Origin of the sequence: Citrobacter sp. L55, assembly GCF_002850715.1 — a bacterium.
GTDB classification, from domain to species: domain Bacteria; phylum Pseudomonadota; class Gammaproteobacteria; order Enterobacterales; family Enterobacteriaceae; genus Citrobacter; species Citrobacter braakii.
The window spans coordinates 115,344-230,686 of the sequence record NZ_KZ559399.1 but is presented as its reverse complement, the minus strand read 5'-3'; the positions used below and the strand labels follow the sequence as shown (position 1 = coordinate 230,686).

The window sequence follows — 115,343 nt, the reverse complement described above, 5'->3', positions numbered from 1 at the left end:
CCAGAGAAGCGTCGATTTCATCTTCGGTTGCATCCAGCAGGTCACCCTGCTCTGCAATAGATTCCTGCAGATGCAGGCCCACGGCACGACCAAATACCACCAGGTCAAGCAGTGAGTTGCCGCCCAAACGGTTAGCACCGTGAACCGATACGCAGGCGATTTCACCGACGGCAAACAGCCCAGGGATCACCACATCTTCGCCCTGCTCATTCACGGTCAGCGCCTGGCCGGTGACTTTGGTCGGAATACCGCCCATCATATAGTGGCAGGTTGGGATAACCGGGATCGGCTCTTTCACCGGGTCAACGTGAGCAAAGGTACGGGACAGTTCGAGAATACCCGGCAGACGGGACTCCAGCACTTCTTTACCCAGGTGGTCGAGTTTCAGTTTGGCGTGCGGCCCCCACGGACCGTCGCAGCCGCGACCTTCGCGGATTTCGATCATGATGGAACGCGCCACCACGTCACGACCCGCCAGGTCTTTCGCATTCGGGGCATAACGCTCCATGAAGCGCTCACCGTGTTTGTTCAGCAGGTAGCCACCTTCACCACGACAGCCTTCTGTTACCAGAACACCCGCGCCAGCGATACCGGTTGGGTGGAACTGCCACATCTCCATATCCTGCACCGGCACGCCAGCGCGGATAGCCATACCGACGCCGTCACCGGTGTTGATATGGGCGTTGGTGGTGGACTGATAAATACGGCCAGCACCGCCGGTCGCCAGCACGGTTGCGCGAGCTTTGAAGTAAACTACTTCTCCGGTTTCGATACACAGCGCGGTACAACCAACAATCGCGCCATCGGCATTTTTGACCAGATCCAGCGCGTACCACTCGGAGAAGATGGTGGTGTGGTTTTTCAGGTTCTGCTGATACAGCGTGTGCAACAGCGCATGGCCGGTACGGTCTGCCGCTGCCGCGGTACGTGCCGCCTGCTCGCCGCCGAAATTCTTCGACTGGCCGCCAAACGGACGTTGATAAATTGTGCCATTATCGAGGCGAGAGAACGGCAGCCCCATGTGGTCCAGCTCCAGAATCGCTTCCGGACCGGTTTTACACATATATTCAATAGCGTCCTGGTCACCAATGTAGTCCGACCCTTTGACGGTGTCGTACATGTGCCATTCCCAGTTATCTTCATGGGTATTACCGAGCGCAACGGTGATGCCACCTTGCGCAGATACGGTATGGGAACGGGTTGGGAACACTTTGGAGAGCAGCGCACAGGTCTGACCGCTCTGGGAAATTTGCAGCGCCGCGCGCATACCTGCGCCGCCGGCACCAATCACAACAGCATCAAATTCTCTGACTGGCAGTTTCATTACACACCCCACACCACAACAAATCCATAAATGACGTAAACCACCAGCGAACGACGATAGCCAGTTGCAGAATCAGGCGCACGGCCAGCGGTTTAACGTAGTCGGTCAACACCTGCCACATGCCGATCCAGGCATGAATCAAGATGGAGAAAAGAGCCAGCAGGGTGAAGACTTTGGTGAATGCCGATGAGAAGAAACCGGTCCAGACTTCAAACGTCAGTTCGCCGCTGGTGGCGAAGAAGCCGACCATATAGATGATGTATAACGTCAGAACGATAGCGGTAGCACGGACCAGAATGAAGTCATGTACGCCGTTGCGTCCTAATGCGGAGGCGTTGCTTACCATACGAGGACTCCTGCGAGAAGTGAAAGCACGACAATGATAACGAAACAAATTTTGGCGGAACGTGTCCCTGCTTCGAGGGTTTCTTCGATATAGCCAAAATCCATCAACAGATGGCGAATGCCCATTACGGCGTGATATGCCAGCGCAATCAGGATCCCCCACAGAATTAACTCCACAAAGAAGTTATTCATAATGGATGACGCCGCGAGGAAACCTTCAGGGGAGGAAAGGCTGGTACCCAATAACCACAACAGAATCCCGACCGCCACGAAGGTGATCACTCCGGATACGCGATGGAGAATGGACGCTATCGCCGTGATTGGGAACCGGATCGTTTGTAGATCCAGATTGACAGGTCTTTGTTTTTTCACATTTCTTATCATGAATAACGCCCACATGCTGTTCTTATTATTCCCTTTGGACTTCGGGTACAGAAGATGAAGACACCTGTAGCCTGAAAGACGACGGGATTTCCTTCCTCCGGTCTGCGTGCGGGTCAGACAGCGTCCTTACTATAACTACGCGTCATATAAAACACTGCTTCCAGATGCTAAAACGACACGTTACAACGCTGGTTGGCTCGGGATTGCAGGGTATTCCGGAGACCTGGCGGCAGTATAGGACGTTCACAAAATCATTACAATTAACCTACATATAGTTTGTCGGGTTTTATCCCGAACAGTGACATAGGTCACGATAACAACATTATTTTAATTTTTAACCATCTAATTTGACAATCATTAAACAAAGTTGTTACAAACGACACCAGAAAAAGCATATAATGCGTAAAAGTTATGGGGTCACTCTTTCACCGGACATTTAGTTATGTAACAGTGTGGAAGTATTGACCAATACAGTCAGGACAGTTATTAGTGATAGACAGGTTTAATAATTCGGATTGCTAAGTTCTTGATTTGCAGTTTATTCGCCATGAAAAGACCGTTTTACCTGCAAGCGCCCATAGCTCTGTACCCAGGTTATCCCCTCTTTCGCAGAGCGGCGAGCCAAATAACAAACTGGTAACGGTTCATTGATGTACGAAGGCAAATGTGAGTTCCAGCAGTCTTAAGCAATAAGGCGCTAAGGAGACCGTAAATGGCTGATACTAAAGCAAAAATCACTCTAAATGGTGACTCTGCTATTGAACTGGATGTGCTGAAAGGTACGCTCGGTCAAGATGTTATTGATATTCGTAGTCTTGGCTCAAAAGGGATGTTTACTTTTGACCCAGGTTTCACCTCTACCGCATCCTGCGAATCCAAAATTACTTTCATCGACGGTGACGAAGGTATTTTGCTGCATCGCGGCTTCCCGATTGATCAGTTGGCGACCGAGTCGAACTATCTGGAAGTGTGTTATATCCTGCTATACGGCGAAAAACCGACGCAGGAGGAGTACGACGAGTTCAAAACCACAGTCACTCGCCATACCATGATCCACGAACAGATCACCCGCCTGTTCCACGGTTTCCGCCGCGACTCTCACCCGATGGCCGTTATGTGTGGTGTTACCGGGGCGCTGGCTGCGTTCTACCACGACTCGCTGGATGTGAATAATCCGCGTCACCGTGAAATCGCCGCTTTCCGTTTGCTGTCCAAAATGCCGACCATGGCAGCGATGTGCTACAAATATTCCATCGGGCAGCCGTTCGTGTACCCGCGTAATGACCTCTCCTACGCCGGTAACTTCCTGAACATGATGTTCTCCACGCCGTGCGAAAAATACGAAGTGAATCCGATTCTGGAACGCGCAATGGATCGTATCTTAATCCTGCACGCTGACCACGAACAGAACGCCTCAACCTCCACCGTTCGTACCGCGGGTTCTTCTGGCGCTAACCCGTTTGCCTGTATCGCGGCCGGTATTGCTTCCCTGTGGGGACCAGCACACGGCGGCGCAAACGAAGCTGCGCTGAAAATGCTGGAAGAAATCAGCTCTGTTAAACACATTCCGGAATTTGTTCGCCGCGCGAAAGACAAGAATGATTCCTTCCGCCTGATGGGCTTTGGTCACCGTGTTTATAAAAACTATGACCCGCGCGCCACCGTCATGCGTGAAACCTGCCACGAAGTACTGAAAGAACTGGGCACCAAAGATGATCTGCTGGAAGTGGCGATGGAACTTGAACACATTGCGCTCAACGACCCGTACTTCATCGAGAAGAAACTCTACCCGAACGTAGATTTCTACTCCGGCATCATCCTGAAGGCGATGGGTATTCCGTCCTCCATGTTCACCGTTATCTTCGCCATGGCGCGTACCGTGGGCTGGATTGCACACTGGAACGAAATGCACACCGACGGCATGAAAATCGCTCGTCCGCGTCAGCTGTACACCGGCTACGACAAGCGCGATTTTAAGTCTGATATTAAGCGTTAATTGTCTGCCGGATGGCGCCAGCGCCTGTCCGGCTTACAGCCATTAATTCTCCCGGGTCGGACAAGGCATTGAAGCCAGAATCCGACCTGTTTTTTTTGATGCATATTATTTTATTCTCATCATGCTTTCTCTATGATTTACTGAGATTTCCGTCATTTCACTCAGGAGCATGGGATGCCTGTTTTGCAGTGGAGCCTGTTGTTTCTGCTATCGCTCCTTCTTTCCCTGTTCTTTTTGTTAATACACCTTCCAGGACCGCTGCTGCTCGGTTCGATGATCGTCGGCATCATATTCAGTATGCGCGGCATCTCACTGCACCCTCCCCGCTGCACATTTCTTGGCGCGCAGGCGATTCTCGGCTGCATGATTGCCCAAAACCTGACTGGCTCAATCTTAACGACCCTTACGGCCCACTGGCCGATGGTGATTATCATCCTGCTGGCGACCCTTATCAGCAGCGCGGTAATCGGCTGGCTACTGGTTCGCTACAGTAACCTACCGGGAAACACTGGTGCATGGGGCTCGTCACCTGGCGGTGCGGCGGCAATGGTGGCGATGGCGCAGGAATATGGTGCCGACATCCGGCTGGTGGCGTTTATGCAGTATCTGCGCGTACTGTTGGTGGTTGGTGCGGCGGCACTGGTCACCCGAGTGATGATGGGCGACCAGGCCCAAACGGTCAGTGAGCAAATCGTCTGGTTTCCGCCGCTGAGCAGCAATCTGTTCAGTACCCTGGCGCTGGCCGCCGTTGCCGGTACGGCCGGGCGTCTATTGCGTATCCCCTCTGGCGTCATGTTGCTACCGATGTTGGCAGGCGCATTGCTGAATGCTGGTGGCGTGATGGTGATCGAACTACCTGAATGGTTGCTGGCGATTGCCTATATGGCCATCGGCTGGCAAATTGGCCTGGGCTTTGACAAGCAGATCTTTTTAATGGCGTTGCGCCCCTTACCGCAAATCCTCTTGTCCATTTTTTCCCTGATGGCGATCTGCGCCGCTATGGCCTGGGGACTGGCGCATTACATGCAGATAGATTTTCTTACCGCCTATCTGGCGACCAGTCCAGGCGGCGTGGATTCTGTTGCGGTGATTGCCGCGGGGAGTCACGCCGATATGGCGCTGATCATGGCGATGCAAACCCTGCGGCTATTCAGTATTTTATTGACTGGCCCGGCGGTGGCGCGGTTTATTTCAGTACACGCGCCAAAGCATCCCGCTTAGTGCTGACATCCTGGACACCAGTAAAAGGGTCGTGAAGAGAGCGTCGTTTTTTCGATGATTCCGCCACAGCGCTCACAGGCTTCACCATCCCGGTGAAAGACCTTAAAGCGAAACAGCGCGCCGTGATGTTTATTCTCATCCACCAGCCCGCGGGTGTTATAGGACAAACGAGGAATATCAAGCAGCGCATGCGCCAGCGCATCCAACTGTTCATCTCCGAGCGTCGACGCTTTATGCTGCCCGGTCAGCCCTACCTGCCAGAGAATCTCTACCCGCAGGTAGTTACCTAATCCCGCCAGAAACGCCTGGTCCAACAGCAGGCCAGAAAACTGGCGATTGCGAAAACGCGGGGATAACAGACGCGCTTTCACGTCATCGGGCGTTAAACGTAAATCCAGGACGTCCGGCCCAACCCGTTGCAGGAACGGGTGGGTAGCGAGCTGTTCCGGCGTCAGCATGTCGATATCAGAGGCGCTATAGAGCAGAATAGTTTTGTCGTGTGTTTGCAACCTGACACGCAGTACCCGCGAAGTCTGCGGTATTTTGCCGGTATCCACCACTCGCCACACGCCATAGAGCTGATTGTGGCTGTACAGCGTCAATCCATTAGAAAAATGGGTCAGCAATGCTTTACCCCGCGTTTCAAGCTGGGTAACACTCTGCCCAATCAGTTGAGATTGATACGGTTTTAGCTGCTCAAAGGCAAACCAGACATCGGTCAGGGGTTTGCCTTTGACTGCCGCCACCAGGTTATCCGCCGCGCGGCGGATCTCCGGGCCTTCAGGCATAAGACTGTCCTTTTTTAATGTGTTGCACCGCCCGTCACTGCGATATCACTCTCCACCTGCAACGCGGTGGCAATCGCAACTTCCAGCGCCCGGCGCACCGTGTCCGCTGCCATACTTGGCGCCCCGGGATGCTGTGCAGCCTGTTGCGGCAAATAAGGGATATGGATAAATCCTCCCTTTACCGCCGGAACGTCACGTAGTTTATGCAGCAGGCCATACATCACGTGGTTACACACGAAAGTGCCCGCGGTCTGGGAAACCGAAGCCGGAATTCCCGCGTTGCGCATGGCAACAACCATCGCTTTGATCGGCAACGAACTAAACCACGCCGCCGGACCATCGGCCACAATCGGCACATCTACCGGCTGTTGACCCTGATTATCCGCAATACGCGCATCGTCAACGTTGATCGCCACGCGCTCCACGGTGACATCCGCGCGCCCACCCGCCTGCCCCACCGCCAGCACCAGTGATGGCGACAGCGCGTCAATCGCACCATTGAGTACGGCAAGAGACTCGCCAAAGACGCACGGCAGTTGGCGGGCAACGACGCGGCATCCGCCGATGATAGCATTGTCGAGGCCCGAGACCACTTCCCAGGAAGGGTTAACTGACTCGCCGCCAAAGGGTTCAAATCCCGTGATGAGTACTGTTTTCATCCTGTCACCTTACAAGAACATCAGGAAATACATCAGGAACACGTTGACCAGCAACAGCAGTATGCCGGTTGGCACCTGCGCTTTAATCACCGCGTTTTTATCCGGCAGCTCCAGCAGCGCTGCAGGAACAATGTTAAAGTTTGCCGCCATCGGCGTCATTAACGTCCCGCAATAGCCAGAGAACATACCAATTGCCGCCATTACTGCCGGATTGCCGCCGTGCTGCAGCACGAGGATCGGAATCCCAATTCCAGCGGTCACGATCGGGAAAGCGGCAAACGCATTGCCCATGACCATCGTCAGCAATGCCATGCCGAGGGTGTACACCGCCACTGCGATAAAGCGGCTATCCACCGCCAGGTATTCTTGCGTCAGCCAGGAAATACCGCTGCCTACGCCCGCTGCCGTAAACAACAGCCCGAGCGTGGCCAAAATCTGCGGCAGGATGAACGCCCAGCCGATGGAGTCAAGCAGACGGCGCGCCTCCTGAATCGGTTGATGAACCCGCTCATGGGTCATTTTTATCGCCATCGCCAGACCAATCAACGAGCCTGCGGTCATGGAAAAGAGCGTCACCAGAGTGGCGTGATTACCCGGCCCAAACAGCGCATCCTGTAAGCCCGGAATATGGTTGAACATCAGCACGCCAATAACCGTTACCACCGGAATTGCCAGCGCCGGGAAAAACAGGCGGTTACCCAGACGACTGGCGCTTTCTTCGCGCTGTTGCTGCGTTCGTTGATGGTAGCTTCCCAGCTTCACGCCGCCAAAACCGGCGATCAGGGCCAGCACGACCACCGCAACGCCAACGGCAATATGCACCGTGCGTTTGTCGCCAAACAGCGAGTATGTCCAGTCGCCAAGCAGAAACAGTACGCCGTATATGCCCCAAAACAGGCCGGTGGTGAAGCGACGCGGGTTCGCTTTGTCCTGCCAGGACATCAGCGCCACAATCAGTAATACCGCTCCCGCCAGCCAGTAGAGATAGCTTTGTTGAAAATTCATTTCGCTTCCCCTTTCGCTGCGGCATTCGCTTTCGCCACCTCACGTTGCAAATAGCTATCCAGACGCCACAGACGCGTACCGTGGATCAGGAATGCACAAATTGCCGTTGGGATCCCCCACAAGGCAATATGCAGCGGTTCGGTCTGGATCCCACCAGACTCCAACATAAAGTTGTGCATAAAAATGATGGCACCGAAGGCAACAAAGATATCTTCACCGAAGAACAGTCCGACGTTATCGGTCGCAGCTGACATGGCGCGCAGACGATAGCGTACCGCCCCAGGTATCTCGCCGTGATTTTTCTCTGCGGCTCCTTCCGCCATCGGCGCCAGCAGCGGACGCACCATCTGCGGATGCCCCCCCAGACTGGTCAGCCCTAACGCAGCGGTCGCTTCGCGAATGAACAGATAGACAATAAGCAGACGGCCACTGGTGGCGCTGCGGATTTTTGCAATCCACGCCTGAGCACGCTCTTTGAGTCCGTGGCGTTCCAGCAGGCCAATAACCGCCAGCGGGATCAGCAGGATAAATGGCAGGTTGCGGGTGTTAAGAAAACCTTCACCCAGCTTCTCAAGGATAGTGGCTACCGGCATATGCGCCGCCAGCCCCGTGACGATCCCGGCAATAATGACCACCAATACCGGGTTAAAACGTAAAAGAAATCCGACCACGATGACGGCGATCCCCGTCAATGGCCAGAGAGAAATTACCTCTCCCATAATTCAGTCCTGTATATGTTGTTGTGTAATATATTATTGTTTTGTATGAATAAATTTATGCGCTAATTTGAATATTGCATGCATTGAATGCGGCTCGCAAGCGACGGGCAAAAGCGAGTGCGTGCTCACCATCCCCGTGAATGCATACCGTCTGGGCTGTCACGCTCGCCCACGTTCCACTCTGGCTTTTTACTCTGCCGGATTGCACCATTTCTAGCGTTTGCGCCAGCGCCTGCTCTTCATCCTCAATCAATGCGTCCGGCTGGCTGCGCGGCACCAGACTGCCATCCGCCTGATAACCCCGATCGGCAAAAACCTCCTGACGTGTTACCAGACCATAGCGTTCTCCGGCACGAATCAGTTCGCTTCCCGCCAGTCCTACCAGAACCAGCGACGAATCGCAGGCATACACCGCTTTAGCAATAGCATCCGCCAACTGAGGATCTTTCGCCGCCTGGTTATAAAGCATACCGTGCGGTTTAACATGACGCATTACGCCGCCCTGCGCACGCGTGATGGCAGCCAGCGCACCAATTTGATACAGCATCTGCGCATACACCGTTTCCACAGGCAGGGTCATGGCGCTACGGCCAAAATTTTCACGATCCGGAAAACTCGGATGCGCGCCTATCGCTACGCCATTTTTTAGCGCTTCGCGCACGCTTAAAAGCATCGTCTGCGCATCACCGGCGTGAAACCCACAGGCGATGTTGGCTGATGACACCAGTTGCAGCAGCGCTGCATCGTTAGGGCATCCCTCACCGAGGTCTGCGTTGAGATCAATTTTCATTGTTAAGTCGCCATGTTAACTGTTCCAGATAACGCTGCCGATCGTGGCGCGCCTTAAGCGCTTCCTCCAGCGAACACTGCACAAAATGGATCGGCTGGCCGAGCGGGATCTGCGCCAGATGATACATATCTGCTTCGATGATACAGGCGATACGCGGATAGCCGCCCGTCGTCTGAGCATCGTTCATCAGCACGATGGGCTGACCATTATGCGGAACCTGCACTACGCCAGGGAGCAAACCATGCGACAATAGCTCGCGATCGGTCGTGCGCGTCAGCGACTGCCCCTGCAAGCGATACCCCATACGGTTGCTTTGCGGACTCAGTTGCCACGGGGAGCGCCAGAAAGAAGCCTGCGATACTTCGTCAAACTCCTGGTATTCAGGCCCAGGGAGCGCACGAATATGGTTGCCCCACATCAGCTGTTTTACGCCCTGCGGCCCGCTGAATTGCCGGGTCGATGCGCCAATTGGCAGCCGATCGCCATCGCGCAGCAGACGCCCTTCCAGCCCGCCAATTCCGACTTTGAGATCGGTACTGCGCGAGCCCATTACTTCGGGTACATCAAAACCGCCCGCTACCGCCAGATAGCTGCGCATGCCGTGATGTGGACGTTTTAGCGTCAGACGTTGCCCGGCTTTCACCGGCAGCCGCCATCCGCTCCATACGGGAGTACGATCCAGGTGCGCTTCACATCCCGCACCGGTCAGGGCAAACCAGCCATCGGTTTCAAATTCCACCACCAACTGCCCCAGTGTGATTTCCAGCGCAGCGGCATTCGCATCATTACCCACCAGCAGGTTAGCAACGTTCAGCGCCGGTTTATCCAGCGCGCCACAGTGACTGATTCCGGATTGACGAAAACTATGGCGTCCCCCGTCCTGTACTGAGGTGTACATGCCAGCGCGAATGATGTTTAACATATCCCCTCCTTCTGCGGGACAAAACGCACGGTATCGCCAGCCCGTAACAGAATCGGCTCCTGCCGTTTTGGATCAAATAACGCAACGGAGGTACGGCCAATCAATTGCCATCCACCTGGCGTGGAAAGCGGATAGACCCCCGTTTGGGATCCGCCAATACCCACAGAACCTGCCGGAACAAGCAGACGCGGTTCCGCACGCCTCGGAGTATGGAGCGGTTCAGGTAAGCTCCCGAGATAGGGAAATCCCGGCTGAAAACCGATAAACCACACCACATAATCAACCGACGCATGAAGTTCGACGACCTGCTTGTCGCTTAATCCACTGTGCCGGGCGACCTCTGCCAGATCGGGGCCGAACTCACCGCCATAGGTCACGGGAATTTCAATAAAGCGCGAGTCCGGCTCCAGCGCCTCACTCTCTTCCCACCAGCGCTGCAGGCGTTCAATCGCATCCAGCGCCAGCGTTTTCGGGTCGCGCAGGGTAACCGTGATATTGTTCATTCCCGGAATAGCTTCCAGCACATTCGGGGCATCAACCAGACGCTGGGCCAGACGCCAGATGCGTTTCTGAGTCGCCAGCGTAATGGGAGGTTCCAGCTCAAGAACCACTGCACTTTCACCTAACAGATAACAACGCGCTCGCTGCACTTTCGTCCCTCTTTATTACGCTGGATTAGGAATATCGATAAAGGTTACGTCCAGATCGGTATTTTCATTCAGCCATTCGCTTAATGCGCGAATGCCGCCGCGTTCGGTCGCATGGTGACCAGCAGCATAAAAATGCAACCCCTGCTCGCGGGCTGAGTGAATGGTTTGCTCTGAGACTTCACCGGTGATAAAGGCATCGACACCAAACCGGGCTGCGCTATCAATGAAACTCTGACCGCCCCCTGTACACCAGGCGACGCGCTGAACTTTTTCCGGCCCGGTATCACCACACCATAACGGTTTACGGCCTAAACGCGCTTCAATCCACGATGCCAGCTCCAGCCCCGGAACCGGCATGGAGAGTTCTCCCCATGGCACCAGCGGCTCGATTTCACCCATGACGGTGATCCCCAACAGCGCTGCCAGCTGCGCGTTATTACCCAGTTCCGGGTGAGCATCCAGCGGCAGGTGCCAGCCATACAGGTTGATATCATTTTCCAACAGCGTTTTCAGACGATGGCGCTTCATTCCGCGAATAACCGGAGATTCGCCTTTCCAGAAATAACCGTGATGAACGATGACCGCATCCGCCTGCAGGCGTACCGCCTCGTCCAGTAACGCCTGACTTGCAGTCACGCCGGTCACGATTTTATGCACCGTCTCTTTGCCCTCAACCTGCAAACCATTCGGCGCATAGTCGCTAATGGCGGCGCTGTTCAGTTTGTCGTTGATCAGTTGTTCCAGTTCGGTGTTTTTCATCATCGTCCTCGTAGTCATAAATTCTGCCTGCCCAATCAGCAACACAGCTTAGGTTAAAATAGCGTCCCCGCTTGCGTTCGTCGATAGACATTTCACTGACACATCAAGAAACAATCACACCCGATTTGAACGCAATTTGCTTACCCCCACGCGATCTAATTCATGTATATTTATGCAATCAGACAGCATATTGCAAAAATAATCAGATCTGTATCAAAGTTAAAACTTTAAGGAAACACACTCGCGCGGCACGTTCAGCCTGTCGCGAGGCATTTACTTCGAGAAAAGAATGAATAAACAAGCATCTCAACCACGGGCGATTTATTACGTCGTTGCGCTACAAATTTGGGAATACTTCAGTTTTTACGGCATGCGTGCATTGCTGATCCTGTATCTCACTAACCAGCTTAAGTACGACGATAATCACGCATATGAACTGTTCAGCGCCTACTGCTCGCTGGTCTACGTCACGCCCATTCTTGGGGGATACCTGGCCGATAAAGTGCTCGGCAATCGAATGGCGGTGATGATCGGCGCATTTTTAATGGCAGTGGGGCATCTGGTATTGGGCGCCAGCGAAATGGCCCCGGCGTTCCTTTATTTGTCGCTGGCGATTATTGTCTGTGGCTACGGTCTGTTTAAATCCAACATCAGTTGCCTGTTAGGCGAGTTGTATCAGCCTGAAGACCCTCGCCGTGACGGTGGGTTCTCTCTGCTCTACGCTGCCGGTAATATTGGTTCAATCATCGCGCCTATTGCCTGCGGCTACGTGCAGGAAGAGTACAGCTGGGCGATGGGCTTTGCGCTGGCGGCGATTGGCATGCTGGCGGGGCTGGTGATTTTCGTATGCGGTAATCGCCATTTCGCCCATACCACCGGCGTCAACAAGGCCGTCTTGTGTGCGAAAAAATATATGCTGCCAAACTGGGCCTGGTTGTTAGTTCTGCTGGTTGCAGCACCGCTGCTGATTACCGTTCTGTTCTGGAAAGAGTGGTCCGTTTACGCACTGATCGTTGCTACTGTTATTGGTCTGGCGGTTCTGGCGAAGATTTACCGCCAGGCGCAGACCCAGAAACAGCGCAAAGAGCTGGGGCTTATCGTTACGCTGACCTTCTTCAGTCTGTTGTTCTGGGCCTTTGCTCAACAGGGCGGCAGTTCGATTAGCCTGTATATCGACCGCTTCGTTAACCGCGATATTCTGGGATATTCCGTCCCTACCGCGATGTTCCAGTCGGTTAACGCCTTTGCCGTTATGCTGTGCGGTATTGTGCTGGCCTGGGTGGTCAAAGAAAGCGTTAGCGGTAATCGTACCGTACGTATCTGGGGTAAATTTGCCCTTGGCCTCGGTTTAATGAGCGCCGGATTCTGTATTCTGACCTTGAGCGCCCGCTGGTCCGCGACTTACGGTCACTCTTCCATGCCGCTGATGGTATTGGGGCTGGCGGTCATGGGCTTTGCCGAGCTGTTTATCGATCCGGTGGCTATGTCTCAGATTACACGTATCGAGATCCCAGGGGTGACCGGCGTATTAACGGGTATTTACATGCTGCTTTCCGGGGCCATCGCCAACTACCTGGCCGGCGTTATCGCCGATCAAACCTCACAAGGTTCGTTTGACTCAGCGGGCGCTATCAACTATTCCATCAATGCATATATTGATGTCTTTAGCGAAATAACCTGGGGCGCGCTGGCCTGTGTGGTGCTGGTACTGCTGATTTGGCTGTACCAGTCGTTGAAGTTCAGAAATCGTCCGCTGGCGGTAGAGTCCTGAGTTTACAGGCCCGATGATGTAATAAGATTCGGGCCTGTTTTTCTGGAGATTATGCATGGTTTACAGCCAAATCCGCTTCTGAAACACCGGTCACCAGTTTTACCATTTCGCGTTCTATTCCCTGTTCCAACATGGTTTGCGCTATACGTAATGCCGCTTCTTGTTTTCCTTGTTGTAGTCCTTGTTGTAGACCTTCCTGTAATCCATCTAACCGTAACCGCTCTGCAATAGTCATCAGCCTCTCCTTGTGTTGGGGGATCCGTTGTGTCATCTCTTGCATAAACTCATTAAAGCGAGATTCATCGCCAGATTGTAGAATGTAATTAAACATCGCTTGTAATTGCGTGTCATTAGCGCATCCAGTAAGTAGCAGCGTGGTCAGTTGCTCTACCAGCCCCATCAAATCCCGCCGACGGATATGTTTTTGCATTAATTCCAGCAGCGCCATTCGCCTGTGAGCCATGATCTCATCATCGGGTACCACCGTTATGTCCACCAACGGAAATGCGCTGGAATAAAGTTGTCTTGCCACCACGGAGTCGGCAAAGGCATCCAGCCAGCACAACGAGTACGGATAAGGGCTTCGGCAGCCATGATAAAACAGCATCGGTATCACCAGCGGCAGTTCCTTATGCCCTGCGTCCAGATGGCGCTGCATCGCCGCCATCGCATAACGCAACAGACGAAAAGCCATATGCTGCTCGGCTGAACTTTGATGCTCTAAAACCACATAGACATAACCGTCGCCGTCGCGAGTGTGCAAAGACCAGAGCACGTCGGAGTAGCGCGAACGTAAATCCGCTTCAATAAAGCTTTCTGACTCCAGCTTCAGCGAATTCAAATCGCAAAGTGTCCGCAGTTCAGCTGGCAGGTGAATGTCGAGAAAATCCCGCGCAGTTTCGGGATGATGTAAAAACGTTTTAAACACCGCATCGTGCGGTGTGGATGTCGTTGGCGTTGTCATTAATTTCCGTCATCTGAATGAAGATGACGGAAATTTACTGCTGAGGGAAAACTTATGCAGCAGGGTATTCACGGTACTGAGAGCACGTTTCAGCGCTAATAGCTCCCGACTGCAACATGTTCATTCTGCTGGAAGGCATTACGCAGAAATCCGTCACATACTTATCCCTTGCGCGCCGCCTCATAGGCCGCCAGCGTCGCCAGTCTTGCCTGTTTATGATCGACAATCGGACGAGGATAGTTAAGCGTAACCTGCGCTTTTTCAGCCCATGTCCACGGGTCATGAATGGCTTTACCCGGCACATCGCGCAGTTCCGGCAGCCACTGGCGGATAAACTCACCGTCGCGGTCAAATTTTTCGCCCTGAGTCGTGGGGTTAAAGATACGGAAATACGGTGCGGCGTCGGTCCCGGTTGAGGCCGCCCACTGCCAGCCGCCGTTATTGGCCGCCAGATCGCCATCGATCAGTTGCGACATAAAATATTGCTCGCCTTTACGCCAGTCGATCAGCAGATCTTTCACTAAAAAACTGGCCGTAATCATGCGTAATCGATTATGCATCCAGCCCGTGGCGTTGAGCTGACGCATCGCCGCATCCACAATCGGGTATCCCGTGTTCCCTGTTTGCCAGGCATGCAAATGTGCCGGATTATTCTGCCATTGCACGCGATCGGTCCAACGGATAAACGGTTGATGCCGACACAGCGCCGGATGGTAAGTCATCAGATGACGATAAAATTCACGCCAGATAAGTTCGTTCAGCCAGACGCTGCCTTCCCCTCCTTCAAGCGCCTGCGGCTGCTCCGCGAGCAGTCGATTCAGGCACTGGCGCGGCGACAATCCCCCTGTCGCCAGGCTCGCGGATAATCGACTGGTACCATCAACCGCGGGGAAATCACGCCGTTGCTCATATTCTCTCGCGGCCTGCTGGCAAAACTGGCGTAATTGCGCGATAGCCAGTTTTTCTTCTGCCACAAACCGCTGCGTATCAAAATCTTGCTGCGGATAGCTCAGCGTTATTGATGTTAACAGAGCGTCAAGAGCGCCGCTTTCTCTCACCTTCGGCGCACTAACGCATTCTGGAACACCCTCTTTAATCCGCTTTAGCCAGGCATTTTTAAACGGTGTAAAGACTTTATACATCTCGTGATTGCCGGTCATGACCGCCCCTGGAGGCAGGATCACGCTGTCGTCAAACCCTTCACACACCATATGGGGTAGTACCTTCTCAACGGCGACATCACGCTGACGTTCGTTTATTTCGTATTGATAGTTATAAAACAATCGGCTGACGCTATGCTGTGCGCAGACGTTTTTGACGGTTTCCACGCTGGTCGCAAAATCTGCAACTTCATCAAACAGAAGCGGGATGCCTTTTTCCGCCAGCGCCGTCTGCAACGCATTCAACTGCGCACTCACAAATGCCGCCTGACGTGGGGCCATTTCATGCGCCTTCCACTGCTCAGGAGTAGAGATATATAGCGCGATGACCTGCGCAGTACGATCCCGACAAGCCGCCGCCAGCGCGAGGTTGTCATGCAGACGTAAATCACGTCGAAACCAGACCAGATGGGTGGTCATAATACTCCCGGATATAAATTAATCATTGCCACTCGTTATCTATTACACCGACAAGTGTAGACGTCGGCGCATAAAAAAAACCGCCACATTACTGTGAGCGGTTTTCTTGAGCAAGAACGATAACTTAGTAGAAATCGCAGGTGGCTTTTTCAGCCTGCTCCATCCACACCGGTTTATCACTGGTTTTAGACCAGACGCGGTGCAGGTAGCTGTAAAAACGAGCGCGGTCTTTCCAGAACAGCATGACCGGTAGCGCCAGCACGCCCGCCACTACGGCAAAGGTACGGCGCAAGAAAACAATGTGTGCTGGATATTCTTTATAAAAGTCCATAATCCTCTCCCATATATCTGTTCGGTGAATAGCACCGGAAAAATAAATTTGGTTAACTGATGAAAATAATACCGCCTTGTGTGTAATTTTGCTACTCATCCGACCACTTATTTTTATCTATTGATGCTCCGTTTAGCATAAAACCGTAATTAAGTTACATAAAGGTTAAATTAATACTAACCATTAGTTAAATAATGGTTTTTGCCATTTTTATACTTTTTTTACACCCCACCCGCTGATTTTTGCGAAATCTTTGCAAGCAAAAACCTACGCTCTGGTTATCACATTTATGCCACTGGAGGTGCACTGTGAGTGCAGGCGTGATAACCGGCATTGTGCTGGTCTTTTTATTATTAGGTTACCTGGTCTATGCCCTGATCAATGCGGAGGCGTTCTGATGGCAGCCCAAGGATTTTTACTCATTGCCAGTTTCTTGCTGGTGCTATTTGTCATCGCCAGACCGTTGGGATTTGGGCTGGCTCGACTGATCAACAATACGCCCCTGCCGGGTCTGGTTGGCGCGGAGCATTTACTCTGGCGCGGTCTGGGCATCTCGCAGCAGGAGATGAACTGGCGGCAGTATCTGCTGGCTATCCTTGCTCTCAATGCGCTGGGCCTGCTGGTCCTGTTTTCGATGCTGATGGCGCAAAACCTGCTGCCGTTAAATCCCCAGCAACTGCCAGGGCTTTCGTGGGATCTGGCGCTCAACACGGCGGTGAGTTTTGTCACTAATACCAACTGGCAATCCTATGCTGGCGAAACCACCTTAAGCTATTTCAGCCAGATGGCCGGGTTGACCGTGCAGAATTTCCTGTCTGCGGCGACCGGAATTGCGGTGATTTTTGCCCTGACCCGCGCTTTCACACGCCAGAGTATGAACACGCTGGGCAACGCCTGGGTCGATCTGGTTCGCATTACGCTGTGGATCCTCGTCCCTATTGCGTTGCTCATTGCCCTGTTCTTCATTCAGCAAGGTACGTTGCAAAACATATTGCCTTATCAGCCCATCACCACCCTTGAAGGGGTGAAACAGCTGCTGCCAATGGGGCCAGTCGCCTCACAGGAAGCGATTAAGATGCTCGGCACTAACGGAGGGGGATTCTTTAACGCTAACTCATCGCATCCGTTTGAAAACCCAACCGCACTGACCAATCTGGTACAGATGCTGGCTATTTTCTTAATTCCCACCGCGCTGTGTTTTGCCTTTGGTGATGTAGTGGGCGATCGTCGTCAGGGGCGGACCTTACTGTGGGCCATGTCACTGATTTTTGCGGTCTGCGTTGCCGTCGTGATGTGGGCCGAAGTTCAGGGCAACCCGCACCTGATGGCATTCGGTGCCGACAGCAATATCAACATGGAGGGCAAGGAGAGCCGCTTTGGCGTGCTGGCCACGAGTCTCTTTTCCGTCGTCACCACGGCAGCATCCTGCGGGGCTGTCGATGCGATGCATGACTCCTTTACCGCACTGGGCGGCATGGTACCTATGTGGCTGATGCAGATTGGTGAAGTGGTCTTCGGCGGTGTGGGTTCAGGTCTGTACGGCATGCTGCTGTTCGTGCTGCTGGCTGTATTTATCGCCGGGTTAATGATTGGCCGTACGCCGGAGTATCTGGGTAAGAAAATCGACGTGCGCGAAATGAAAATGACCGCGCTGGCGATTCTGGTCACCCCTACGCTGGTCCTGCTCGGGACAGCGATCGCCATGATGAGCGATGCCGGGCGCAGCGCCATGCTTAATCCAGGTCCTCACGGCTTTAGTGAAGTCCTGTATGCCGTGTCGTCTGCCTCGAACAACAACGGTAGCGCCTTTGCCGGATTAAGCGCCAATAGCCCGTTCTGGAACTGCCTGCTGGCCCTGTGCATGTTCTTCGGTCGCTTCGGCGTGATCATCCCCGTGATGGCTATTGCCGGGTCGCTGGTCAGTAAAAAGATCCAGCCAGCAAGCCCAGGCACGCTACCTACCCACGGCGCGCTGTTTGTCGGGTTGTTAATCGGTACGGTGTTACTGGTTGGCGCTCTCACCTTTGTTCCTGCCCTGGCGCTTGGCCCGGTCGCAGAATACCTGTCATTACACTGAGTGATGCGGAGCACATTACTATGAGTCGCAAGCAACTGGCGCTGTTCGAACCCTCTCTGGTCGCACAGGCGCTGATGGACGCCGTGAAAAAATTAAGCCCACATACCCAGTGGCGTAACCCGGTGATGTTTATCGTCTGGCTGGGCAGTTTGTTAACAACCCTGTTAACGGTGGCGATGGCAACAGGTCATATGCAGGGCAGCCCGTGGTTTACCGGCGCGATAAGTCTGTGGCTGTGGATTACCGTTCTGTTCGCCAACTTCGCTGAGGCGCTGGCAGAAGGTCGCAGTAAAGCTCAGGCTAATAGCCTAAAGGGAGTCAAAAAAACCGCCTTTGCCCGTAAACTTCGCGAACCCAAATACGGCGCGGCAATGGATCACGTTCCTGCCGATGATTTACGGAAAGGGGATATCGTGCTGGTGGAAGCTGGCGATATTATCCCGTGTGACGGCGAGGTCATTGAAGGTGGCGCATCAGTAGATGAAAGTGCCATTACCGGTGAATCCGCGCCTGTGATTCGTGAATCCGGTGGCGATTTCGCCTCCGTCACCGGCGGGACCCGCATCCTCTCCGACTGGCTGGTTATCGAATGCAGCGTAAACCCCGGTGAAACGTTCCTCGACCGGATGATCGCCATGGTTGAAGGCGCGCAGCGGCGTAAAACGCCCAATGAAATCGCCCTGACGATCCTGCTGATTGCCCTGACCATTATCTTTTTGCTGGCGACCGCCACGCTATGGCCGTTTTCCGCCTGGGGTGGTAGTGCGGTCAGCATCACGGTGCTGGTTGCCTTGCTTGTGTGTTTGATCCCTACAACGATAGGCGGACTGCTCTCAGCGATTGGCGTCGCCGGGATGAGCCGCATGCTGGGCGCGAATGTCATCGCTACCAGCGGACGTGCAGTAGAGGCGGCAGGTGACGTAGACGTACTGCTGCTGGATAAAACCGGCACCATTACGCTGGGTAACCGTCAGGCTTCGGATTTTCTGCCCGCCCACGGCGTGGACGAAAAAACGTTGGCCGACGCCGCACAGCTTTCATCGCTGGCCGATGAAACGCCGGAAGGCCGCAGCATCGTGATCCTGGCAAAACAGCGCTTTAATCTGCGTATTCGCGACGTGCAATCGCTGCACGCTACCTTTGTGCCGTTTACCGCCCAAAGCCGGATGAGCGGCATCAACATCGACAACCGAATGATCCGCAAAGGGTCGGTCGATGCCATTCGTCGGCACGTTGAAGCCAACGGCGGCCACTTTCCCGCCGATGTGGAGCAGAAGGTCGAAAGCGTCGCTCGCCTTGGCGCAACGCCGCTGGTGGTTGCCGAAGGCTCCCGCGTACTGGGCGTGATTGCGCTGAAAGATATTGTGAAAGGCGGGATCAAAGAACGTTTTGCTCAACTGCGCAAAATGGGGATTAAAACGGTGATGATCACCGGCGATAACCGCCTTACCGCTGCCGCGATCGCCGCTGAGGCCGGAGTGGATGACTTCTTAGCTGAAGCCACGCCGGAAGCCAAGCTGGCGCTGATTCGTCAGTATCAAGCGGAAGGTCGTCTGGTGGCAATGACCGGCGACGGAACCAATGACGCTCCTGCCCTGGCGCAGGCCGACGTTGCGGTCGCCATGAACTCTGGAACCCAGGCAGCGAAAGAAGCAGGTAACATGGTGGATCTCGACTCCAACCCCACCAAACTGATTGAAGTAGTGCACATTGGTAAACAAATGCTGATGACGCGCGGTTCGCTGACCACTTTCAGTATTGCCAACGACGTCGCGAAGTATTTCGCTATTATCCCGGCCGCATTCGCCGCCACCTATCCGCAGCTCAATGCGCTGAACGTGATGGGACTGCATTCGCCAGACTCGGCGATCCTCAGCGCGGTTATCTTTAACGCGCTGGTTATCGTCTTTCTGATCCCGCTGGCGCTAAAAGGCGTGAGCTACAAACCTTTGTCCGCATCCGCGATGTTGCGCCGCAATTTGTGGATCTATGGTCTGGGCGGTTTAGTTGTGCCGTTTATCGGTATCAAAGCGATTGATTTACTACTGACCCTGCTGGGTCTGGTGTGAGGTTTCAGATGAGTGGATTACGTCCTGCATTATCAACATTGATTTTCCTGATGCTTATCACCGGCGGGGCTTACCCGTTGCTAACTACTGCGCTGGGGCAGTGGTGGTTTCCCCACCAGGCTAACGGTTCGCTTCTTAGCGAAGGTCAGGTTGTTCGCGGCTCTGAGCTTATCGGGCAACATTTTACCGCTGCCGGTTATTTTCAGGGGCGTCCGTCTGCCACAGCTGAAATGCCCTATAATCCAATGGCTTCAGGCGGCAGTAATCTGGCAGCCAGCAACCCGGAACTGGATAAACAGTTGCAAAGCCGGATTGCCGCGCTGCGTGCCGCCAACCCGCAGGCAAGTCCTGCCGTCCCGGTAGAGCTAGTAACGGCTTCTTCCAGCGGGCTGGATAACAACCTGACGCCAGCCGCGGTGGCCTGGCAAATTCCCCGCGTGGCGCAGGCTCGCAACCTCAGCGTTGAAGAGGTTACGCGGTTGGTTGCACAATATACGCACAAGCCGTTGGTCAGTTTTATTGGTCAGCCGGTGGTGAACCTGGTGGAACTTAATTTAGCGCTGGATAAGCACTGAGAAAAAGGACATGCATAACGAACCCTTACGCCCCGACCCCGATCGCCTGCTGGAGCAGACCACGGCCCCGCACCGGGGAAAACTGAAAATTTTCTTCGGTGCCTGTGCTGGCGTCGGCAAAACCTGGGCCATGCTGGCAGAGGCCCAGCGACTGCGGGCGCAAGGGTTAGATGTGCTGATTGGTGTGGTGGAAACCCATGGACGCAAAGAGACCGCCGCGCTGTTGGACGGCCTCAGCATCCTGCCGCTAAAGCGACAGGCGCGTCACGGCCGCCATATCAATGAGTTCGATCTCGACGCGGCGCTAGCCCGCCGTCCGGCGCTCATTTTGATGGATGAACTGGCGCACAGTAATGCGCCAGGCTCACGGCATCCTAAGCGCTGGCAGGACATTGAAGAGCTGCTGGAAGCCGGGATTGATGTTTTTACTACCGTTAACGTGCAGCACCTGGAAAGTCTCAATGACGTGGTCAGCGGCGTTACCGGCATTCAGGTTCGTGAAACCGTACCCGACCCTTTTTTCGATGCCGCCGACGATGTGGTGCTGGTCGATCTCCCCCCCGACGATTTGCGCCAGCGCCTGAACGAAGGCAAGGTTTATATCGCCGGTCAGGCAGAAAGAGCCATCGAGCATTTCTTTCGCAAAGGTAATCTGATTGCCCTACGTGAACTTGCCCTGCGCCGCACGGCTGATCGGGTAGACGATCAGATGCGCGCCTGGCGAGGACATCCGGGAGAGGAGAAAGTCTGGCATACCCGCGACGCTATTTTACTGTGCATTGGGCACAATACCGGCAGCGAAAAACTGGTACGCGCCGCCGCACGTCTGGCGGCGCGTCTCGGCAGCGTCTGGCATGCGGTGTATGTCGAAACGCCAGCGCTGCACCGACTGCCCGAAAAACAACGCCGCGCGATTTTAAGCGCTCTGCGGCTGGCTCAGGAGTTAGGCGCAGAAACAGCCACCCTTTCCGACCCCGCCGAAGACAAAGCGGTCATCCACTATGCCCGTGAGCATAATCTGGGAAAAATTGTGCTCGGGCGTCCGACTACGCGTCGCTGGTGGCGTAGCGATTCCTTTGCCGACAAACTCGCTCATCGCGCACCGGATCTCGACCTGATGATTGTTGCGCTCGATGAGCCCCCTTCACGCCCTGTGCTGCAAACGGCTGATAGTCGCACCTTTAAGGATAAATGGCGGGTACAAATTCAGGGTTGTGTGGTTGCCGTTGCGCTGTGCGCCATCATTACGCTAATCGCCATGCAGTGGCTAATGGCCTTTGACGCCGCCAACCTGGTGATGATCTATTTATTGGGTGTGGTGGTTATCGCACTCTTTTACGGACGCTGGCCGTCAGTGCTGGCAACCTTTATTAACGTCGCCAGCTTCGATCTCTTCTTTATTGCCCCACGCGGGACGCTGGCCGTTTCAGACGTTCAGTACCTGCTCACCTTTGCCGTAATGCTAACGGTAGGGCTGGTTATTGGTAATCTGACCGCCGGGGTGCGTTATCAGGCGCGGGTTGCGCGTTATCGTGAACAGCGTACGCGTCATTTGTATGAGATGTCGAAAGCGCTGGCCGTCGGTCGGAGTCAGACGGATATCGCCGCCACCAGTGAACAGTTTATCGCTTCAACGTTTCAGGCCCGCAGCCAGGTTTTACTGCCCGGTGAGAACGGCAAGCTGGCCCCGCTCACCCATCAACAGGGCATGACGCCGTGGGATGACGCTATTGCCCAATGGAGCTTTGACAAAGGGCAACCGGCCGGTGCAGGCACCGACACGTTACCGGGCGTGCCGTATCAGATTTTACCGTTAAAAAGCGCCGATAAAACGCATGGGCTGCTGGTAGTCGAACCGGGAAATTTACGCCAGCTTATGATCCCCGAACAGCAACGCCTGCTGGAAACCTTCACTCTACTGGTAGCCAGTGCGCTGGAGCGCCTGACGCTGACCGCCAGCGAAGAGCAGGCGCGGTTTGCCAGCGAGCGCGAAAGCATTCGCAACGCCCTGCTCGCTGCTCTGTCCCACGATTTACGCACGCCGTTGACGGTGTTGTTCGGTCAGGCGGAAATCTTAACACTGGATCTGGCCAGCGAGGGATCGCCGCACGCGCGCCAGGCCAGTGAGATTCGCCAGCACGTTCTGAATACTACCCGACTGGTTAATAACCTGCTGGATATGGCGCGAATTCAGTCTGGCGGCTTTAATCTTAAGAAGGAGTGGTTAACGCTGGAAGAGGTGGTCGGCAGCGCCCTGCAAATGCTGGAGCCCAGTCTCTCTGCCCCGATAAATCTGTCGTTACCTGAACCGTTAACACTGATTCACGTCGATGGTCCGCTCTTTGAACGGGTGCTGATTAACCTGTTGGAAAACGCCGTCAAATACGCGGGGCCACAGGCGCAAATCGGTATTGATGCCAGCGTCGATGGCGCACATCTGCAACTGGACGTCTGGGATAATGGGCCGGGTATTCCGTCGGGTATGGAACAGCGCGTTTTTGACAAATTTTCCCGGGGAAATAAAGAGTCATCGGTGCCCGGCGTTGGGCTGGGGCTGGCAATTTGTCAGGCTATTGTGGACGTGCACGGCGGTACTATTTCGGTCCACAATCGCGCGCAAGGAGGAGCCTGTTTTCGTGTTACACTGCCCCAGGAAATTCCCCCTGAACTTGAAGATTTTCATGAGGATATGTGACGAACGTACTAATTGTTGAAGATGAACATGCCATTCGCCGCTTTCTGCGCACCGCGCTGGAAGCCGATGGCCTGCGTGTATATGAAGCGGAAACGCTGCAACGTGGTCTGTTGGAAGCCGCCACGCGAAAACCCGATCTCATCATTCTCGATCTCGGCCTGCCGGACGGCGACGGCATTGATTTTATTCGCGACCTGCGACAATGGAGCGCGATTCCGGTGATTGTGCTTTCAGCCCGCAGTGAGGAAAGCGATAAAATTGCTGCGCTGGATGCCGGTGCCGATGACTATCTCAGTAAACCCTTTGGTATTGGCGAGCTACAGGCGAGATTGCGCGTGGCATTGCGTCGCCACGCCAGCGGTGCGTCTCCCGAACCGGTGGTACATTTTTCCAACGTCAAAGTGGATATTGCCGCGCGCCTCGTTCACCGTGGTGACGAGGAAATTCATTTGACGCCGATTGAGTTTCGTCTGTTAGCGGTTCTGCTAAATAATGCCGGGAAGGTACTGACGCAACGCCAGTTGTTAAATCAGGTTTGGGGACCAAACTCCGTCGAACACAGTCATTATCTACGTATTTATATGGGACACCTGCGCCAGAAGCTGGAACTGGACCCGGCCCGTCCGCGTCATTTTCTGACCGAAACCGGAATTGGCTATCGGTTTATGCCGTGAATTCTTATTCATTTTTTCTGATTAATTAATAAATATATTTTTCATTACTCATTCCACTGCATAATACTTATTATGCAGCCAGTAGAATATTGTAAAAAAATAATAAAATACAAATAAATAACATATAAACAACAAAACAGCATCTTGTCTCGCACTATACATAAATGGCGACTAAATATTTTATAAACGATCGTTTTTTATTGATCTTCTTCACAGTTCATAGCCATTTCCTGGATAAAATACCCGCACCTTCCACTTATCCAGTAAAGGTAACTAAAATGGAAAATAATAGCCGTACAATGCCACATATAAGGCGAACAACGCATATTATGATGTTTGCCCACCGCAACAGTTTCGACTTTCATTTCTTTAATGCCCGTTAGTCTTCCGACTAAGGGCACTCAAGTATACAGGTCTTCCTGACTCTCTGTATCGCAGGCTAACGCCTGTATCCGCAGTGCTCTCCCTGCATAACCCTGTATTACCTGTGACCGGACCGGTTAGGGTTTATTGCATCTTCAAAAAAGCAATTTACTGATTTATTTATCAGCGGTATGACTTTGCTTTTTTTCCGGAGTTATCAATTTCTCATTTGAGAAATTGAGGACCTGCTATTACCTAAAAATAAAGAGATGAAAATGTCAGAATTAAAAATTGCCGTAAGCCGTTCCTGTCCTGATTGTTTTTCTACGCAGCGTTCTTGTGTAAATATCGATGAAAGTAATTTTATTGATGTTGCTGCTATCGTGTTATCCATCAATGATATTGAACGTGGAAAACTCGATGAAATTGACGCCACCGGCTATGGGATTCCTGTTTTTATCGCCACCGAAAATGAAGAACGTGTTCCATCTGAACATCTGCCGCGGATCTCAGGTGTATTCGAATGTAATGAAGCCCGTACCGCCTTTTATGGCCGGCAGTTAGAAACCGCCGCCAGCCATTATGAAACGCAGTTACGTCCGCCGTTCTTCCGTGCGCTTGTCGACTATGTCAATCAGGGTAACAGCGCCTTTGATTGTCCTGGTCATCAGGGGGGCGAGTTTTTCCGTCGCCATCCTGCGGGTAATCAGTTTGTCGAATATTTCGGCGAAACACTTTTCCGCTCCGATTTGTGTAATGCCGATGTCGCAATGGGTGATCTGCTGATTCACGAAGGCGCTCCCTGCATCGCACAGCAGCACGCAGCTAAAGTTTTCAACGCGGATAAGACCTACTTTGTACTGAACGGGACCTCCTCATCGAACAAAGTGGTGCTTAACGCATTGCTCACCCCAGGCGATCTGGTGTTATTCGACCGCAACAACCACAAGTCAAATCACCACGGCGCGTTATTGCAGGCCGGGGCAACGCCGGTATATCTGGAAACCGCGCGTAACCCGTACGGCTTTATCGGCGGGATCGACGCGCACTGCTTTGAAGAAGGCTATCTACGTGAACAGGTGAGTGAAGTTGCGCCACAACGTTCGAAAGATGAGCGTCCGTTCCGTCTGGCCGTGATTCAGTTAGGTACCTACGACGGCACAATCTATAACGCCCGTCAGGTGGTGGATAAGATCGGTCATCTGTGCGACTACATCCTGTTTGACTCCGCGTGGGTTGGCTATGAGCAGTTTATTCCGATGATGGCCGATTGCTCTCCGCTGTTGCTGGATCTTAACGAAAATGACCCCGGCATTCTGGTCACCCAGTCAGTGCACAAACAACAGGCAGGCTTCTCTCAGACTTCGCAGATCCACAAAAAAGACAGCCATATTAAAGGCCAGTCTCGCTACGTGCCTCATAAACGAATGAATAACGCGTTCATGATGCACGCCTCCACCAGCCCGTTCTATCCGCTCTTTGCCGCACTGGACATCAACGCCAAAATGCATGAAGGCGTCAGCGGGCGCAACATGTGGATGGACTGCGTCGTCAACGGAATTGATACTCGTAAGTTGATCCTGGAAAACTGCCACCATATCCGCCCGTTCGTGCCGGAGATAGTAGAAGGTAAACCGTGGCAGGCTTATCCCACCGCTGAAATCGCCAGCGACCTGCGTTTCTTCCATTTTGTCCCCGGTGAACACTGGCATGCTTTTGAAGGGTATGCCGAACACCAGTACTTTGTGGATCCATGCAAATTGCTGCTCACCACTCCGGGTATTAATGCACGTAACGGCGAATACGATACCTTCGGCGTTCCGGCTACCATTCTGGCTAACTTCCTGCGCGAAAATGGTGTGGTGCCCGAAAAATGCGACCTCAACTCCATCCTGTTCCTGCTGACCCCCGCAGAAGATATGGCGAAGTTGCAGCAGCTTGTCGCCCTGCTGGTGCGTTTCGAAAAACTGCTGGAAGCCGATGCCCCGCTAGCCGAGGTTCTGCCCTCGATCTACAAGCAGCATGAAGCCCGTTACGCCGGTTACACCCTGCGCCAGCTGTGCCAGGAGATGCACGATTTGTATGCGCGTCACAACGTGAAGCAGCTACAGAAAGAGATGTTCCGTAAGGCACATTTCCCGCGCGTCAGCATGAATCCCCAGGATGCCAATTATGCATATCTGCGTGGTGAAGTTGAACTGGTGCGTCTGCCGGACGCTGAAGGTCGCATCGCGGCAGAAGGCGCGCTGCCTTATCCTCCGGGCGTGCTGTGTGTGGTTCCGGGTGAAATCTGGGGCGGTTCAGTATTACGTTACTTCAGCGCACTGGAAGAAGGAATCAATTTGCTACCGGGTTTTGCGCCTGAGCTCCAGGGTGTCTACATCGAAGAACACGACGGTCGTAAACAGGTGTGGTGCTACGTGATTAAGCAACAAAGCGCGCAACACGCTCTGTTGAAAGGGGAAATGTTATGAGCAAAGCCAAATCCAACAAAATGGGCGTCGTCCAGCTCACTATCCTGACCATGGTTAATATGATGGGATCCGGAATCATCATGTTGCCCACCAAGCTTGCGGAAGTCGGTACTATCTCGATCATCTCGTGGCTGGTGACTGCTGTCGGTTCAATGGCGCTGGCCTGGGCCTTCGCAAAATGCGGTATGTTCAGCCGTAAATCCGGTGGTATGGGGGGTTACGCTGAATACGCCTTTGGCAAATCCGGTAACTTTATGGCGAACTACACTTATGGCGTTTCGCTGTTAATCGCCAACGTGGCTATCGCCATCTCCGCCGTTGGCTACGGTACCGAGCTGTTTGGCGCCACACTGACGCCGGTGCAGATTGGCCTGGCAACCATTGGTGTACTGTGGATCTGTACCGTGGCTAACTTTGGCGGGGCGCGCATTACCGGGCAGATCAGCAGCATCACCGTTTGGGGCGTCATTATTCCGGTTGTCGGTCTGTGTATCATCGGCTGGTTCTGGTTCAGTCCGACGCTGTACGCTAACTCCTGGAATCCACACCACGTCCCGTTCTTCACGGCTGTCGGCTCTTCCATTGCGATGACCTTGTGGGCTTTTCTGGGTCTGGAATCGGCCTGCGCCAACGCTGAAGTGGTAGACAATCCGGAACGCAACGTGCCCATCGCCGTATTGGGCGGTACGCTGGGCGCGGCGGTGATTTACATCATCTCCACCAACGTGATAGCCGGGATTGTGCCGAATATGGATCTGGCTAACTCTACGGCGCCGTTCGGTTTAGCCTTTGCACAAATGTTCACCCCGGAAGTCGGTAAGGTGATCATGGCGCTGATGGTGATGTCCTGCTGCGGTTCACTGCTGGGCTGGCAATTCACTATCGCTCAGGTATTCAAATCGTCGGCTGATGGGGGTTACTTCCCTAAAATCTTCTCCCGCGTGACCAAAGTAGATGCGCCGGTTCAGGGGATGCTGGCTATCGTGATCATCCAGAGTGGTTTATCACTGATGACTATCAGCCCGTCACTGAACAGTCAGTTCAACGTGCTGGTCAACCTGGCGGTGGTGACGAACATCATTCCGTATATTCTGTCGATGGCCGCGCTGGTAATTATTCAAAAAATGGCGAATGTTCCGTCGTCGAAAGCGAAACCGGCAAACTTCGTGGCGTTTGTTGGCGCATTGTACAGCTTCTATGCGCTCTACTCCTCTGGCGAAGAAGCAATGCTTTATGGTTCTATCGTGACCTTCCTCGGCTGGACGCTGTATGGCCTGGTATCACCGCGTTTTGAACTGAAAAATAAGCATAGTTAAATCCTGGCATAAAAAAGCCCGGTAGCGCTAACGCTTACCGGGCCTACAAAACGCGTCAGTACAAACAATACTTACGCGTTTTTCAGCACTTCGCTGACAATCTCAACGGCTTCTTTTTCGATCTGCTTGCGATGTTCTTCACCAAGGAAGCTCTCGCAGTAGATTTTATAAGCGTCTTCAGTACCTGACGGACGCGCAGCAAACCAGCCGTTGTCAGTCATCACCTTCAGACCGCCGATAGAAGCACCGTTACCCGGTGCCGCCGTCAGACGTGCCGTGATCGGGTCGCCCGCCAGCGTGCTGGCACTCACCATTTCCGGAGACAGCTTAGACAGCGCCGCTTTCTGCGCGGAGGTCGCGCTTGCCTGCAGTCGGTTGTAGCTTGGCGCGCCGAAGCGGGCAGCCAGTTCGTTGTAGTGCTCTTGCGGATTCTTACCGGTCACTGCGGTAATTTCTGCCGCCAGCAGGCACATGATGATGCCGTCTTTGTCGGTCGACCACGGTGTACCGTCAAAGCGCAGGAAAGAAGCGCCCGCGCTCTCTTCACCACCAAAGCCAAAGCTGCCGTCAAACAGACCGTCAACGAACCACTTAAAGCCAACCGGAACTTCGACCAGTTTACGCCCTAAATCATTCACTACGCGGTCAATCATCGCCGAAGAGACCAGCGTCTTACCAACGGCAACGTCTTTGCCCCACTGCGGACGATGCTGGAACAGGTAGTTGATCGCCACCGCCAGGTAGTGGTTCGGATTCATCAGACCCGCCGGGGTGACGATACCGTGACGGTCATAGTCCGGATCGTTGGCAAAGGCCAGATCGAACTTGTCACGCAGCGCCAACAGTCCCGCCATCGCGCATTCGGAGGAGCAGTCCATACGGATTGCGCCATCTTTGTCGAGATGCATAAAGCGGAAAGTCTGATCAACGTGATCGTTAACGATAGTCAGGTTCAGGTTGTAGTGCTTGGCAATACGCTTCCAGTATTCGATACCGGAACCGCCAAGCGGATCGACGCCCAGCGTCAGGCCCGCTTTCTGGATCGCGGCCATGTCGACGATGTCGGCCAGTCCTTCAACAAACGGCTGAACCAGGTCCTGCTCTTTTACATGACCAGATGCCAGCGCAGCATCCAGCGACATACGCTTCACGCCTTGCAGACCGTCAGCCAGCAGAGCGTTAGCCCTGTCTTCCACCACTTTGGTGACGTTAGTATCTGCCGGACCACCGTTTGGCGGGTTGTATTTAATGCCACCATCTTCCGGCGGGTTGTGGGATGGCGTGATCACAATGCCGTCAGCCAGCGGGCCGCCTTTTTTGTTGTGGACCAGGATAGCATTCGACACGGCAGGGGTTGGCGTAAAGCCGTTATTTTCCTGCACGATGACGTCCACGCCGTTCGCTGCCAGCACTTCCAGTACAGAGATAAAAGCCGGTTCAGACAGCGCGTGGGTATCCTTGCCCACGTAGCACGGGCCAGTGATCCCGTTTTTCGCACGTTCTTCAGCAATCGCCTGAGCGATAGCCAGAATATGCGGCTCGTTAAAACTATGACGACCTGCACTGCCGCGATGTCCGGACGTACCGAACTTGACGGCGTGCTCAGCGTTCCCTGCCGTTGGTTTCAGTACATAGTACTGTGCCGTCAGTTGGGCGACGTTAATCAAATCACTCTGTTGCGCAGGTTGACCTGCACGGTTGTGGATTGCCATTGCCTGGTCCTTCTAATGCAAGGATTAAATTGTTCCGCAAACCTTTTCAATCAATTCCGCAGGGAATTGCATTGACTGCATGATGTGCTCAACCATGCTGCATTTACGGCCGGTATTGGTATTGGTGATCACCCAGTACGGCGTGCCTGGCACGTGTTTCGGTTTGGTTTGATTACCATTTTTCAGCAGCGTCTGTTCATCTGCTGCAAAATAAACGCGCGTACGACCATGCAACGATTCCGTTGCTTCGGCGAACGCGTTTTGATCCAGTGAATAGAGTGTAGACAGCACCAGCATAAAGCGATTTACTGCTTTCTTCTGCTCCGCATATTCGTCGGACAGCAGCAGTTCACGCATCGCGCGCACTTTATCTTTTACGGGGTTAACCGGCTTCGCTTCCACGACAGCTTGCACAGCGCGGACTTCTTTTACTACCGGAGTGACAGGCTGTGATGCGGCGGAAAACTTCAACATACGCCGTAAAATGTCGGATGCGCTCTCGCCGATATGCTTGGTGTGGCTGGCAATATAGCTATAGAGTTCATCATCAACTTCAATCGTTTTCATCTTAATCCAGTGCAGTGTTTAGCTGAATACAAGTTGTTGGGGTCAACACGCTTAGTGTAAAGGCAAATCCCAACAGCGGATAGCGTCAAGCCTGGTGGCTGGCAAAACTCAGAGTAACCGTAGTTGTTGCAGCCATGTGGCAGAATGGTCAACATGATACCCTAACCCGTGAGTGTGAAAAAAAGAACTTTGCCATGAAATTGAATATCCGAGCGCAATCTGCGCAAAACCTGCACAATAATTCTCCCATCGTCCTGGTGCACGGCCTGTTTGGCAGTCTGGATAACCTGGGGATCCTGGCGCGCGATCTGGTGGCCGATCACGATATCATCCAGGTTGATATGCGAAATCATGGCCTCTCCCCGCGTTCACCTGTGATGAATTATCCGGCCATGGCGCAAGATCTGCTGGATACGCTGGACGATCAACAGATCGAAAAAGCGATCTTTATTGGTCACTCGATGGGGGGCAAAGCCGTCATGGCGTTAACCGCGTTGGCCCCGGAACGTGTCGAACGGTTGGTAGCCATCGACATTGCTCCCGTTGACTATCATGTTCGCCGTCACGATGAGATTTTTGCTGCCATTAACGCAGTAACTGACGCGCAGTCCTCTTCGCGTCAGCAGGCGGCGAGCGTCATGCGCCAGCATCTGCAAGAGGAAGGCGTGATCCAGTTTCTGCTCAAATCCTTCGTGGACGGCGAATGGCGCTTTAATGTTCCCGTGCTGTGGGAGCAATATCCTCATATTGTCGGCTGGGAGACCATCCCGGCGTGGGAACACCCGGCGCTGTTTATCCCCGGAGGCAACTCACCTTATGTAACCGAAGCGTATCGCGAACAGCTGCTGGCGCAATTCCCGCAGGCTCGGGCGCACGTTATTGCAGGCGCGGGCCATTGGGTGCATGCGGAAAAACCGGAGGCGGTACTGCGCGCCATCCGTCGTTATCTGAGCGAACAGGTTAACTGATTAAAAACTCAGCGTCTGCGCGTGATTACGCGCGTGGGCGTTGGCGTGTCTCCCCTGCTGATGTATTATGGCGGGCTATCCATCCGGGCAGACGCCTGGCTGATTGTTTCCCCGAAGTCACCAAGATCATGGCCAAAGAACAAACGGACCGTACGACATTAGATCTGTTCGCGCAGGAGCGTCGCCCGGGACGACCCAAAACTAATCCGCTCTCGCGTGATGAACAGTTACGTATTAACAAACGTAATCAGCTTAAACGCGATAAAGTTCGCGGGCTTAAGCGTGTCGAACTGAAACTGAACGCTGATGCCGTTGACGCTCTGAACGAGCTGGCCGAGGCGCGCAACATGAGTCGCAGTGAACTCATCGAAGAGATGCTGATGAACCAACTCAGCGCATTGCGCGGTCAGGCTTAGTCTGAATTTCTGCTCTAAATCATAAATCGTGTAGCACAGAGTGCAGTCCTGCGTGTTTGCTGTTTCCGCATGCCTGACTGTTCTGCTATGATTGCCCTTATCCGTGGGCAATGCGCCACCACCATTTCAATAAGTTTCAAGAGGTTATTTTACTCATGGCAATCACTGGCATCTTTTTCGGCAGCGACACCGGTAACACCGAAAACATCGCAAAAATGATTCAAAAACAGCTTGGTAAAGACGTTGCCGATGTACATGACATTGCAAAAAGCAGCAAAGAAGACCTCGAAGGGTATGACATTTTGCTGCTCGGCATTCCAACCTGGTACTACGGTGAAGCGCAGTGTGACTGGGACGATTTCTTCCCTACCCTCGAAGACATTGATTTTAACGGCAAACTGGTTGCATTGTTCGGCTGCGGCGACCAGGAAGATTACGCAGAATATTTCTGCGATGCGTTGGGTACAATTCGCGACATCATCGAACCGCGCGGCGCAACCATCGTTGGTCACTGGCCAACGGCGGGTTATCACTTTGAAGCGTCCAAAGGCCTGGCTGACGACGACCACTTTGTGGGTCTGGCCATTGATGAAGATCGCCAGCCTGAATTGACCGCCGAACGCGTGGAAAAATGGGTTAAGCAGATCTCTGAGGAGCTGCACCTCGACGAAATCATCAATGCCTGATTTTGTGTGGCGCAGATTTCCATCTGCGCCACATCAATAGATAAAACCAATCAAAATAATTGCTACAAATTTGTAACTTTTTCGTCTGACCCTGTACAATGGCCGGATGCCAATCGGGTATTGCACAGTGTGTTTGTCGGCGATACCACGTTTTGATTAACAATATATGCCAGAGACTTGCAGTTTTCATTTAGCCATGGCAGTTCTATAATGAATCGCATTATCTCAAGTGCAATTTCTGTCACTTCTGTTAATGAAGTGAATCGTTTAGCTACAGGACAGATTCCGCATGACTGACAACAATACCGCATTAAAGAAGGCTGGCCTGAAAGTAACGCTTCCTCGTTTAAAAATTCTGGAAGTTCTTCAGGAACCGGATAACCATCACGTCAGTGCGGAAGACTTATACAAACGTCTGATCGATATGGGTGAAGAAATTGGTCTGGCGACCGTGTATCGCGTGCTGAACCAGTTTGATGATGCCGGTATCGTGACCCGCCATAATTTTGAAGGTGGTAAATCCGTCTTCGAACTGACTCAACAGCATCATCACGATCACCTCATCTGCCTCGACTGCGGCAAAGTGGTCGAGTTCAGCGATGATTCCATCGAGGCGCGCCAGCGTGAGATTGCGGCTAAACATGGTATTCGTTTAACCAACCATAGCCTCTATCTTTACGGTCACTGCGCCGAAGGCGATTGCCGCGAAGATGAGCATGCTCACGACGGTAAATAATGTGATGCTTTCTGAAAAGCCAACCATTCGGTTGGCTTTTTTTATGGGCGTTATCACCCCTTTTCCCCTTCCCTCCACTCCTTTGTTGCTTTAATGTAAAATCAATAGTCCCTTCCCGGAGAGTCGAAATGGAACTTCGCCAGCTACGCTATTTTGTTCGCATTGTAGAAACTGGCAGCATGGGTAGCGCGGCGCTCGATCTCAATATTGGGGTTTCGGCACTCAGCCAGCAAATGTCCCGCCTGGAAAACGAACTCGCTATTCGCTTGCTGCAGCGCACCTCGCGTGGCGTGACGCCCACCAGCGCCGGACTGGCATTTTACTCCCAGGCGCAGCTGGCGCTCCGCCACGCAGACGATGCAATCCTCGCCGCGCGAGAGTCCCGGCTTTCCGGGCACGTCAGCGTCGGTATGGCCCCCAGTACCGCTTCCGTTCTCGGCATGCCTTTTATTAACGCCATGCGGGAAAGCTATAGTGATGTCCGCCTGCATGTGGTGGAAAGCCTCTCTGGCAACCTGGAACGGATGATTAATACCCGCCAGATTGATCTGGCCGTGGTATTTCAAAAAGAAAAGATCCTGCGCTGGAGCGCAAGACGATTCTCGAAGAGCGCCTGTTTTTGATTGGGACTCATGCCTTACTGGCCGATATTGCCGATGACAATATTGCGCCAGCCCAGCTGGCAAGTATCCCATTGATAATGCCCAGCCCAGGCCACGGTCTGCGCGGCAGGCTGGAAGCAATTTGTCAGGAACACGCGCTGCGCATTGAGATCGCCACAGAAATTGATGGTCTGGCGCTGCTAATGCGCGCCGTTCGCAGTGGAATCGGCGCTACTCTCCAGCCCGGCGCGGCGATTTCCCATCTCGATAAAGAGACGCTAAGAGTGATCGGCGTCCATAATCCAATACTGAGTCGCCCCAACTTTCTGGTCAGCCTTTCTGATGATGAGCTCACCCCCGCGGGCCTCGCCGCCCGCGTCGTACTAACGAAAGTGATGCATCAACTGGTGGAAGCAGGAAGCTGGCCAGGCGCCATCCTTTACAATAACTAAAGCCCTCTTTAGCACTTCGTCATAGCGCCCGCACAAGCTGTGCGTATACATTTCAATTACAAATTTAACAATTAGTTAAATGGTAATGGAGTATACGATGGTTGATGTTCTGGTGATTGGCGGTGGCAATGCCGCGTTATGTGCTGCCCTAACCGCCCGTGAGCAAGGAGCTTCGGTACTCCTGCTCGAAGCGGCTCCACGGGAATGGCGCGGGGGAAATTCTCAACACACGCGTAATCTGCGCTGTATGCATGACGCGCCGCAGGATGTGCTAGTGGAAAGCTATCCTGAAGAGGAGTTCTGGCAGGATTTGCGGCGCGTCACCGAGGGAAATACTAACGAAGCCCTGGCGCGTCTGGTGATCCGCACCTCTTCACAATGCCGCGACTGGATGCGACAACACGGCGTTAATTTTCAACCTCCTCTCTCCGGTGCTTTACACGTAGCGCGAACCAACGCCTTTTTTATGGGGGGCGGGAAAGCCCTCGTGAATGCCTATTATCGCAGCGCAGAAAAGTTAGGCGTGCAAATCCGCTACAACACACCGGTGCAGGCGCTTGAACTGCATAACGGTGAGTTTGTGGCAGCGCTGGCAGGCGAAGAGCGCATAACCGCTAAATCCTGCGTGCTTGCCGCTGGCGGATTTGAGTCAAACCGCGAATGGCTGCGCGAAGCCTGGGGAGAGAACGCCCGCGGCGAGTGGCCTGCGGATAACTTCCTGATTCGCGGCACGCGCTTTAATCAGGGCGTACTGCTTAAATTTATGATGGATGCCGGGGCGGACATCATCGGCGAACCCTCCCAGTCACACTGCGTAGCCATTGATGCCAGAGCGCCATTATATGACGGCGGGATTTGCACCCGCGTGGACTGCGTTTCACTTGGCATAGTAGTCAACCGTGACGCAGAACGTTTTTATGATGAAGGCGAAGATTTCTGGCCCAAACGCTACGCCATTTGGGGACGCCTGGTCGCCCAACAGCCAGGACAGATTGGCTATTCCATTATCGACAGTAAAGCCATCGGCCACTTTATGCCACCGGTATTCCCCGGCGCACAGGCGAATACGCTGGCGGAGTTGGCGCATCAGTTGGGGCTGGATGCCGAACGCTTTACCCACACCGTGACGGCGTACAACAACGCCTGCCAACCAGGTCAGTTCGACCATACCGTCCTGGACAACTGCACGACGAAGAAGTTAACCCCCGCGAAAACACACTGGGCGCGACCGCTGGACCAGCCACCTTACTACGGCTATGCCCTGCGGCCAGGGATCACCTTCACCTATCTTGGGTTAAAAGTGAACGAACGCGCTGCCGTACACTTTGCCGGGCAACCAAGCCGCAACCTGTTCGTCGCCGGAGAGATGATGGCGGGCAACGTGTTGGGCAAGGGTTACACCGCAGGCGTGGGCATGTCGATCGGGACAACCTTTGGCCGCATTGCCGGAAAAGAAGCCGCGCTGGCAGCACGAAAGGAGGCACGTCATGAAGCAGCTTGAGAAACTGATCATCGAAGCACAAATTATCACCGAGCCGGAAGCAGAAGTTGAACGTGTGATGCAGGTCTGTAACGCCTGCCGCTATTGTGAAGGTTTTTGCGCCGTGTTCCCGGCAATGACTCAGCGCCTGGAATTCGGTAAAGCGGATATCAATTATCTGGCTAACTTGTGCCATAACTGCGGCGCCTGCCTGCACGCGTGTCAGTATGCCCCACCTCATGAATTTGCCATCAACGTACCGAAGGCGATGGCGGAAGTGCGGCTCGAAACCTATCAGCACTACGCGCAACCCGCCGCCTTTGGCGCGCTTTATCGTCGCGCAGGCATCACTGTGACGCTGGCGCTGGTTTTCGGTCTGATCCTGTTTTTACTCCTCGCCATGAGTTTAAAGGGCTCGTTATTCCATCCTCCGCTGGCCGGGGATTTTTATCAGATTTTCCCGCATAACCTGCTCGCATGGATGTTTGGTTCGGTATTTATTCTGGCGATAGGTCTGCTGATGGCGGGTGTTCTGCGCTTCTGGCGCGAAATCTCTCCGGGTGTACCGCGTTCCGCTGAAATTGCTGAAGCCTCGCACAATGCGCTGACGCTGAAGTATCTCGATGGTGGGCATGGCAAAGGTTGTAACGAAGCAGATGATGCCTTCACCCTGATGCGCCGCCGTTTCCATCACTTCACCTTCTACGGTTTTATGCTCTGCTTTGCCGCCACCGTGGTGGCAACGGGCTATCACTACTTTGCAGGTATAGAAGCGCCCTATCCGTTCTTCAGCGTTCCGGTAATGTTGGGCACGTTGGGCGGCATTGGCCTGACTGTCGGCCCGGCTGGCTTGCTATGGCTCAATTTTAAGCGCTCACCGCTGCATGGCGACGCACGGCAAAAACCGATGGATCGCGGTTTTATTTTGCTGCTGCTCCTGACCAGTCTGACCGGTTTAGCGCTGCTGGCGGGAAGAGACACCTCCTGGATGGCTATTTTGCTCGCCATTCACCTCGGCGTGGTCATGGCGCTCTTTCTGACCATTCCTTATGGAAAATTTGCCCACGGATTTTACCGCTGCGCAGCCTTACTCAAGTGGGCGATTGAGAAACGGCGCGGCAAACAGGCGGGGGTCGCAGGCGACTAACCCGCAAACTCTTACCTCTATAAATATTATGATAAGACAGTGGAGCAAACCCAATGACACAACAACCATCGCGCGCCGGAACTTTCGGCGCAATACTGCGGGTAACCAGCGGTAATTTCCTCGAACAGTTTGACTTTTTTCTGTTCGGTTTTTACGCCACCTATATCGCAAAGACCTTCTTTCCTGCAGAGAGTGAATTTGCCGGGCTAATGTTAACTTTCGCCGTGTTTGGTTCAGGTTTCTTAATGCGGCCTGTTGGCGCAATTGTGCTGGGTGCTTACATCGACAGAATTGGTCGCCGTAAAGGACTGATGGTGACGCTGGCGATTATGGGCTGCGGTACCCTGCTGATTGCCCTGGTACCCGGTTATCACAGTATTGGTCTGCTGGCCCCTGTCCTGGTATTACTCGGCCGATTATTACAGGGCTTTTCTGCAGGGGTGGAACTGGGCGGCGTCTCGGTTTATCTTTCTGAAATCGCCACCCCTGGCAATAAAGGCTTCTACACCAGTTGGCAGTCCGCCAGTCAACAGGTCGCCATTGTGGTGGCGGCTCTGATTGGTTACGGCCTGAACGCCACCCTGGGACACGATGAGATCTCTGAATGGGGCTGGCGTATTCCATTCTTTATTGGTTGCATGATTATTCCTTTGATCTTTGTGCTCCGCCGCTCGCTTCAGGAAACAGACGCCTTTTTACAACGCACACACCGTCCCGACACCAGGGAAATTTTTACTACCATCATCAAAAACTGGCGTCTCATCGCTGCGGGTACGCTGCTGGTGGCGATGACCACAACGACGTTCTACTTTATTACCGTCTACACACCGACCTACGGTAGGGCTGTACTTCACCTGAGCGCTCGCGACAGCCTGATCGTCACCATGCTGGTCGGTATTTCTAATTTTATCTGGCTGCCGATTGGCGGGGCGATTTCTGACCGAATTGGTCGTCGTCCGGTGTTGATGGGGATTACCATCCTTGCACTGATCACCACCTGGCCGGTTATGCACTGGCTCACCGCCGCGCCAGATTTCACGCGCATGACGCTGGTTCTGCTTTGGTTCTCGTTCTTTTTTGGTATGTACAACGGGGCAATGGTCGCCGCACTCACCGAGGTGATGCCTGTCTATGTGCGTACGGTGGGCTTTTCACTGGCATTCAGTCTTGCCACGGCGATTTTTGGCGGCCTTACTCCAGTCATCTCCACAGCGCTGGTCCAGCTAACCGGGGATAAAAGCTCACCGGGGTGGTGGCTGATGTGTGCGGCACTTTGCGGGCTCGCCGCCACGGCAATGCTGTTTGTCCGGCTGAGTCGGAGTTATCAACCGGTGGAATATAAACCCTGAAATGCAAACGGGCGGAAAACTCTCCGCCCGTTGTCTGTTTCATTTTTCGATTTACTGCGCAGTATTCTTGCTACGAATTTCCTGCCAGACCTTGTCGCAATCAGCATTAACGGACTGACCATTACCCGTGCGCGTGGCCTGGATGCATTGCTGATAATCCAGTACGCGTACGCTTTCTTCATTGGCAAACTGCTGATGCTGCTTTTCTTTCTTCAGCACATTCAACACGCTTTGGCAGGCTTCGATTTTCTCCGGCGATCCTTGCGCGGTAGTAATGCACGCGCTGTAGGCTTCTTTCAGACGACTGTCTTCTTTTGGTGCCGGGGATTGTGCGCAAGCCACCAGCCCGGATGCCATAACAGCGATGAGTATCAGTTTTTTCATAGCACTTTCCTCAACGATGCGGCAGGCGCCCGGCCTGCCGCTGTTGGCATTAGAAGATGGTGAACGGAGCAATAACGATGAATTTCACGTCGCGCTCATCCTGGAAGATGTTGCCGTAACCACCGCCCCAGCTCGGAATGTCTGAATGGTTGTCGTACTGGGTGAAGTGCAGTTTAAACATGGTGCCCTTCGCACGCCCCTCTTGCAGGGTATAGACCGCATCCAGGCTGTAAGAAGATTCTTCGATAGTCCGGTTTTTGTCGTAGTACGCATCCGGATTGATCTGCCAGGTTGATGGCTTGGCATCCCATGCGTAAACGTAGGACGCGCCCACTGCCCAGCCCGGCAAATTCCAGTTCTTCAGGTCATACATTGCGCCGAAGAAGACAGCCTTTTCGCCGTTGGCGTTGAAGTCGGAACGGTTATCCCACCAGATATCCAGGCGACCGTTTGATGAGGCGTAGGTCGGGGTCATACGCTGCAGGAAGTACCCCTGCTGCCCGTCCGCTTTAACCCAGGTCCCTTCCAGACGCAGGTCAACCACTTCCGCCACTTTGTAGCCAAAGGTCAGCGCCTGCAGCCAGGCCGTACCGTCATAAATATCGTTCACGGTGCGATCATCAACTTTGTCGCGCGCGCCGTAGAACTGGTAGCTGGTGGTAAACGGGTTACCGCCTAAATCGAATTTATAGCTGGCTTTTGCGAAGTACTGATCGACGTAACCTTCAGACTGACCAAATGCGGCTTCCAGCAACAGGTTATTTTTGAAGTCATATTTCGCGCCGATTGAGTGCAGATAATCTACGCTGGTCTTTTTATCAGCCTGATAGAATTTATCGACTTCAGTGTGCCATGGTGCTTTATATTCGTTGGCCCACATATAGGAGAAGCTCAGTGCACCAGCATCACCATAGTCGAAGTTGGCTCCGGCTTCAGCACCCTGATAGGTACCTGGCATAAAGCTCCAGTGCGGAGCCAACAGAGTCTGTCCGGTTGGTTGAATGTAACCAGCGCGCGCCCAGGTTGGGCCGAATTTAAATTTGGCTGCTGCTTTATAAAGGCTAATTCCGCTCTTATCGCCGGAGTAATCTTCATCATAGCCTTTATTTTTTGACGAGAATGCAATTTCGTTTGGATGGCCGCTTTCGCTACTTTCGTTCATTTCAATAGCGGTAAATGCTGCGATATCAATACCAAACATATCAGCCGCATAACCGGACTGGAAGTCGAGGTTAGCGTTCCAGGTGGAGTGAGAAAGGTTGGTTTTGTATTTGTCGTGATCGGTCACATCTTTACGGTCACGCTCACGCTGCCAGTAATAGATGCCGCCGGTTAAGGTTGAGTCATCAATAAATCCTTCGGCGTGTACCTGGGGAGCGACAACGAAACCCGAGATTGCTGTGATACCGGCGATAGCCAGCGCCAGCGTACTACGTTTGCCACTAAACGTACGCATATGTTAATCCTCTTTGACGTATAACCCTTCGTTTTTCAAGCTGCATCAGTGTTGGCTTTACTCGGCCTTTGGCCTCGCCCCATCGGGGACAGCGCACACGCTGCGTCTCCGCCTTGATGCAACTCGAAATCCATTGGGTATAAAATGCTGCCGACAAAAGCGGACAGCGAAAAAACAAAAATTAAAAAAGTAGCGCTGAGAAAACCTCAGTGACTACAATGAATAGACTATTTTTCGCGACGCGAATTATCAATCTCTTTCTGTAACGAGTATGTAATAGTATGAGCAACCGCACATATTTTCTTGTTTTCTGTTACATTTTGCTTTGGGAGTAAAAAAAGTCACAAAAATAAGAAAAAATACTTTATATACATATAGATATCTTCAATTTTATTATTATATATATAATTCCACCCCTAATAATTGTCTTTGCATTCGCAAAACAAATTAATTCTCGAACGTCATTAATTCGCTCTGCAAACAGAACGTTCGAGCTCCTGAATTCACTCTCCGTCGTTGATGTGACCGTCCTCGGATTTTCCACACAAATACACTCACTTTATAAGGTTTTTATTGACAGCTACCGGGTGTCCCATTATTCAAAGATGCAGGTTATACGTATAAGTTGATAAATAAATGACAAAACGCATCACGCAGAAAGACGTCGCGGCCCTGGCTGGCGTTTCACAGGCGGTGGTATCCGTGGTACTCACCAAAGGAAATCACACCTACCCACAGGAGACAGTGATCCGGGTTGAGCAAGCGGCTAATCAGCTGGGATATATACCGAACCGTTTTGCACAAGCGCTGAAAACCAATAAAACCATGTCGATCGCCTGCATCGTGCCGGATATCGCCAACCCTTTTTATGCCTCACTCGTCCGTGGCGTTCAATCGGTGACGGATAGGTATCACTACGATGCGATCGTGGCCAGCACCGATGGATTACGGGAAAGAGAGCTGCATTTTTTGCGCTGGTCAGCGCAGGGGCGGGTCGACGCCGTGGTGGGGACATTTTTTAACGTCGGGATGAAAGATTTTGCCCCGTATCTTCAGGCAGGGATCCCGATTGCACGTATTGAAGCCAGAATGAAAAAAAACGGCCCGCTACCGCTGCATAATGTTTATATCGACAACGCCGCTGCCGCGCGCAGCGCCGTCGAATATCTGCTGGCACAGGGGCACCAAAATATCACGATGATCGCCAGCGCTGGCGGTCCTGAACCTGCCAGAGTGGAAGGATATCGCCAGGCGATGACCCAGGCTGGCCGCCTTCCGCGCATCAAAATTCTGCCTGGTTTTAACGAACAGAGCGGCTATCAGATCGCGATGCAGCTGATTAATGACGGCACGCTCCCGGATGCGATTTTCGCCGCCAACGATTTAATGGCTATCGGCGTGATGCGTGCCGCAAGGGAGAAAGGCATCACTATCCCGGAGCAGCTTGCGGTGATGGGTTTCGATGATATTCCCGCCGCCGGGCTGGTGACTCCTTCCCTGACTACTATCGCCCAGTACCCGGAGCAGCTTGGGCAAAAAGCGGCCGCCCTCCTCCTGGCGCAAACTGATATCACCGCACAGCTCCAGGGCAGCACCACTGAAATGCCCTGGGGCCTGGTAAAAAGAGAATCCGCCTGAACGGCTGATAAAACACCACACAAGGATCAAACAGATGGAATTGCCTTCAGATTATGAGTCGCGCGTTTATGCAGGGGTGTTAGGGAAATTAATCGGCGTCTACCTTGGCCGCCCTTTTGAAGGGTGGACCTACGAAAAAATTATGCAGGAGCTGGGGCCGATTCAGTATTACGTCCACGAAAAATTTAAGCGTCCGCTGGTTGTCACCGACGATGATGTCGCCGGAACCTTTACCTTTATCCGCGCACTGGAAGATTATGCCCTGCCGCCGGATCTGAGCGCGGAACAGATGGGGCACTGCTGGCTTAATTACATCATTGATAAGCGCACCATCCTCTGGTGGGGCGGAAACGGTAATTCGACGGAACACACCGCCTGGCTGAATCTCAAAAAAGGCATTCCGGCTCCGCTAAGCGGAGCCATTGCGACCAACGGGAAAACGATTGCCGAACAGATTGGCGCACAAATCTTTATTGATAGCTGGGCGCTTGTCGCACCGGGACAACCCCGTCTGGCGGCAGAACTTGCCAAAAATGCCGCCAGCGTGAGCCATGACGGTGAAGCGGTGTATGCCGCTATGCTCTGGGCGGCGATGGAGTCACAGGCCTTTATTTGCCAGGAGATCGAACAGCTTATTGACGTTGGACTATCCGTGATCCCGGCAGAGTCGCAAATAGCCCAGCTGGTTGGCGATATCCGTCGCTGGCGACGGGAAGATAACGACTGGCAGACGACCCGCCAGCGAATCGACGACAACTATGGCTATCACAAATATCCCAGCAATTGTCACATCATCCCTAATCATGCGCTGATGATTATGGCGATCCTTTACGCGCCGGACGACTTCCAGCAGGCCCAGTGCATTGTCAATACGTCAGGATGGGACACTGACTGCAATGCGGGGAATGTCGGCTGTCTGTCCGGCATTATGCTGGGACTCCAGGGTATTGACGCAGGCCCGGACTGGCGCGGGCCGCTGGCGGACAGAATGCTGATCTCCTCAGCCGACGGGGGGTTCTCCATAAACAACGCCGTGCGGATCACCGATTACCTGGTCGGGCTGGGACACCAGATTGCCGGTCTGCCGCGCCCTGAAGCCAAAAAATCCGGCGCGCAGTACCATTTCTCACTACCGGGCAGCGTGCAGGGTTTCCGCTGGCTTAATGAAGAAAATGCGGCCGCGGTTGAGGTTAAGAATGAGGCGCACCTGGGGCGGCAGATGTTGAGTCTGCACTATCGCCATCTTGCGCCCGGACTTCATGCCAGCGTGACCACGCAAACCTTTACCCCGCCTGAAATCGTGGAAATGCGCAGCTACGATTTAATGGCTACCCCACTTATCTACCCAGGCCAGCGTCTTCAGGCCACCCTGATTGCGCCACCAGATAACACATCCGCGTTAAACGTGCGGCTCTGCTACCGGGTTTATGATGACAACAATCAGCTGACGCCCCAGTACGGCGACGCGCAGAGCATAGCCCCGGGTGAATCGCTAACGCTGGCGTTGGATCTCCCGGACTGCCAGGGCCAACCGATCGGCGAGATTGGCGTAACAATCAGCACAGATGCCCGCGTTGCCCGCGGTCGCCTGCTCATCGACAGTATGCGCTGGGACGGCGCACCTGAGCTGACCCTGCGTAAACCCACAGGGGAAAATAATTTCTGGTGGCGGGCCTGGGTAAACGGCGTGGATCTCTTTTCACGCCACTATCCCACCAGCTTTCGCATCTCCAAAGAGTACGACGAGGGATTGATTATTCACGGAACGCGGCAGTGGGATAACTACCGCGTTCAGAGTGACATTACGCTGCATTCAGGGGAGTACGGCGGTCTGGCTTTTCGGGTGCAGGGGATGAGGCGCTATTACGCCGTACGCATCCTGCGCGACGGAAAATTACAGATCGTCCGCGTGCGTGACACCAGCACCAAAGTTCTGGCAGAAGCGACGTTATCCGACGTGTACGAGCGCCCTGTGTCGTTCGATATCAGCGTCAACGGGCAGATTATCTCCGCGACCGTTGACGGTAAAACGCTGCGCGTGGAGGACGCTGAACGCGAAGCCTTGATGGATGGCGGGATCGGTTTACTGATTTGTGCAGGTGCGCTGTCGACGGACGCTATCCATATCAGCGCCAGTTGTTAATTAACGGAAATGGACGACAACAAGGGATTAAAAATGAACATACCAAAAACAATGCTGGCGCTGGTAACCGCCGTTTTGCTTTCAGGCTGTGAGGATAAACCGCAGCAGGTGACCATCGAATTTATGCACTCCGCCGTTGAGCAGGAGCGCCAGACCGTCATTGCCGGGATCATCAACCGCTTTCAGCAAGAGAATCCGGATATTATTGTGAAGCAGGTTCCCGTCGAAGAGGATGCCTATAATACTAAAATCATTACCCTCGCCCGCTCAGGGTCACTGCCGGAGGTCGTCGAGGTCAGCCATGACTATGCCAAAGTCATGGATAAAGAGCAGCTTATCGACCACAAAGCGGTGAAAACGCTGATCGACAGGCAAGGCGAAAGCGCCTTCTACGACGGCGTGCTGCGCATTGTTCGTACCGAAGACGGAACGGCCTATACCGGCGTGCCGATCAGCGCCTGGCTACAGGGAGTCTGGTATCGGAAATCGGTACTGGCTAAAGCAGGAATCGACGAACCCAAAAACTGGACGCAGCTGCTGGAAGCGGCACGCAGGCTGACCGACAGCACCAGTAAAAAATATGGCATCGCGCTGCCGACGGCTGAAAGCGTCATGAGCGAACAAACCTTCTCCCAGTTCGCACTTTCAAACGGTGCCAATGTGTTCAACGCAAACGGCGACATCACGGTTAACTCAGCGGAAATGCAGGCCTCGCTGAACTATTATCGCGAACTGGCCCGCTATACCATGCCTGGCTCGAACAACGTAACAGAGATCAAAGACGCCTTTATGAACGGCACCGCGCCGATGGCGGTCTATTCGACCTACATCCTGCCAGCGATTTATCAGGATGGTTCACTGGCGGATTTAGGCTTTGTCGTGCCGAGCGAAAAATCACCTGCCGTATTTGGCGTTATCACATCATTAACGCTCACGACCGGTCAGACTGAGGCAGAGACAAAAGCCGCCGAAAAATTTGTCAGCTTTATGGGACAGGCGCAGAACGCGGCTGACTGGGTATTGATGTCTCCGGGGGCGATGCTGCCGGTGACGAAGGCCGCCGCGCAAAACGTCAGCTGGAAGGACAACCCTGCCGTCAAAGTCTTTGGAACTCTCCCTGAACAGCTGATTGCCCAGTACCCGAATATGCAGGTCTTTGGATCGGTCGGCGAGAAGAACTTTACGCGGATGGGGGATATTACCGGCTCCATGATCCTCAGTGAAATGGTCAATCAGGCGACGGTAGGTAAGCAGGAGACATCGGTGGTGCTGGAACGCAGCCAGCAGCGGGTTCAGGCGTTAATGCAGCATAAGTAAAACAGAAAAATCCGCCTCAAACGTCGCGTTAGCGGCGTTTGAGGCAGTGTGACAGCAATTACTCGCCGACTTTAGCCCACGTATCGCGCAGACCTACAGTGCGGTTAAATACCAGCTTGTCAGCCGTTGCATAGCGGCTGTCCAGGCAGAAATAGCCTTCACGCTCAAACTGGAACGCTTTACCTGCAATCGCAGCCTGCAGTGACGGCTCACCGTAGCCCTGCTTAATGACCAGCGATTCCGGGTTGATAACGGACAGGAAGTCTTCCGCCGCACCTGGGTTTGGCACGCTAAACAGACGATCGTACAAACGGATTTCAATCGGCAGCGCATGGGACGCGCTCACCCAGTGAATAACACCTTTTACTTTACGACCATCAGCCGGATCTTTGCTCAGGGTGTCGGCATCGTAGGTGCAGAAAATGGTGGTGATATTCCCTTCTGCATCTTTCTCTACACGTTCAGCCTTGATCACGTAAGCATTACGCAGACGTACTTCTTTGCCCATCACCAGACGCTTGTACTGCTTGTTCGCTTCTTCGCGGAAGTCTGCGCGATCGATCCAAATTTCACCGCTAAACGGCACTTCACGGCTGCCCATTTCCGGTTTGTTCGGATGGTTAGGCATGGTAACCAACTCACTTTCGCCCTGCGGGTAGTTTTCGATAACCAGTTTCACCGGATCGATAACTGCCATCGCGCGCGGGGCGTTTTCGTTCAGATCTTCGCGAATGCAGGACTCCAGAGAAGCGATCTCAATGGTGTTATCCTGCTTGGTCACGCCAATGCGTTTGCAGAACTCACGAATAGCGGCAGCGGTATAACCACGACGACGCAGGCCAGAAATCGTCGGCATACGCGGATCGTCCCAGCCTTCAACGTGCTTGTCGGTCACCAGCAGGTTCAGCTTGCGTTTGGACATCACGGTGTATTCCAGATTCAGGCGCGAGAATTCGTACTGGCGCGGGTGAACCGGAATGGTGATGTTGTCCAGCACCCAGTCGTACAAACGACGGTTATCCTGGAACTCCAGCGTACACAGTGAATGCGTAATGCCTTCCAGCGCATCGCTGATGCAGTGGGTAAAATCGTACATCGGGTAGATGCACCACTTGTTGCCGGTCTGGTGGTGTTCGGCGAACTTAATACGGTACAGCACCGGATCGCGCATCACGATAAACGGCGAAGCCATATCGATTTTCGCGCGCAGGCAGGCTTTACCTTCTTCAAAACCACCGGTACGCATTTTTTCGAACAGTGCCAGGTTCTCTTCGACGCTACGATCGCGGAACGGGCTGTTTTTACCTGGCTGCGTCAGAGTGCCGCGGTATTCGCGGATCTCCTCCGCTGACAGTTCATCAACGTACGCCAGGCCTTTATTAATAAGCTCTACCGCATAGGCGTGAAGCTGATCGAAGTAATCCGAAGAGTAGCGAATATCGCCAGTCCAGTGGAAACCTAACCATTCAACGTCGTTTTTAATCGACTCAACGTACTCGATATCTTCTTTAACCGGGTTCGTATCATCAAAACGCAGGTTGCACTGGCCCTGGTAATCTTGCGCAATGCCAAAGTTCAGACAAATGGATTTCGCGTGGCCAATGTGCAGATAGCCATTTGGCTCCGGCGGAAAACGTGTATGGATAGTGGTGTGCTTACCACTGGCCAGATCTTCATCGATGATCTGACGAATAAAGTTACTCGGGCGGGCTTCAGCCTCACTCATCGTGGATTCCTCAAAGCGTAAACAACGTATAACGGAACATGATCTTATAAGCGACGTCAGGAGACAACTATTAGTTGCACAAAAAAGGTGTTTCAACAGGATATATGAGGGTATTTGCTGCAAAAAAAAGCGGCGGAGGAATATCCCCCGCCGCTTAAGGCACTTAACTCACTTTACTCAGGAGCAGTTATTTACCTTTAATCTCATACAGTGGTGTTTGACCAGCAACCACATGACCTTCGGCTTTAATGACCAGAGCACCGAAATCATCGCTGTTGCTGCACACAACCGGGCTAATCATGGAACGTGCGTTGGCGTTCAGGAACTCCAGATCCATTTCCAGAATCGGTTGACCTGCAGTCACTTCCGCACCTTCTTCAACCAGACGCTTAAAGCCTTTACCTTCCAGCGCTACTGTATCGATACCCATGTGGACCACGATTTCCGCGCCTTTAACGGTTTCCAGACAGAACGCATGGTTAGTGTTGAAGATTTTCACGATGGTGCCGGCAGCCGGAGCAACCACGATTTTATCCGTTGGCTTCACCGCCACGCCGTCGCCTACAGCTTTGCTGGCGAAGGCTTCATCAGGCACCTGCTCCAGCGCAACCACGTCACCGGTAATCGGAGAAACTAAAGTTTCAACGGTTACTGCGTTCGCTACAGCTTGCGGTTTAGCAACCGGAGCCGCTGCTGCTGGCGCACTTTCACCAGACGCTGCAGCCACCGGGCCACGCGCAACAACTTTCTTCATTTCGTCGCCGATAGATTCGGCCTTCGCACCCACGATGACCTGGATAGTTTGCTTGTTCAGCTTAACCACTCCAGATGCGCCTAAACGTTTACACATCGCATCATTTACGCGACCGGAGTCGGCAACGGTCAGACGCAGACGAGTGATACAGGCATCAATCGCTTTCAGGTTATCGGTACCGCCAACTGCTGCAATGTAGTTGGTTGCCAGTTGAGCCAGACCTTCTTCAGTGTTGCTGTTCGCTTCTTCAGTAACGATATCGTCTTCTTTATCTTCACGGCCCGGCGTTTTCAGGTTAAACATACGAATAACCGCGCTGAACAACACAAAGTAAATGACGAAGAACACCAGGCCCATCACGACCAGCATCCAGACGTTCTGACTTGCCGCCGGCAGGTTGTACATCAACACGTAGTCGATAGCCCCTGCGGAGAAGGAGAAGCCCGCGTGGATCCCCAGCAGTGTTGCAACGAACAGGCTGATACCCGTTAACAGTGCGTGCAGGAGGTACAGCAATGGCGCCAGGAACATGAACAGGAATTCCAGCGGCTCGGTAACACCGGTCAGGAACGCGGTGATCGCAACGGACAGCAGCATACCGCCAACCATCGGACGACGTGCTTTCGGAGCGGCGAAGTACATTGCCAGCGCCGCACCCGGCAGACCAAACATCATGATCGGGAAGAAGCCAGACATAAACATACCCGCAGTGCCGTCACCCGCGTAGAAGCGGTTGATGTCACCGTGGAATACGGTACCTGCAGCGTTAGTGAATTCACCAATCTGGAACCAGGCGATAGTGTTCAGCACCTGATGCAGACCGGTTGGGATCAGCAGACGGTTGATGAAACCAAAGATACCGGAACCCAGCGCGCCAGCGCCCACGATCCACTCACCTCCCGCATGGATGGCGTTCTGCACCGGCGGCCACACGTAGCCGAAGATAGCAGCCAGCACCAGACAGAAGAAGCCAGTGGCGATCGGCACGAAGCGTTTGCCGCCAAAGAAGCTCAGGAAGTCAGGTAGTTTGATACCAGACCAACGGTTATATACCGCACCGCCGACCAGACCAGTGATGATACCTGCCAGCACGCCCATATTGATGGCCGGGTTAATGGTAACCATTGCTTTGGTCAATATGAAATAACCGACCGCACCCGCCAGCGCTGCAGCACCCGCGCTGTCTTTTGACCAGCTGGAAGCCACACCAATAGCGAAAATTAACGCCAGGTTATCAAAGATGGCCCCACCCGCTTGCGCGATGAAGGGTACGTTAAGTAAATCTGGTTGGCCGAATCGCAGCAGCAGTGCCGCGACTGGCAGCACAGCGATGGGGAGCTGTAACGCCCTACCCAGCCGCTGGAAAAAACCTAAAATATTCATTTTATTCCCCCTACGAGACCCCGATTAGGCTTCTTTGAAGCCATATTTTTATTGTGCGACCATTCCTGACAGCAAGATTCTGGAACAACAATATTAACCATTCATCTACATTCAGAGTGTGTGAAAATTTAATTCGTATCGCAAATTAAATGCGTGTTTTTTGTGATTCCAGTCACCAAATATCGTTATTAACCCTCCCTTCCACTGGCTAACTACGAAAACTTATTTTATCATTCAAAAAATCGAAACGGATTGATCCTTACCGATGCAAAACCAGGTTACGCTTAATACTGCACAGAGACTCAATCCGCCAATTGCTTACATTTACTTTTGAGGTGAAGAATGAGACTGATCCCCCTGAATACCGCTGAACAAGTCGGCAAATGGGCTGCTCGCCATATCGTTAACCGTATTAACGCGTTCAAACCAACGGCTGATCGTCCGTTCGTTTTGGGCCTGCCGACTGGCGGTACTCCGCTGACAGCCTACAAAGCATTGGTTGAAATGCACAAAGCGGGCCAGGTAAGCTTCAAGCATGTTGTAACGTTCAATATGGACGAATATGTTGGCCTGCCGAAAGAGCATCCGGAAAGCTACCATAGCTTCATGCATCGCAACTTCTTTGATCACGTTGATATTCCAGCAGAAAACATCAACCTCCTCAATGGTAACGCACCGGATATTGATGCAGAATGCCGTCAGTATGAAGAGAAAATCCGTTCTTACGGTAAAATCCACCTGTTTATGGGCGGCGTAGGCAACGATGGTCACATCGCGTTCAACGAACCAGCCTCTTCTTTGGCTTCCCGTACCCGCATCAAAACGCTGACTCACGACACGCGTGTTGCGAACTCACGCTTCTTTGACGGCGACGTCAGCCAGGTGCCTAAATATGCGCTGACCGTTGGCGTGGGAACCCTGCTGGATGCCGAAGAAGTGATGATCCTGGTACTGGGCCACCAGAAAGCGCAGGCGCTGCAAGCCGCCGTTGAAGGCAACGTTAACCATATGTGGACCATCAGCTGTCTGCAGCTGCATCCGAAAGCCGTTGTGGTCTGCGATGAGCCTTCCACCATGGAACTGAAAGTGAAGACGCTGAAATACTTTAACGAGTTAGAAGCGGAAAATATTAAAGGTCTGTAATTGATGTCTCCGCCCTGTCGATAAGTTGCAGGGCGGCATTTTTTGAAATCGGGGGTCGGAATGTATGCTTTAACCCAGGGCCGGATTTTTACCGGTCACGAAATTCTTGATGACCATGCGATTGTTGTCGCCAATGGCCTGATTGACAGCGTTTGCCCACTGACTGAGTTACCGTCAGGAATTGAACAGCGCTCACTGAATGGGGCCATTGTTTCCCCCGGTTTTATCGATGTACAGCTAAACGGCTGCGGCGGCGTACAATTTAACGATACGGCAGAAGCCGTGACCGTTGAAACGCTGGAAATCATGCAGAAAGCCAATGAAAAATCTGGCTGCACCAGCTACCTGCCAACGCTTATCACCACCAGCGATGACCTGATGAAACAAGGCGTTCGCGTCATGCGTGAATACCTGGCGAAACACCCGAATCAGGCACTAGGGCTTCATCTGGAAGGTCCGTGGCTGAATCTGGTGAAAAAAGGCACCCATAATCCGGGATTTGTCCGTCAACCGGACGCTGCGCTGGTTGATTTCCTGTGCAATAATGCCGATGTGATCACCAAAGTAACGCTGGCGCCAGAAATGGTCCCGGTAGAGGTCATTACCAAACTGGTGAATGCGGGTATTGTGGTTTCTGCGGGTCACTCAAATGCAACGGTAAAAGAAGCAAAAATCGGGTTCCGCGCAGGCATCACCTTTGCGACGCATCTGTTCAACGCGATGCCGTACATTACCGGCCGCGAACCTGGTCTGGCGGGCGCTATTCTTGATGAAGCCGATATCTACTGCGGTATCATCGCCGATGGCCTCCACGTTGATTACGTTAACATTCGTAATGCCAAACGCCTGAAAGGCGACAAGCTGTGCCTGGTCACCGACGCAACCGCACCAGCAGGTGCAAACATTGAACAGTTCATTTTCGCTGGCAAAACAATATACTACCGTAATGGATTGTGCGTTGATGAGAACGGTACACTGAGCGGCTCATCATTAACCATGATTGAAGGCGTACGCAATCTGGTCGAACATGCGAATATCGCTCTCGACGAGGTCTTACGTATGGCAACGCTCTACCCTGCTCGCGCCATTGGCGTCGACAAACAACTCGGCAGCATCGCGCCAGGCAAAGTAGCCAACCTGACTGCGTTCACGCACGACTTTAAAATTATCAAGACCATCGTTAATGGCAACGAGGTCGTTACTGAGTAAGAGAAAGAATGACACCAGGCGGACAAGCTCAAATAGGTAATGTTGATCTCGTAAAACAGCTTAACAGCGCGGCGGTTTATCGCCTGATTGACCAGCATGGGCCAATCTCGCGAATTCAAATTGCCGAGCAAAGCCAGCTTGCCCCCGCCAGCGTAACGAAAATTACGCGTCAATTGATCGAACGCGGGCTGATCAAAGAAGTCGATCAGCAGGCCTCTACCGGGGGCCGCCGCGCTATCTCTATCGTCACCGAAACCCGCAATTTCCACGCCATTGGCGTACGCCTGGGCCGCCACGATACTACGCTCACGCTCTATGATATGAGCAGTAAAGTGGTCGCTGAAGAGCATTATCCTCTCCCGGAGCGCACCCAGGAAACGCTGGAGTATGCGCTGCTCAACACCATTGCCACCTTTATTGAGAACTGCCAGCGGAAAATCCGCGAGCTGGTTGCGATTTCCGTCATTCTGCCAGGCCTGGTTGATCCTGAAAGCGGCGTCATCCGCTATATGCCGCACATTCAGGTCGAAAACTGGGGGCTGGTCGAAGCACTCGAAAAACGCTTTAAGGTCACCTGCTTTGTCGGTCACGATATTCGCAGTCTGGCGCTGGCCGAGCACTATTTCGGGGCAAGCCAGGATTGCGAGGACTCCATTTTGGTGCGTGTTCACCGCGGAACCGGGGCGGGAATCATCTCCAATGGCCGAATTTTTATTGGTCGCAATGGCAACGTGGGTGAGATTGGCCATATTCAGGTAGAGCCGCTGGGTGAGCGCTGTCACTGCGGTAATTTCGGCTGTCTGGAAACAATTGCCGCCAATGCCTCTATTGAACACCGCGTGCAGAACTTATTGAAACAGGGTTATCCAAGCCGACTCACGCTGGATGATTGCGGCATTAAAGCCATCTGTAAGGCGGCTAATAAAGGCGATAACCTGGCATCAGAAGTCATTGAGCACGTTGGTCGTCACCTGGGTAAAACCATCGCCATCGCCATCAACCTGTTTAATCCACAAAAAATCGTCATTGCGGGCGAAATTACCGAGGCTGATAAAGTGCTGCTGCCTGCTATAGAAAGCTGTATCAACACGCAGGCGTTGAAAGCGTTTCGCCACAATTTACCGGTGGTTCGTTCCACGCTGGATCACCGTTCAGCCATTGGCGCCTTTGCGCTGGTGAAGCGTGCGATGCTCAACGGTACATTGCTGCAACGTTTGCTGGAAAGCTAATACCAAGCTGCCTCTGCGTTAGCTGCATCTGCTCACCCTAGTCACTTACTTCAGTAAGCTCCCGGGGTTCTCAGACTTGCCGCCTTGATGCAACTCGAATGATTTAGTGTATTTTGTGTATAGTAATGCCTTCTTTTTTTGATGTCGGATTGTCCATGGCCATTAAGAATGTAATTTGTGATATCGACGGCGTGCTGATGCACGACAATGTTGCCGTACCGGGTGCGGCAGAATTTCTGACTGGGATCCTGGAAAAAGGCCTGCCGTTAGTTTTGCTGACTAACTATCCTTCACAGACCGGGCAAGATTTGGCAAACCGCTTCGCCACCGCGGGTGTGAATGTCCCTGATAGCGTCTTTTATACTTCCGCCATGGCTACCGCTGATTTTCTTCGCCGCCAGGAAGGGAAAAAGGCCTACGTGGTAGGTGAAGGTGCGTTAATTCACGAGCTGTATAAAGCCGGGTTTACTATTACTGACGTGAACCCCGATTTTGTGATTGTTGGCGAGACGCGATCCTATAACTGGGACATGATGCATAAAGCAGCATATTTTGTGGCCAACGGTGCGCGTTTCATCGCCACAAACCCAGATACTCACGGACGCGGTTTTTATCCTGCCTGCGGTGCGCTGTGCGCCGGTATCGAAAAAATCTCTGGCCGCAAGCCGTTTTATGTGGGCAAACCCAGCCCGTGGATTATTCGCGCGGCGCTCAACAAAATGCAGGCGCATTCGGAAGAGACCGTTATCGTTGGCGACAACCTGCGTACCGATATTCTGGCGGGCTTCCAGGCGGGTCTCGAGACCATCCTGGTATTGTCTGGCGTTTCGACGCTCGACGACATTGACAGCATGCCGTTCAGACCAAGCTGGATTTACCCGTCCGTTGCGGAAATTGATGTGATTTGATGCGTAAGCCGGATAAGACGCCCCCGCGTCATATCCGGCCAGAAGAAGTTCTTCCATTTAATAAAACCGCCATAAAATTATCGATTCATTAATAAACCCGTCTATTCTGTAATCTTTTTTCACCAATCCACAATGACCATTGCGTTTTTTATTTTCTGACCCGTAATTCACTTGCGCCCTCTCCAGCTTTGCGGCATTTTCTTTATCAAGCAAACATAAAAAGCATCACGCAACAGGTTAACGGAGAAGGTTATGTGTTCTATTTTTGGCGTATTCGATATTAAAACTGACGCAGTTGAACTGCGTAAAAAAGCCCTGGAATTGTCTCGTCTGATGCGCCATCGCGGCCCGGACTGGTCGGGTATTTACGCCAGTGATAACGCCATTCTGGCGCACGAACGTCTGTCCATCGTCGACGTCAACGCCGGTGCTCAGCCGCTGTACAACGTGAAGAAAACGCATATCCTGGCGGTTAACGGTGAAATTTATAACCATCAGGCGCTGCGCGCTGAATACGGCGATCGCTATCAGTTCCAGACCGGTTCCGACTGCGAAGTTATCCTTGCACTGTATCAGGAAAAAGGCCCAGAGTTTCTGGATGACCTGCAAGGCATGTTTGCTTTTGCTCTGTACGACAGCGAGCAGGACGCTTATCTGATCGGTCGCGATCATATCGGGATCATCCCGCTGTATATGGGTTACGACGAGCACGGTAACTTCTACGTTGCGTCTGAAATGAAAGCTCTGGTTCCCGTGTGTCGCACGATCAAAGAATTCCCGGCCGGTAGCTATTTATGGAGTAAAGACGGCGAAATTCGTCAGTACTATCAGCGCGACTGGTTTGAATACGATGCGGTAAAAGACAACGTTACCGATAAAAACGAGTTGCGTCAGGCACTGGAAGATGCAGTGAAAAGCCACCTGATGTCAGATGTTCCTTATGGTGTATTGCTGTCCGGCGGTCTGGATTCATCCGTCATTTCCGCAATCACCAAAAAATACGCCGCGCGTCGTGTTGAAGATCAGGAGCGTAGCGAAGCCTGGTGGCCGCAGTTGCACTCCTTCGCCGTAGGCCTGGAAGGCGCTCCGGACCTGAAAGCCGCGCAAGAGGTGGCGAACCATCTGGGTACTGTGCACCATGAGATCCACTTCACCGTGCAGGAAGGTTTGGATGCTATCCGCGACGTGATTTATCACATCGAAACTTACGATGTTACGACGATTCGCGCCTCGACCCCGATGTACTTAATGTCGCGTAAAATTAAAGCGATGGGCATTAAAATGGTGCTGTCGGGCGAAGGTTCTGACGAAGTATTTGGCGGCTATCTCTATTTCCACAAAGCACCAGATGCAAAAGAGCTGCACGAAGAGACCGTGCGTAAGCTGCAGGCGCTGCATATGTTCGACTGTGCCCGTGCCAACAAAGCTATGTCGGCCTGGGGAGTGGAAGCTCGCGTGCCCTTCCTGGATAAGAAATTCCTTGATGTGGCGATGCGCATCAACCCGCAGGACAAAATGTGCGGCAACGGCAAAATGGAAAAACATGTTCTGCGCGAATGTTTTGAGTCCTACCTGCCAGCAAGCGTTGCATGGCGCCAGAAAGAGCAGTTCTCCGATGGTGTCGGTTACAGCTGGATTGATACCCTGAAAGAGGTGGCCGCTGAGCAAGTTTCTGACCAACAACTGGAAACCGCCAGCTTCCGTTTCCCTTACAACACGCCATCATCTAAAGAAGCGTATTTGTACCGTGAGATTTTCGAAGAGCTGTTCCCGGTTGCGAGCGCTGCGGAATGTGTGCCTGGCGGGCCGTCTGTTGCCTGTTCTTCTGCCAAAGCAATCGAATGGGATGAGGCGTTTAAAACCATGAACGATCCTTCTGGTCGTGCGGTTGGCGTACATCAGTCCGCTTATAAATAAGTTAATCCTTAGAAAGGGCCCTGCGGGGCTCTTTTTTATGTCTGTTTTCTGTGCAAAAAAACAATTAATAACTAATAATTGCCGAATATTGCGTCATGCTGTTCGCAACCTAACCAAACAGTCACATTCCAGCTATTTTCAATGAAAAAGGGGTTGACGCTTCAAGGCTCAATACGCATAATGCGCCCCGCAACGCCGATAAGGTTACGCGAAAAAAAGATGGCTACGTAGCTCAGCTGGTTAGAGCACATCACTCATAATGATGGGGTCACAGGTTCGAATCCCGTCGTAGCCACCATCTTTTTTGCGGGAGTGGCGAAATTGGTAGACGCACCAGATTTAGGTTCTGGCGCCGCAAGGTGTGCGAGTTCAAGTCTCGCCTCCCGCACCATTCACCCGTAAGCGTTGCACGGATGGGGTATCGCCAAGCGGTAAGGCACCGGTTTTTGATACCGGCATTCCCTGGTTCGAATCCAGGTACCCCAGCCATTTTTTCTTCGATGTAGCGGTTCACCGCAACGGTCATTGGGGTATCGCCAAGCGGTAAGGCACCGGTTTTTGATACCGGCATTCCCTGGTTCGAATCCAGGTACCCCAGCCATCGAAGAATATGATAATATCTGGCTACGTAGCTCAGCTGGTTAGAGCACATCACTCATAATGATGGGGTCACAGGTTCGAATCCCGTCGTAGCCACCATATTAAGGACGTATCGACTCGTTCGGTAAATCCAAAAAATTGTTGGGGTATCGCCAAGCGGTAAGGCTCTGGTTTCTGATACCAGCATTCCGAGGTTCGAATCCTCGTACCCCAGCCAATTTCAAAAAGCCGTCCATTCTGTGGATGCACCCGTTGGGGTATCGCCAAGCGGTAAGGCTCTGGTTTCTGATACCAGCATTCCGAGGTTCGAATCCTCGTACCCCAGCCATATTAAAAAAGCTCGCTTCGGCGAGCTTTTTGCTTTCCTGCATTTATTACCTGATGGCGTCATGCTTACCTGGCCTACAACGTTCTCTGTAGGCCTGTCTGAATTACAATCCTAACGCGTACTTGAGTGCCTGGCGTTTCAACATACCGGCGCGCTCTGCGGCCATTAGCCCAAGATTACGCATGATACGCAGCGGCTGCAGGTTGTTGCTAAATCCTGCGTAGAACAGATCCATGCCGCTTTGCATGATGAAATTGTCAGTCATGCGACGGTTCTGATAGCGCTTCAGCACCGGCTGACTTGCCCAGGACTCACCGTAGCTGCGCGCATTCACCAGCACGTCAATCAGCGCATCCACATCACGGAACCCCAAATTAACGCCCTGCCCCGCCAGCGGATGAATGGTATGCGCGGCGTCCCCCACCAGCGCCAGTCCTGGCTGCACATATTGCAGCGCGTGACGGCGCGTTAGCGGGAATGCCCCCCCTGCCACAGGCGTAACGTTACCGAGTCGCGATGGGAAATGTTTGGCGATCTCCACCTGCAGTTGCGACATATTCAAACCTTGCAACTGGCGGATACGCGCCGGTGAGTCGTACCACACCAGCGAGGCCCAGTTATCAAACAGCGGTAAAAATGCGCGCGGACCGTCAGGGGTGAATTGCTGCCAGGTGCTGTCTCCCGGCGAATTCTCGCATTGTACGGTTATCAACATACAGGACTGCGCATATTGCCAGGCATGGATACCAATCCCGGCCATTTTCCGCACCTGAGAATTTGCGCCATCGGCGCCGATGACCAGCTTCGCGCTGATTTTTTCGCCACCAGCCAGCTCAAGCTCATGCCGATCGTTATGTTGATGCAGAGAGATTAGCGACGCAGGCACGCGCAGCGTGACTTTGGGGTGAACGTCCAGAGCCTGCCAGAGCGCCTGTTGCAGGACCGTGTTTTCCACCATATAGCCCAGCAAGGGCAGCTTAAGCTCGGCGGCATCAAACATCACATGGGCATTTTCCCATTCCCACGTTTCCAGACGACGGTAAGGATGGCTGCGCATCCCCTGAACCGTATCCCAGACGCCCAGCCCTTTTAGCAACGACACGGAGGCGGAGCTGATGGCCGAAATTCTGACATCTGGCGGTCCGTCAGCCACAAACGGCGCGGGAACGGCATGTTCAATGACCGTTACCGTAAATCCATGCTGCGCCAGTCCTAGCGCCAGCGCGCCGCCGACCATCCCCCCGCCGACAATGGCAATTTCCGTTGGTTGATTTGTCATGGTCAATTATCCTGTTACATGTATTGTGTAAGTTTACAGGATTTTTTACCCCTTGAGGCTGACATCCGTCATACTGGTCACAACCGCGCCAAAGCAGTACACTATGCGCCCTGCATTTCAGCCACAATTTCGCAAGAGCAAGTCGATGACCAAAAAACTCCATATTAAAACCTGGGGCTGTCAGATGAACGAATACGATTCATCGAAGATGGCCGATCTGCTGGATGCCACCCATGGGTATCAACTGACCGACGTGGCCGAAGAAGCGGATGTGCTGCTGCTGAATACCTGCTCTATCCGTGAGAAGGCTCAGGAAAAAGTCTTCCATCAGTTGGGCCGCTGGAAGCTGTTAAAAGAGAAAAACCCCAAGCTGATCATCGGTGTCGGTGGCTGTGTTGCGTCTCAGGAAGGCGACCATATTCGCCAACGCGCACACTATGTCGATATTATTTTTGGGCCGCAAACCCTGCATCGTCTGCCGGAAATGATCAACAAAGTGCGTGGAAGCACCACCCGTAGCCCGGTGGTTGATATTAGTTTCCCGGAGATCGAAAAATTCGACCGCCTACCGGAACCGCGTGCTGAAGGTCCAAGCGCTTTCGTGTCAATCATGGAAGGTTGTAATAAATATTGTACTTACTGCGTGGTGCCATACACCCGCGGTGAGGAAGTAAGCCGTCCGGCGGACGATATCCTGTTTGAAATCGCCCAGCTTGCGGCGCAAGGCGTGCGTGAAGTGAACCTGCTGGGACAGAACGTGAACGCCTGGCGCGGTGAGAACTACGACGGCACGATCGGATCTTTTGCCGATCTGCTGCGGCTGGTCGCGGCGATCGATGGCATTGACCGTATCCGCTTCACCACCAGCCATCCGATCGAATTCACCGATGATATCATTGAAGTGTATCGTGACACGCCAGAACTGGTGAGCTTCCTGCACCTGCCGGTACAGAGCGGTTCAGATCGCGTACTGAACCTGATGGGACGCACCCATACCGCGCTGGAATATAAAGCGATCATCCGCAAACTGCGCGCAGCGCGTCCGGATATCCAGATTAGCTCCGACTTCATCGTTGGCTTCCCAGGCGAAACCACGCAGGATTTCGAGCAGACCATGAAGTTGATTGCAGACGTCAATTTTGACATGAGCTACAGCTTTATCTTCTCTGCGCGTCCTGGCACCCCTGCCGCCGATATGGTTGACGACGTGCCGGAAGAAGAGAAAAAACAGCGCCTGTATATTCTGCAGGAGCGTATTAACCAGCAAGCCATGGCCTGGAGCCGTCGCATGGTCGGCACGACCCAGCGCATTCTGGTTGAAGGCACATCGCGTAAAAGCATCATGGAACTGTCTGGCCGTACCGAAAATAACCGAGTGGTGAACTTTGAAGGCAACCCGGAGATGGTCGGTAAGTTCGTGGATGTAGAAATTACCGATGTCTGGACGAACTCCCTGCGCGGTAAAGTAGTGCGCACCGAAGACGAAATGGGTCTGCGCATCGCTGAATCCCCTGAGTCGGTTATTGCGCGTACCCGCAAAGAAAACGATCTGGGCGTCGGTATTTATCAGCCTTAATCTTCAATGCCCGATGGCGCTACGCTTGTCGGGCTTACTCTTCTGGGCTCGCTGCCCCGGCGGGCCTTGTAATCTACCTCATCATCCCCATATTTATCGCAATGCTTGCGCCTTTCCCCCATGGCGTGAATAATTTCCTTAGATGCCGGTAAATGTTCAGCGTCCGGCAAGACATGCAAAAGAGGAACAGTTTGAACATAGACACTCGTGAAATCACACTTGAACCCGCAGACAATGCCCGCCTGTTGAGCCTTTGCGGCCCATTTGATGACAACATCAAGCAGCTGGAACGTCGCCTCGGCATCGAAATTAACCGCCGTGATAACCACTTTAAGCTGACCGGTCGCCCAATTTGCGTCACCGCGGCGGCAGATATTTTACGTAGCCTGTACGTCGATACTGCCCCAATGCGCGGTCAGACGCAGGACATTGAGCCTGAACAAATTCATCTGGCAATTAAAGAAGCGCGAGTGCTTGAGCAAAGCGCAGACAGCGTGCCGGAATTTGGCAAAGCGGTGAACATCAAAACCAAACGCGGGGTAATTAAGCCGCGTACGCCGAACCAGGCACAATACATTGCGAATATCCTCGACCACGACATCACCTTTGGCGTTGGCCCTGCGGGTACGGGTAAAACGTATCTTGCGGTTGCCGCTGCGGTCGATGCGCTTGAGCGTCAGGAGATCCGTCGAATTCTGCTGACCCGTCCGGCAGTGGAAGCGGGCGAAAAACTCGGCTTCCTGCCGGGTGACCTCAGCCAGAAAGTCGATCCCTACTTACGACCGCTGTATGACGCACTGTTCGAAATGCTCGGGTTTGAGAAGGTCGAAAAGCTGATTGAGCGTAACGTCATTGAAGTTGCGCCGCTGGCCTACATGCGCGGTCGTACATTAAACGATGCGTTCATCATTCTTGATGAGAGCCAGAACACCACCATCGAACAGATGAAAATGTTCCTGACCCGTATCGGCTTTAACTCCAAAGCGGTTATCACCGGCGATATCACCCAGATTGACCTGCCGCGAAGCACCAAATCCGGTCTGCGTCATGCCATTGAAGTACTGGCTGAAGTCGACGAAATTAGTTTTAATTTCTTCCATAGCGAAGACGTGGTTCGCCACCCGGTGGTCGCCCGTATCGTCACGGCGTATGAAGCCTGGGAAGAAGCAGAACAGAAACGCAAAGCCGAGCTGGCTGCAGAACGCAAGCGCGAAGCTCAGGAGCAGGAACAAAAATGAGTCAGGTTATTCTCGATTTACAGCTGGCATGTGAAGACGAATCTGGTTTACCAACAGAAAGTCAGTTTCAGGGTTGGCTGGATGCGGTGATCCCACAGTTTCAGGAAGAGTCTGAAGTTACCATTCGTCTGGTCGATGACGCGGAAAGCCACGAGCTGAACCTGACCTATCGCGGGAAAGATAAATCAACCAACGTACTCTCTTTCCCGTTTGAAGCCCCGCCGAGCATTGAAATGCCGCTGCTGGGCGATTTGATCATCTGCCGTCAGGTAGTCGAGAAAGAAGCGCAGGAACAAGGCAAACTGCTTGAGGCCCACTGGGCGCACATGGTGGTGCACGGTAGCCTGCATTTACTCGGTTACGACCATATCGAAGACGATGAAGCGGAAGAGATGGAATCCCTAGAAACAGAGATTATGCTTGCTCTGGGCTATGAGGATCCGTACATTGCCGAGAAAGAATAAGCATTTCGAAATCTTGTAAGCCTGATAAGGCGCAGCCGCCATCAGGTATTGCGCCTTATCCGGCTTACCTGGTTTGAAGTACGATGAAGAGACATGCCGTCAACAGCTGAATATACGCATGACGAGCTTTGTATTAACTAACATGAGAACCCATACGACGCCATGAGCGACGACAATTCACACAGTAGTGACACCTTAAACAGCAAAAAGGGATTTTTCTCCCTGTTACTGAGCCAACTTTTCCACGGTGAACCAAAAAACCGCGACGAACTGTTGGAGCTGATCCGTGATTCCGGGCAAAACGACCTTATCGATGAAGATACGCGCGATATGCTCGAAGGGGTGATGGATATTGCGGACCAACGCGTGCGCGACATCATGATCCCTCGCTCTCAGATGATTACCCTGAAACGCAACCAGACCCTGGACGAATGTCTCGATGTCATTATCGAGTCTGCCCACTCGCGTTTCCCGGTGATCAGCGAAGACAAAGATCACATTGAAGGGATTCTGATGGCCAAAGATCTGCTGCCGTTTATGCGCAGCGATGCCGAAGCCTTCAGCATGGAGAAAGTGTTACGCCAGGCGGTTGTCGTACCTGAAAGCAAGCGAGTTGACCGCATGCTGAAAGAGTTCCGCTCCCAGCGTTATCATATGGCTATCGTCATCGACGAATTCGGCGGTGTCTCAGGTCTGGTGACCATTGAGGACATCCTTGAACTGATCGTGGGTGAAATTGAAGATGAGTACGACGAAGAAGACGATATCGATTTCCGTCAGCTCAGTCGCCACACCTGGACCATTCGCGCTCTGGCGCCGATCGAAGACTTCAACGACGCTTTCGGTACCCATTTTAGCGACGAAGAAGTAGATACCATCGGCGGGCTGGTTATGCAGGCCTTTGGTCATCTGCCCGCGCGCGGGGAGACTATCGACATTGATGGTTACCAGTTCAAAGTGGCAATGGCCGACAGCCGTCGTATTATTCAGGTTCATGTCAGAATTCCGGACGACTCACCCCAGCCCAAACTGGACGAATAAACCCGAAACTGGATCTAAGACTACATGGCATTTGCCCCATTAATTGAACGCCAGCGCATTCGCCTGCTGCTGGCGTTATTATTCGGTGCCTGCGGGACGCTGGCTTTCTCTCCGTATGACATCTGGCCCGCTGCGATCGTTTCGCTGATGGGCCTGCAGGCTCTTACCTTCAATCGCCGTCCGCTCCAGTCTGCCGCAATCGGCTACTTCTGGGGATTGGGGCTGTTTGGCTCCGGCATCAACTGGGTTTACGTCAGCATCGCGCAGTTTGGCGGTATGCCGGGCCCCATTAATGTGTTCCTCGTGGTTCTGCTTGCCGCATACCTTTCCCTCTACACCGGCCTGTTTGCCGGCGTGTTGGCGCGTCTGTGGCCGAAAACCACCTGGATACGCGTGGCGATTGCCGCGCCGGTCGTCTGGCAAATAACCGAATTCCTGCGCGGCTGGGTACTGACCGGCTTCCCGTGGCTACAGTTCGGCTACAGTCAGATCGACGGTCCGTTAAAAGGGCTGGCTCCGGTGATGGGCGTTGAGGCGATTAACTTCCTGCTGATGGTGGTTAGTGGCCTGCTGGCGCTGGCGCTGGTGACGCGTAACTGGAAGCCGCTGATTGCCGCGCTAGTGCTCTTTGCTCTGCCCTTTCCGCTGCGCTATATCCAGTGGTACACGCTTGAGCCGGAAAAAACCACTCAGGTCTCGATGGTGCAAGGTGACATTCCGCAGTCGCTCAAATGGGATGAAGGTCAGTTACTCAACACCCTGAAGATTTATCTCGACGCCACCCAGCCTGAGATGGGCAAATCACAGCTGATCATCTGGCCAGAATCCGCTATTCCGGACCTGGAAATTAATCAGCAGCGTTTTCTGGGCATGATGGATGACCTGCTGAGATCGAAAAACAGCACGCTGATTACCGGTATCGTTGACGCACGTCTGAACAAGCAGAATCGTTACGACACCTACAACACCATCATCACGCTGGGTAAAGACAGCCCGTACAGTTACGACTCCAGCAACCGCTATAACAAAAACCATCTGGTACCGTTTGGCGAGTTCGTCCCGCTGGAATCGATCCTGCGCCCGTTAGCGCCGTTCTTTGACCTGCCAATGTCGTCTTTCAGCCGTGGGCCTTATGTGCAGCCACAGCTGCATGCGCACGGCTTTAAGCTGACGGCTGCCATCTGCTATGAAATCATTCTTGGCGAACAGGTACGGGATAATTTCCGCCCGGATACGGACTACCTGCTGACGATTTCCAACGATGCCTGGTTTGGTAAATCCATCGGCCCGTGGCAGCACTTCCAGATGGCGCGTATGCGTTCCCTCGAGCTGGCGCGCCCTCTGCTGCGTAGCACCAACAACGGTATTACGGCGGTGATTGGTCCACAGGGTGAGATTCAGGCGATGATCCCGCAGTTTACCCGCCAGGTCCTGACCACCAGCGTGACGCCAACGACGGGCTTAACCCCTTATGCCCGTACCGGTAACTGGCCGCTCTGGCTGCTGACCGCGCTGTTTGGCTTTGGTGCGGTGGTAATGAGCCTGCGCCAGCGTCGTAAGTAACCTTCCTTCCCCGGCCGGATAACGTTTCGCTTATCCGGCCCACAAAACATTTCCCGCTCCCCATTCTGGCACGTCTATTGCTTTGTTCTACAAGACAAATGCAGTTTTGGCTGAATGTGCAACCTGGTCGCACCAACGTTGAGCGCCGGTAGCACCTGAAAAGTGCAACAAGATATTTTTGCCCCCAAATGGTGCGGCGCACTTCGCAAAAATAAACAATAAAACAGCAAATTCTTTACATTCATCCAAACTAAATGTTAACAAACATATACAAGACTGCACGTTTTAGTAGCAAACAATAACAACATCACAATGGGTATCAATGCGTCCCTGGCGCAGACGATAAAGGAGTTGGATATGCAATTACGTAAGCTCGCCACTGCCATGCTGGTCATGGGAATGTCCGCCGGTCTGGCGCACGCAGAAGACGCAGCACCAGCGGCAGGCAGCACGCTGGACAAGATCGCCAAAAACGGCGTGATTGTGGTCGGCCACCGTGAATCATCGGTACCGTTTTCTTACTACGATAATCAACAAAAAGTGGTCGGTTATTCACAGGATTACTCCAACGCGATCGTTGAAGCCGTGAAGAAAAAGCTGAACAAGCCTGACCTGCAGGTGAAACTGATCCCGATTACTTCACAAAACCGTATCCCGCTGCTGCAAAACGGCACCTTCGACTTTGAATGTGGCTCCACCACCAACAACGTCGAGCGCCAAAAACAAGCGGCTTTCTCTGACACCATTTTCGTTGTCGGTACTCGTCTGCTGGCGAAAAAAGGCGGCGACGTCAAAGATTTCGCCGATCTGAAAGGTAAAGCCGTAGTCGTGACTTCGGGTACCACCTCAGAGGTGCTGCTGCACAAGCTGAATGAAGAGCAAAAAATGGATATGCGCATCATCAGCGCGAAAGACCACGGTGACTCTTTCCGTACTCTGGAAAGCGGCCGCGCCGTTGCCTTTATGATGGATGACGCCCTGCTGGCTGGCGAGCGCGCGAAGGCGAAGAAACCAGACAACTGGGAGATCGTCGGCAAGCCGCAGTCTCAGGAAGCTTACGGCTGCATGCTGCGTAAAGATGACCCTCAGTTCAAAAAGCTGATGGATGACACTATCGCCAAGGCGCAGACCTCAGGCGAAGCTGAGAAATGGTTTGATAAGTGGTTTAAAAATCCAATTCCACCGAAGAACCTGAACATGAATTTCGAACTGTCAGACGAGATGAAAGCCCTGTTCAAAGAACCGAATGATAAAGCGCTTAACTAATTAATTAGAAGAGTACACAAAACCTTTCAAGTTATATCGAGGCGGCAACTGAGCGAATTCCCGGGCGCTTACATGAGTAAGTAACCGGGATGAATAAAGGCAGCCAACAACGAGATATCTTGAAGGATGAAGTGTAATCAGGGAGGCTTCCCCTCCCTCTCGATTGCTACTCAGCACGGACAGACTATAAGCCTGATGGTCGTTCCCCATCAGGCCTGAAAACCGCAAAACGCTGAATAACAATCTTCGGGGGTAGCGCTGCTACCCTTTTTTTTCTGGAGTAGATTTATGTCTATAGACTGGAACTGGGGTATTTTTTTACAACAAGCCCCGTTCGGCAACACCACCTATCTCGGCTGGCTCTGGAGTGGTTTCCAGGTCACTGTCGCGTTATCTATCACCGCCTGGGTTATCGCTTTCCTCATCGGCTCTTTATTCGGCATCTTACGTACCGTACCAAATCGTTTCCTTTCCGGGATCGGCACGCTGTACGTCGAGCTGTTTCGTAACGTTCCGCTCATCGTCCAGTTTTTTACCTGGTATCTGGTCATTCCTGAACTGCTGCCGGAAAACATCGGGATGTGGTTTAAGTCAGAACTGGATCCCAACATTCAGTTCTTCCTCTCATCCATGCTTTGTCTGGGGCTGTTTACCGCTGCGCGCGTCTGCGAACAGGTTCGTGCTGCTATTCAGTCTCTGCCTCGCGGACAGAAAAATGCCGCACTGGCGATGGGACTGACGTTGCCGCAGGCCTACCGCTATGTTCTGCTGCCAAACGCTTACCGCGTGATTGTTCCGCCAATGACCTCGGAGATGATGAACCTGGTAAAGAACTCCGCGATCGCCTCCACTATCGGCCTGGTCGATATGGCTGCGCAAGCGGGAAAACTACTGGATTACTCCGCCCACGCATGGGAATCGTTTACGGCCATCACTCTGGCCTACGTACTGATTAACGCCGTCATCATGCTGGTGATGAATCTCGTCGAACGCAAAATCCGCCTGCCTGGCAATTTGGGAGGCAAATAATGTACGAATTTGACTGGAGTTCTATCGTCCCTTCCCTGCCGTATCTGCTGGATGGGCTGATCATCACGCTGAAAATCACCGTCACGGCAGTCGTCATTGGTATCGTCTGGGGGACCATCCTTGCAGTAATGCGTCTGTCCAGCTTCGCGCCAATTGCCTGGTTTGCGAAGGGCTACGTCAACGTATTCCGCTCCATTCCGCTGGTGATGGTGCTGCTGTGGTTCTACCTGATTGTGCCCGGCTTCCTGCAAAACGTGCTGGGTCTGTCGCCAAAAACCGATATTCGCCTGATCTCAGCGATGGTCGCATTTTCGATGTTTGAAGCCGCGTACTATTCCGAGATTATCCGCGCCGGTATCCAGAGTATTTCTCGCGGGCAGTCCAGTGCCGCGCTGGCGCTGGGGATGACCCATTGGCAGTCGATGAAGCTCATCATTCTGCCGCAGGCATTTCGCGCGATGGTGCCGCTGCTGCTTACCCAGGGCATCGTACTCTTCCAGGATACCTCGCTGGTCTATGTATTGAGTCTGGCAGACTTCTTCCGTACCGCCTCCACCATTGGTGAGCGTGACGGCACGCAGGTTGAAATGATCCTGTTTGCTGGCGCCGTTTATTTTGTATTCAGTCTGAGCGCATCGTTGTTGGTCAGCTATTTGAAGAAAAGGACAGTTTAATGATTACCCTGAAAAATGTTTCTAAATGGTATGGTCACTTTCAGGTGCTGACCGACTGCTCACGGAAGTGAAAAAAGGTGAAGTGGTGGTGGTCTGCGGCCCGTCAGGTTCAGGTAAATCAACGCTTATCAAAACGGTGAACGGGCTGGAGCCGGTACAACAGGGCGTCATCACCGTTGATGGTACCGTGGTGAATGATAAAAAGACCGATCTGGCCAAACTGCGCTCCCGCGTTGGCATGGTGTTCCAGCACTTTGAACTGTTCCCGCATCTGTCGATTATTGAGAACCTGACTCTGGCGCAGGTAAAAGTGCTTAAACGCGATAAAAAGCCGGCCCGCGATAAAGCACAAAAGTTACTGGAACGCGTTGGTCTGTCAGCGCATGCCGAGAAGTTTCCTGCTCAGCTCTCCGGGGGCCAGCAACAGCGTGTCGCCATCGCCCGGGCGCTGTGCATGGATCCTATCGCTATGCTGTTTGACGAACCGACATCAGCACTCGACCCAGAAATGATCAACGAAGTACTGGACGTCATGGTTGAACTGGCCAATGAAGGGATGACCATGATGGTGGTTACCCACGAAATGGGCTTTGCGCGTAAAGTGGCGAACCGGGTGATCTTCATGGATGAAGGGAAGATTGTTGAAGACTCACCGAAAGAAGAGTTCTTCGCTAATCCAAAATCAGACCGTGCCAAAGACTTCCTCGCGAAAATCCTGCACTAATTTTGCTGGCGCGCACCTCCATGTGCGCGCCACCTCACGATTTATCTCTTCACTTCTCGAAACAGGCACAGCCCAGCGTTAACCTTGTCACAAAGTCCCACTTACAAGGAGCAACAATGGCACTTCCTATCCTGTTTGATTGCGATCCAGGTCATGACGACGCTATCGCAATTGTTCTCGCCCTCGCTTCACCTGAACTGGATGTGAAAGCGATAACCTCCTCTGCCGGTAACCAGACCCCCGACAAAACACTGCGTAACGTATTGCGTATGTTAACGTTGCTCAACCGCACGGATATCCCAGTGGCCGGTGGCGCAGTCAAACCGCTGATGCGCGACCTGATAATTGCCGATAACGTCCACGGTGAGAGCGGGCTTGATGGCCCGGCGCTGCCTGAACCCGCTTTTGCTCCACAGGACTGTACTGCCGTGGAATTGATGGCGAAAACCCTGCGTAACAGTCAGGAACCGGTGACGATTGTCTCCACCGGGCCGCAAACTAACGTGGCATTGCTACTGAATAGCCATCCTGAACTGCACCCCAAAATCGCCCGTATCGTGATCATGGGTGGTGCAATGGGCCTCGGAAACTGGACGCCCGCCGCCGAGTTCAACATCTTCGTGGATCCAGAAGCCGCTGAGATCGTGTTCCAGTCGGGCATTCCGGTGGTGATGGCTGGACTAGATGTCACGCATAAAGCGCAAATACATCGTGAAGATACCGAACGGTTCCGCGCTATCGGCAATCCCATTTCGACAATCGTTGCTGAACTACTCGACTTCTTCTTTGAATATCACAAAGATGAAAAATGGGGATTCATTGGCGCGCCGCTGCACGATCCATGCACCATTGCCTGGCTGCTGAAACCTGAACTGTTTACCACCGTTGAACGCTGGGTTGGTGTGGAAACTCAGGGCAAATACACCCAGGGAATGACCGTGGTTGACTACTACTTCCTGAGCGGCAATAAGCCAAACGCCACCGTAATGGTGGACGTGGATCGCGAAGGTTTTGTCGATCTGCTGGCAGAACGGTTGAAGTTTTACGCCTAATGCGTAGGCCGGATAAGACGCAGCGCGTCGCATCCGGCAACATTATCACGGCTCAAACGGTCGACGCTGGAACTGATCGTGTCCGCATTTCGGGCATAGCGGCAGCACGTCAGGAGTGTACACCGCTAAATGGAAGTGGCACTTCTCGCAGACCAGATTGCCCAACCCGACCACCTCGCCGCTGTGATAAACCCCGTGATGGCTGAGGTCCTGGAACACTTCGCGCCATTCGAGCTGCGTTTTATCGGTAATATCGGCCAGTTCCTGCCAGATACTCTCTTTGATAACCCGCATAAAGACGCTGTCGGTCTCCTCATCGAGGCTTTCTTCATAGCTCAGAGCAAACTCTTCCAGGTCGCGTCTGACGGCCCGGGTGAGCTCTTCCACCTCGGTGCGCGTTAACTCCCCGGTCTGCATAACGCGCTGACGCGCCTGTTCCACCAACGCATCAATATCGCGTTCGCCATTACGCAGGCGTTCACTCAGTGAAGCCACCAGTTCACGGTAATATTGAGCAACCTTGTTCATCGCTTCGCCTCCTGGGTCGTTAACTGTCTATAATAATAGACGTTATTTACGCTACGCTTTGCAAGACTGTCCACAGAGTGTGTAAATTCGTGCAAGAATTATCCTTACGGGAATTCAACGTTGAATGCGCGAAAGGCTGTTTTGGCGCGGGCGTTTGGGCTATGCTATGCGGATCTAAAACACCACATCTAGAGCTACGTTTGTAGCTGTATTGAAAACAGGACCACTGGCTGCCATGCAAGAGCAATACCGCCCGGAAGAGATAGAATCCAAAGTACAGCTTCACTGGGATGAGAAGCGCACATTTGAAGTTACCGAAGACGAGAGCAAAGAGAAGTATTACTGCCTGTCTATGCTTCCCTATCCTTCTGGTCGACTACACATGGGCCACGTACGTAACTACACCATCGGTGACGTGATCGCTCGCTATCAGCGTATGCTGGGCAAAAACGTATTACAGCCAATCGGCTGGGATGCGTTCGGTCTGCCGGCGGAAGGTGCAGCGGTCAAAAACAATACCGCCCCCGCGCCTTGGACGTACGACAACATCGCTTACATGAAAAACCAGCTCAAAATGCTGGGTTTCGGTTACGACTGGAGCCGTGAGCTGGCGACCTGCACCCCGGAATACTACCGCTGGGAACAGAAGTTCTTCACCGAGCTGTACAAAAAAGGGCTGGTGTACAAGAAAACGTCTGCCGTTAACTGGTGCCCGAACGACCAGACCGTACTGGCGAACGAACAGGTTATCGACGGCTGCTGCTGGCGTTGCGACACCAAAGTTGAGCGTAAAGAGATCCCGCAGTGGTTCATCAAAATCACCGCTTACGCTGACGAACTGTTGCGCGATCTGGATAATCTGGATCACTGGCCTGACACCGTGAAAACGATGCAGCGCAACTGGATTGGCCGTTCTGAAGGCGTGGAAATCACCTTCGATGTGAACGATTACGACAACACGCTGACCGTCTACACCACACGCCCGGACACCTTTATGGGTGCGACCTACCTGGCGGTTGCTGCAGGTCATCCGCTGGCGCAGAAAGCCGCTGAAAATAACCCAGAACTGGCTGCCTTCATTGACGAATGCCGCAACACCAAGGTTGCTGAAGCCGAAATGGCGACCATGGAGAAGAAAGGCGTCGACACTGGTTTCAAAGCCGTTCACCCGCTGACTGGCGAAGAGATCCCGGTTTGGGCGGCAAACTTCGTGCTGATGGAATACGGTACAGGCGCAGTTATGGCCGTTCCGGGTCACGATCAGCGCGATTACGAATTTGCGACCAAATATGGCCTGACCATCAAGCCGGTAATTCTGACCGCTGAAGGCGCAGAGCCGGATCTGTCTGAACAAGCGCTGACTGAAAAAGGCGTGCTGTTTAACTCCGGTGAGTTTGACGGCCTCGACTTCGAAGCGGCCTTCAACGCTATTGCTGACAAGCTGGTAGCTAAAGGCGTGGGTGAGCGTAAAGTTAACTATCGTCTGCGTGACTGGGGTGTTTCCCGTCAGCGTTACTGGGGCGCGCCGATTCCGATGGTGACGCTGGAAGACGGTACCGTCCTGCCAACGCCAGAAGACCAACTGCCGGTTATTTTGCCGGAAGACGTAGTCATGGACGGCATTACCAGCCCAATCAAAGCCGATCCGGAGTGGGCGAAAACCACCGTTAACGGTATGCCTGCGCTGCGTGAAACTGACACCTTCGATACCTTTATGGAGTCGTCCTGGTACTACGCGCGCTACACCTGCCCGCAGTATCAGGAAGGTATGCTGGATTCCGACGCGGCGAACTACTGGCTGCCGGTTGATATCTACATTGGCGGTATTGAACACGCCATCATGCACCTGCTCTACTTCCGCTTCTTCCACAAACTGATGCGCGACGCAGGCATGGTCAACTCTGATGAACCAGCTAAACAGCTGCTGTGTCAGGGGATGGTTCTGGCCGATGCGTTCTACTACGTTGGCGCCAACGGCGAACGTAACTGGGTTTCTCCGGTTGATGCCATCGTTGAGCGTGACGAAAAAGGTCGCATCGTTAAGGCTAAGGATGCAGAAGGCCATGAACTGGTGTATACCGGCATGAGCAAGATGTCCAAGTCGAAAAATAACGGTATCGACCCGCAGGTCATGGTTGAACGCTACGGCGCCGACACCGTACGTCTGTTCATGATGTTCGCTTCTCCGGCTGATATGACGCTGGAATGGCAGGAGTCCGGCGTTGAAGGGGCGAACCGCTTCCTGAAACGTGTCTGGAAACTGGTTTACGAACATACGTCCCAGGGAGATGTTGCTGCCCTGAACGTTGATGTGTTGAGCGAAGATCAAAAAGCGCTGCGTCGCGACGTGCATAAAACCATTGCTAAAGTCACCGATGATATCGGTCGTCGTCAGACCTTTAACACCGCGATTGCGGCGATTATGGAGCTGATGAACAAGCTGGCGAAAGCACCGCAGGCAGACGAGCAGGACAGAGCCCTGATGCAGGAAGCATTGCTGGCTGTTGTACGCATGCTTAACCCGTTCACCCCACACGTTTGCTTCACCCTGTGGCAGGCGCTGAAAGGCGAAGGCGATATCGACAACGCGCCGTGGCCGGTGGCGGACGAAGCAGCAATGGTTGAAGACTCAACGCTGGTTGTGGTTCAGGTAAACGGCAAAGTACGTGGCAAAATCACCGTTCCGGTAAACGCCACTGAAGAGCAGGTTCGTGAACGTGCTGGCCAGGAGCATCTGGTGGCAAAATATCTTGATGGCGTTACCGTACGTAAAGTGATTTATGTACCGGGTAAACTCCTCAATCTGGTCGTTGGCTAAGCGCGGGAGGAAGCGTGCGACTTCTGACAACATTGTTGTTATCGCTGGCGGTGCTTGTCACCGCCGGGTGTGGTTGGCATCTGCGTAGTACTACGCAGGTTCCCCCCTCAATGAAAACCATGATCCTGAACTCTGGCGATCCGAACGGCCCGTTAAGCCGCGCGGTGCGTAATCAGCTGCGTCTGAACGGCGTTACGCTGCTTGAAGACGGTACTATGCGTAAAGATGTGACGTCCTTACGTCTGGGTGCGGTCAGCCTTTCGCAAGATACGGCATCGGTATTCCAGAACGGTCAAACGGCTGAATACCAGATGGTGATGTCCGTGAGTGCTACTGTGCTGATTCCTGGTCATGATATTTACCCAATCAGCGCCAAAGTTTATCGTTCGTTCTTTGACAACCCACAGGCTGCACTGGCGAAAGATAACGAGCAGGACATGATCATCAAAGAGATGTATGACAAAGCGGCTGAACAGTTGATTCGTAAGCTGCCAAGCGTACATCTGGCCGATACTCAGTCATCCAATGCTGATGCTGAGCCTGCGGTGAATAAAACCGCAGCGCCTGCGTCATCTCCGGCGCGTGTCTCCACCACGCTGGGTAACTGATGCTCAAGTTGTACCCTGAACAACTCCGCGCACAGCTCAATGAAGGGCTGCGCGCGGCGTATTTACTCTTGGGCAACGATCCCCTCTTATTGCAGGAAAGCCAGGATGCCATCCGTCAGGCTGCCGCAACACAAGGATTCGAAGAACACCACGCCTTCACTCTGGACAACAGCACCGACTGGGGAGAGATATTTTCACTCTGCCAGGCGATGAGCCTGTTTGCCAGCCGTCAAACCCTGCTTCTGCAGTTGCCTGAAAATGGCCCTAATGCCGCCATTAATGAACAGCTCGCGTCACTCGTCACTCTGTTACATGACGATCTGCTGCTGATGGTTCGCGGCAACAAACTCACCAGGGCACAGAAAAACGCCGCATGGTATACGGGGCTTGCAAATAATGCGGTTCAGGTAAGCTGCCAGACGCCGGAACAAGCACAGCTTCCTCGCTGGGTTGCCGCCAGGGCGAAACTTAACAACCTGCAACTGGATGACGCGGCCAATCAGCTTTTGTGCTATTGCTATGAAGGTAATTTGTTAGCACTGGCGCAAGCGCTGGAACGATTAGCGTTGCTTTGGCCTGACGGCAAGTTAACGCTGCCTCGCGTGGAGAAAGCGGTTAACGATGCCGCGCACTTTACCCCATTCCACTGGGTAGACGCGCTGCTGATGGGCAAAAGCAAACGCGCGCTGCACATTCTGCAGCAGCTACGCCTGGAAGGTAGCGAGCCGGTTATTTTGCTGCGTACGATCCAGCGTGAGTTGCTGTTGCTGGTTAACTTGAAACGGCAGTCGGCCCATACGCCTTTGCGCACGTTGTTTGATAAACACCGGGTGTGGCAAAATCGCCGGGGCATGATGGGAGATGCGCTAAACCGGCTGAACCCGGCGCAACTGCGTCAGGCTGTTACGCTTTTAACGCGTACGGAAATTACGCTTAAACAAGACTATGGTCAGTCAGTGTGGGCGGAACTTGAGGGGCTTTCCCTTTTGCTCTGTCATAAATCGCTGGCCGATGTTTTTATTGATGGTTGATATGAAATCATTGCAGGCTCTGTTCGGTGGCACCTTTGATCCGGTGCATTACGGTCATCTTAAACCGGTTGAAATTCTGGCGAATCTGATTGGCCTTTCCCGGGTCATCATCATGCCCAATAACGTGCCGCCACATCGTGCGCAGCCCGAAGCGTCCGCTGAGCAACGTAAGCGTATGGTTGAACTGGCCATTGCTGATAAGCCGCTGTTTTCCCTGGATGAACGCGAGCTGAAACGCGATACCGCCTCCTACACCGCGCAAACGCTAAAAGAGTGGCGCGAGGAGCAAGGCCCGAACGTGCCATTAGCGTTTATCATTGGTCAGGATTCGCTGCTTACCTTCCCTTCCTGGCATGACTACCACACGATTCTGGGTAATACCCACCTCATCGTGTGCCGACGTCCGGGTTATCCACTCGAAATGGCGCAGGAAAAACACCAGCAATGGCTGGAGGATCATCTGACCCATTCAGCAGATGACCTGCACAACCTGCCTTGCGGGAAAATTTACCTGGCCGAAACGCCGTGGTTTAACATCTCCGCCACGCTCATCCGTGAGCGCCTGGAAAAGGGCGAGCCGTGCGACGACCTGATGCCAGACGCGGTGCTTGACTATATCAATCAACAGGGACTGTACCGCTAAGCGCCTTGCGTAAGGCCGTCAGCAGGTGGTTATTCTCTTCCTGGCTGCGAACGGCTACCCGATAATAGCGCGCATCCAGCCCCGGATAATTGGCGCAACTGCGAATCAAGACATGCTGTTTCAGCAACGCAAGTTGCAGATCAATATCCGCACGATCGCAGCGTAATAAACGATAATTTGCCCGGCCGGGATACGCCGTCAGGCCGGGCAGATCTTGCAGTTGTTGATCAAACCGCTCCCCCTCTTGTTCCAGCCATTTCCACGTCGCCCGCTGATACGCGCTATCGCGTAAGATAATCTCGCCTGCCAGGGCAGCAAACGCATTAATTGACCACGGCATTTGTTGGCTGCGCATCTGTGCAACCGCCTGTTCGTTACTGTTGACCAGATACCCCAGACGCAGTCCCGGGATCGCATAAAACTTGGTGAGCGAACGCAGCACCCAAATATGCGGGTTCTCTTGCAGTAACGGGATAAACCCCGACTCCTTGGCAATAAAATCGATAAACGCTTCATCAAGGATCAGGGCGATCCCCAGCGACTCACAACGCGTGGCAATTTCACGCAGCAGGCGGGTTTCGGGCAACAACCCGGTGGGATTATTGGGCGTACAGAGAAACAGGCAGTCCAGCTCAAGCGTTAACGCATCGAGGATCGCATCGGTAAGCTGCCAGCCATCGTCTTCGCACAGCGCAAACTCATGGATCGTACACTCTCCCCATTGCAGCGCCCGACGATATTCCGCAAACCCGGGCGTCACAATCATCGCGTGGCGTGGCTTCAGGCCATGCACCAGGGTAAAAATGGATTCGGTTTCACCGTTCCCGGCCAGGATCCACGAGGACGGAATTTGATGATGCTCCGCCAGCGCGGCATGCAGTTGCGCGTAATCGACATCCGGGTAACGCTCCGTGCAGTCCAGATTGTCGATAATCGCCCGTTTTAAACTTACTGGCATACCCAGCGGGTTAATATTCGCGCTAAAATCCAGCAACTGCTCAGGCAAGATGCCCAACAATTCGGCGGCTTCTCGGGTGTTACCGCCATGTGCGCTCTTCAATAAAGACATCGTGCCGCTCCAAGTAAAAAAGGGTATTTTAGTGAAAAATCACTGCGCAATCAGGGCAAACATCATATTTTGTGCGAATAGCCTCACGAGGAAAACATGAGACTCTGGTTAGTACGTCATGGCGAAACCGAAGCCAATGTCGCTGGTTTATATAGCGGCCACGCCCCCACACCGCTAACGGAACGGGGGATCGCTCAGGCGCAAACGCTGGGTACGCTGTTACGCAATGTCCCTGTCGACAACGTTCTGTGCAGCGAACTGGAACGCGCCCGCCATACAACGCAGTTGATTCTGGCGGAACGTGAAGTTCCTGTGCGCAACATGCCTGAGCTTAATGAGATGTTTTTTGGTGACTGGGAAATGCGTCACCATCGCGATCTGGCGCGCGAAGACGCCGAAAATTACGCCGTGTGGTGTAACGACTGGCAGAATGCGACGCCCACCAATGGCGAAGGTTTTCAGGCGTTTTCCCGGCGAGTGGAACGTTTCATTGCCCAGCTTGCTGATTATAAAGCGAGCCAAAATCTGCTGGTGGTGAGTCATCAAGGCGTGCTGAGCGTGTTGATCGCCCGTCTGCTGTCCATGCCCGCTGCGGCAATGTGGCATTTCCGCGTCGAACAAGGCTGCTGGAGCGCAATTGATTTTTGTGACGATTTTGCGGTTCTGAAAGTGCTTAACAGCCGGGCCGTATGGCGCGACGGGGAGTGAAAGCGCTGTTTTTTATGCCGAAGGGCCTCTCTCCCATTGACACCCCATGACAGGCTGTTATTCTCCGCAGCCTGACTTTTCCCGCCCTTCAGAGCTTTGCAGAAATTGTTTTACAAAAATGGCGATGCATTCTGTGGCGTGGGGTGGGATGATAGCGCACTTCACAAGCGCATTCGGAGACATTTGTCCCGATATCGCCTCTGGTTCAGGTATACTAACAGACGTTTTTAACTCTTTTCACCCAGGGGGAACACTTGCAGGGTAAAGCACTCCAGGATTTTGTAATCGACAAAATTGATGACCTGAAAGGTCAAGACATCATCGCCTTAGACGTTCAGGGCAAATCCAGCATCACTGATTGCATGATTATCTGCACCGGTACATCCAGCCGTCACGTTATGTCTATTGCAGACCACGTGGTTCAGGAGTCCCGCACTGCTGGCCTGCTGCCGCTCGGCGTGGAAGGCGAGAATGTCGCTGACTGGATCGTCGTTGACCTCGGCGATGTGATTGTCCACGTAATGCAGGAAGAGAGTCGTCGCCTGTATGAACTGGAAAAACTCTGGAGTTAATGCGTGAAGCTGCAACTTGTCGCTGTGGGTACGAAAATGCCTGACTGGGTACAAACCGGATTTACCGAGTATCTCCGTCGGTTTCCGAAAGATATGCCCTTTGAGCTGATCGAAATCCCGGCAGGAAAGCGCGGCAAGAACGCGGACATTAAACGCATTCTCGACAAAGAGGGTGAGCAGATGCTGGCTGCCGCAGGCAAAAACCGCATCGTCACCCTTGATATCCCGGGTAAACCCTGGGACACGCCGCAGCTGGCGACCGAACTGGAGCGCTGGAAACTGGACGGTCGTGACGTCAGCCTGTTAATTGGCGGGCCGGAAGGTCTCTCTCCTGCCTGTAAAGCGGCAGCGGAACAAAGCTGGTCACTCTCTGCATTAACCCTTCCACACCCTCTTGTTCGGGTTCTGGTTGCGGAGAGTCTGTACAGGGCGTGGAGCATTACCACCAACCATCCTTATCACCGTGAGTGATCATTGATTCTTGAGTAGATTAAGCAGCGGATGAAACTACAGAATTCTTTTCGCGACTATTCGGCTGAGTCCGCGCTGTTTGTGCGCCGGGCGCTGGTCGCTTTTTTGGGGATTTTGCTGCTAACCGGCGTGCTGATCGCCAACCTTTATAATCTGCAAATCGTTCGCTTCACTGATTATCAGACCCGTTCGAACGAAAACCGCATCAAACTGGTGCCTATCGCGCCGAGTCGCGGCATCATTTATGACCGCAACGGAATTCCTCTCGCCCTTAACCGCACCATTTATCAGATAGAAATGATGCCGGAAAAGGTAGACAACATTCAGGATACCCTCGACGCGCTGCGTAACGTCGTAGACCTGACGGACGACGATATTGCTGCCTTTAAAAAAGAGCGCGCCCGTTCACACCGTTTCACCTCAATTCCGGTAAAAACCAACCTGACTGAAGTTCAGGTCGCACGCTTTGCCGTGAATCAATATCGCTTTCCTGGGGTCGAAGTTAAAGGCTATAAACGCCGCTATTACCCATACGGCTCTGCGCTGACCCACGTAATTGGCTACGTATCGAAGATCAACGATAAAGACGTAGACCGCCTGGACAAAGACGGCAAACTGGCTAACTACGCGGCAACGCATGACATCGGCAAGCTGGGTATTGAACGCTATTATGAGGACGTGCTTCACGGCCAGACCGGGTATGAAGAAGTTGAAGTAAACAACCGCGGTCGCGTCATTCGCCAGCTGAAAGAAGTGGCACCGCAGGCCGGGCACGATATCTATCTCACCCTTGATTTGAAACTCCAGCAGTATATTGAAACGCTGCTGGCGGGCAGTCGTGCCGCCGTGGTGGTTACCGACCCGCGTACCGGTGGCGTTCTGGCGCTGATATCTATGCCGAGCTACGACCCGAATCTGTTCGTGGATGGTATCTCCAGTAAAGATTACTCCGGGTTGCTCAATGACCCGAACACCCCCTTGGTTAACCGCGCCACACAGGGTGTTTACCCCCCTGCTTCGACGGTTAAACCTTACGTTGCGGTTTCTGCGTTAAGCGCAGGCGTCATCACCCGCAATACCGGCCTGTTCGATCCGGGCTGGTGGCAGCTACCGGGCTCTGAAAAACGTTACCGCGACTGGAAAAAGTGGGGGCACGGCCATCTGAACATCACCCGCTCTCTGGAAGAGTCCGCGGATACGTTTTTCTATCAAATCGCCTATGATATGGGGATTGACCGGCTTTCCGAGTGGATGAGCAAATTTGGCTACGGCAAATATACGGGCATCGATCTTGCCGAAGAGCGCTCCGGCAATATGCCAACCCGCGAGTGGAAGCAAAAACGGTTTAAAAAGCCATGGTATCAGGGTGATACCATTCCCGTCGGCATCGGCCAGGGTTACTGGACAGCAACCCCAATCCAGATGAGTAAAGCGCTGATGATCCTTATCAACGACGGTTTGATAAAAGTCCCGCATCTGTTGATGAGCACGGCAGAAAACGGCAAGCAGGTGCCGTGGGTACAGCCGCACGAACCGCCCGTTGGCGATATTCATTCTGGTTACTGGGAAATCGCGAAAGACGGTATGTACGGTGTTGCGAACCGCCCTAACGGAACTGCGCATAAGTATTTTGCTGGCGCGCCTTACAAAATTGCGGCGAAATCCGGTACCGCGCAGGTCTTTGGCCTGAAAGCTAATGAAACCTATAACGCACATAAGATCGCCGAGCGTTTACGTGACCACAAGCTGATGACGGCCTTCGCCCCCTATGATAAACCCCAGGTCGCTGTCGCCATGATCCTTGAAAACGGCGGTGCGGGTCCGGCAGTGGGTACCATTATGCGCCAGATCCTTGACCATATTATGTTGGGCGACAACAACACCAATCTGCCTGCGGAAAACCCAGCGGTTGCAGCAGCGGAGGACCAATAATCGTGACGGATAATCCGAACAAAAAAACATTCTGGGACAAAATCCACATCGATCCCACAATGTTGCTTATTTTGCTGGCTCTGCTGGTTTACAGCTCACTGGTCATCTGGAGCGCCAGCGGCCAGGATATTGGCATGATGGAGCGCAAAGTCGGCCAGATCGCAATGGGCCTGGTCATCATGGTAGTGATGGCGCAAATTCCCCCCCGGGTGTATGAGGGCTGGGCGCCCTATCTCTATATCTTTTGCATCATTCTGTTGGTGGCGGTAGACGCCTTCGGCGCCATTTCCAAAGGTGCGCAGCGCTGGCTAGATTTGGGTATCGTGCGTTTTCAGCCTTCTGAAATTGCCAAAATCGCCGTGCCGCTGATGGTTGCGCGCTTTATTAACCGTGACGTTTGCCCACCATCGCTAAAAAATACCGCCATTGCGCTGGTGCTGATTTTTATGCCCACACTGCTGGTCGCCGCCCAACCTGACCTCGGCACTTCAATTCTGGTCGCCCTTTCCGGTCTGTTTGTCTTGTTCCTTTCTGGTTTGAGCTGGCGCTTAATCGGCGTTGCGGTGGTTCTGGTCGCGGCGTTTATCCCGATACTGTGGTTCTTCCTGATGCATGATTACCAGCGTCAGCGCGTCATGATGCTGCTCGACCCGGAAACCGATCCGCTGGGCGCGGGTTATCACATAATTCAGTCTAAAATTGCTATTGGCTCCGGCGGGTTACGCGGCAAAGGCTGGCTGCATGGTACACAATCGCAGCTTGAGTTTTTACCCGAACGCCACACCGACTTTATCTTTGCTGTCTTAGCGGAAGAGCTGGGTCTGGTGGGGATCTTGATTCTGTTGACGCTCTACATTTTGCTGATTATGCGCGGATTATGGATCGCTGCCCGCGCGCAAACCACCTTTGGTCGCGTCATGGCGGGTGGCTTAATGTTGATATTATTCGTTTATGTCTTCGTAAATATTGGTATGGTGAGCGGTATTCTGCCCGTGGTTGGGGTTCCACTCCCACTGGTCAGTTACGGAGGCTCGGCACTTATCGTGCTGATGGCCGGGTTCGGGATTGTTATGTCGATCCACACCCATAGAAAAATGTTGTCGAAAAGCGTGTAAGGGGTACGCAATGCGTAAGCAGTGGCTTGGTATCTGCATCGCAGCAGGAATGCTCGCGGCGTGTTCGAGTGATGATGGTCAGCAACAGGTTGCTGTCGCGCCGCAGCCTGCGGTGTGTAATGGTCCGATTGTTGAAATCAGCGGGGCCGATCCGCGCTTTGAACCCCTGAACCCAACGGCGAATCAGGACTACCAGCGCGATGGTAAAAGCTACAAAATCGTGCAGGATCCCTCCCGCTTTAGCCAGGCCGGACTTGCCGCTATCTATGATGCGGAACCAGGAAGCAACTTAACCGCGTCTGGCGAAGCGTTCGATCCGATGCAGCTGACCGCTGCGCATCCGACGCTGCCAGTCCCCAGCTATGCCAGAATTACCAATCTGGCGAACGGCAGGATGATCGTCGTGCGCATTAACGATCGCGGGCCTTATGGCAACGATCGCGTGATTTCACTTTCGCGTGCCGCAGCCGATCGTCTGAACACCTCCAACAATACTAAAGTGCGTATCGACCCAATCATCGTCGCCCAGGATGGTTCATTGTCCGGACCGGGTATGGCTTGTACCACTGTCGCGAAACAAACTTATGCCTTGCCTGCGCGTCCTAATTTAAGCGGTGGCGGCAATATGGGAAGCATGCCTTCGCCATCGGATGCAGGTCAGCCGCAAGGCGATATTCGTCCGATCAGTAATTCCACGCTGAAAAGCGATGACCCAACCGGTGCGCCAGTAAACAGCAGTGGATTCCTCGGTGCGCCAACCACGCTCGCATCAGGCGTGCTGGAAAGCAGCGAGCCGACTCCGGCGCCGCAATCGACAACCACCGCACCGGTCACGTCAACCGCGCCGGCAACAACACCAGCAGCCGTCACAGCCCCTGCGCCTGCGGCAACTGCCAACGGACGCTATGTGGTTCAGGTTGGCGCAGTCAGCGAGCAGTCGCGCGCGCAGCAGTATCAAAAGCGTTTAAGCCAGCAGTTTGGCGTTCCTGGCCGGGTGGTACAAAACGGCGCAGTCTGGCGTATCCAGATGGGGCCGTTTGCCAGCAAAGCTGAAGCCTCCACATTGCAGCAGCGTCTTCAATCCGAGGCGCAATTACAGTCCTTCATCACCGGCGTGTAATAACGTAAATCAGGTATCTGAACTGTCAGTTTCTGTAAATGACATTAACAAAGTCACGCGGAAAGTCAGATGCCTGCCAGTTATGCATTTGCTATAGTAGGGCACTTTTTTTAATTTCATCACGGACGTCGTAGTTCAGACCATGAAGACCACTTTTTCCGCTCGTTTCGTGCAGCGTATGGCGCTCACCGCGGCTCTCTGCGCAGCCTCTCTCTCTGCTGCCCATGCCGATGACCTGAATATTAAAACCATGATCCCGGGTGTTCCGCAGATCGATGCGGAGTCGTATATCCTGATTGATTACAATTCAGGTAAAGTTCTGGCAGAACAGAACGCAGACACTCGCCGCGACCCCGCCAGTCTGACCAAAATGATGACCAGCTACGTCATCGGCCAGGCGATGAAAGCCGGGAAATTCAAAGAAACCGATCTGGTCACCGTCGGCAATGACGCATGGGCTACGGGCAACCCGGTCTTCAAAGGTTCATCGCTGATGTTCCTCAAGCCAGGCATGCAGGTTCCTGTTTCTCAGCTGATCCGTGGTATTAACCTGCAATCCGGAAACGACGCGTGCGTGGCGATGGCAGACTTCGCAGCCGGTAGCCAGGATGCTTTCGTCGGCCTGATGAACAGCTATGTGAATGCGCTGGGCCTGAAAAACACCCACTTCCAGACCGTTCATGGTCTCGATGCTGACGGTCAGTACAGCTCGGCTCGCGACATGGCGATGATTGGTCAGGCTCTGATTCGCGACGTGCCTAACGAATACTCTATCTATAAGGAAAAAGAGTTCACCTTTAACGGCATTCGTCAGTTAAACCGCAACGGCCTGCTGTGGGATAACAGCCTGAATGTCGACGGTATCAAAACCGGTCACACCGATAAGGCTGGCTATAACCTCGTTGCATCCGCAACCGAAGGCCAGATGCGTCTGATCTCCGCCGTTATGGGTGGTCGCACCTATAAAGGCCGAGAAACCGAAAGTAAAAAACTGCTGACCTGGGGCTTCCGTTTCTTCGAAACCGTGAACCCGTTGAAAGTGGGTAAAGAATTTGCCTCAGAACCCGCCTGGTTTGGTAACACCGATCGTGCGTCGTTAGGCGTTGATAAAGACGTCTACCTGACCATTCCGCGCGGCCGCATGAAAGACCTGAAAGCCAGCTATGTGTTGAACACCACTGAACTGCACGCTCCGCTGCAGAAAAATCAGGTTGTCGGCACTATCAACTTCCAGTTGGATGGCAAAACCATTGAACAGCGCCCGCTGGTGGTGCTGCAGGAAATCCCTGAAGGCAACTTCTTTGGGAAAATCATTGATTACATTAAATTAATGTTCCATCACTGGTTTGGCTAAAAATCGAACACTTGAAAGTGTGATTTACGTCCCCATATACTAGGTATCCAGATAACTCCCACGCGCAGTGGGAGTTATTATTTTTTGATGTAACGCCGGAGCTGACATGAAAACCAAACTTAACGAACTGCTTGAATTCCCTACTCCATTTACTTACAAAGTAATGGGGCAGGCGTTGCCTGAGCTGGTTGATCAGGTGGTTGAAGTGGTACAGCGCCATGCGCCAGGTGATTACTCTCCGACGGTAAAACCGAGCAGCAAAGGCAACTACCACTCGGTCTCAATCACCATCACTGCTACACACATTGAGCAGGTTGAAACGCTGTACGAAGAATTAGGCAATATCGATATCGTACGCATGGTGCTGTAAAAACCTGTCGGTTACCCGCTGCATCCCCGCTCGGGTAACCCCTCCCCCCTGTGATATACTTTTCCCCTCTTTAACATTCTCTACGGAGATGCCGTTTTGTATCAGGATAAAATTCTGGTCCGCCAGCTCGGTCTTCAACCTTACGAGCCAGTCTCTCTGGCCATGCATGAATTTACCGATACCCGTGATGAAAACAGTCATGATGAAATCTGGCTGGTAGAGCATTATCCTGTCTTCACCCAGGGTCAGGCAGGTAAAGCTGAGCACGTATTGATGCCGGGAGATATTCCGGTGATCCAGAGCGATCGTGGCGGTCAGGTGACCTACCACGGGCCAGGCCAACAAGTCATGTATGTGCTGTTGAACCTGAAGCGTCGTAAACTTGGCGTTCGCGAACTAGTTACGCTGCTGGAGCAAACCGTCGTGAATACCCTTGCGGAAATAGGCATTGACGCCCACCCGCGAGCCGATGCGCCTGGCGTATACGTGGGTGAGAAGAAAATCTGCTCTTTGGGATTACGTATCCGTAAAGGATGTTCATTTCACGGCTTAGCGCTCAACGTGGATATGGACTTGTCACCTTTCCTGCGAATCAATCCTTGCGGTTATGCCGGAATGGAGATGGCGAAAGTATCGCAGTGGGATAGCACAGCCACGACCGAGAGCATTCGCCCCCGCCTGCTGGCCAACATCTTCGCGCTGTTGGGTAACCCACCGCACGAGTACATCGCGGACTGAAAATACGGTCATAGTTTGCCACGGCATATGTTGTGGCAAATGGCACAAAACAACAACTATTTTACATTTTGCCAGCCTGTCAGGCTGCTTTCTGGCCCGTTTCAATGATATACTGCGTATCACTAATTCAAAAATAGTTGATAAATGCAACATTCCCTTGAATTGAAACGCTTTCCTTCGTAATTCGCAACTGGAACACGCAAGCTATGAGTAAACCCATTGTGATGGAACGCGGTGTTAAATACCGCGATGCCGATAAGATGGCTCTTATCCCGGTAAAAAATGTGGCAACAGAGCGTGAAGCCCTGCTGCGTAAACCGGAATGGATGAAAATAAAACTGCCAGCTGACTCCACTCGCATCCAGGGCATCAAAGCGGCAATGCGCAAAAATGGCCTGCACTCTGTCTGCGAAGAAGCTTCCTGCCCTAACCTGGCTGAATGTTTCAATCACGGAACAGCAACCTTTATGATCCTCGGCGCAATCTGTACTCGCCGTTGCCCATTCTGTGACGTTGCCCATGGCCGTCCGGTTGCTCCTGACGCCAACGAGCCGTTAAAACTGGCTCAGACGATTGCGGACATGGCGCTGCGCTATGTCGTGATTACCTCCGTTGACCGCGACGATCTGCGTGACGGCGGCGCTCAGCACTTTGCTGACTGCATCACCGCGATTCGTGAGAAAAGCCCGTCGATTAAAATCGAAACGCTGGTGCCTGACTTCCGTGGCCGTATGGATCGCGCGCTGGATATCCTCACAGCCACGCCGCCGGACGTGTTTAACCACAACCTCGAAAACGTACCGCGTATTTATCGTAATGTACGCCCTGGGGCTGACTACAACTGGTCGCTGAAGCTTCTGGAACGCTTCAAGGAAGCGCACCCGGAGATTCCGACCAAATCGGGTCTGATGGTGGGTCTGGGTGAAACCAATGCTGAAATCATTGAGGTCATGCGCGACCTGCGCAGCCATGGCGTGACCATGCTGACGCTGGGGCAGTATTTACAGCCAAGCCGCCATCACCTCCCGGTTCAACGCTATGTAAGCCCGGATGAGTTCGATGAGATGAAAGCAGAAGCCATGGCTATGGGCTTTACCCACGCTGCTTGCGGTCCATTCGTGCGTTCTTCATACCATGCTGACATGCAGGCCAAAGGGCTGGAAGTGAAGTAATCGTGTAATACTCACTTACATATCAGCAATAAAAAACCGGCAAATCGCCGGTTTTTTTTCATGCAGAGTTTGCAGTATTACTCTTTATGAGAAAGCTTCTCAGCCTGAACGCTACCATCAGCCTCTTTCTTGGCATCGGCATTATCGTCGTTCATTGCTTTCTTGAAGCCCTTGATTGCCGTCCCCAGGTCTCCACCCAGAGTACGTAACTTCTTGGTACCAAACAGCAGAACAACCAGTGCGGCAACCACCAGCAGTTTGGTAATACTAATCTCACCCATAGATACCTTCTTGACTTAAACCAGGCTACATAAAGCGCCATATTAACCTGAGAATATTAACGGCCTTTCGACGCGCGCACACAATAGCAATCTGTAACAAGGTGAATCAAGCCTTGTTTAAAAAAACGTCATAATAATTGCGGTGGCGCAAAGCGTCGGTTACTTAACACCGGAAGTTGTGCCCTGACCTGCCTCACCCGCTCGGCGGAAACCTCGGCCATAATGAGCGCGGGCGTTTCAGCCGCCGCCGCAATAGTCACGCCAAAGGGATCGATGACCCGGCTTTGGCCGATATTCTTGTTACCGCATTCTCCAGCCGCAACCAGATAACACGTGGCATCCAGCGCTCTTGCCGCCAAAAGCGTGGCCCAATGATGCTCTTTTAACGATCCCCGCACCCAAGCCGCAGGTAAAACGAGAATCTCAGCCCCCTGCAACGCGTGCGCCAGCGCCAGCTCAGGGAAGCGCAGGTCATAGCAGGTCATTAGCCCTACTTTTAATCCGCCTACGTCCAGCAGCGGTGCTATGGCGTCCCCTGCATCGACATTACGTGACTCCTGAATCGAAAAGGCATCATAGAGATGTAATTTAGCGTAATGGGCCACTACCCGACCAGCCCGTAGCGCCACCAGCATGTTAAATGCCCGGCCTGGCACAGAGGGAACATGAATCGTCAGGATTGTCGTCATCTCATTTTGTGCGCTTTCTCGCAACAAATGCGTCAGAAACCCGCCTTCCAAAAGCTGAGCTGATTTCACTGACAGGTCAGGGTCTAAATCGTCACGCGCCAACAATGCCTCCGGTAATACCAGTAGCGACGCCCCCTCTCCAGCAGCCTGAGACATCAGTAAGGCGCAGGTTTCTGCATTTTTTTCCCATGAAGGTCCCACGGCAAATTGCCCTGCTGCAACGAACATATTCCCTCCAGAAAACTTTGTTAAGCTCGCCAACAACAATTATTCAGCGTTACACTCACCCTCTATACAATCAAATAGCAGGATTACGCAGTGTTACAACTCCTTTTAGCGGTTTTTATCGGTGGTGGCACAGGTAGCGTAGCAAGATGGATGTTGAGTATGCGGTTTAACCCGCTGCATCAGGCCATTCCATTCGGTACGCTGGCTGCAAACTTACTTGGCGCATTTATCATTGGTATGGGTCTGGCATGGTTTAATCGCATGACAAATATTGACCCAATGTGGAAAGTGCTGATTACTACAGGCTTTTGCGGGGGACTGACAACGTTTTCCACTTTCTCTGCTGAGGTAGTGTTTTTACTGCAGGAAGGACGCTTTGGTTGGGCTATGGTGAATGTACTGGTTAATCTGTTGGGATCATTCGCGATGACCGCCCTGGCATTCTGGTTGGTATCTGCCTCTCCCGCACATTGAAGCGAAAAAAACCCGCAATTAAGCGGGTTTTGAATGCTTGCTGTCGTATGCTTACAGAGCGATTACGTTTGCAGCAGAAGGGCCTTTGGCACCGTTAGTGATTTCGAACTCTACACGCTGACCTTCAGCCAGAGTTTTAAAACCATTGGTCTGGATTGCAGAGAAGTGTACGAACACGTCTTTGCTGCCATCTTCCGGAGTAATGAAACCGAATCCTTTGGACTCATTAAACCACTTAACGTTACCTTTAATCTTAGACATCAAAATTACCTTTACATGAAAAATAGACACAAATGCTGTGTCGGGTATCAGTACAACAATTGTGGTGCACTTTGTCCAGTCGAACTTTATCAAAAAGTGATAAATGTCGCGTTATTTTTCAGTTAAACTCCCTATCGCTATGTTTTTAAAGTACTTTCTAATAAACCACCTGACAATACAGGTAGTCCATCAAAACTGGAACCGCATCCACGCAAAGTAGACGTTGCCGTTGTTATACGTTCCAGGAATGTAGGTCATCTGAAACGTTGCCGGGCCATAACCAATTGATGCCAGCGGTAACAGCACCGGTACCGGAATGTAGTTCCAGTTATCACGCGCGGTGAAACCGGCGGTAAAGCCGAGACCTGTATGGAAGTTTTCATCAGCCAGCGGTCGCCAGGTTTTTTCCCAGCCATAGCCGCCAATGGGTTCCCATTTATTGTAGGAATCCTTAAACGCCATGATATAAAGTCCGTGCCAGTTACCTTTATCATCCCAACGGGATTGACCAAATCCTGCACCCCACGGCCGTTCATTGTAGCGATCCGTTTTTTCTTTATCGTAGGCAAAACGCGCATGCCAGGTAATAGCAGGTACATACAGATCATAATGTTCCGGCTGCTGCCAGGTTTCACTAACATTATCTTTAAAAGTAGCAAACCAGCCTTTATCTTCAGCAGCCGCCAGGGAAGTGAAAGCTAACTGAATAAAAATAAATGAAAAAATGAGAAAATATCGTTTAGCGAAAATCACAACTTAATTACCATCCTGGGATTTATTATTAATTTTAGCAAACCCAACCTTAATGTCAGCTTAACAAAAATGCGCAAATAAAAAATCAGAATATTCCTCAGCCTATAAGTTATCCCTTTATTTACTGAGCCATTTCATAGGAACTATTTTCTCTTTATTGCCAATAAATTGTGCTTTCCTGCGGCGAGAGTTAAATAACATCACAATAAATTAACAATAAGTCATCAATATCACCACAAAACACACACACCAACGCTGCGCTTCACAGTTTTTTATTGTGATATTCTTTTTTTAATCGCGATGCTGAAAAAACGGCTTAGCCATCGCTTGAATCCGTATTTTTATTGATTTCAATCAGCAAGAGTTATCGGTTTATTAGGCACATTCTGTCACCACTTTTTACTTTTTTTAGTTTTTTAACTTTCTGGGCAGCAATGCGACAGGGGAAACAATGTTGACATTTATTGAACTCCTTATTGGAGTTGTGGTTATTGTGGGTGTAGCGCGCTACATCATTAAAGGTTATTCCGCGACAGGCGTACTGTTTGTCGGCGGTCTGGTTTTGCTGATTATCAGTGCGTTGATGGGCCATAAAGTTTTGCCGTCTAGCGCGGCAACGACGGGCTATACGGCAACAGACATTGTTGAATATATTAAAATTTTGCTGATGAGCCGTGGCGGCGATCTCGGCATGATGATTATGATGCTGTGTGGTTTTGCCGCCTACATGACGCATATTGGCGCGAATGATATGGTGGTTAAGCTGGCCTCTAAGCCGCTGCAGTATATCAATTCACCTTATCTGCTTATGATTGCCGCCTATTTTGTCGCCTGCCTGATGTCCCTGGCGGTCTCTTCAGCAACCGGTCTGGGCGTATTGCTGATGGCGACATTGTTCCCGGTCATGGTTAACGTTGGGATTAGCCGTGGCGCCGCAGCGGCCATTTGCGCCTCCCCAGCCGCTATTATTCTTTCGCCAACATCCGGTGATGTAGTGCTGGCTGCAAAAGCCGCGGAAATGCCGCTGATCGATTTCGCGTTTAAAACCACGCTGCCAATTTCCATTGCCGCCATCATTGCTATGGCGATTGCCCACTTTTTCTGGCAGCGTTATCTGGATAAAAAAGAGAACATTTCTCATGAAATGTTAGATGTGGCTGAAATTACCACTACCGCCCCGTCGTTTTACGCCATCTTGCCATTTACCCCGATCGTTGGTGTCCTGATTTTCGATGGAAAATGGGGCCCACAGCTGCATATCATTACGATTCTGGTGCTGTGCATGCTCATCGCTGCTGTACTGGAGTTCGTACGAGGATTCAACACCCAGAAGGTTTTCTCGGGTCTGGAAGTCGCCTACCGTGGTATGGCGGATGCCTTTGCTAACGTGGTGATGCTGTTAGTCGCGGCGGGCGTTTTTGCCCAGGGTCTGAGCACAATCGGCTTTATTCAGAGTCTGATTTCTATCGCCACCTCGTTTGGCTCCGCGAGCATTATTCTGATGCTGGTACTGGTGATCCTGACTATGCTGGCGGCAATGACCACGGGGTCCGGTAACGCACCGTTCTATGCCTTCGTTGAGATGATCCCGAAACTGGCGCACTCTTCTAGCATTAACCCGGCTTACCTTGCTATCCCGATGCTGCAGGCATCAAACCTTGGACGCACAATCTCTCCGGTCTCCGGTGTGGTTGTTGCTGTCGCAGGGATGGCAAAGATCTCTCCGTTCGAAGTAGTGAAACGTACCTCGGTTCCGGTTCTGGTTGGACTGCTGGTTGTGATTATCGCAACTGAAGTGATGGTGCCGGCGACGTCCGCCCTGATTGGCGGTTAACGATAACTGTCAGCATCTGACCTTGATACGCAAAATCATTTAAGCTGCCTCAAAGCGGCAAGTGAAGACATCCCCAGTACCATAGATAATTATGTGACTGGGGTTTCTTCACGCAGCCCACAAAGAGGCAGCTTCAAGGATGACGTGAATTAGCCGCCGTGATAAATACGCTGCGGCCTCCCCACCTTACCGTGAATAATCTCCGCAATAATCAAATGACGGCTGGCACAGTACTCCAGGTAGCGCCTGGAGGTGGTACGGCTGATAGTGAGCGCCTGGGCGATCGTTTCCGCAGTATGATGTACCGTCGGATCGGCAAATAATTTCAACACCGCATTCAGCGTTAACGCATCAATTCCGGTCGGCAAATCACCTTTCGGTTCGCCGCGCGCATAAGCATTAAACATTTCATCAATCTGCTTTTGACTGGCGCTGTCATTACCGGCCAACATGCGTCTGCGCTGTTGATAACGCGTCAGCGTCTGTCCCAGGCGCTCGTAGGCAATGGGTTTGACCAGATAATCAAACGCGCCGCTGCGCACGGCCTCGGAGACCGTTTCCATGTCGCTGGCCGCCGTGGTAAACACCACGCCCCCCGGATAACGCGTCTGGGTTAGCTCATGCAACAACGTAATTCCCTTGCCGTCCGGCAAGTAGTTATCGAGCAGAATCAAACCGGGCTTAAAACGCTCAATCATCATCCTCGCTTGCGCAAGATTACCCGCCAGCCAAATCTGGCTGAAGCCGGGTATATGGCGGATATATTCAGCATGCATTTCCGCCAGTAGCGTTTCATCCTCAACGATCAATAGCGTTAATGGTTCCGTCATTATTTTTTTTCACTTTCGGAAGAAATAAAGAAAATAAGGTGCCGCAGGGGGAGTTATCTTCGAGTGTAATCACCCCGTTACAGCGCCTCACATAACTTGCAATCAGATACAAACCGATGCCATGTTCACCTGGTTCATCGGTACGGGTGCTCACACCCTGTTCAAATATTTTTTCACGTAATGCTTCCGGTACACCGCATCCCTGATCGGCAACTTCGATGATCACGTCATCCCCTTCATCGCTCAAATAGAGTTCGACGATCTTGTTGCCTTGCTGGGTGCGCAAGCTCGCTTCAAATGCATTATCAAGCAGATTGCCAACAATTGCTGCAAACTCTGTGCTATCCAGCCCCTCAGGGAGTTGATGCAGTTGACTGCCAGGAACGATAGTCATAGTGAGGCCCAGTTCACGTGCACGCTGCACCTTGCCAAACAACAGACCGGCTACCTGACGATCGGCAAACGCGCCGCGCAGACTGTCAATCAGTTGCTGTTGCGCCTGCGACTCCCCCTGCACCATTGCCAGTACCCGGTCATACTCTTTCATTTGCAGCAGGCCATTAATGGTCGACATCCAGTTAAGGTGTTCATGACGCAGCGTTCTCAGGCTCTCTACATACTGTTTGATCTGCGTTAATTGCGCATTAAGAGTAGCAATTTCATCTTTACTACGAAAACTGATGATTGCCCCAAGCAGTTCATCGCCGGAGCGAATCGCCTCACGGTTAGCGATAACGCTCAGGCCATTAAAGTTCACCATCGCGTCCTGTCGTTTTTCCGCAATCTGCTGGGTGAAAAAGTCAGTCGGCTGAACCACCTCACTAACCGGTTTTCCAAGCCACTTTCGCCCTGGCGAAGACAGCCCCAGCATTTTCCTCGCGCTGCGGTTTATTGCGGTGATATACCCATCAGGGTCCACGGCGATCAAACCTTCATATACCGAGCTGAATAGCGCTTCCTGCTGACGCACTACCCGCGCGATTTGCTTAGGCTCCATCCCCAACATCTGCCGGCGAATATGGGCGGCAAATAACCAGGAGAGCAGCATAAGTACCAGCAACAGCAGGATAAACACCCCTGCCATTGGGAGTAAAAAGTCCGATCGCCAGCTATCGATTTTACTGATCAGATAGCCAATTGAGACCACGCCAATGATTTTGCCATCGTCATCAAAGATGGGCGTTTTGGCGCGCATCGCCATCCCAATCGACCCTTTGCCGGTAATAAAGTAACTCTCCCCTCTTTCCAGCGCACCGGGTTTGGTGAACTGCATCGGGTAGCCAATTTTTTCCGGATTTGGGTGGTAAAGGCGGACAGAGTTGGTATCCCCGATCACCACATAATCGAAGTCAGTCCCGCTCTGCAGTTTGTCGGCAATGGTCGCCAGACGCTTGTAATCACGATGCTTCACCGCCGCGATGATACTGTCGTTAGAGGCGATGATTTTGGCCTGGTTCATCGCCATATCGCGGACATGCGTTGCCAGATAATCTTCAAAACTGGCGGTAAAGTATTGTGCTAACGCTGCGATAATAAAAACAGAAACGACCAAAATAAGCAGAAAGATACGCAATGGAAACGCCAGACTGCGAAAAAAAGGAAACCGTGTTTTATTTTTCTGCTCTGCCATATTTCTTCCTCAGCGACGATACCCGAAACTTATTTCTCATTGTAGTTGTAATAAAAATGTTTTATTTGCAAGTCGCGGTATAAAACAGGATCGTTGCAGATTCCCCACCTTAAATCAATTAAACAAATTAAAACCACACGCTATTTCGGAGTTAAATTAATTAAAAAACTTAAAACCATAAAACACATTAAAACCTTCTAACTTATTGTGAAATAAATCAAAAATTACCTCCAAAATACTCCTTACGATGTATGCAGCAGGGAAAAAAAGAAATACTCCGTAATAAAAAAACATTCCCTTCAATTGCAAACAAGAAGTTATCAGGTTGCTAAACAGAGCAACAAAAACAGAAACCCAGTAACAAATATAGCATCGGGGCTCTATTCACTATGTTCGGTAATAATATATTCACGCAAGTTAAACGCTCAGAAAATAAAAAGATGGCGGCTATCGCGCAATTTCTGAAAGAGAATGATTTGAGCGTTGATACAACTGTCGAAGTATTTATCACCGTCACCCGTGATGACCGCCTGATTGCCTGCGGCGGCATTGCCGGCAATATCATAAAGTGCGTCGCCATCTGCGAATCCGTAAGGGGTGAAGGCTTAGCGCTGACGCTGGCGACCGAGTTAATCAACCTCGCCTATGAGCGCCACTGTACTCACCTCTTCATCTATACAAAAACCGAGTACGAGTCGCTGTTTAAGCAGTGCGGTTTTTCTACGCTGACCAGTGTTCCCGGCATTATGGTGCTGATGGAAAACAGCACCACACGTCTGAAACGCTACGCTGAATCACTGGCGAAACAGCGCCATGAAGGGAAAAAAATTGGTTGTATCGTCATGAACGCCAACCCCTTCACCAACGGACATCGTTTTCTGATCCAACAAGCAGCCGCGCAATGTGACTGGCTGCATCTGTTTTTGGTGAAAGAAGATACCTCGCGTTTTCCGTATGAAGACCGACTGGATCTGGTGCTTAAAGGGACAAAAGACATTCCACGTTTAACCGTTCATCGCGGTTCGGAATACATCATTTCCCGCGCCACATTCCCGTGCTACTTCATCAAAGAGCAGAGCGTTATTAACCACTGCTATACCGAAATAGACCTGAAAATCTTCCGCCAGTATCTGGCCCCGGCTCTCGGCGTCACGCACCGCTTCGTCGGTACCGAGCCGTATTGCACCGTCACCTCCCAGTACAACAACGATATGCGCTACTGGCTGGAGACCCCAACGCTTCCCGCCCCACCGATTGAACTGGTGGAAATTGAGCGGCTGTGCTTCCAGGAGATGCCGATTTCTGCCTCCTGGGTGCGCAAGCTGCTGGTTAAAAAAGATCTCACGGCTATCGCATCCCTGGTCCCTGACGCCACGCTGCACTATCTGCAAAGCATGGTTGAGCGGGCCTCATCGGGTGCGGCAGTCCGCCAAAATACCCCCGCATTAGCAACAGGTGAAAAATGAAAATAAACCAGGCAGCCGTCGCAGGCACACTCGAGTCCGGTGATGTGATGATTCGCATCGCCCCACTCGATTCGCAGGATATTGACCTGCAGGTTAACAGTAGCGTCGAAAAGCAGTTCGGTGATGCCATCCGGGCCACCATTCTGGACGTTCTGTCCCGCTACAACGTACGCGGCGTGCAATTAAATGTTGATGATAAAGGCGCACTGGACTGCATTTTACGTGCGCGACTGGAAGCACTACTGGCCCGCGCTGGCGGTATTCCTGCACTGCCATGGGAGGATTGCCAGTGATTAGTGAATCTTTGCAGCAACGTAAAACCCGTACCCGCCGCAGCATGCTGTTCGTACCGGGCGCCAATGCCGCCATGGTCAGCAACTCGTTCATCTATCCGGCAGATGCGCTGATGTTCGACCTGGAAGACTCCGTCGCGCTGCGCGAGAAAGATACAGCTCGCCGTATGGTGTACCACGCACTGCAGCATCCGCTGTATCACGACGTTGAAACTATCGTGCGCGTAAACGCCCTCGACTCCGAATGGGGCATTAACGATCTCGAAGCCGTGGTACGCGGCGGCGCTGACATCGTGCGTTTACCGAAGACCGATACCGCGCAGGACGTCATCGACATCGAAAGCGAAATCCTGCGTATCGAGAAAGCCTGTGGCCGTGAGCCCGGCAGTACCGGTCTGTTAGCTGCCATCGAATCGCCGTTAGGCATTACCCGTGCGGTAGAAATTGCCCACGCTTCCGAGCGCCTGATCGGTATTGCACTGGGTGCGGAAGATTATGTGCGTAACCTGCGCACTGAACGCTCTCCGGAAGGGACTGAACTGCTGTTTGCCCGCTGCTCTATTTTGCAGGCGGCACGCTCTGCCGGCATTCAGGCGTTCGACACCGTTTATTCCGATGCCAACAACGAAGCGGGTTTCCTGCATGAAGCCGCACACATCAAGCAACTGGGTTTTGACGGTAAGTCGCTCATCAACCCGCGCCAGATCGAGCTCCTGCACAACCTGTACGCGCCGACACGCAAAGAGCTGGCTCACGCGCGCCTGGTCGTGGAAGCCGCTGAAGCCGCCGCTCGCGAAGGCCGTGGCGTAGTTTCCCTGAACGGCAAAATGGTCGACAGCCCGGTTATCGAGCGCGCCCTTCTGGTTATCTCCCGTGCAGAACTTTCCGGCATTCGCGAAGAATAAGGCAAAAAAATGACGCAGAAAATCGAACAGTCTCAACGCCAGGATCGCGTGGCGACCTGGAGCCGTCATGCAGAAAGTGAGCTTTCCGCTTATCAGAGCACCGCAAAAGTAGAATTACAGGCGCAAAAACCGCGCGACAAGAAGCTGTGCGCTAACCTGGAAGACGCCATTCGTCGTTCAGGTTTACAGGATGGCATGACCATCTCTTTCCACCACGCTTTTCGCGGTGGCGATCTGACGATTAACCTGGTGATGGACGCCATCGCCAGAATGGGCTTTAAAAATCTGACGCTGGCCTCCAGCTCCCTGAGCGACTGCCATGCTCCGCTGGTTGAGCACATCCGTCAGGGCGTGGTCAGCCGTATTTACACCTCCGGGCTGCGTGGTCCGCTGGCGGAAGAGATCTCCCGTGGCCTGCTGGCCGAGCCTGTGCAGGTCCACTCCCACGGCGGCCGTGTACACCTGGTGCAAAGTGGCGAACTCAGCATTGATGTGGCGTTCCTCGGCGTACCGTCCTGCGACCAGTTTGGTAACGCTAACGGCTATACCGGTAAAGCGTGCTGTGGTTCACTGGGCTATGCCCGCGTCGATGCCGAAAATGCAAAACAGGTTGTCCTGCTGACTGAACAGCTGCTGACCTATCCGCATAACCCGGCCAGCATTACGCAGGATCAGGTGGATCTGATTGTACAGATCGATCAGGTCGGCGATGCGGACAAAATCGGTGCTGATGCGACACGCATGACCACCAACCCGCGTGAACTGTTAATCGCCCGTAGCGCGGCAGACGTCATTGCTAACTCCGGTTACTTCAATGAAGGCTTCTCACTGCAGACAGGAACCGGCGGCGCTTCTCTGGCCGTTACTCGTTTCCTGGAAGACAAGATGCGCAGCCGCGATATCCGTGCTGACTTCGCGCTGGGCGGCATCACCGCTACCATCGTTGACCTGCACGAAAAAGGCCTGATTCGCAAACTGCTGGACGTACAGAGCTTTGACCGTAACGCGGCTGAGTCGCTGGCCCGCAATCCAAACCACATTGAGATCAGTGCCAACCAGTATGCCAACTGGGGCTCAAAAGGCGCCTCCGTCGATCGTCTGGACGTCGTGGTGCTGAGTGCGCTGGAAGTTGATACCAGCTTCAACGTTAACGTACTGACCGGTTCTGACGGCGTACTGCGCGGCGCATCCGGCGGTCACTGCGATACTGCGGTTGCCGCTGCGCTTTCCATCATTGTCGCTCCGCTAGTTCGCGGACGCATCCCGACGCTGGTTGATAACGTCCTGACCTGCGTAACCCCGGGCTCCAGCGTAGACATCCTGGTCACTGACCACGGTATCGCCGTTAACCCTGCGCGTCCGGAACTGGCTGAACGTCTGAAAGAAGCCGGTATGAAAGTAGTGTCCATTGAATGGCTGCGCGAACGTGCACAGCAGCTCACCGGTCAGCCACGCGCTATCGAATTCACCGACCGCGTGATTGCCGTTGTGCGTTACCGCGATGGCTCGGTGATTGACGTTGTGCATCAGGTGAAGGAATAAGCCATGCGCCTGTTCCCTGAACACGCCACCCAACACGCGGTTTCGATTCCCGAGCTGCTCGCCAGCCGGGATGAGAGACAAGCAAGGCAACATGCCTGGCTGACGCGTCATCACGCGCCACTGGTCTCGTTTACCGTGGTCGCACCGGGTCCGATTAAAGACAGCGCATTAACCCGTCGCATCTTTAATCACGGCGTCACCGCCCTGCTCGCGCTGGCGGAAAAATCCACCTGGATTATCAGGGAGCAAACGGCGCTGGTTTCTGCCAGCGGTCCGGAAGGTCTTTTGTCTATTGAGGCCCCGGCCCACGATCTCAAGCTCGCCACGATTGAACTTGAGCATTCACATCCGCTGGGACGGCTATGGGACATCGATGTCCTGACCCCTGAAGGGGAAATTCTGTCCCGGCGTCATTTCGCACTCCCTGCCCGCCGCTGTCTGCTGTGCGAGCAAAGCGCTGCCGAATGTGCGCGGGGTAAAACCCACGCGCTTTCCGACTTACTCTCTCAGATGGAGGCTCTGCTGCATGATGCCGATTCCCGCAACATCAACCAATAACGCAGTCCTTCCTCTGGATCTGCCTGACGCTTACGCAACGCTTGCGTGGCGGGCCATGTTGACTGAAGTCAACCTGTCGCCCAAACCGGGTCTGGTGGATCGTATTAACAACGGCGCACATAAAGATATGGCGCTGGAAGATTTTCATCGCAGCGCTGAGGCAATTCAGGCCTGGCTGCCGCGTTTTATTGAATATGGGGCGTTTAGCGCACAGCTGTCGCCCGAAGATGTGTTGAAAGGACTGCGCCCACTGGGCATGGCCTGCGAAGCCGATATGTTTCGCGCCACCGAGGGGGTAAACACCCATAAAGGGAGCATCTTTTCACTGGGGTTGCTGTGTGCCGCCATTGGCCGCCTGCACCAGCTCCAACTGACTGTTACCGCTGAAACCCTTTGCTCAACGGCAGCAACATTTTGCCGTGGCCTGACCGAGCGCGAACTGCGCCAGAACAATCAACAACTCACGGCTGGCCAACGTCTTTATCAGCAACTGGGATTAACCGGCGCACGGGGCGAAGCCGAAGCGGGATACCCGCTAGTCATCCAGCATGCCCTGCCGCACTACCGCGCACTGCTGACTCAGGGCTGCGATCCTGAACTGGCGCTACTCGACACGTTATTGCTGCTGATGTCTATCAATGGCGACACCAACGTGGCTTCACGTGGCGGCGCAGAAGGTCTGCGCTGGCTACAGCAGCAGGCCACAACTCTATTGCAGCAAGGGGGGATTCGCACCCCTGCCGATCTCGAATACCTGCGCCAGTTCGACCAACAGTGCATTGAACGCAACCTCAGCCCAGGAGGCTGCGCCGATCTGCTGATCGTCACCTGGTTCTTAGCTCAGATTTCACAAGTTCATCATTATCACAATTAAAGATCCTTTCCGGAGAATCACACACATGTCTTTAGCAAAAGATAAAATATGGAAATTACTGGCCCCATTGGTCGTAATGGGCGTCATGTTTCTTATCCCTGTCCCTGATGGAATGCCCCCGCAGGCCTGGCACTATTTTGCCGTTTTCGTGGCAATGATTGTCGGGATGATCCTGGAGCCAATCCCGGCAACAGCGATAAGCTTTATCGCCGTAACGATCTGCGTCATCGGCAGCAACTATCTGCTGTTTGATGCTTCAGAGCTGGCAGACCCGGCGTTTAAAGCGGGTAAGCAAGCGCTGAAATGGGGTCTGGCAGGCTTCTCCAGCACTACCGTGTGGTTGGTGTTCGGCGCGTTTATCTTCGCGCTGGGCTATGAAGTCACCGGTCTGGGTCGTCGTATCGCGCTGTTCCTGGTAAAATTCATGGGTAAGCGCACCCTGACGCTGGGCTACGCGATTGTCATCATCGACATTCTGCTGGCGCCGTTTACACCGTCCAACACCGCGCGTACCGGTGGTACCGTATTCCCGGTTATCAAAAACCTGCCGCCGCTGTTTAAATCATTCCCGAACGATCCGTCCGCGCGCCGTATCGGCGGATATCTGATGTGGATGATGGTAATCAGTACCAGCCTGAGCTCCTCTATGTTCGTTACCGGTGCTGCACCTAACGTGCTGGGTCTGGAATTCGTCAATAAAATTGCCGGTATTCAAATCAGCTGGTTGCAATGGTTCCTCAGCTTCCTGCCGGTTGGTATTATTTTGCTGATCGTTGCTCCGTGGCTGTCCTATGTTCTTTACAAGCCAGAAGTTACTCACAGTGCTGAAGTTGCCGCGTGGGCTGGTGATGAACTGAAAACCATGGGTAAACTGACGCGTAAAGAGCTGACCCTGATCGGTCTGGTTCTGCTCAGCCTGGGTCTGTGGGTCTTTGGCGGTAAACTGATTGATGCGACCGCTGTGGGTCTGCTGGCAGTCTCGCTGATGCTGGCGCTGCACGTTGTCCCGTGGAAAGACATCACCCGTTATAACAGCGCATGGAACACCCTGGTTAACCTCGCCACGCTGGTCGTTATGGCGAATGGTTTAACCCGTTCAGGCTTCATCGACTGGTTCGCCAACACGATGAGCTCGCACCTGGAGGGCTTCTCGCCTAACGCGACCGTGATCGTTCTGGTGCTGGTGTTCTATTTTGCTCACTACCTGTTTGCCAGCCTTTCCGCACACACCGCCACCATGCTGCCGGTTATTCTGGCCGTCGGCAAAGGCATCCCGGGCGTTCCGATGGAACACCTGTGTATCCTGCTGGTACTGTCCATCGGTATCATGGGCTGTCTGACTCCGTATGCAACTGGCCCTGGCGTTATTATCTACGGCTGCGGTTATGTGAAGTCCAAAGACTACTGGCGTCTGGGTGCAATCTTCGGCGTTATCTACATCTCTATGCTTTTGCTGGTCGGCTGGCCGATTCTGGCAATGTGGAGCTAATCATTCGGGTTCCCGCCTGATGAAAATGATGCCAGTCAGCTAAACCTGACTGGCATTTTTTATGATTAAATAGATGATATTCAGAATTTATATAAGTATCCGAAATCATCATGACATCAAGATGGCGTTATTCTTCGCTGCTGGCAGCACTTCTGCTCCCAGTTTCTGTAGCTCAGGCCGACGAACTTCAGGCAAAACAGTACGCTGATTTTGACAGCTACGTGCTGGCCCTCTCCTGGCAAACCGGATTTTGTCAGAGCCAACACGAGAGAAATCGTCAAGAGCCCGACGAATGTCGTCTGCAAAAAGAGAGCGCGGACAAAGCAGATTTCCTGACCGTTCACGGTTTATGGCCCAGCCTGCCAAAATCCATCGCCGCCCGTGGAGTAGACAACCGCCGCTGGATGCGCTTTGGCTGCGCGACTCGCCCTATTCCCAACCTGCCTGAAGCGCGCGCCAGCCGTAAATGCGCGGCTCCCGAAACGGGCCTGTCGCTGGAAAGCGCGGCAAAACTCAGTGCCGTAATGCCCGGTGCCGGCGGGAGATCGTGTCTGGAACGTTACGAATATGCCAAACATGGCGCCTGTTTCGGTTTTGATCCCGACGCATACTTCGGCACGATGGTACGGATGAATAATGAGGTTAAGAACAGCGAAGCTGGCAAATTCCTCGCGGAAAACTACGGCAAACCGTCAGCCGCAGCGCATTTGACGCGGCCGTCGCTAAAAGCTGGGGCAGAGAGAACGTTAAAGCCGTGAAGCTAAGCTGCCACGGCAATCCGGCCTATCTCACAGAAATCCAGTTGTCCCTGAAAGCCGACACCATTAACCAGACGTTATCCGCACAGTCATTCTTACCGCAACCGCATCCGGGTAACTGCGGTAAAAAGTTTATTATCGACAAAGTGGGATACTGAAAATAACGACCGGCGCGGCAAGCTGGCGTCGGTCCATATGGTTAGCGTTTTGAACGAGCATCCGGGCGAACTAAATCAAAGCGGTGTGTTTCACTGATCGAATAATACGCCGTTGGCCCGCCCGCACGCAGTACCGGTTTTGCTTTCGCCGTCTGGTAGATGCCGCCTTCCAGTAGCGTTTCATCAATATGAATGCCCACCACTTCTCCCAGCACCAGCCAGGTTTCAACAGGCGAACCATCAGCGGTGGTCAGTTGCAGACTTTGCGATAAGCGACACTCAAAATTGACTGGGCTTTGCGCCACGCGCGGCACGCTGACTATCCGACTATCTGCTTTGCTAAGCCCGGCGGCAAAAAACTCATCCTCGCCGTGAGGCAAGCTGGCTGACGTTTCGTTCATCGCGCTGGCCAGCTCAAGAGTCGTCAGATTCCAGACAAACTCACCGGTGTCGATAATATTCTGCACGCTATCTTTCCAGCCGCTGCTGGCGAAACCGATAATCGGCGGATGATAATTAAAGCAGTTAAAGAAACTGTACGGTGCAAGGTTATGCCGACCATCGCTGTCGCGGGAGGCAATCCAGCCAATAGGGCGCGGTCCAATGATGGCATTCAGCGGGTCATGCGGTAAGCCGTGTCCTTGTGATGGTTGATAGAAATACATAGCGTTCTCTGTTGAAGTTAACATCAGCGCAGCACAAATTATGCTTCGCTCATCTCCCTGGAAAAAGAAGATCAGCGTAGAACAATCCGCTAAAGATTACGATTGAATAAAGTTGAGCAGATCGCCGTTGATCTGTTGTTTATGGGTAGTGCAAATGCCATGCGAACCGCCAACATACACCTTCAACTGCGCGTCAGGCAGTATTTCCGCCGCAACCTTTCCGCAGGTTTCAAACGGGACAATCTGATCGTCATCACCATGGATCACCAGCGTCGGGATAGTCATCTTTTTGAGATCCTCACGCAGGTCAGTTTCTGAAAACGCGTGAATACAGTCGTACAACGCTTTAATGGAACCTTGTAAGCCCTGTTCAACAAAGCTTTCACGAACGGCTTTCGACGCATTTACGCCCGGGCGGTTGTAGCCATAAAATGCAGCGGTCAGTTCATAGAAGAAAGCAGCGCGATCGTTTATCACTCCCTCACGGATGCCATCAAACACCTCTTTCGGCACACCATTTGGGTTAAAGTCGGTCTTGATCATTATGGGCGTCACCGCGCCGATTAACACCGCTTTGGCTACCCGCTGCGTTCCATGGCGTCCAATGTACCTCGCCACTTCCCCGCCCCCGGTAGAGTGTCCGACATGTACGGCATCTTTAAGATTGAGATGCGCGGTAAGTTCAGCCAGATCGTCAGCATACTGATCCATATTGTGACCATCCCAGGGTTGGGCTGAACGCCCATGCCCACGCCTGTCATGGGCGATCACCCGAAATCCTTTCGACCCGAGGAACAGCATCTGATCCTCAAATGCATCTGCCGTCAGCGGCCAGCCATGGCTAAAGACGATAGGCTGTCCACTTCCCCAATCTTTAAAATGCAAATAGCTGCCGTCTTTCAAGGTAAGTTTGTCGTACTGGCTCATGAGATCTCCTGTCGCGGAACACTGAGTTGTTTGACGCGCCCGCAGCGAGCGCTTAAAAAGCATAATGCAAATTGGAGAACGATCGCATTTTTCGGCTAAAATCACACCATACGCAACAATATTGATGATTTGCCTGAATGTGAACTAAATCACTTCAAACCAAGGGTAAGTCTCAGTATCATCATAAAAGCTAAACCCTTGCCGCCTGACGGTGAGGGTTTTCTTTTGGGATTATTTACCTGCGCACCCGCAGTATCGACGACATGGAGTAACAAATGTCCAGACCAACTATCATCATTAACGACCTCGATGCGGAACGCATTGACCGCCTGTTGGAGCAACCTGCGTTTGCTGGTTTACCGATTGCCGACGCCCTGAACGCCGAGCTGGATCGTGCCCAAATGTGTTCACCAGAAACCATGCCGCACGATGTCGTGACCATGAACAGCCGCGTGAAATTCCGCAATCTGAGTGATGGCGAAGTCCGTGTGCGTACCCTGGTGTATCCGGCCAATATGACTGACAGCAGCACACAGCTTTCGGTAATGGCACCTGTTGGCGCGGCACTTCTGGGCCTGCGCGTTGGCGACACCATTCACTGGGAACTACCAGGCGGGACCTCAACACACCTCGAAGTCATCGAGCTTGAGTACCAACCTGAAGCTGCGGGCGACTACCTGCGCTAACTCTGTCTTATCAAAGCCACTCGCTTTATCTTACAGGGGATGCATCCGCATCCTCTTTCCGGTTAGTCCTCTGCTCCTGACTCTCACCTTATCTCCTGTTCGCAAAACATAAATCTGTGTCGTGACTGACAGAATCATTTTTAATACTATGCTGATATGTGTTCATGTAATGACAAGGAGAATGTTTATGTACAACACAATCATAATGCCTGTTGATGTATTCGAAATGGAACTGAGCGACAAGGCTATTCGCCATGCAGAATTTCTGGCACAGGAAAACGGGGTTATTCATCTGCTGCATGTGCTGCCAGGCTCAGCAAGCTTAAGCCTGCACCGCTTTGCAGCCGATGTCCGTCGTTTTGAAGAGCATCTACAACACGAAGCGGAAACTCGTCTGCAAACGATGGTCGGTCACTTCAGCATCGATCCTTCCCGTATTAAACAACACGTCCGCTTTGGCAGCGTACGTGACGTCGTCAACGAGTTGGGTGAAGAGTTGAATGCGGATGTGGTCGTCATTGGATCGCGCAACCCATCAATCAGCACTCATCTGCTCGGCTCAAACGCTTCCAGCGTTGTTCGCCACGCTACTCTGCCAGTGCTGGTTGTACGTTAATAGCCTCTAATTTGCTAAAGAAAACCCCTGCCAGGTTAATGCCTGACAGGGGTTTTTATTGCCTGACGATCAGTACAAATGACCGATATTCACGATAGTACTAACCGTATCGCCAAAGAACGTCAGACGACCCAGGAATACGCCAACAAACAGCAGGACAAAGAGCGCTTTTGCACGACGCTCGCCCTGGCGGCTGAGGACAAAGGCCACCGCCAGACACACCAGACTTGCCAGATAAAGCGGCGACGTCAGCCAGGCATGTGCCGTCATCTGCATGATGGTGCCACCACTTAGCCAGATAATGGGCGCGGCAATCATGACCGCCATACAAACGACAATCCCCTGACGCAATGCGGCAACGGCAGGCGTGAGGTTAAGCAGCGGAATCGCCGCACAACCCATAACCCACACCGTGATGAAGAACAGCAGCATCGTCAGACCGTTGGCGATCGCCACCATCGCCGGGGCGGCATAGGTCATCCCCTGTACCGCCACCAGCGCGATCCCGAGAACAGAGGCCAGAACGGCCGGCGCTTTGTGCCCTTTTGCCAAAAACGTCACGCCCACCGCCGCGCCGTATAAAGTTGCGCCGAGAATCTCACGGCTCAGCCAGGCATGCTGGAGGTTAATCAGGGCATTGTAGGCGCGATCCGGATGCGCCAGGTGCAATACCGCCGCCACGGAAGCAGCCGCCAGAACCAGCCCGCTTACCAGCCAGTACAGGCGCTTGCTTTCCAGTTTCCCTTGCAGCGTGCGCAGCGTCAGAATGAGCGTTATACCAACCGACATCTGGCTCAATACGGTAAAAATAACCAGAGGGAATTCATACTTTTCCATTACTTGCCCTCCGGTTGCTTCGGTTGACGCGCGAGGATAAAACGCGTGCCAGGGTTAAGCTGCGGCATACGTGGGAATCCCGGCGGATACTGTACGGCATTGTTGGGGATCGGATCGGCATCCAGATCGATAAGCGTCAGGGCGCCTACCGGGCAGGCACTCACGCACGCCGGCTGCATACCGACATCGAGACGCTCGTAGCACATGCTGCATTTTTCCGCTTTTTTCATCTCTTCATTAAAGCGCGGCGCACCGTATGGGCAATTGCGGATACAGTTTTTGCATCCGATACAACGTTCCGGATTATGCACCACAACACCATCCTCGCGTTTGGTGTACGCCTCTACCGGACAAGCCGCCAGGCAGGCCGGATTTTCGCAATGGTTACAGGCCAGCGAGTAGAACGCTCGCTCCTCATGCGGGTAAATTTCTTTATCCAGCGGGTAGACATAGCGCCAGAAACGTTCAGGCTCCAGCTGATTAAAACTCTTACACGCCATCGCACAGCCACGGCAGCCGATGCACTTATCGCTATTGACTAAAAACGCGCGTCTCATGCCGCAGCTCCTTCATTTCCTGACAGAGTAATATCTACAAATTGACTGTGTATGGCCGCACCGGGCGCGCCTGTCGCCATTTTTCCCATATCGGCGGGCGTATCTTTGACCACATTCTGTACGTTGTAACTAAGCTTGTTGAACCAGGATTCGTACATCACAAGAAAATCTTCCGGCACATTAGTGGTAATTTTGGCTCGCAACTCAACATGGCCCACCTCGTTGAAGACTTTGACGTGAGCGCCCTCAGTGATGCCCTTTTTCTGTGCAGCAAGCGGGTGGATATAAACAAAGGGTTCTGGCCAGAAAACCTGCATCCAGTCCAGATTGACAAACTGCGAGTGCAGACCGTACTGAAGATGAGGTGTAAACAGGTGGAACGGCAGCGCACCCTGTGCACCCGCTTTATATTCCGGCAAAGCCGTGTGACCATTTTCCGCACAACGTTCTGATTTGAACTCGTACTTGCCTGACGGCGTTTTGAACTTGCGATCGTACCAGGCCGCGGTGCTGACCATTTTTGCTTTGCGTGGTCCTTCCAGCAGGTCATCCCAGCCCGCAATGCCAAACTGTTTCCCCATCCCCTCATTAAATTCCTGATCCAACCAGCGTTTAGCATCAAACGCCTGCGGGAAGGTACATGAACCGGGTTCCAGTTTATTGATGGTTTTGGACAGCAGCGCCGCGATTTCCGCATCGCTCTTGCACTCATACAGCGGTTTGATAGCCGGCTCGTTGACGGATAACCAGTAGTGCCAATAAGACGAAGAGACATCCCATTGTTCAAAGGTGGTAGTGACAGGCAGCACGATATCCGCATGCTGGACGGTTTCGTTGAAGAACTGGTCGACACAAACCACCATTTCCAGTTTATCAAACGCTTTGATCATCTTGTTGCGGTCGAAATCCTGAGCAAACGGGTTTTTAGAGGCCACCCACAGCATCCGTACCGGTGGTTCACTGGCGTCCAGAATCCCTTGCGCCGTCTGGTTGATATTCAGCGCACGATCGGAGTATTCGCTCTTCTCACCGCTATCGCTGACAAACTCACCCACCGGACCACCTGCGCCTTTTATTCCGACAGAACCTGCAGGGGGCTTCTGCATCATTCCATGGTAGTTATAACCCCATGTCTGCAGATGACCGTAGCGGGCACCGCCTCCCTCAATACCAATATTGCCAGTCATTGCCACAAAGGCATCGATCGCCCGTACGTTAGCGCCGCCGTTAACATGGCGCTGCATGCCGTAGCCAATCCACACGGTGGCAGGATTAACCGCCGTAAACTCTTCCGCTAACTGGCGAATGACATCTGCCGACAGACCGCAAATTTCAGCGGCCCACTCGACGGTCACACTGCTGCGCAGATAAGCTTCGAATTCCGGGTATCCGTGGGAATAGTTATTGACGAAATCCTGATCAACTAAACCTTTATCCACCAGGTGACGCGCCATGCCCAGCGCCAGAGCGCCATCTGAGCCAGGGCGAACACGTAAATAAAGATCGGCTTTCGCGGCGGTCTGCGTTAACAGCGGATCGATAACGACCACTTTTGCGCCTCTCTCCCGCGCCTGATAGATGTATTTCATAGTGTGCATAGAGCACCAGGCCGGATTCGCGCCCCAGATGATGATATATTTTGCTTTAACAAAATCTTCCGGGTCGTTACACCACATATCCCCCATATCATAGTTCTGGGCGTCGATACCGGCTGGCCAGCAAGGTGTCCCGGCAAAACGGGTGGTGTAACCCAGCGAAGACATCATCCCTTCAACGGCATAACCCATCACCCCAAGGTTGCCTGAGTATTTTGACAGCGCCAGCCCCAGCATTGAGCCGTCTTTCTTTTTAATCTCCAGCATCTTGGTCGCAATGCGCTGCATTGCTTCGTCCCAGGAGATACGACGCCAGTTACCGCTGCCGCGAACATCCTGAACCATCGGATATTTAATGCGATCCGGGCTATACACTCGGCGAGGATAAGTCAGACCTTTTACACAGGGTGTTCCATGCGTAAACGTTGACTCAGGCGCGCCTTCCACAAAGGTGATGACGTCATCCTTCACCCAGGTTTTCAGGCTACAGGTGTCATAGCAGTTACGCGGACAGGCGTTGCGAGAAATTTTGTAAGTTTTAGGGTTAAACGGAATTGGCGGTTGCGCCAATGCGCAGCGTGAAGTCAGCAACCCCCCAGGCAGGGCAGCCACGGTTCCAAGGGCAACTAACCCTTTCAAAAATGAACGTCTGTTCAGAACTCCCGGTTCATTACTCATATTGATACTCTCGTGTTTAATTCATTAAGCCAAGAAGACAACCTTCCCGCTACGGTTTTCAGCGTGGAGGTTTGTGCATTTATATTTATTTTTTCGATATACTCGGGCACCCACAGCGCTATATACCCACTTACATATCGAGTGAAGGCGACCTGGTATTTAGCTGATGTTCTGGCATTAGCCGATAATAAAACCGCCAATTCCAATACATATGAAATATGATCATCCGGTATATTATTTTTGTGGTTTATAGATAAACCTATATTTGCCATGAATTCCCGAATGCTCAAAGTTGATTTACCCATTACGAGGGCATCTTCTTCGAGATAAACTGAAGCGAACGGCGCAGCCTTTAACGTCTGTGGCCCAACAAATAGCGCATTGAAGTCGTACTCCGCGTCCAACCACTCCTGTTCTGTTAGCCTCGAGGCATGTGCTTCCAGAGCTGAATAAGCCGCTTTCAGCGTGTGACTATCGTGAGAAATAAAAAAATCACGCAACAATAACCCTGTCGATTCAAAGATCGTCAGGGTTTCATATATTTCACCCATGAATTAACCAACCATTTATTCATAAAACAAATGAAAACGTAACGCAGGTTGATATAATAAAGAAAACGCCTCATCTTTCTTTGATGAAACTAATGGTCAGACTCATTAAATAAATGTGTTACGCGGTTTATTGTTTCAAGAATTGACAATCTGAAAGCGTGGAAATAAAAAACCGCCAGCGGATGGCTGACGGTTTTGGCATTGCAGGTGTGTCTTACTTTTTTTATGCTACTGTCGTGCGAATCAGATAATCAAACGAACTCAATGAGGCCTTCGCGCCTTCACCGGTCGCGATGATGATCTGCTTATATGGTACGGTGGTGCAGTCACCAGCGGCGAAAACCCCCTTCACGCTGGTTTCGCACTTGGCATCGATGATGATTTCACCCATGCGATTACGCTCGACGGCACCTTCCAGCCAGTTGGTGTTTGGCAGCAGACCTATCTGTACAAAGATACCCGCCAGTTCCACACTGTGAACGTCGCCACTCACGCGGTCACGATACTCCAGGCCGGTGACTTTGCTGCCATCGCCTTTCACTTCTGTCGTTTGCGCATTCAGAATAATATCGACGTTTTTCAGACTGCGAAGCTTATTCTGCAGCACCTGATCAGCCTTCATTTCAGGTGCGAACTCCAGCAGCGTCACATGTTCAACAATGCCTGCCAGGTCAATAGCAGCTTCAACACCGGAGTTGCCGCCACCAATCACCGCAACGCGCTTGCCTTTGAACAGCGGGCCATCGCAGTGCGGGCAGTAGGTTACGCCTTTGGTGCGATACTGATCTTCACCCGGAACGTTCATGTTGCGCCATTTCGCACCGGTGGCAATGATAATGCTGCGTGCTTTCAGCACCGCGCCGGATGCCGTTTCAATCTGATGTAAACCGCCTTCCTGCGCCGCCGGAACCAGTTTACTTGCGCTCTGGCTGTCGATCACATCAACATCATAGTCATCAACGTGTGCTTTCAGCGCGCCCGCCAGTTTCTGGCCTTCGGTTTTCGGTACCGAGATGTAGTTTTCAATATCAACGGTATCAAGAACCTGACCGCCAAAACGTTCGCCCATCAGACCGGTGCGAATACCTTTACGTGCAGAGTACACTGCCGCTGCCGCCCCCGCAGGACCGGAACCGACAATCAGCACGTCATAAGCATCACGTTTGTTCAGCTCTTGTGCCGCACGTTTTTCTGCGCCGCTATCTACTTTCGCCACGATCTCAGTCAGCGTCATACGCCCCTGACCGAACTCTTTGCCGTTCATATACACCGCCGGAACGCCCATCACGTTGCGATCGGTAATTTCGTTCTGGAATGTACCGCCGTCAATCGCCGTATGCTTGATGCGTGGATTCAGTACCGACATCAGGTTCAGCGCCTGTACCACGTCCGGACAGTTATGACAGGAAAGCGAATAATAGGTTTCAAACTCAAAATCACCGTCAAGATCGCGGATCTGCTCCAGCAACGCCTGCGCCTCTTTTGACGGATGACCACCGGTCCACAGCAGCGCCAGCACCAGGGAGGTAAACTCATGGCCCAGCGGAGAACCGGCAAAGCGCGGCCCCTGGTGAGAACCTGGATTGGTGATCAGGAACGATGGCTTGCGTACCGCCAGAGTATTGTCTTCTTTAAAGGTGACTTTTTCTGACAGTTCAGCAATTTCAGTCAGCAGTTCCTTGATTTCTGCCGATTTAGCGCTGTCATCCAGCGTAGCAATCAGCTCAACAGGTTTGGTCAGTTTCTCAAGATAAGCCTTGAGCTGGGTTTTCATATTTGTGTCGAGCATTCTTCTTCCCTCTCTGAAAACATCATCATGCAAGCCGACTTTGCGGGACTGCATTAATGCAACTTGCGTCATGGTGCTGGAATGAAACAGGCGCAAACTGCGCCTGTGGAATGGCCGGATGCACTGCGTTTATCCGGCCTACAAATTATGCGACTTAAATCTTACCGACCAGATCTAAGGATGGAGCCAGGGTCGCTTCGCCTTCTTTCCATTTCGCCGGGCAAACTTCACCTGGGTGAGAGGCAACGTACTGTGCGGCTTTAATTTTACGCAGCAGGTCAGACGCATCACGGCCGATACCTTCAGCGGTAACTTCGATTGCCTGGATGATACCCTGCGGGTCTACAACGAAGGTTGCGCGGTCAGCCAGACCTTCATCTTCACGCATGTTGTCGAAGTTACGGGTCAGGGCGCCAGTCGGGTCGCCGATCATCGCGTATTTGATTTTCGCGATGGTGTCAGAGCTGCTGTGCCATGCTTTGTGGGTGAAGTGGGTGTCAGTAGATACGGAATAGACATCTACGCCCAGTTTCTGCAGTTCTTCGTAGTGGTCAGCCACATCACCCAGCTCGGTCGGGCAAACGAAAGTAAAGTCAGCCGGGTAGAAGAAGAAGACGCTCCAGCGACCTTCGGTATCTTTCTCGGTTACTTCGATGAACTCACCGTTTTTGAACGCCTGGTTTTTGAAAGGTTTAATTTTGGTATTAATCAAAGACATCTGTACTTCCTCCGTGTTTTCGTTGAGAGATAAGTTAACGAAAATCTCTTCGCAGGGCTAATGCGTTTCCTTTATCAAATCAATAAGCGTTAACTAACAACCCACTCAAACTCATGTTGTGAACCTAAAGATAAAAGTAAAAAAGGCCCCCTTTGCAGGGAGCCTCATTACCCGAGCTACCCGCAGGTAACGTCAGTGCCAGCAGGGCTGGCTATGTGTTGCGCTCTACATTACCTTAACAAAGGTCGTAACAGCGATTGGGATTACATCACCCCACTCAAGAAAGGGCAATCGACAGACGGTCGATCTTACCTATGGCTGCGATAGGTTTTGCAACTTAGCCCCCTTTCCTTCTGATTTTATAAGGAAAATCAATGTTTAAACGTACCTTACTCTTAACCCTGCTTCCTGCCGTGGTGCACGCCGAAGAACTTCCTGCCCCCGTTAAAGCTATTGAGAAACAGGGCATTACTATTCTCAAACCCTTCGACGCGCCGGGTGGAATGAAGGGCTACCTGGGAAAATACCAGGATATGGGCGTTACTATCTATGTTACGCCTGACGGCAAACACGCCATTTCCGGTTATATGTATAACGAAAAAGGTGAAAACCTCAGTAATACGCTGATAGAAAAAGAGATCTACGCCCCTGCCGGGCGCGAAATGTGGCAGCGAATGGAAAAAACATCCTGGATTCTGGACGGGAAAAAAGAGGCTCCAGTCATTGTCTATGTGTTTGCCGATCCCTTCTGTCCCTATTGCAAACAGTTCTGGCAAAAGGCTCGCCCGTGGGTAGACTCAGGTAAAGTTCAGTTGCGCACAATACTGGTTGGCGTAATTAAACCCGAAAGCCCGGCTACCGCCGCTGCGATTCTGGCCGCAAAAGATCCGGCCAAGACCTGGCATGACTATGAGGCATCTGGTGGGAATATGAAGCTAGAAATCCCGACCTCCATTTCACCGGAGCAGATGAAGGTATTGAATATCAATCAAAAGTTGATGGATGATTTAGGCGCCAACGTCACGCCGGCTATCTATTACATGAGTAAAGACGATACGTTACAACAGGAAGTCGGCTTGCCGGATAAGGAGAAATTAAACATTATCATGGGTAATAAATAAAAGTAACAAAATGAGTGGTTGTTATCATTTTCATGTCAATCACTCATTTAAATTAACTTTTTTGGTCAAAATTATGCAATATGTGCTATTTTAGTTTAAATTAATAATTCATTAAGCACACAAACATAAATCACAAGAATAATCACAACTTAAAATATTTCAAAATTAAATCTTTCAAAACATGACCATCACAGGAAGGTATGCATGGCTAACCTCTATGACCTCAAAAAGTTCGATCTCAATCTGTTGGTTATCTTTGAGTGTATTTATCAACATTTGAGTATCACTAAAGCTGCTGAAACTTTGTATATTACCCCCTCTGCCGTTAGCCAGTCACTGCAACGGCTACGCACACAATTTAATGACCCACTGTTTATCCGCTCCGGAAAAGGCCTAACGCCAACGATTATGGGGATTAACCTCCATCATCATCTTGAGAAAAACCTCAACAGTCTGGAGCAGACAATAAACATCATGAATAACTCCAGTCTGAAGAAAAAATTCATTATTTACTGTCCACAACTGCCAACCATTATCAACATCGAGGAAGTTATTCATTTTCTCAGAGAAGACTCACATGTCGAAATTGAGCACCATAACATACTCATCACTGCTGAAAGTACGGAAAATCTGTTGGCTTACAGAAAAGCAGATTTAGTCATTGCTACCGCCCCAGTGAGTAATCGCTCGATAATATGCTCACCATTTAAAACTGCTGAAACAATATTAGTTTGCAACAAAAACCATCCAAGAATTAATGGAGAAAGCACGCTTGAAACAATATTAAAAGAACAGTTCACGCAACTTATCTCTGAAGACCCTGGCGTTAAAGAATACTGGCAAAAAACCAGCGCCTTGCTGGCTAATCGAGATATTGGTTTCCGCAGCGACTCATTAATAACGATCATTAATATTATTTCAAACACAGATATCATAGGTCTGCTACCAAGGGATGTTTACGAACAATATACCGGCTCATTTAATTTAAAAGAGATCTGTATCGATATCCCCTTACCAAAAATAAATTTATTTTTGATGTATAACAGAGCATCACTCAACAATACTGGCTTCGTTAATTTAATTAATAAAATAAATGATAAAAATGACCAGAGGACTAACAAATAGAGCTTTAGCTATTCATTTTATATTTTTATGAATAAAGGCAATTCAAAACAACCATGAATGTATTAAAACGTTGCACCTGAAAAAAATTAGCATATCTTATTGTCAGCATTTGTTATTGTTTTGAATAATAATTCTGATATGAGCTTAATATGTCTATTTATAAAATCCCGCTTGCTCAAAACGTGCTGGACGCCGCTCTGGAGCGCATAACCTGGGCGCTGGAAACTCTGCCTCGGGTTTGTGTCTCTTTCTCCGGCGGGAAAGATTCAGGACTGATGTTACATCTGACAGCTATGCTTGCACGCCAACTGCATAAAAAAATTGATGTACTATTTATCGACTGGGAAGCCCAGTTTTCCTGCACTATTGATTATATTGAGGCGCTTCGTGCACGTTATTCTGATGTCATCGAGCGCTTTTATTGGGTGGCTTTACCGCTCACCACCCAGAATTCCCTCTCTCAATTTCAGCCAGAATGGCAGTGTTGGGAACCAGGTACTCCGTGGGTTCGCCAGCCTCCCACGGATGCCATAACCGATCCAGAGTATTTCTCCTTCTATCAACCCGGCATGACCTTTGAACAATTTGTTCGCGAGTTCGCTGACTGGTATTCAGAGAAACGTCCAGCCGGCATGATGGTCGGGATCCGCGCCGATGAGTCATATAACCGTTTTGTCGCCATTGCCAATTCGCAAAAGCAGCGCTTTGCCGATGACAAACCCTGGACCACCAGCGCCCCCGGCGGGCATACCTGGTATATTTACCCGATTTATGACTGGAAAACTGCCGATATCTGGACCTGGTTCGCAAAAACCAGAATGTCGTGCAATCCCTTATACAATCTCATGTATCAGGCCGGTGTCCCAACACGTTACATGCGTATTTGTGAGCCCTTTGGCCCGGAACAGCGTCAGGGATTATGGCTATATCACGTCATTGAACCCGAGCGCTGGGCAGCCATGTGTGCCCGTGTCAGCGGTGTAAAAAGTGGCGGAATTTATGCCGGTCAGGACAACCATTTTTACGGGCACCGCAAAATATTAAAACCCGAACATTTAAACTGGCAGGAATACGCCATGCTGCTACTCAATAGCATGCCGGAAAAGACCGCTGAGCATTATCGCAATAAAATCGCCATCTATTTGCAGTGGTATAAGAAAAAGGGCATGGACAATATCCCGCAAACTCAGGAAAAAGATATTGGCTCAGCGGATATTCCGTCGTGGCGGCGTATCTGTAAAGTCCTGCTGAATAACGACTACTGGTGCCGGGCGCTGTCATTCAGCCCCACAAAACCCAAAAACTACCAACGTTATAATGAACGCATGAAAATAAAACGCCAGCAATGGGGAATCTTATGCAACACCGACTAACTCAAGAACTCACTGGTTTTCTTTCTGGGCTGTCAGAAGAAGAACGAATTGAAGCAATCAACCAATTCAGAATGGCTATCCACAGCGTCAGCCCTTTTCGCGAAGAGCCAGTAGATTGTGTACTATGGATTAAAAATGAGCATATCTCACCCAATGACTATAACCCCAATAACGTTGCGCCTCCGGAGAAAAAACTGCTGCAGAAATCCCTCGAAGCAGACGGATTCACGCAGCCCATCGTGGTAGTTCACTCCACGGCGGAAGAATACGAAATTGTCGATGGTTTCCACCGTCATGAGCTAGGTAAAAGCAAACCGTCGCTGAAATCACGCCTGCATGGCTACCTGCCGGTCACCTGTTTACAGCGTGAACGCCATGAACGCATGGCAGCGACAATTCGTCATAACCGTGCCCGTGGGCGGCATAAAATTCATGCCATGTCGGAAATCGTTCGTGAATTATCGCTCCTGGGATGGAGCGCAGAGAAAATCAGTAAAGAGTTAGGTATGGACGACGATGAGGTTTTACGTCTGAAACAAATTAACGGTCTGCAAGAGTTATTTGCCGACCGTCGCTTCTCCAAAGCCTGGACAGTAAAATAACTACAGCGCAACCAGACGTTCGGCTGCCGCCAGCAGCGTCGATTCTTGCTTGGCAAAACATAGGCGAATCAGCTTATGCGGGAAAGGATCGGCGCAGAAAACCGACAACGGGATCGCGGCAACGCCCACTTCTTTGGTCAGCCACTGGCAAAACTCAACGTCGTTAAGCGTGGAGACGGCACTGTAATCGACCAGCAGAAAATAGGTGCCTTCACACGGCAAAATTTCCAGTCGGCTGTCACGCAGCACGTTCACCAACACATCGCGTTTTTTCTGATAAAAGGCTGGCAACTCACGATAGTGTGTTGGATCCTCCCGCAGCATATCCGCCAGCGCCAACTGAGCCGGCGTATTCACTGAGAACGTCAGATACTGGTGTACCTTGCGTAATTCAGCGCTAATGGCGGCAGGCGCAACGCAGTAGCCGACTTTCCAGCCGGTCATATGGTAGGTCTTCCCAAACGATGAAACTGCAACCGCGCGTTCGCGCAGCTGTGAATGCGCCAGCACGCTGGCATGTCCCTGTCCGGCGAAGCAAATGTGCTCATAAACTTCGTCACTGATGACAAAGATCTCGCGTTCTCTAATCGCCTGCCACAGGGCATCAAAATCGGCGTGATGCCATACGGTGGCGGAAGGATTGTGCGGCGTGTTAAGGATCACCAGTCGGGTACGTTCGCTGAGTACAGCGCTAAATTCCTGCCAGTCGACGCGAAAAGACGGCGGTTGCAGCGCGATACGTTTAACTACGCCGCCGGATAATTCGACCGCGGGCGCATAGCTGTCGTAGCTCGGGTCAAAACAAATCACCTCATCGCCAGGACGCACCAGCGCCGTAATTGCGGCGAACAGCGCTTCTGTGGCCCCCGCCGTCACGGTCACTTCACTATTCGCATCAGGTTTATAGCCGTACAACTGCGCGGTTTTATCCGCAATGGCTTCGCACAACGGCTGTACGCCCGTCATCGGCGCATACTGGTTTGCGCCATGCGCGACGTGATACGCCAGACGTTCCTGCAAAAAAAGTGGGCCGTCAAAATCAGGAAATCCCTGCGAGAGGTTAATGGCCTGATGCTGCTGCGCCAGCGCGCTCATTTGCGTGAAGATAGTGGTGCCAAGATTAGGCAGTTTGCTTTGCGGAATCAGTGGGTTATTACTCATTATTGTTATCCCAGCGGGTGATGTTGTGGTTGAAGCCACTATAGCACGATGCTAGTATTTGGCAATCAAGACGTTCAGACGTCTATATAAAAATAACCTGCATTGACAGGACAGCCAGAAGGACAACACAACATGAGTAATACCGAGATTCGCGTCGTCACCGGCCCGGCCAACTATTTTTCCCATCCCGGCAGCCTGTCAAGACTCAACGATTTTTTCACCGCAGAGCAACTCTCACGCGCCGTCTGGGTTTACGGTGAACGCGCCATCGACGCGGCCCGCCCTTATCTGCCTGAGGCATTTCATCTTGCCGATGCCAGACACCTGCTGTTTACGGGACATTGCAGTGAAACAGATGTTACTCAACTGGCAAAAGAGTCAGGAGAGAATCGCAGCGTGGTGATTGGTGTGGGCGGCGGGACATTGCTCGACACGGCCAAAGCGCTGGCTCGTCGTCTGGGTC

At 52.5% G+C, this 115,343-nt stretch carries 104 protein-coding genes, 7 tRNA genes and 4 pseudogenes (2 of these 115 cut by a window edge); 77 read left to right on the top strand and 38 right to left on the bottom strand.

The window, feature by feature from the left end:
• From sdhA to sdhC, 3 genes and pseudogenes are all read right to left on the bottom strand, one after another.
• Nucleotides 1–1,324, bottom strand: partial view of a succinate dehydrogenase flavoprotein subunit gene (sdhA, locus tag B9P82_RS01090; protein WP_003022919.1) — the 5' portion only. Its footprint begins 443 nt before the window's first position; the window shows 1,324 of its 1,767 coding nt (coding positions 1–1,324); it begins with the start codon at nt 1,322–1,324; the stop codon falls past the left edge of the window.
• Nucleotides 1,324–1,670 (bottom strand): annotated as a pseudogene (gene sdhD / locus B9P82_RS01085) (succinate dehydrogenase membrane anchor subunit). The gene sdhA and the pseudogene sdhD overlap by 1 nt, the downstream one beginning before the upstream one ends.
• The gene (gene sdhC / locus B9P82_RS01080; protein ID WP_016152282.1) at nt 1,664–2,068 is read right to left on the bottom strand and encodes a succinate dehydrogenase cytochrome b556 subunit; all 405 of its coding nucleotides are present in this window, start codon (nt 2,066–2,068) and stop codon (nt 1,664–1,666) included. Before sdhC ends, sdhD begins: the two are co-directional and overlap by 7 nt.
• 697 nt (nt 2,069–2,765) lie before the next feature.
• Here sdhC and B9P82_RS01070 point away from each other — a divergent pair.
• Together B9P82_RS01070 and B9P82_RS01065 are read left to right on the top strand one after the other, a co-directional pair.
• Nucleotides 2,766–4,049, top strand: coding sequence for a citrate synthase (locus tag B9P82_RS01070; RefSeq protein ID WP_016152281.1), 1,284 nt, complete (start codon nt 2,766–2,768; stop codon nt 4,047–4,049).
• Between the two features lie 174 nt (nt 4,050–4,223).
• Nucleotides 4,224–5,270, top strand: coding sequence for an AbrB family transcriptional regulator (locus B9P82_RS01065; RefSeq protein ID WP_101699826.1), 1,047 nt, complete (start codon nt 4,224–4,226; stop codon nt 5,268–5,270).
• On the opposite strand, the gene nei is transcribed toward B9P82_RS01065, so the two are convergent.
• Genes nei through ybgI form a run of 8 tightly spaced genes read right to left on the bottom strand, consistent with a single transcriptional unit; the run spans nt 5,267 to nt 11,562 of the window.
• Nucleotides 5,267–6,058, bottom strand: a complete 792-nt coding sequence (gene nei / locus B9P82_RS01060) for an endonuclease VIII (RefSeq protein WP_101699825.1) — start codon at nt 6,056–6,058, stop codon at nt 5,267–5,269. The genes B9P82_RS01065 and nei overlap by 4 nt on opposite strands.
• Before the next feature lie 14 nt (nt 6,059–6,072).
• Entirely contained in the window at nt 6,073–6,717 is a 645-nt protein-coding gene (gene pcp, locus B9P82_RS01055; RefSeq protein ID WP_019076289.1) for a pyroglutamyl-peptidase I, read from the bottom strand.
• Between the two features lie 9 nt (nt 6,718–6,726).
• Entirely contained in the window at nt 6,727–7,722 is a 996-nt protein-coding gene (locus B9P82_RS01050) for a DUF979 domain-containing protein (protein WP_016152277.1), read from the bottom strand.
• Nucleotides 7,719–8,441 carry a DUF969 domain-containing protein gene (locus B9P82_RS01045; RefSeq protein ID WP_019076288.1) on the bottom strand — a complete coding sequence of 241 codons (723 nt, stop codon included), beginning with the start codon at nt 8,439–8,441 and terminating at the stop codon, nt 7,719–7,721. Before B9P82_RS01045 ends, B9P82_RS01050 begins: the two co-directional genes overlap by 4 nt.
• A 55-nt stretch (nt 8,442–8,496) precedes the next feature.
• Nucleotides 8,497–9,231: a 5-oxoprolinase subunit PxpA gene (gene pxpA / locus B9P82_RS01040; RefSeq protein ID WP_101699824.1), complete on the bottom strand. Its 735-nt coding sequence runs from the start codon at nt 9,229–9,231 to the stop codon at nt 8,497–8,499.
• Complete coding sequence (pxpC, locus tag B9P82_RS01035) at nt 9,221–10,153, bottom strand: 5-oxoprolinase subunit PxpC (RefSeq protein ID WP_016152275.1); 933 nt, start codon at nt 10,151–10,153, stop codon at nt 9,221–9,223. The genes pxpA and pxpC overlap by 11 nt, the downstream gene beginning before the upstream one ends.
• The gene (gene pxpB, locus B9P82_RS01030; RefSeq protein ID WP_046274709.1) at nt 10,147–10,803 is read right to left on the bottom strand and encodes a 5-oxoprolinase subunit PxpB; all 657 of its coding nucleotides are present in this window, start codon (nt 10,801–10,803) and stop codon (nt 10,147–10,149) included. The genes pxpC and pxpB overlap by 7 nt, the downstream gene beginning before the upstream one ends.
• A 15-nt stretch (nt 10,804–10,818) precedes the next feature.
• Nucleotides 10,819–11,562: a radiation resistance protein YbgI gene (ybgI, locus tag B9P82_RS01025; protein WP_016152273.1), complete on the bottom strand. Its 744-nt coding sequence runs from the start codon at nt 11,560–11,562 to the stop codon at nt 10,819–10,821.
• Between the two features lie 289 nt (nt 11,563–11,851).
• Here ybgI and dtpD point away from each other — a divergent pair, with 289 nt between their 5' ends.
• Nucleotides 11,852–13,333, top strand: a complete 1,482-nt coding sequence (dtpD, locus tag B9P82_RS01020; protein WP_047497726.1) for a dipeptide permease DtpD — start codon at nt 11,852–11,854, stop codon at nt 13,331–13,333.
• Between the two features lie 49 nt (nt 13,334–13,382).
• On the opposite strand, the gene B9P82_RS01015 is transcribed toward dtpD, so the two are convergent.
• The 3 genes from B9P82_RS01015 to B9P82_RS01005 all read right to left on the bottom strand — a co-directional run bounded on the left by B9P82_RS01015 (nt 13,383) and on the right by B9P82_RS01005 (nt 16,208).
• Nucleotides 13,383–14,297 (bottom strand): Rpn family recombination-promoting nuclease/putative transposase, encoded by a 915-nt coding sequence (locus B9P82_RS01015; RefSeq protein WP_101699823.1) that lies wholly within the window; start codon nt 14,295–14,297, stop codon nt 13,383–13,385.
• Between the two features lie 161 nt (nt 14,298–14,458).
• Nucleotides 14,459–15,877: a deoxyribodipyrimidine photo-lyase gene (gene phrB / locus B9P82_RS01010; protein WP_101699822.1), complete on the bottom strand. Its 1,419-nt coding sequence runs from the start codon at nt 15,875–15,877 to the stop codon at nt 14,459–14,461.
• A gap of 124 nt (nt 15,878–16,001) precedes the next feature.
• Nucleotides 16,002–16,208 carry a YbfA family protein gene (locus tag B9P82_RS01005; protein ID WP_003022870.1) on the bottom strand — a complete coding sequence of 69 codons (207 nt, stop codon included), beginning with the start codon at nt 16,206–16,208 and terminating at the stop codon, nt 16,002–16,004.
• A 308-nt stretch (nt 16,209–16,516) separates the two neighbouring features.
• Here B9P82_RS01005 and kdpF point away from each other — a divergent pair, with 308 nt between their 5' ends.
• The 9 genes from kdpF (at nt 16,517) to potE (ending at nt 28,451) form a co-directional block, all read left to right on the top strand.
• Nucleotides 16,517–16,606, top strand: a complete 90-nt coding sequence (gene kdpF, locus B9P82_RS01000; RefSeq protein WP_001670793.1) for a K(+)-transporting ATPase subunit F — start codon at nt 16,517–16,519, stop codon at nt 16,604–16,606.
• Complete coding sequence (kdpA, locus tag B9P82_RS00995; protein ID WP_046274707.1) at nt 16,606–18,285, top strand: potassium-transporting ATPase subunit KdpA; 1,680 nt, start codon at nt 16,606–16,608, stop codon at nt 18,283–18,285. The genes kdpF and kdpA overlap by 1 nt, the downstream gene beginning before the upstream one ends.
• A gap of 20 nt (nt 18,286–18,305) precedes the next feature.
• Nucleotides 18,306–20,354: a potassium-transporting ATPase subunit KdpB gene (kdpB, locus tag B9P82_RS00990; protein ID WP_101699821.1), complete on the top strand. Its 2,049-nt coding sequence runs from the start codon at nt 18,306–18,308 to the stop codon at nt 20,352–20,354.
• Nucleotides 20,355–20,362: 8 nt separating this feature from the next.
• Complete coding sequence (gene kdpC / locus B9P82_RS00985; protein ID WP_016152267.1) at nt 20,363–20,929, top strand: potassium-transporting ATPase subunit KdpC; 567 nt, start codon at nt 20,363–20,365, stop codon at nt 20,927–20,929.
• Nucleotides 20,930–20,939: 10 nt separating this feature from the next.
• Nucleotides 20,940–23,624, top strand: coding sequence for a two-component system sensor histidine kinase KdpD (gene kdpD, locus B9P82_RS00980; RefSeq protein ID WP_101699820.1), 2,685 nt, complete (start codon nt 20,940–20,942; stop codon nt 23,622–23,624).
• Nucleotides 23,621–24,298, top strand: coding sequence for a two-component system response regulator KdpE (gene kdpE / locus B9P82_RS00975; protein ID WP_101699819.1), 678 nt, complete (start codon nt 23,621–23,623; stop codon nt 24,296–24,298). Before kdpD ends, kdpE begins: the two co-directional genes overlap by 4 nt.
• Nucleotides 24,299–24,576: 278 nt before the next feature.
• Entirely contained in the window at nt 24,577–24,681 is a 105-nt protein-coding gene (gene speFL / locus B9P82_RS28195; protein WP_114149115.1) for a leader peptide SpeFL, read from the top strand.
• A 255-nt stretch (nt 24,682–24,936) separates the two neighbouring features.
• Entirely contained in the window at nt 24,937–27,135 is a 2,199-nt protein-coding gene (speF, locus tag B9P82_RS00965) for an ornithine decarboxylase SpeF (protein WP_047501716.1), read from the top strand.
• Nucleotides 27,132–28,451 carry a putrescine-ornithine antiporter gene (gene potE / locus B9P82_RS00960; protein WP_016155987.1) on the top strand — a complete coding sequence of 440 codons (1,320 nt, stop codon included), beginning with the start codon at nt 27,132–27,134 and terminating at the stop codon, nt 28,449–28,451. The genes speF and potE overlap by 4 nt, the downstream gene beginning before the upstream one ends.
• Before the next feature lie 71 nt (nt 28,452–28,522).
• On the opposite strand, the gene pgm is transcribed toward potE, so the two are convergent.
• Both pgm and seqA read right to left on the bottom strand, forming a co-directional pair.
• Nucleotides 28,523–30,163: a phosphoglucomutase (alpha-D-glucose-1,6-bisphosphate-dependent) gene (gene pgm, locus B9P82_RS00955; RefSeq protein ID WP_016152262.1), complete on the bottom strand. Its 1,641-nt coding sequence runs from the start codon at nt 30,161–30,163 to the stop codon at nt 28,523–28,525.
• Nucleotides 30,164–30,187: 24 nt separating this feature from the next.
• Entirely contained in the window at nt 30,188–30,730 is a 543-nt protein-coding gene (gene seqA / locus B9P82_RS00950) for a replication initiation negative regulator SeqA (protein WP_016152261.1), read from the bottom strand.
• A 194-nt stretch (nt 30,731–30,924) separates the two neighbouring features.
• Here seqA and ybfF point away from each other — a divergent pair, with 194 nt between their 5' ends.
• From ybfF to B9P82_RS00905, 9 genes and pseudogenes are all read left to right on the top strand, one after another.
• Entirely contained in the window at nt 30,925–31,698 is a 774-nt protein-coding gene (gene ybfF, locus B9P82_RS00945; RefSeq protein WP_029139453.1) for an esterase, read from the top strand.
• Between the two features lie 128 nt (nt 31,699–31,826).
• Nucleotides 31,827–32,114 (top strand): LexA regulated protein, encoded by a 288-nt coding sequence (gene ybfE, locus B9P82_RS00940; protein ID WP_003022842.1) that lies wholly within the window; start codon nt 31,827–31,829, stop codon nt 32,112–32,114.
• Between the two features lie 155 nt (nt 32,115–32,269).
• Nucleotides 32,270–32,800 carry a flavodoxin FldA gene (gene fldA / locus B9P82_RS00935; RefSeq protein ID WP_003022839.1) on the top strand — a complete coding sequence of 177 codons (531 nt, stop codon included), beginning with the start codon at nt 32,270–32,272 and terminating at the stop codon, nt 32,798–32,800.
• Between the two features lie 210 nt (nt 32,801–33,010).
• The gene (locus tag B9P82_RS00930; protein ID WP_049259739.1) at nt 33,011–33,097 is read left to right on the top strand and encodes a ryhB-regulated fur leader peptide; all 87 of its coding nucleotides are present in this window, start codon (nt 33,011–33,013) and stop codon (nt 33,095–33,097) included.
• Nucleotides 33,090–33,536: a ferric iron uptake transcriptional regulator gene (fur, locus tag B9P82_RS00925; RefSeq protein WP_003022836.1), complete on the top strand. Its 447-nt coding sequence runs from the start codon at nt 33,090–33,092 to the stop codon at nt 33,534–33,536. The genes B9P82_RS00930 and fur overlap by 8 nt, the downstream gene beginning before the upstream one ends.
• Before the next feature lie 128 nt (nt 33,537–33,664).
• Nucleotides 33,665–34,590, top strand: a pseudogene (tcuR, locus tag B9P82_RS00920) (tricarballylate utilization LysR family transcriptional regulator TcuR).
• Between the two features lie 97 nt (nt 34,591–34,687).
• The gene (tcuA, locus tag B9P82_RS00915) at nt 34,688–36,091 is read left to right on the top strand and encodes an FAD-dependent tricarballylate dehydrogenase TcuA (RefSeq protein WP_016152258.1); all 1,404 of its coding nucleotides are present in this window, start codon (nt 34,688–34,690) and stop codon (nt 36,089–36,091) included.
• Complete coding sequence (gene tcuB, locus B9P82_RS00910) at nt 36,078–37,217, top strand: tricarballylate utilization 4Fe-4S protein TcuB (RefSeq protein WP_101699818.1); 1,140 nt, start codon at nt 36,078–36,080, stop codon at nt 37,215–37,217. Before tcuA ends, tcuB begins: the two co-directional genes overlap by 14 nt.
• A gap of 53 nt (nt 37,218–37,270) precedes the next feature.
• Entirely contained in the window at nt 37,271–38,566 is a 1,296-nt protein-coding gene (locus B9P82_RS00905; RefSeq protein ID WP_016152256.1) for an MFS transporter, read from the top strand.
• Nucleotides 38,567–38,617: 51 nt separating this feature from the next.
• Here the strand turns inward: B9P82_RS00905 and chiQ are convergent, their stop codons facing one another.
• On the bottom strand, nt 38,618–38,950 hold the full coding sequence (gene chiQ, locus B9P82_RS00900; protein ID WP_016155980.1) for a ChiQ/YbfN family lipoprotein: 333 nt from the start codon (nt 38,948–38,950) through the stop codon (nt 38,618–38,620).
• Nucleotides 38,951–38,999: 49 nt separating this feature from the next.
• A complete protein-coding gene (gene chiP, locus B9P82_RS00895) occupies nt 39,000–40,406 on the bottom strand; it encodes a chitoporin ChiP (protein WP_101699817.1) in 1,407 nt (468 codons plus the stop codon).
• Nucleotides 40,407–41,042: 636 nt separating this feature from the next.
• Here chiP and B9P82_RS00890 point away from each other — a divergent pair.
• From B9P82_RS00890 to B9P82_RS00880, 3 genes are read left to right on the top strand one after another with little or no spacing between them, the layout of a single operon-like run.
• A complete protein-coding gene (locus B9P82_RS00890; RefSeq protein ID WP_101699816.1) occupies nt 41,043–42,044 on the top strand; it encodes a LacI family DNA-binding transcriptional regulator in 1,002 nt (333 codons plus the stop codon).
• 34 nt (nt 42,045–42,078) lie between these two features.
• Nucleotides 42,079–44,187, top strand: coding sequence for an ADP-ribosylglycohydrolase family protein (locus B9P82_RS00885; RefSeq protein ID WP_101699815.1), 2,109 nt, complete (start codon nt 42,079–42,081; stop codon nt 44,185–44,187).
• A gap of 33 nt (nt 44,188–44,220) precedes the next feature.
• Nucleotides 44,221–45,504, top strand: a complete 1,284-nt coding sequence (locus B9P82_RS00880) for an ABC transporter substrate-binding protein (protein WP_046274598.1) — start codon at nt 44,221–44,223, stop codon at nt 45,502–45,504.
• Between the two features lie 58 nt (nt 45,505–45,562).
• Here the strand turns inward: B9P82_RS00880 and glnS are convergent, their stop codons facing one another.
• Nucleotides 45,563–47,230 carry a glutamine--tRNA ligase gene (gene glnS / locus B9P82_RS00875; protein WP_016152250.1) on the bottom strand — a complete coding sequence of 556 codons (1,668 nt, stop codon included), beginning with the start codon at nt 47,228–47,230 and terminating at the stop codon, nt 45,563–45,565.
• A gap of 187 nt (nt 47,231–47,417) precedes the next feature.
• The gene (gene nagE / locus B9P82_RS00870) at nt 47,418–49,367 is read right to left on the bottom strand and encodes a PTS N-acetyl glucosamine transporter subunit IIABC (RefSeq protein ID WP_016152249.1); all 1,950 of its coding nucleotides are present in this window, start codon (nt 49,365–49,367) and stop codon (nt 47,418–47,420) included.
• A gap of 342 nt (nt 49,368–49,709) precedes the next feature.
• Here nagE and nagB point away from each other — a divergent pair, with 342 nt between their 5' ends.
• From nagB to B9P82_RS00805, 12 genes are all read left to right on the top strand, one after another.
• Nucleotides 49,710–50,510: a glucosamine-6-phosphate deaminase gene (gene nagB, locus B9P82_RS00865; protein ID WP_003022803.1), complete on the top strand. Its 801-nt coding sequence runs from the start codon at nt 49,710–49,712 to the stop codon at nt 50,508–50,510.
• A 60-nt stretch (nt 50,511–50,570) separates the two neighbouring features.
• Nucleotides 50,571–51,719, top strand: coding sequence for an N-acetylglucosamine-6-phosphate deacetylase (gene nagA, locus B9P82_RS00860; RefSeq protein WP_046274596.1), 1,149 nt, complete (start codon nt 50,571–50,573; stop codon nt 51,717–51,719).
• Between the two features lie 8 nt (nt 51,720–51,727).
• Complete coding sequence (locus B9P82_RS00855) at nt 51,728–52,948, top strand: DNA-binding transcriptional regulator NagC (RefSeq protein ID WP_016152247.1); 1,221 nt, start codon at nt 51,728–51,730, stop codon at nt 52,946–52,948.
• A 155-nt stretch (nt 52,949–53,103) separates the two neighbouring features.
• Complete coding sequence (gene nagD, locus B9P82_RS00850) at nt 53,104–53,856, top strand: ribonucleotide monophosphatase NagD (protein WP_005121413.1); 753 nt, start codon at nt 53,104–53,106, stop codon at nt 53,854–53,856.
• Between the two features lie 252 nt (nt 53,857–54,108).
• Nucleotides 54,109–55,773: an asparagine synthase B gene (asnB, locus tag B9P82_RS00840; protein WP_003835552.1), complete on the top strand. Its 1,665-nt coding sequence runs from the start codon at nt 54,109–54,111 to the stop codon at nt 55,771–55,773.
• Nucleotides 55,774–55,994: 221 nt separating this feature from the next.
• Nucleotides 55,995–56,071, top strand: a tRNA-Met gene (locus B9P82_RS00835).
• Nucleotides 56,072–56,079: 8 nt separating this feature from the next.
• Nucleotides 56,080–56,164: transfer RNA gene (locus B9P82_RS00830), tRNA-Leu, on the top strand.
• A gap of 23 nt (nt 56,165–56,187) precedes the next feature.
• A tRNA-Gln gene (locus tag B9P82_RS00825) sits at nt 56,188–56,262 on the top strand.
• 37 nt (nt 56,263–56,299) lie between these two features.
• Nucleotides 56,300–56,374, top strand: a tRNA-Gln gene (locus B9P82_RS00820).
• Nucleotides 56,375–56,395: 21 nt separating this feature from the next.
• Nucleotides 56,396–56,472: transfer RNA gene (locus B9P82_RS00815), tRNA-Met, on the top strand.
• A gap of 43 nt (nt 56,473–56,515) precedes the next feature.
• Nucleotides 56,516–56,590, top strand: a tRNA-Gln gene (locus tag B9P82_RS00810).
• Between the two features lie 36 nt (nt 56,591–56,626).
• Nucleotides 56,627–56,701, top strand: a tRNA-Gln gene (locus B9P82_RS00805).
• Nucleotides 56,702–56,804: 103 nt separating this feature from the next.
• On the opposite strand, the gene ubiF is transcribed toward B9P82_RS00805, so the two are convergent.
• Nucleotides 56,805–57,980, bottom strand: a complete 1,176-nt coding sequence (gene ubiF, locus B9P82_RS00800) for a 3-demethoxyubiquinol 3-hydroxylase (protein ID WP_101699814.1) — start codon at nt 57,978–57,980, stop codon at nt 56,805–56,807.
• A gap of 145 nt (nt 57,981–58,125) precedes the next feature.
• Here ubiF and miaB point away from each other — a divergent pair, with 145 nt between their 5' ends.
• The 10 genes and pseudogenes from miaB to rihA all read left to right on the top strand — a co-directional run bounded on the left by miaB (nt 58,126) and on the right by rihA (nt 68,607).
• Nucleotides 58,126–59,556 (top strand): tRNA (N6-isopentenyl adenosine(37)-C2)-methylthiotransferase MiaB, encoded by a 1,431-nt coding sequence (gene miaB / locus B9P82_RS00795; RefSeq protein ID WP_016152245.1) that lies wholly within the window; start codon nt 58,126–58,128, stop codon nt 59,554–59,556.
• 191 nt (nt 59,557–59,747) lie between these two features.
• Entirely contained in the window at nt 59,748–60,794 is a 1,047-nt protein-coding gene (locus B9P82_RS00790) for a PhoH family protein (protein ID WP_019076268.1), read from the top strand.
• Nucleotides 60,791–61,258, top strand: a complete 468-nt coding sequence (gene ybeY / locus B9P82_RS00785) for an rRNA maturation RNase YbeY (protein ID WP_101699813.1) — start codon at nt 60,791–60,793, stop codon at nt 61,256–61,258. The genes B9P82_RS00790 and ybeY overlap by 4 nt, the downstream gene beginning before the upstream one ends.
• A gap of 162 nt (nt 61,259–61,420) precedes the next feature.
• Entirely contained in the window at nt 61,421–62,299 is an 879-nt protein-coding gene (corC, locus tag B9P82_RS00780) for a CNNM family magnesium/cobalt transport protein CorC (protein ID WP_005121418.1), read from the top strand.
• 24 nt (nt 62,300–62,323) lie between these two features.
• Nucleotides 62,324–63,862 (top strand): apolipoprotein N-acyltransferase, encoded by a 1,539-nt coding sequence (gene lnt, locus B9P82_RS00775; protein WP_094760687.1) that lies wholly within the window; start codon nt 62,324–62,326, stop codon nt 63,860–63,862.
• Nucleotides 63,863–64,219: 357 nt separating this feature from the next.
• Nucleotides 64,220–65,128: a glutamate/aspartate ABC transporter substrate-binding protein GltI gene (gltI, locus tag B9P82_RS00770; protein WP_016152242.1), complete on the top strand. Its 909-nt coding sequence runs from the start codon at nt 64,220–64,222 to the stop codon at nt 65,126–65,128.
• 288 nt (nt 65,129–65,416) lie between these two features.
• On the top strand, nt 65,417–66,157 hold the full coding sequence (gene gltJ, locus B9P82_RS00765; protein ID WP_016152241.1) for a glutamate/aspartate ABC transporter permease GltJ: 741 nt from the start codon (nt 65,417–65,419) through the stop codon (nt 66,155–66,157).
• On the top strand, nt 66,157–66,831 hold the full coding sequence (gltK, locus tag B9P82_RS00760; RefSeq protein WP_003022757.1) for a glutamate/aspartate ABC transporter permease GltK: 675 nt from the start codon (nt 66,157–66,159) through the stop codon (nt 66,829–66,831). Before gltJ ends, gltK begins: the two co-directional genes overlap by 1 nt.
• Nucleotides 66,831–67,555: pseudogene (gene gltL, locus B9P82_RS00755) on the top strand (glutamate/aspartate ABC transporter ATP-binding protein GltL). The gene gltK and the pseudogene gltL overlap by 1 nt, the downstream one beginning before the upstream one ends.
• A 116-nt stretch (nt 67,556–67,671) precedes the next feature.
• A complete protein-coding gene (gene rihA, locus B9P82_RS00750) occupies nt 67,672–68,607 on the top strand; it encodes a pyrimidine-specific ribonucleoside hydrolase RihA (protein ID WP_046274594.1) in 936 nt (311 codons plus the stop codon).
• Nucleotides 68,608–68,652: 45 nt separating this feature from the next.
• On the opposite strand, the gene B9P82_RS00745 is transcribed toward rihA, so the two are convergent.
• A complete protein-coding gene (locus tag B9P82_RS00745; protein WP_003022748.1) occupies nt 68,653–69,135 on the bottom strand; it encodes a zinc ribbon-containing protein in 483 nt (160 codons plus the stop codon).
• Nucleotides 69,136–69,370: 235 nt separating this feature from the next.
• Between B9P82_RS00745 and leuS the strand changes: the two genes are divergently transcribed.
• Genes leuS through nadD form a run of 4 tightly spaced genes read left to right on the top strand, consistent with a single transcriptional unit; the run spans nt 69,371 to nt 74,235 of the window.
• Entirely contained in the window at nt 69,371–71,953 is a 2,583-nt protein-coding gene (gene leuS / locus B9P82_RS00740) for a leucine--tRNA ligase (RefSeq protein ID WP_049040670.1), read from the top strand.
• Nucleotides 71,954–71,967: 14 nt separating this feature from the next.
• On the top strand, nt 71,968–72,561 hold the full coding sequence (lptE, locus tag B9P82_RS00735; RefSeq protein ID WP_016152238.1) for an LPS assembly lipoprotein LptE: 594 nt from the start codon (nt 71,968–71,970) through the stop codon (nt 72,559–72,561).
• Nucleotides 72,561–73,592: a DNA polymerase III subunit delta gene (gene holA, locus B9P82_RS00730; protein WP_101699811.1), complete on the top strand. Its 1,032-nt coding sequence runs from the start codon at nt 72,561–72,563 to the stop codon at nt 73,590–73,592. Before lptE ends, holA begins: the two co-directional genes overlap by 1 nt.
• A 1-nt stretch (nt 73,593) precedes the next feature.
• Entirely contained in the window at nt 73,594–74,235 is a 642-nt protein-coding gene (nadD, locus tag B9P82_RS00725) for a nicotinate-nucleotide adenylyltransferase (protein WP_049259746.1), read from the top strand.
• Here the strand turns inward: nadD and cobD are convergent.
• On the bottom strand, nt 74,210–75,304 hold the full coding sequence (cobD, locus tag B9P82_RS00720; RefSeq protein ID WP_101699810.1) for a threonine-phosphate decarboxylase CobD: 1,095 nt from the start codon (nt 75,302–75,304) through the stop codon (nt 74,210–74,212). The two genes, nadD and cobD, sit on opposite strands and share 26 nt — an antisense overlap.
• A 96-nt stretch (nt 75,305–75,400) precedes the next feature.
• Between cobD and B9P82_RS00715 the strand changes: the two genes are divergently transcribed.
• The 10 genes from B9P82_RS00715 (at nt 75,401) to lipA (ending at nt 84,856) form a co-directional block, all read left to right on the top strand.
• Nucleotides 75,401–76,012 (top strand): adenosylcobalamin/alpha-ribazole phosphatase, encoded by a 612-nt coding sequence (locus B9P82_RS00715; RefSeq protein ID WP_101699809.1) that lies wholly within the window; start codon nt 75,401–75,403, stop codon nt 76,010–76,012.
• A gap of 254 nt (nt 76,013–76,266) precedes the next feature.
• On the top strand, nt 76,267–76,584 hold the full coding sequence (gene rsfS, locus B9P82_RS00710; RefSeq protein ID WP_003022728.1) for a ribosome silencing factor: 318 nt from the start codon (nt 76,267–76,269) through the stop codon (nt 76,582–76,584).
• Between the two features lie 3 nt (nt 76,585–76,587).
• Entirely contained in the window at nt 76,588–77,055 is a 468-nt protein-coding gene (rlmH, locus tag B9P82_RS00705) for a 23S rRNA (pseudouridine(1915)-N(3))-methyltransferase RlmH (protein WP_003022725.1), read from the top strand.
• 30 nt (nt 77,056–77,085) lie between these two features.
• Complete coding sequence (gene mrdA / locus B9P82_RS00700) at nt 77,086–78,987, top strand: peptidoglycan DD-transpeptidase MrdA (RefSeq protein ID WP_101699808.1); 1,902 nt, start codon at nt 77,086–77,088, stop codon at nt 78,985–78,987.
• Between the two features lie 2 nt (nt 78,988–78,989).
• On the top strand, nt 78,990–80,102 hold the full coding sequence (mrdB, locus tag B9P82_RS00695) for a peptidoglycan glycosyltransferase MrdB (RefSeq protein ID WP_006685529.1): 1,113 nt from the start codon (nt 78,990–78,992) through the stop codon (nt 80,100–80,102).
• Nucleotides 80,103–80,112: 10 nt separating this feature from the next.
• Nucleotides 80,113–81,222 (top strand): endolytic peptidoglycan transglycosylase RlpA, encoded by a 1,110-nt coding sequence (rlpA, locus tag B9P82_RS00690; RefSeq protein WP_101699807.1) that lies wholly within the window; start codon nt 80,113–80,115, stop codon nt 81,220–81,222.
• Between the two features lie 142 nt (nt 81,223–81,364).
• Nucleotides 81,365–82,576 carry a D-alanyl-D-alanine carboxypeptidase DacA gene (gene dacA / locus B9P82_RS00685; RefSeq protein WP_003022711.1) on the top strand — a complete coding sequence of 404 codons (1,212 nt, stop codon included), beginning with the start codon at nt 81,365–81,367 and terminating at the stop codon, nt 82,574–82,576.
• A 106-nt stretch (nt 82,577–82,682) separates the two neighbouring features.
• Nucleotides 82,683–82,946 carry a DUF493 family protein YbeD gene (gene ybeD, locus B9P82_RS00680; RefSeq protein ID WP_003022706.1) on the top strand — a complete coding sequence of 88 codons (264 nt, stop codon included), beginning with the start codon at nt 82,683–82,685 and terminating at the stop codon, nt 82,944–82,946.
• Nucleotides 82,947–83,042: 96 nt separating this feature from the next.
• Nucleotides 83,043–83,684 carry a lipoyl(octanoyl) transferase LipB gene (lipB, locus tag B9P82_RS00675; RefSeq protein ID WP_016152231.1) on the top strand — a complete coding sequence of 214 codons (642 nt, stop codon included), beginning with the start codon at nt 83,043–83,045 and terminating at the stop codon, nt 83,682–83,684.
• A 206-nt stretch (nt 83,685–83,890) separates the two neighbouring features.
• A complete protein-coding gene (lipA, locus tag B9P82_RS00670) occupies nt 83,891–84,856 on the top strand; it encodes a lipoyl synthase (protein WP_003022702.1) in 966 nt (321 codons plus the stop codon).
• 77 nt (nt 84,857–84,933) lie between these two features.
• Here lipA and tatE read toward each other — a convergent pair whose 3' ends face one another.
• Together tatE and B9P82_RS00660 are read right to left on the bottom strand one after the other, a co-directional pair.
• Nucleotides 84,934–85,137: a twin-arginine translocase subunit TatE gene (gene tatE / locus B9P82_RS00665; protein WP_016152230.1), complete on the bottom strand. Its 204-nt coding sequence runs from the start codon at nt 85,135–85,137 to the stop codon at nt 84,934–84,936.
• Nucleotides 85,138–85,265: 128 nt separating this feature from the next.
• A complete protein-coding gene (locus tag B9P82_RS00660) occupies nt 85,266–86,054 on the bottom strand; it encodes a deaminated glutathione amidase (protein WP_016155964.1) in 789 nt (262 codons plus the stop codon).
• 90 nt (nt 86,055–86,144) lie between these two features.
• Between B9P82_RS00660 and crcB the strand changes: the two genes are divergently transcribed.
• On the top strand, nt 86,145–86,528 hold the full coding sequence (gene crcB, locus B9P82_RS00655) for a fluoride efflux transporter CrcB (protein ID WP_003831281.1): 384 nt from the start codon (nt 86,145–86,147) through the stop codon (nt 86,526–86,528).
• A 51-nt stretch (nt 86,529–86,579) separates the two neighbouring features.
• Here crcB and cspE read toward each other — a convergent pair whose 3' ends face one another.
• Both cspE and pagP read right to left on the bottom strand, forming a co-directional pair.
• Nucleotides 86,580–86,789: a transcription antiterminator/RNA stability regulator CspE gene (gene cspE, locus B9P82_RS00650; RefSeq protein WP_000034825.1), complete on the bottom strand. Its 210-nt coding sequence runs from the start codon at nt 86,787–86,789 to the stop codon at nt 86,580–86,582.
• Nucleotides 86,790–86,978: 189 nt separating this feature from the next.
• Nucleotides 86,979–87,542 carry a lipid IV(A) palmitoyltransferase PagP gene (gene pagP / locus B9P82_RS00645; protein ID WP_101699806.1) on the bottom strand — a complete coding sequence of 188 codons (564 nt, stop codon included), beginning with the start codon at nt 87,540–87,542 and terminating at the stop codon, nt 86,979–86,981.
• A 451-nt stretch (nt 87,543–87,993) separates the two neighbouring features.
• Between pagP and dcuC the strand changes: the two genes are divergently transcribed.
• Entirely contained in the window at nt 87,994–89,376 is a 1,383-nt protein-coding gene (dcuC, locus tag B9P82_RS00640; protein WP_101699805.1) for an anaerobic C4-dicarboxylate transporter DcuC, read from the top strand.
• A gap of 149 nt (nt 89,377–89,525) precedes the next feature.
• Here the strand turns inward: dcuC and dpiA are convergent, their stop codons facing one another.
• Both dpiA and dpiB read right to left on the bottom strand, forming a co-directional pair.
• Complete coding sequence (gene dpiA, locus B9P82_RS00635; RefSeq protein ID WP_016152226.1) at nt 89,526–90,206, bottom strand: two-component response regulator DpiA; 681 nt, start codon at nt 90,204–90,206, stop codon at nt 89,526–89,528.
• Nucleotides 90,175–91,836, bottom strand: coding sequence for a sensor histidine kinase DpiB (gene dpiB / locus B9P82_RS00630; RefSeq protein ID WP_046274583.1), 1,662 nt, complete (start codon nt 91,834–91,836; stop codon nt 90,175–90,177). Before dpiB ends, dpiA begins: the two co-directional genes overlap by 32 nt.
• Nucleotides 91,837–92,225: 389 nt before the next feature.
• Here dpiB and citC point away from each other — a divergent pair, with 389 nt between their 5' ends.
• The 8 genes and pseudogenes from citC to rna all read left to right on the top strand — a co-directional run bounded on the left by citC (nt 92,226) and on the right by rna (nt 99,879).
• Nucleotides 92,226–93,302 (top strand): [citrate (pro-3S)-lyase] ligase, encoded by a 1,077-nt coding sequence (gene citC / locus B9P82_RS00625; RefSeq protein WP_016152224.1) that lies wholly within the window; start codon nt 92,226–92,228, stop codon nt 93,300–93,302.
• Entirely contained in the window at nt 93,299–93,595 is a 297-nt protein-coding gene (gene citD / locus B9P82_RS00620; RefSeq protein ID WP_003831276.1) for a citrate lyase acyl carrier protein, read from the top strand. Before citC ends, citD begins: the two co-directional genes overlap by 4 nt.
• Nucleotides 93,592–94,500 carry an aldolase/citrate lyase family protein gene (locus tag B9P82_RS00615; protein ID WP_053388581.1) on the top strand — a complete coding sequence of 303 codons (909 nt, stop codon included), beginning with the start codon at nt 93,592–93,594 and terminating at the stop codon, nt 94,498–94,500. Before citD ends, B9P82_RS00615 begins: the two co-directional genes overlap by 4 nt.
• 9 nt (nt 94,501–94,509) lie before the next feature.
• On the top strand, nt 94,510–96,042 hold the full coding sequence (gene citF / locus B9P82_RS00610) for a citrate lyase subunit alpha (protein ID WP_016152222.1): 1,533 nt from the start codon (nt 94,510–94,512) through the stop codon (nt 96,040–96,042).
• A 3-nt stretch (nt 96,043–96,045) separates the two neighbouring features.
• Complete coding sequence (citX, locus tag B9P82_RS00605) at nt 96,046–96,600, top strand: citrate lyase holo-[acyl-carrier protein] synthase (RefSeq protein ID WP_101699804.1); 555 nt, start codon at nt 96,046–96,048, stop codon at nt 96,598–96,600.
• Nucleotides 96,569–97,474 carry a triphosphoribosyl-dephospho-CoA synthase CitG gene (gene citG / locus B9P82_RS00600; RefSeq protein ID WP_101699803.1) on the top strand — a complete coding sequence of 302 codons (906 nt, stop codon included), beginning with the start codon at nt 96,569–96,571 and terminating at the stop codon, nt 97,472–97,474. The genes citX and citG overlap by 32 nt, the downstream gene beginning before the upstream one ends.
• 25 nt (nt 97,475–97,499) lie before the next feature.
• Nucleotides 97,500–98,963, top strand: a complete 1,464-nt coding sequence (gene citT / locus B9P82_RS00595; RefSeq protein WP_016152219.1) for a citrate/succinate antiporter CitT — start codon at nt 97,500–97,502, stop codon at nt 98,961–98,963.
• A 110-nt stretch (nt 98,964–99,073) separates the two neighbouring features.
• A pseudogene (gene rna, locus B9P82_RS00590) lies at nt 99,074–99,879 on the top strand (ribonuclease I).
• 41 nt (nt 99,880–99,920) lie between these two features.
• On the opposite strand, the gene B9P82_RS00585 reads toward rna, so the two are convergent.
• Together B9P82_RS00585 and B9P82_RS00580 are read right to left on the bottom strand one after the other, a co-directional pair.
• Nucleotides 99,921–100,544: a flavin reductase family protein gene (locus B9P82_RS00585; protein WP_016155958.1), complete on the bottom strand. Its 624-nt coding sequence runs from the start codon at nt 100,542–100,544 to the stop codon at nt 99,921–99,923.
• Between the two features lie 96 nt (nt 100,545–100,640).
• Nucleotides 100,641–101,471 carry an alpha/beta fold hydrolase gene (locus B9P82_RS00580; protein WP_016152216.1) on the bottom strand — a complete coding sequence of 277 codons (831 nt, stop codon included), beginning with the start codon at nt 101,469–101,471 and terminating at the stop codon, nt 100,641–100,643.
• A gap of 275 nt (nt 101,472–101,746) precedes the next feature.
• Between B9P82_RS00580 and rnk the strand changes: the two genes are divergently transcribed.
• Nucleotides 101,747–102,157, top strand: a complete 411-nt coding sequence (gene rnk / locus B9P82_RS00575; RefSeq protein WP_005120853.1) for a nucleoside diphosphate kinase regulator — start codon at nt 101,747–101,749, stop codon at nt 102,155–102,157.
• A 187-nt stretch (nt 102,158–102,344) separates the two neighbouring features.
• The gene (gene uspG / locus B9P82_RS00570; protein WP_016152215.1) at nt 102,345–102,773 is read left to right on the top strand and encodes a universal stress protein UspG; all 429 of its coding nucleotides are present in this window, start codon (nt 102,345–102,347) and stop codon (nt 102,771–102,773) included.
• A 69-nt stretch (nt 102,774–102,842) separates the two neighbouring features.
• Here uspG and B9P82_RS00565 read toward each other — a convergent pair whose 3' ends face one another.
• The 6 genes from B9P82_RS00565 to ahpC all read right to left on the bottom strand — a co-directional run bounded on the left by B9P82_RS00565 (nt 102,843) and on the right by ahpC (nt 109,498).
• Entirely contained in the window at nt 102,843–103,610 is a 768-nt protein-coding gene (locus tag B9P82_RS00565) for a dimethyl sulfoxide reductase anchor subunit family protein (protein ID WP_049269767.1), read from the bottom strand.
• Nucleotides 103,610–104,167, bottom strand: a complete 558-nt coding sequence (locus B9P82_RS00560; protein WP_049269768.1) for a 4Fe-4S dicluster domain-containing protein — start codon at nt 104,165–104,167, stop codon at nt 103,610–103,612. Before B9P82_RS00560 ends, B9P82_RS00565 begins: the two co-directional genes overlap by 1 nt.
• The gene (locus tag B9P82_RS00555; RefSeq protein ID WP_101699802.1) at nt 104,164–106,440 is read right to left on the bottom strand and encodes a molybdopterin-dependent oxidoreductase; all 2,277 of its coding nucleotides are present in this window, start codon (nt 106,438–106,440) and stop codon (nt 104,164–104,166) included. Before B9P82_RS00555 ends, B9P82_RS00560 begins: the two co-directional genes overlap by 4 nt.
• Nucleotides 106,437–106,991, bottom strand: coding sequence for a TorD/DmsD family molecular chaperone (locus B9P82_RS00550; protein WP_101699801.1), 555 nt, complete (start codon nt 106,989–106,991; stop codon nt 106,437–106,439). The genes B9P82_RS00555 and B9P82_RS00550 overlap by 4 nt, the downstream gene beginning before the upstream one ends.
• A gap of 223 nt (nt 106,992–107,214) precedes the next feature.
• A complete protein-coding gene (gene ahpF / locus B9P82_RS00545; RefSeq protein ID WP_016152210.1) occupies nt 107,215–108,780 on the bottom strand; it encodes an alkyl hydroperoxide reductase subunit F in 1,566 nt (521 codons plus the stop codon).
• A 154-nt stretch (nt 108,781–108,934) separates the two neighbouring features.
• Nucleotides 108,935–109,498, bottom strand: coding sequence for an alkyl hydroperoxide reductase subunit C (gene ahpC / locus B9P82_RS00540; RefSeq protein WP_004859485.1), 564 nt, complete (start codon nt 109,496–109,498; stop codon nt 108,935–108,937).
• Nucleotides 109,499–109,872: 374 nt separating this feature from the next.
• Here ahpC and dsbG point away from each other — a divergent pair, with 374 nt between their 5' ends.
• The 4 genes from dsbG (at nt 109,873) to B9P82_RS00520 (ending at nt 113,719) form a co-directional block, all read left to right on the top strand.
• The gene (dsbG, locus tag B9P82_RS00535; RefSeq protein WP_016155953.1) at nt 109,873–110,619 is read left to right on the top strand and encodes a thiol:disulfide interchange protein DsbG; all 747 of its coding nucleotides are present in this window, start codon (nt 109,873–109,875) and stop codon (nt 110,617–110,619) included.
• Nucleotides 110,620–110,823: 204 nt separating this feature from the next.
• Nucleotides 110,824–111,744 carry a DNA-binding transcriptional repressor CitR gene (locus B9P82_RS00530; protein ID WP_016155952.1) on the top strand — a complete coding sequence of 307 codons (921 nt, stop codon included), beginning with the start codon at nt 110,824–110,826 and terminating at the stop codon, nt 111,742–111,744.
• Nucleotides 111,745–111,893: 149 nt separating this feature from the next.
• Entirely contained in the window at nt 111,894–113,117 is a 1,224-nt protein-coding gene (locus tag B9P82_RS00525; RefSeq protein WP_101699800.1) for a phosphoadenosine phosphosulfate reductase, read from the top strand.
• Nucleotides 113,102–113,719 (top strand): IbrB-like domain-containing protein, encoded by a 618-nt coding sequence (locus tag B9P82_RS00520; RefSeq protein ID WP_046275109.1) that lies wholly within the window; start codon nt 113,102–113,104, stop codon nt 113,717–113,719. Before B9P82_RS00525 ends, B9P82_RS00520 begins: the two co-directional genes overlap by 16 nt.
• Here the strand turns inward: B9P82_RS00520 and B9P82_RS00515 are convergent, their stop codons facing one another.
• Nucleotides 113,720–114,880, bottom strand: coding sequence for a pyridoxal phosphate-dependent aminotransferase (locus B9P82_RS00515; RefSeq protein ID WP_101699799.1), 1,161 nt, complete (start codon nt 114,878–114,880; stop codon nt 113,720–113,722).
• A gap of 132 nt (nt 114,881–115,012) precedes the next feature.
• On the opposite strand from B9P82_RS00515, the gene B9P82_RS00510 reads away from it, so the two are divergent.
• On the top strand, nt 115,013–115,343 hold the beginning of the coding sequence (locus B9P82_RS00510; RefSeq protein WP_101699798.1) for an oxidoreductase. It continues 758 nt past the right edge of the window; the window shows 331 of its 1,089 coding nt (coding positions 1–331); the start codon lies at nt 115,013–115,015; the stop codon falls past the right edge of the window.

Bases quoted from the DNA above. Each gene is read 5' to 3' on its own strand.
- citG (WP_101699803.1), top strand. From the start codon at position 96,569: ATGATGCCGATTCCCGCAACATCAACCAATAACGCAGTCCTTCCTCTG.
- speF (WP_047501716.1), top strand. From the start codon at position 24,937: ATGTCAGAATTAAAAATTGCCGTAAGCCGTTCCTGTCCTGATTGTTTT.
- kdpA (WP_046274707.1), top strand. From the start codon at position 16,606: ATGGCAGCCCAAGGATTTTTACTCATTGCCAGTTTCTTGCTGGTGCTA.
- fldA (WP_003022839.1), top strand. From the start codon at position 32,270: ATGGCAATCACTGGCATCTTTTTCGGCAGCGACACCGGTAACACCGAA.
- citF (WP_016152222.1), top strand. From the start codon at position 94,510: ATGACGCAGAAAATCGAACAGTCTCAACGCCAGGATCGCGTGGCGACC.
- corC (WP_005121418.1), top strand. From the start codon at position 61,421: ATGAGCGACGACAATTCACACAGTAGTGACACCTTAAACAGCAAAAAG.
- B9P82_RS01050 (WP_016152277.1), bottom strand. From the start codon at position 7,722: ATGAATTTTCAACAAAGCTATCTCTACTGGCTGGCGGGAGCGGTATTA.
- ahpC (WP_004859485.1), bottom strand. From the start codon at position 109,498: ATGTCTTTGATTAATACCAAAATTAAACCTTTCAAAAACCAGGCGTTC.
- ybfE (WP_003022842.1), top strand. From the start codon at position 31,827: ATGGCCAAAGAACAAACGGACCGTACGACATTAGATCTGTTCGCGCAG.
- B9P82_RS00905 (WP_016152256.1), top strand. From the start codon at position 37,271: ATGACACAACAACCATCGCGCGCCGGAACTTTCGGCGCAATACTGCGG.
- B9P82_RS00530 (WP_016155952.1), top strand. From the start codon at position 110,824: ATGGCTAACCTCTATGACCTCAAAAAGTTCGATCTCAATCTGTTGGTT.
- tatE (WP_016152230.1), bottom strand. From the start codon at position 85,137: ATGGGTGAGATTAGTATTACCAAACTGCTGGTGGTTGCCGCACTGGTT.
- seqA (WP_016152261.1), bottom strand. From the start codon at position 30,730: ATGAAAACGATTGAAGTTGATGATGAACTCTATAGCTATATTGCCAGC.
- rlpA (WP_101699807.1), top strand. From the start codon at position 80,113: ATGCGTAAGCAGTGGCTTGGTATCTGCATCGCAGCAGGAATGCTCGCG.
- B9P82_RS00515 (WP_101699799.1), bottom strand. From the start codon at position 114,880: ATGAGTAATAACCCACTGATTCCGCAAAGCAAACTGCCTAATCTTGGC.
- ybeY (WP_101699813.1), top strand. From the start codon at position 60,791: ATGAGTCAGGTTATTCTCGATTTACAGCTGGCATGTGAAGACGAATCT.
- tcuA (WP_016152258.1), top strand. From the start codon at position 34,688: ATGGTTGATGTTCTGGTGATTGGCGGTGGCAATGCCGCGTTATGTGCT.
- cspE (WP_000034825.1), bottom strand. From the start codon at position 86,789: ATGTCTAAGATTAAAGGTAACGTTAAGTGGTTTAATGAGTCCAAAGGA.
- nagA (WP_046274596.1), top strand. From the start codon at position 50,571: ATGTATGCTTTAACCCAGGGCCGGATTTTTACCGGTCACGAAATTCTT.
- B9P82_RS00880 (WP_046274598.1), top strand. From the start codon at position 44,221: ATGAACATACCAAAAACAATGCTGGCGCTGGTAACCGCCGTTTTGCTT.
- B9P82_RS00560 (WP_049269768.1), bottom strand. From the start codon at position 104,167: ATGAGACGCGCGTTTTTAGTCAATAGCGATAAGTGCATCGGCTGCCGT.
- holA (WP_101699811.1), top strand. From the start codon at position 72,561: ATGCTCAAGTTGTACCCTGAACAACTCCGCGCACAGCTCAATGAAGGG.
- gltK (WP_003022757.1), top strand. From the start codon at position 66,157: ATGTACGAATTTGACTGGAGTTCTATCGTCCCTTCCCTGCCGTATCTG.
- asnB (WP_003835552.1), top strand. From the start codon at position 54,109: ATGTGTTCTATTTTTGGCGTATTCGATATTAAAACTGACGCAGTTGAA.
- B9P82_RS00885 (WP_101699815.1), top strand. From the start codon at position 42,079: ATGGAATTGCCTTCAGATTATGAGTCGCGCGTTTATGCAGGGGTGTTA.
- citX (WP_101699804.1), top strand. From the start codon at position 96,046: ATGCGCCTGTTCCCTGAACACGCCACCCAACACGCGGTTTCGATTCCC.
- rihA (WP_046274594.1), top strand. From the start codon at position 67,672: ATGGCACTTCCTATCCTGTTTGATTGCGATCCAGGTCATGACGACGCT.
- B9P82_RS00660 (WP_016155964.1), bottom strand. From the start codon at position 86,054: ATGTTCGTTGCAGCAGGGCAATTTGCCGTGGGACCTTCATGGGAAAAA.
- dcuC (WP_101699805.1), top strand. From the start codon at position 87,994: ATGTTGACATTTATTGAACTCCTTATTGGAGTTGTGGTTATTGTGGGT.
- lipA (WP_003022702.1), top strand. From the start codon at position 83,891: ATGAGTAAACCCATTGTGATGGAACGCGGTGTTAAATACCGCGATGCC.
- mrdA (WP_101699808.1), top strand. From the start codon at position 77,086: ATGAAACTACAGAATTCTTTTCGCGACTATTCGGCTGAGTCCGCGCTG.
- citT (WP_016152219.1), top strand. From the start codon at position 97,500: ATGTCTTTAGCAAAAGATAAAATATGGAAATTACTGGCCCCATTGGTC.
- chiQ (WP_016155980.1), bottom strand. From the start codon at position 38,950: ATGAAAAAACTGATACTCATCGCTGTTATGGCATCCGGGCTGGTGGCT.
- B9P82_RS01070 (WP_016152281.1), top strand. From the start codon at position 2,766: ATGGCTGATACTAAAGCAAAAATCACTCTAAATGGTGACTCTGCTATT.
- citD (WP_003831276.1), top strand. From the start codon at position 93,299: ATGAAAATAAACCAGGCAGCCGTCGCAGGCACACTCGAGTCCGGTGAT.
- B9P82_RS00930 (WP_049259739.1), top strand. From the start codon at position 33,011: ATGAATCGCATTATCTCAAGTGCAATTTCTGTCACTTCTGTTAATGAA.
- miaB (WP_016152245.1), top strand. From the start codon at position 58,126: ATGACCAAAAAACTCCATATTAAAACCTGGGGCTGTCAGATGAACGAA.
- leuS (WP_049040670.1), top strand. From the start codon at position 69,371: ATGCAAGAGCAATACCGCCCGGAAGAGATAGAATCCAAAGTACAGCTT.
- fur (WP_003022836.1), top strand. From the start codon at position 33,090: ATGACTGACAACAATACCGCATTAAAGAAGGCTGGCCTGAAAGTAACG.
- pgm (WP_016152262.1), bottom strand. From the start codon at position 30,163: ATGGCAATCCACAACCGTGCAGGTCAACCTGCGCAACAGAGTGATTTG.
- sdhC (WP_016152282.1), bottom strand. From the start codon at position 2,068: ATGTGGGCGTTATTCATGATAAGAAATGTGAAAAAACAAAGACCTGTC.
- B9P82_RS00580 (WP_016152216.1), bottom strand. From the start codon at position 101,471: ATGAGCCAGTACGACAAACTTACCTTGAAAGACGGCAGCTATTTGCAT.
- B9P82_RS00855 (WP_016152247.1), top strand. From the start codon at position 51,728: ATGACACCAGGCGGACAAGCTCAAATAGGTAATGTTGATCTCGTAAAA.
- nagE (WP_016152249.1), bottom strand. From the start codon at position 49,367: ATGAATATTTTAGGTTTTTTCCAGCGGCTGGGTAGGGCGTTACAGCTC.
- B9P82_RS00565 (WP_049269767.1), bottom strand. From the start codon at position 103,610: ATGGAAAAGTATGAATTCCCTCTGGTTATTTTTACCGTATTGAGCCAG.
- ybfF (WP_029139453.1), top strand. From the start codon at position 30,925: ATGAAATTGAATATCCGAGCGCAATCTGCGCAAAACCTGCACAATAAT.
- speFL (WP_114149115.1), top strand. From the start codon at position 24,577: ATGGAAAATAATAGCCGTACAATGCCACATATAAGGCGAACAACGCAT.
- dacA (WP_003022711.1), top strand. From the start codon at position 81,365: ATGAAGACCACTTTTTCCGCTCGTTTCGTGCAGCGTATGGCGCTCACC.
- gltJ (WP_016152241.1), top strand. From the start codon at position 65,417: ATGTCTATAGACTGGAACTGGGGTATTTTTTTACAACAAGCCCCGTTC.
- lnt (WP_094760687.1), top strand. From the start codon at position 62,324: ATGGCATTTGCCCCATTAATTGAACGCCAGCGCATTCGCCTGCTGCTG.
- cobD (WP_101699810.1), bottom strand. From the start codon at position 75,304: ATGTCTTTATTGAAGAGCGCACATGGCGGTAACACCCGAGAAGCCGCC.
- nagB (WP_003022803.1), top strand. From the start codon at position 49,710: ATGAGACTGATCCCCCTGAATACCGCTGAACAAGTCGGCAAATGGGCT.
- nei (WP_101699825.1), bottom strand. From the start codon at position 6,058: ATGCCTGAAGGCCCGGAGATCCGCCGCGCGGCGGATAACCTGGTGGCG.
- rnk (WP_005120853.1), top strand. From the start codon at position 101,747: ATGTCCAGACCAACTATCATCATTAACGACCTCGATGCGGAACGCATT.
- ybeD (WP_003022706.1), top strand. From the start codon at position 82,683: ATGAAAACCAAACTTAACGAACTGCTTGAATTCCCTACTCCATTTACT.
- ybgI (WP_016152273.1), bottom strand. From the start codon at position 11,562: ATGAAAAACACCGAACTGGAACAACTGATCAACGACAAACTGAACAGC.
- nadD (WP_049259746.1), top strand. From the start codon at position 73,594: ATGAAATCATTGCAGGCTCTGTTCGGTGGCACCTTTGATCCGGTGCAT.
- kdpD (WP_101699820.1), top strand. From the start codon at position 20,940: ATGCATAACGAACCCTTACGCCCCGACCCCGATCGCCTGCTGGAGCAG.
- B9P82_RS01005 (WP_003022870.1), bottom strand. From the start codon at position 16,208: ATGGACTTTTATAAAGAATATCCAGCACACATTGTTTTCTTGCGCCGT.
- B9P82_RS00715 (WP_101699809.1), top strand. From the start codon at position 75,401: ATGAGACTCTGGTTAGTACGTCATGGCGAAACCGAAGCCAATGTCGCT.
- nagD (WP_005121413.1), top strand. From the start codon at position 53,104: ATGGCCATTAAGAATGTAATTTGTGATATCGACGGCGTGCTGATGCAC.
- citC (WP_016152224.1), top strand. From the start codon at position 92,226: ATGTTCGGTAATAATATATTCACGCAAGTTAAACGCTCAGAAAATAAA.
- B9P82_RS00520 (WP_046275109.1), top strand. From the start codon at position 113,102: ATGCAACACCGACTAACTCAAGAACTCACTGGTTTTCTTTCTGGGCTG.
- dtpD (WP_047497726.1), top strand. From the start codon at position 11,852: ATGAATAAACAAGCATCTCAACCACGGGCGATTTATTACGTCGTTGCG.
- ahpF (WP_016152210.1), bottom strand. From the start codon at position 108,780: ATGCTCGACACAAATATGAAAACCCAGCTCAAGGCTTATCTTGAGAAA.
- dpiA (WP_016152226.1), bottom strand. From the start codon at position 90,206: ATGACGGAACCATTAACGCTATTGATCGTTGAGGATGAAACGCTACTG.
- pxpA (WP_101699824.1), bottom strand. From the start codon at position 9,231: ATGAAAATTGATCTCAACGCAGACCTCGGTGAGGGATGCCCTAACGAT.
- glnS (WP_016152250.1), bottom strand. From the start codon at position 47,230: ATGAGTGAGGCTGAAGCCCGCCCGAGTAACTTTATTCGTCAGATCATC.
- phrB (WP_101699822.1), bottom strand. From the start codon at position 15,877: ATGACCACCCATCTGGTCTGGTTTCGACGTGATTTACGTCTGCATGAC.
- ubiF (WP_101699814.1), bottom strand. From the start codon at position 57,980: ATGACAAATCAACCAACGGAAATTGCCATTGTCGGCGGGGGGATGGTC.
- B9P82_RS00550 (WP_101699801.1), bottom strand. From the start codon at position 106,991: ATGGGTGAAATATATGAAACCCTGACGATCTTTGAATCGACAGGGTTA.
- uspG (WP_016152215.1), top strand. From the start codon at position 102,345: ATGTACAACACAATCATAATGCCTGTTGATGTATTCGAAATGGAACTG.
- B9P82_RS00745 (WP_003022748.1), bottom strand. From the start codon at position 69,135: ATGAACAAGGTTGCTCAATATTACCGTGAACTGGTGGCTTCACTGAGT.
- tcuB (WP_101699818.1), top strand. From the start codon at position 36,078: ATGAAGCAGCTTGAGAAACTGATCATCGAAGCACAAATTATCACCGAG.
- B9P82_RS00890 (WP_101699816.1), top strand. From the start codon at position 41,043: ATGACAAAACGCATCACGCAGAAAGACGTCGCGGCCCTGGCTGGCGTT.
- kdpB (WP_101699821.1), top strand. From the start codon at position 18,306: ATGAGTCGCAAGCAACTGGCGCTGTTCGAACCCTCTCTGGTCGCACAG.
- potE (WP_016155987.1), top strand. From the start codon at position 27,132: ATGAGCAAAGCCAAATCCAACAAAATGGGCGTCGTCCAGCTCACTATC.
- chiP (WP_101699817.1), bottom strand. From the start codon at position 40,406: ATGCGTACGTTTAGTGGCAAACGTAGTACGCTGGCGCTGGCTATCGCC.
- B9P82_RS01045 (WP_019076288.1), bottom strand. From the start codon at position 8,441: ATGGGAGAGGTAATTTCTCTCTGGCCATTGACGGGGATCGCCGTCATC.
- dsbG (WP_016155953.1), top strand. From the start codon at position 109,873: ATGTTTAAACGTACCTTACTCTTAACCCTGCTTCCTGCCGTGGTGCAC.
- B9P82_RS01015 (WP_101699823.1), bottom strand. From the start codon at position 14,297: ATGACAACGCCAACGACATCCACACCGCACGATGCGGTGTTTAAAACG.
- pxpC (WP_016152275.1), bottom strand. From the start codon at position 10,153: ATGTTAAACATCATTCGCGCTGGCATGTACACCTCAGTACAGGACGGG.
- B9P82_RS01065 (WP_101699826.1), top strand. From the start codon at position 4,224: ATGCCTGTTTTGCAGTGGAGCCTGTTGTTTCTGCTATCGCTCCTTCTT.
- pcp (WP_019076289.1), bottom strand. From the start codon at position 6,717: ATGAAAACAGTACTCATCACGGGATTTGAACCCTTTGGCGGCGAGTCA.
- B9P82_RS00585 (WP_016155958.1), bottom strand. From the start codon at position 100,544: ATGTATTTCTATCAACCATCACAAGGACACGGCTTACCGCATGACCCG.
- dpiB (WP_046274583.1), bottom strand. From the start codon at position 91,836: ATGGCAGAGCAGAAAAATAAAACACGGTTTCCTTTTTTTCGCAGTCTG.
- B9P82_RS00555 (WP_101699802.1), bottom strand. From the start codon at position 106,440: ATGAGTAATGAACCGGGAGTTCTGAACAGACGTTCATTTTTGAAAGGG.
- B9P82_RS00525 (WP_101699800.1), top strand. From the start codon at position 111,894: ATGTCTATTTATAAAATCCCGCTTGCTCAAAACGTGCTGGACGCCGCT.
- gltI (WP_016152242.1), top strand. From the start codon at position 64,220: ATGCAATTACGTAAGCTCGCCACTGCCATGCTGGTCATGGGAATGTCC.
- kdpC (WP_016152267.1), top strand. From the start codon at position 20,363: ATGAGTGGATTACGTCCTGCATTATCAACATTGATTTTCCTGATGCTT.